The organism is Psychrobacter sp. 2Y5 (assembly GCF_051847375.1).
GTDB lineage: Bacteria > Pseudomonadota > Gammaproteobacteria > Pseudomonadales > Moraxellaceae > Psychrobacter.
In genome coordinates this window covers 1-115,343 of the sequence record NZ_JBPYDA010000001.1, presented here as the reverse complement: position 1 = coordinate 115,343, position 115,343 = coordinate 1, and the positions used below count along the sequence as shown (strand labels likewise).

Annotated in this window: 93 protein-coding genes, 1 tRNA gene and 1 other RNA gene; 64 read left to right on the top strand and 31 right to left on the bottom strand. The window is 44.3% G+C overall.

What is annotated here, in order from left to right:
• Positions 1 to 63 precede the first annotated feature (63 nt).
• Positions 64 to 1,320 carry a serine hydroxymethyltransferase gene (glyA, locus tag ACS8E3_RS00475; RefSeq protein ID WP_439240095.1) on the top strand — a complete coding sequence of 419 codons (1,257 nt, stop codon included), beginning with the start codon at positions 64 to 66 and terminating at the stop codon, positions 1,318 to 1,320.
• 274 nt (positions 1,321 to 1,594) lie between these two features.
• Here the strand turns inward: glyA and leuE are convergent, their stop codons facing one another.
• The 3 genes from leuE to ACS8E3_RS00460 all read right to left on the bottom strand — a co-directional run bounded on the left by leuE (position 1,595) and on the right by ACS8E3_RS00460 (position 5,240).
• Positions 1,595 to 2,251, bottom strand: a complete 657-nt coding sequence (leuE, locus tag ACS8E3_RS00470; protein WP_439240093.1) for a leucine efflux protein LeuE — start codon at positions 2,249 to 2,251, stop codon at positions 1,595 to 1,597.
• Positions 2,252 to 2,346: 95 nt separating this feature from the next.
• Positions 2,347 to 3,621: a sodium/glutamate symporter gene (gene gltS, locus ACS8E3_RS00465; protein ID WP_439240091.1), complete on the bottom strand. Its 1,275-nt coding sequence runs from the start codon at positions 3,619 to 3,621 to the stop codon at positions 2,347 to 2,349.
• A 317-nt stretch (positions 3,622 to 3,938) separates the two neighbouring features.
• Complete coding sequence (locus ACS8E3_RS00460) at positions 3,939 to 5,240, bottom strand: glutamate-5-semialdehyde dehydrogenase (protein ID WP_439240089.1); 1,302 nt, start codon at positions 5,238 to 5,240, stop codon at positions 3,939 to 3,941.
• Positions 5,241 to 5,674: 434 nt separating this feature from the next.
• On the opposite strand from ACS8E3_RS00460, the gene ACS8E3_RS00455 reads away from it, so the two are divergent.
• The 9 genes from ACS8E3_RS00455 to ACS8E3_RS00415 all read left to right on the top strand — a co-directional run bounded on the left by ACS8E3_RS00455 (position 5,675) and on the right by ACS8E3_RS00415 (position 14,556).
• Positions 5,675 to 5,998 carry a hypothetical protein gene (locus tag ACS8E3_RS00455; RefSeq protein WP_439240087.1) on the top strand — a complete coding sequence of 108 codons (324 nt, stop codon included), beginning with the start codon at positions 5,675 to 5,677 and terminating at the stop codon, positions 5,996 to 5,998.
• Between the two features lie 232 nt (positions 5,999 to 6,230).
• Positions 6,231 to 7,028 carry an ABC transporter ATP-binding protein gene (locus tag ACS8E3_RS00450; protein ID WP_439240085.1) on the top strand — a complete coding sequence of 266 codons (798 nt, stop codon included), beginning with the start codon at positions 6,231 to 6,233 and terminating at the stop codon, positions 7,026 to 7,028.
• A gap of 405 nt (positions 7,029 to 7,433) precedes the next feature.
• A complete protein-coding gene (locus tag ACS8E3_RS00445; RefSeq protein ID WP_439240083.1) occupies positions 7,434 to 8,231 on the top strand; it encodes a transporter substrate-binding domain-containing protein in 798 nt (265 codons plus the stop codon).
• Between the two features lie 29 nt (positions 8,232 to 8,260).
• A complete protein-coding gene (locus ACS8E3_RS00440) occupies positions 8,261 to 9,223 on the top strand; it encodes a transporter substrate-binding domain-containing protein (RefSeq protein ID WP_439240081.1) in 963 nt (320 codons plus the stop codon).
• Positions 9,224 to 9,360: 137 nt separating this feature from the next.
• A complete protein-coding gene (locus ACS8E3_RS00435; RefSeq protein ID WP_439240079.1) occupies positions 9,361 to 10,215 on the top strand; it encodes an ABC transporter substrate-binding protein in 855 nt (284 codons plus the stop codon).
• Between the two features lie 478 nt (positions 10,216 to 10,693).
• On the top strand, positions 10,694 to 11,428 hold the full coding sequence (locus ACS8E3_RS00430; protein WP_439240077.1) for an ABC transporter permease: 735 nt from the start codon (positions 10,694 to 10,696) through the stop codon (positions 11,426 to 11,428).
• Positions 11,429 to 11,440: 12 nt separating this feature from the next.
• Positions 11,441 to 12,166 carry an ABC transporter permease gene (locus tag ACS8E3_RS00425; protein ID WP_439240075.1) on the top strand — a complete coding sequence of 242 codons (726 nt, stop codon included), beginning with the start codon at positions 11,441 to 11,443 and terminating at the stop codon, positions 12,164 to 12,166.
• Between the two features lie 35 nt (positions 12,167 to 12,201).
• On the top strand, positions 12,202 to 12,858 hold the full coding sequence (locus tag ACS8E3_RS00420; protein WP_439240654.1) for a fumarylacetoacetate hydrolase family protein: 657 nt from the start codon (positions 12,202 to 12,204) through the stop codon (positions 12,856 to 12,858).
• Between the two features lie 192 nt (positions 12,859 to 13,050).
• Positions 13,051 to 14,556, top strand: coding sequence for an alpha/beta fold hydrolase (locus ACS8E3_RS00415; protein ID WP_439240072.1), 1,506 nt, complete (start codon positions 13,051 to 13,053; stop codon positions 14,554 to 14,556).
• 103 nt (positions 14,557 to 14,659) lie between these two features.
• Here the strand turns inward: ACS8E3_RS00415 and hslO are convergent, their stop codons facing one another.
• Entirely contained in the window at positions 14,660 to 15,643 is a 984-nt protein-coding gene (gene hslO / locus ACS8E3_RS00410) for an Hsp33 family molecular chaperone HslO (protein ID WP_439240070.1), read from the bottom strand.
• 287 nt (positions 15,644 to 15,930) lie between these two features.
• On the opposite strand from hslO, the gene ACS8E3_RS00405 reads away from it, so the two are divergent.
• From ACS8E3_RS00405 to ACS8E3_RS00355, 11 genes are all read left to right on the top strand, one after another.
• Positions 15,931 to 16,914 carry a glutamate/aspartate ABC transporter substrate-binding protein gene (locus ACS8E3_RS00405; RefSeq protein WP_439240068.1) on the top strand — a complete coding sequence of 328 codons (984 nt, stop codon included), beginning with the start codon at positions 15,931 to 15,933 and terminating at the stop codon, positions 16,912 to 16,914.
• 93 nt (positions 16,915 to 17,007) lie between these two features.
• Entirely contained in the window at positions 17,008 to 17,754 is a 747-nt protein-coding gene (locus ACS8E3_RS00400; protein WP_201559335.1) for an amino acid ABC transporter permease, read from the top strand.
• The gene (locus ACS8E3_RS00395; protein WP_439240065.1) at positions 17,751 to 18,422 is read left to right on the top strand and encodes an ABC transporter permease subunit; all 672 of its coding nucleotides are present in this window, start codon (positions 17,751 to 17,753) and stop codon (positions 18,420 to 18,422) included. The genes ACS8E3_RS00400 and ACS8E3_RS00395 overlap by 4 nt, the downstream gene beginning before the upstream one ends.
• A 209-nt stretch (positions 18,423 to 18,631) precedes the next feature.
• Positions 18,632 to 19,351, top strand: a complete 720-nt coding sequence (locus tag ACS8E3_RS00390; RefSeq protein ID WP_439240653.1) for an amino acid ABC transporter ATP-binding protein — start codon at positions 18,632 to 18,634, stop codon at positions 19,349 to 19,351.
• A gap of 196 nt (positions 19,352 to 19,547) precedes the next feature.
• Positions 19,548 to 20,765, top strand: a complete 1,218-nt coding sequence (locus tag ACS8E3_RS00385; protein ID WP_439240063.1) for an FAD-dependent oxidoreductase — start codon at positions 19,548 to 19,550, stop codon at positions 20,763 to 20,765.
• Positions 20,766 to 21,050: 285 nt separating this feature from the next.
• Positions 21,051 to 22,820: an AMP-binding protein gene (locus ACS8E3_RS00380; RefSeq protein WP_439240061.1), complete on the top strand. Its 1,770-nt coding sequence runs from the start codon at positions 21,051 to 21,053 to the stop codon at positions 22,818 to 22,820.
• A 72-nt stretch (positions 22,821 to 22,892) separates the two neighbouring features.
• The gene (locus ACS8E3_RS00375) at positions 22,893 to 24,503 is read left to right on the top strand and encodes a carboxyl transferase domain-containing protein (protein WP_439240059.1); all 1,611 of its coding nucleotides are present in this window, start codon (positions 22,893 to 22,895) and stop codon (positions 24,501 to 24,503) included.
• Positions 24,504 to 24,700: 197 nt separating this feature from the next.
• Positions 24,701 to 25,501 (top strand): enoyl-CoA hydratase/isomerase family protein, encoded by an 801-nt coding sequence (locus ACS8E3_RS00370; RefSeq protein ID WP_439240057.1) that lies wholly within the window; start codon positions 24,701 to 24,703, stop codon positions 25,499 to 25,501.
• A 48-nt stretch (positions 25,502 to 25,549) separates the two neighbouring features.
• Positions 25,550 to 27,655: an acetyl/propionyl/methylcrotonyl-CoA carboxylase subunit alpha gene (locus ACS8E3_RS00365; protein ID WP_439240055.1), complete on the top strand. Its 2,106-nt coding sequence runs from the start codon at positions 25,550 to 25,552 to the stop codon at positions 27,653 to 27,655.
• A 201-nt stretch (positions 27,656 to 27,856) separates the two neighbouring features.
• The gene (locus ACS8E3_RS00360) at positions 27,857 to 28,777 is read left to right on the top strand and encodes a hydroxymethylglutaryl-CoA lyase (RefSeq protein ID WP_439240053.1); all 921 of its coding nucleotides are present in this window, start codon (positions 27,857 to 27,859) and stop codon (positions 28,775 to 28,777) included.
• A 97-nt stretch (positions 28,778 to 28,874) separates the two neighbouring features.
• Complete coding sequence (locus ACS8E3_RS00355) at positions 28,875 to 30,062, top strand: isovaleryl-CoA dehydrogenase (protein ID WP_439240051.1); 1,188 nt, start codon at positions 28,875 to 28,877, stop codon at positions 30,060 to 30,062.
• Positions 30,063 to 30,148: 86 nt separating this feature from the next.
• Here the strand turns inward: ACS8E3_RS00355 and ACS8E3_RS00350 are convergent, their stop codons facing one another.
• Entirely contained in the window at positions 30,149 to 30,886 is a 738-nt protein-coding gene (locus tag ACS8E3_RS00350) for a pantothenate kinase (protein ID WP_439240049.1), read from the bottom strand.
• Positions 30,887 to 30,920: 34 nt separating this feature from the next.
• Positions 30,921 to 31,877, bottom strand: coding sequence for a biotin--[acetyl-CoA-carboxylase] ligase (locus tag ACS8E3_RS00345; RefSeq protein WP_439240047.1), 957 nt, complete (start codon positions 31,875 to 31,877; stop codon positions 30,921 to 30,923).
• A gap of 223 nt (positions 31,878 to 32,100) precedes the next feature.
• Between ACS8E3_RS00345 and ACS8E3_RS00340 the strand changes: the two genes are divergently transcribed.
• From ACS8E3_RS00340 to ACS8E3_RS00310, 7 genes are all read left to right on the top strand, one after another.
• Positions 32,101 to 32,904 (top strand): sulfite exporter TauE/SafE family protein, encoded by an 804-nt coding sequence (locus ACS8E3_RS00340; RefSeq protein ID WP_439240045.1) that lies wholly within the window; start codon positions 32,101 to 32,103, stop codon positions 32,902 to 32,904.
• Positions 32,905 to 33,092: 188 nt separating this feature from the next.
• Complete coding sequence (smc, locus tag ACS8E3_RS00335; RefSeq protein WP_439240043.1) at positions 33,093 to 36,992, top strand: chromosome segregation protein SMC; 3,900 nt, start codon at positions 33,093 to 33,095, stop codon at positions 36,990 to 36,992.
• A gap of 250 nt (positions 36,993 to 37,242) precedes the next feature.
• Positions 37,243 to 38,256 carry a cell division protein ZipA gene (locus ACS8E3_RS00330; RefSeq protein WP_439240041.1) on the top strand — a complete coding sequence of 338 codons (1,014 nt, stop codon included), beginning with the start codon at positions 37,243 to 37,245 and terminating at the stop codon, positions 38,254 to 38,256.
• Between the two features lie 279 nt (positions 38,257 to 38,535).
• Entirely contained in the window at positions 38,536 to 40,596 is a 2,061-nt protein-coding gene (ligA, locus tag ACS8E3_RS00325) for an NAD-dependent DNA ligase LigA (protein WP_439240039.1), read from the top strand.
• Positions 40,597 to 40,599: 3 nt separating this feature from the next.
• On the top strand, positions 40,600 to 42,075 hold the full coding sequence (locus tag ACS8E3_RS00320) for a hypothetical protein (RefSeq protein ID WP_439240037.1): 1,476 nt from the start codon (positions 40,600 to 40,602) through the stop codon (positions 42,073 to 42,075).
• 41 nt (positions 42,076 to 42,116) lie between these two features.
• Entirely contained in the window at positions 42,117 to 42,476 is a 360-nt protein-coding gene (locus ACS8E3_RS00315; RefSeq protein ID WP_439240035.1) for a VOC family protein, read from the top strand.
• A gap of 50 nt (positions 42,477 to 42,526) precedes the next feature.
• Positions 42,527 to 43,282, top strand: a complete 756-nt coding sequence (locus ACS8E3_RS00310; protein ID WP_439240033.1) for a hypothetical protein — start codon at positions 42,527 to 42,529, stop codon at positions 43,280 to 43,282.
• Between the two features lie 342 nt (positions 43,283 to 43,624).
• Here the strand turns inward: ACS8E3_RS00310 and ACS8E3_RS00305 are convergent, their stop codons facing one another.
• The 4 genes from ACS8E3_RS00305 to ACS8E3_RS00290 form a co-directional block, all read right to left on the bottom strand.
• Positions 43,625 to 44,188, bottom strand: a complete 564-nt coding sequence (locus tag ACS8E3_RS00305; protein ID WP_439240031.1) for a hypothetical protein — start codon at positions 44,186 to 44,188, stop codon at positions 43,625 to 43,627.
• Positions 44,189 to 44,357: 169 nt separating this feature from the next.
• Positions 44,358 to 44,774: a hypothetical protein gene (locus tag ACS8E3_RS00300; protein ID WP_439240029.1), complete on the bottom strand. Its 417-nt coding sequence runs from the start codon at positions 44,772 to 44,774 to the stop codon at positions 44,358 to 44,360.
• A gap of 234 nt (positions 44,775 to 45,008) precedes the next feature.
• The gene (locus tag ACS8E3_RS00295) at positions 45,009 to 47,468 is read right to left on the bottom strand and encodes a YgiQ family radical SAM protein (RefSeq protein ID WP_439240027.1); all 2,460 of its coding nucleotides are present in this window, start codon (positions 47,466 to 47,468) and stop codon (positions 45,009 to 45,011) included.
• Positions 47,469 to 47,572: 104 nt separating this feature from the next.
• Positions 47,573 to 48,040, bottom strand: a complete 468-nt coding sequence (locus tag ACS8E3_RS00290) for an Lrp/AsnC family transcriptional regulator (protein WP_439240025.1) — start codon at positions 48,038 to 48,040, stop codon at positions 47,573 to 47,575.
• A gap of 227 nt (positions 48,041 to 48,267) precedes the next feature.
• Here ACS8E3_RS00290 and rarD point away from each other — a divergent pair, with 227 nt between their 5' ends.
• Complete coding sequence (rarD, locus tag ACS8E3_RS00285; RefSeq protein ID WP_439240023.1) at positions 48,268 to 49,278, top strand: EamA family transporter RarD; 1,011 nt, start codon at positions 48,268 to 48,270, stop codon at positions 49,276 to 49,278.
• Between the two features lie 119 nt (positions 49,279 to 49,397).
• Here the strand turns inward: rarD and smpB are convergent, their stop codons facing one another.
• Entirely contained in the window at positions 49,398 to 49,874 is a 477-nt protein-coding gene (gene smpB, locus ACS8E3_RS00280; RefSeq protein WP_439240021.1) for an SsrA-binding protein SmpB, read from the bottom strand.
• A gap of 293 nt (positions 49,875 to 50,167) precedes the next feature.
• Here smpB and coaD point away from each other — a divergent pair, with 293 nt between their 5' ends.
• From coaD to recO, 16 genes are all read left to right on the top strand, one after another.
• Entirely contained in the window at positions 50,168 to 50,692 is a 525-nt protein-coding gene (gene coaD, locus ACS8E3_RS00275; protein WP_439240019.1) for a pantetheine-phosphate adenylyltransferase, read from the top strand.
• A 77-nt stretch (positions 50,693 to 50,769) separates the two neighbouring features.
• Positions 50,770 to 51,018 (top strand): YfhL family 4Fe-4S dicluster ferredoxin, encoded by a 249-nt coding sequence (locus ACS8E3_RS00270; RefSeq protein ID WP_439240017.1) that lies wholly within the window; start codon positions 50,770 to 50,772, stop codon positions 51,016 to 51,018.
• Positions 51,019 to 51,233: 215 nt separating this feature from the next.
• An RNA gene (rnpB, locus tag ACS8E3_RS00265) (RNase P RNA component class A) lies at positions 51,234 to 51,600 on the top strand.
• Between the two features lie 116 nt (positions 51,601 to 51,716).
• A tRNA-Met gene (locus ACS8E3_RS00260) sits at positions 51,717 to 51,793 on the top strand.
• 249 nt (positions 51,794 to 52,042) lie between these two features.
• Entirely contained in the window at positions 52,043 to 52,855 is an 813-nt protein-coding gene (locus tag ACS8E3_RS00255; RefSeq protein WP_439240015.1) for an ABC transporter permease, read from the top strand.
• Positions 52,856 to 52,895: 40 nt separating this feature from the next.
• Complete coding sequence (locus ACS8E3_RS00250) at positions 52,896 to 53,567, top strand: ABC transporter ATP-binding protein (protein WP_439240013.1); 672 nt, start codon at positions 52,896 to 52,898, stop codon at positions 53,565 to 53,567.
• On the top strand, positions 53,545 to 54,651 hold the full coding sequence (locus tag ACS8E3_RS00245) for a capsule biosynthesis protein (protein ID WP_439240011.1): 1,107 nt from the start codon (positions 53,545 to 53,547) through the stop codon (positions 54,649 to 54,651). The genes ACS8E3_RS00250 and ACS8E3_RS00245 overlap by 23 nt, the downstream gene beginning before the upstream one ends.
• Positions 54,652 to 54,773: 122 nt before the next feature.
• On the top strand, positions 54,774 to 56,555 hold the full coding sequence (locus ACS8E3_RS00240) for a polysaccharide biosynthesis/export family protein (protein WP_439240009.1): 1,782 nt from the start codon (positions 54,774 to 54,776) through the stop codon (positions 56,553 to 56,555).
• Positions 56,556 to 56,644: 89 nt separating this feature from the next.
• A complete protein-coding gene (locus ACS8E3_RS00235; RefSeq protein WP_439240007.1) occupies positions 56,645 to 59,281 on the top strand; it encodes a capsular polysaccharide biosynthesis protein in 2,637 nt (878 codons plus the stop codon).
• A gap of 220 nt (positions 59,282 to 59,501) precedes the next feature.
• Positions 59,502 to 60,731 (top strand): capsule biosynthesis protein, encoded by a 1,230-nt coding sequence (locus ACS8E3_RS00230; protein ID WP_439240005.1) that lies wholly within the window; start codon positions 59,502 to 59,504, stop codon positions 60,729 to 60,731.
• Between the two features lie 362 nt (positions 60,732 to 61,093).
• On the top strand, positions 61,094 to 62,893 hold the full coding sequence (gene lepA, locus ACS8E3_RS00225; protein ID WP_439240002.1) for a translation elongation factor 4: 1,800 nt from the start codon (positions 61,094 to 61,096) through the stop codon (positions 62,891 to 62,893).
• Between the two features lie 105 nt (positions 62,894 to 62,998).
• Positions 62,999 to 63,901 (top strand): signal peptidase I, encoded by a 903-nt coding sequence (gene lepB, locus ACS8E3_RS00220; RefSeq protein WP_439240000.1) that lies wholly within the window; start codon positions 62,999 to 63,001, stop codon positions 63,899 to 63,901.
• A 39-nt stretch (positions 63,902 to 63,940) separates the two neighbouring features.
• Positions 63,941 to 64,330 carry a DUF4845 domain-containing protein gene (locus tag ACS8E3_RS00215; protein WP_439239998.1) on the top strand — a complete coding sequence of 130 codons (390 nt, stop codon included), beginning with the start codon at positions 63,941 to 63,943 and terminating at the stop codon, positions 64,328 to 64,330.
• Positions 64,331 to 64,383: 53 nt separating this feature from the next.
• Positions 64,384 to 65,187 carry a ribonuclease III gene (rnc, locus tag ACS8E3_RS00210; RefSeq protein ID WP_439239996.1) on the top strand — a complete coding sequence of 268 codons (804 nt, stop codon included), beginning with the start codon at positions 64,384 to 64,386 and terminating at the stop codon, positions 65,185 to 65,187.
• 169 nt (positions 65,188 to 65,356) lie between these two features.
• Positions 65,357 to 66,397: a GTPase Era gene (gene era, locus ACS8E3_RS00205; RefSeq protein ID WP_439240651.1), complete on the top strand. Its 1,041-nt coding sequence runs from the start codon at positions 65,357 to 65,359 to the stop codon at positions 66,395 to 66,397.
• 50 nt (positions 66,398 to 66,447) lie between these two features.
• Entirely contained in the window at positions 66,448 to 67,221 is a 774-nt protein-coding gene (gene recO, locus ACS8E3_RS00200; protein ID WP_439239994.1) for a DNA repair protein RecO, read from the top strand.
• 30 nt (positions 67,222 to 67,251) lie between these two features.
• Here recO and ACS8E3_RS00195 read toward each other — a convergent pair whose 3' ends face one another.
• The gene (locus ACS8E3_RS00195) at positions 67,252 to 67,899 is read right to left on the bottom strand and encodes a pilus assembly FimT family protein (protein ID WP_439239992.1); all 648 of its coding nucleotides are present in this window, start codon (positions 67,897 to 67,899) and stop codon (positions 67,252 to 67,254) included.
• Between the two features lie 619 nt (positions 67,900 to 68,518).
• Here ACS8E3_RS00195 and ACS8E3_RS00190 point away from each other — a divergent pair.
• Complete coding sequence (locus ACS8E3_RS00190) at positions 68,519 to 69,835, top strand: OmpA family protein (RefSeq protein WP_439239990.1); 1,317 nt, start codon at positions 68,519 to 68,521, stop codon at positions 69,833 to 69,835.
• A gap of 433 nt (positions 69,836 to 70,268) precedes the next feature.
• The gene (gene typA / locus ACS8E3_RS00185; RefSeq protein ID WP_439239988.1) at positions 70,269 to 72,116 is read left to right on the top strand and encodes a translational GTPase TypA; all 1,848 of its coding nucleotides are present in this window, start codon (positions 70,269 to 70,271) and stop codon (positions 72,114 to 72,116) included.
• A 164-nt stretch (positions 72,117 to 72,280) separates the two neighbouring features.
• Here the strand turns inward: typA and ACS8E3_RS00180 are convergent, their stop codons facing one another.
• The 6 genes from ACS8E3_RS00180 to cysM form a co-directional block, all read right to left on the bottom strand.
• Entirely contained in the window at positions 72,281 to 72,724 is a 444-nt protein-coding gene (locus ACS8E3_RS00180; protein WP_439239986.1) for a hypothetical protein, read from the bottom strand.
• 150 nt (positions 72,725 to 72,874) lie between these two features.
• Entirely contained in the window at positions 72,875 to 73,852 is a 978-nt protein-coding gene (gene mutM / locus ACS8E3_RS00175) for a bifunctional DNA-formamidopyrimidine glycosylase/DNA-(apurinic or apyrimidinic site) lyase (protein ID WP_439239984.1), read from the bottom strand.
• A gap of 67 nt (positions 73,853 to 73,919) precedes the next feature.
• Positions 73,920 to 76,472 carry a RelA/SpoT family protein gene (locus tag ACS8E3_RS00170; protein ID WP_439239982.1) on the bottom strand — a complete coding sequence of 851 codons (2,553 nt, stop codon included), beginning with the start codon at positions 76,470 to 76,472 and terminating at the stop codon, positions 73,920 to 73,922.
• Between the two features lie 536 nt (positions 76,473 to 77,008).
• Entirely contained in the window at positions 77,009 to 78,586 is a 1,578-nt protein-coding gene (rlmD, locus tag ACS8E3_RS00165; RefSeq protein WP_439239980.1) for a 23S rRNA (uracil(1939)-C(5))-methyltransferase RlmD, read from the bottom strand.
• Positions 78,587 to 78,674: 88 nt separating this feature from the next.
• Positions 78,675 to 79,493 (bottom strand): 3'-5' exonuclease, encoded by an 819-nt coding sequence (locus ACS8E3_RS00160; protein ID WP_439239978.1) that lies wholly within the window; start codon positions 79,491 to 79,493, stop codon positions 78,675 to 78,677.
• Between the two features lie 77 nt (positions 79,494 to 79,570).
• The gene (cysM, locus tag ACS8E3_RS00155) at positions 79,571 to 80,524 is read right to left on the bottom strand and encodes a cysteine synthase CysM (RefSeq protein ID WP_439239976.1); all 954 of its coding nucleotides are present in this window, start codon (positions 80,522 to 80,524) and stop codon (positions 79,571 to 79,573) included.
• 460 nt (positions 80,525 to 80,984) lie between these two features.
• Here cysM and ACS8E3_RS00150 point away from each other — a divergent pair, with 460 nt between their 5' ends.
• The 10 genes from ACS8E3_RS00150 to tsf all read left to right on the top strand — a co-directional run bounded on the left by ACS8E3_RS00150 (position 80,985) and on the right by tsf (position 93,951).
• The gene (locus tag ACS8E3_RS00150; protein WP_439239974.1) at positions 80,985 to 84,404 is read left to right on the top strand and encodes an ATP-binding protein; all 3,420 of its coding nucleotides are present in this window, start codon (positions 80,985 to 80,987) and stop codon (positions 84,402 to 84,404) included.
• A gap of 102 nt (positions 84,405 to 84,506) precedes the next feature.
• Positions 84,507 to 85,319 carry a crotonase/enoyl-CoA hydratase family protein gene (locus tag ACS8E3_RS00145; RefSeq protein ID WP_439239972.1) on the top strand — a complete coding sequence of 271 codons (813 nt, stop codon included), beginning with the start codon at positions 84,507 to 84,509 and terminating at the stop codon, positions 85,317 to 85,319.
• 337 nt (positions 85,320 to 85,656) lie between these two features.
• Positions 85,657 to 86,832 (top strand): multidrug effflux MFS transporter, encoded by a 1,176-nt coding sequence (locus ACS8E3_RS00140; protein ID WP_439240649.1) that lies wholly within the window; start codon positions 85,657 to 85,659, stop codon positions 86,830 to 86,832.
• 322 nt (positions 86,833 to 87,154) lie between these two features.
• Complete coding sequence (locus tag ACS8E3_RS00135) at positions 87,155 to 88,024, top strand: transporter substrate-binding domain-containing protein (protein ID WP_439239969.1); 870 nt, start codon at positions 87,155 to 87,157, stop codon at positions 88,022 to 88,024.
• 12 nt (positions 88,025 to 88,036) lie between these two features.
• Positions 88,037 to 90,259 carry an ATP-binding protein gene (locus ACS8E3_RS00130; RefSeq protein ID WP_439239967.1) on the top strand — a complete coding sequence of 741 codons (2,223 nt, stop codon included), beginning with the start codon at positions 88,037 to 88,039 and terminating at the stop codon, positions 90,257 to 90,259.
• 26 nt (positions 90,260 to 90,285) lie between these two features.
• A complete protein-coding gene (locus tag ACS8E3_RS00125) occupies positions 90,286 to 90,648 on the top strand; it encodes a response regulator (RefSeq protein ID WP_439239965.1) in 363 nt (120 codons plus the stop codon).
• Between the two features lie 46 nt (positions 90,649 to 90,694).
• Positions 90,695 to 91,144 carry a chemotaxis protein CheX gene (locus ACS8E3_RS00120; protein WP_439239963.1) on the top strand — a complete coding sequence of 150 codons (450 nt, stop codon included), beginning with the start codon at positions 90,695 to 90,697 and terminating at the stop codon, positions 91,142 to 91,144.
• A 36-nt stretch (positions 91,145 to 91,180) separates the two neighbouring features.
• Positions 91,181 to 91,630, top strand: a complete 450-nt coding sequence (locus tag ACS8E3_RS00115) for a chemotaxis protein CheX (protein WP_439239961.1) — start codon at positions 91,181 to 91,183, stop codon at positions 91,628 to 91,630.
• A gap of 381 nt (positions 91,631 to 92,011) precedes the next feature.
• Entirely contained in the window at positions 92,012 to 92,851 is an 840-nt protein-coding gene (gene rpsB / locus ACS8E3_RS00110) for a 30S ribosomal protein S2 (protein WP_439239959.1), read from the top strand.
• Positions 92,852 to 93,069: 218 nt separating this feature from the next.
• Entirely contained in the window at positions 93,070 to 93,951 is an 882-nt protein-coding gene (gene tsf / locus ACS8E3_RS00105) for a translation elongation factor Ts (protein WP_439239957.1), read from the top strand.
• 98 nt (positions 93,952 to 94,049) lie between these two features.
• On the opposite strand, the gene ACS8E3_RS00100 is transcribed toward tsf, so the two are convergent.
• The 4 genes from ACS8E3_RS00100 to hflX all read right to left on the bottom strand — a co-directional run bounded on the left by ACS8E3_RS00100 (position 94,050) and on the right by hflX (position 98,091).
• Positions 94,050 to 94,856 carry a lytic transglycosylase domain-containing protein gene (locus ACS8E3_RS00100; protein WP_439239955.1) on the bottom strand — a complete coding sequence of 269 codons (807 nt, stop codon included), beginning with the start codon at positions 94,854 to 94,856 and terminating at the stop codon, positions 94,050 to 94,052.
• Between the two features lie 245 nt (positions 94,857 to 95,101).
• On the bottom strand, positions 95,102 to 95,770 hold the full coding sequence (locus ACS8E3_RS00095) for an LrgB family protein (protein ID WP_439239953.1): 669 nt from the start codon (positions 95,768 to 95,770) through the stop codon (positions 95,102 to 95,104).
• 42 nt (positions 95,771 to 95,812) lie between these two features.
• A complete protein-coding gene (locus ACS8E3_RS00090; RefSeq protein ID WP_439239951.1) occupies positions 95,813 to 96,259 on the bottom strand; it encodes a CidA/LrgA family protein in 447 nt (148 codons plus the stop codon).
• A gap of 365 nt (positions 96,260 to 96,624) precedes the next feature.
• Positions 96,625 to 98,091: a ribosome rescue GTPase HflX gene (hflX, locus tag ACS8E3_RS00085; protein WP_439239949.1), complete on the bottom strand. Its 1,467-nt coding sequence runs from the start codon at positions 98,089 to 98,091 to the stop codon at positions 96,625 to 96,627.
• Between the two features lie 270 nt (positions 98,092 to 98,361).
• Between hflX and ACS8E3_RS00080 the strand changes: the two genes are divergently transcribed.
• The gene (locus ACS8E3_RS00080) at positions 98,362 to 99,147 is read left to right on the top strand and encodes a lysophospholipid acyltransferase family protein (protein WP_439239947.1); all 786 of its coding nucleotides are present in this window, start codon (positions 98,362 to 98,364) and stop codon (positions 99,145 to 99,147) included.
• Positions 99,148 to 99,312: 165 nt separating this feature from the next.
• On the opposite strand, the gene ACS8E3_RS00075 is transcribed toward ACS8E3_RS00080, so the two are convergent.
• Entirely contained in the window at positions 99,313 to 100,353 is a 1,041-nt protein-coding gene (locus tag ACS8E3_RS00075) for an aldo/keto reductase (protein WP_439239945.1), read from the bottom strand.
• Between the two features lie 45 nt (positions 100,354 to 100,398).
• Positions 100,399 to 100,908 carry an FKBP-type peptidyl-prolyl cis-trans isomerase gene (locus ACS8E3_RS00070; RefSeq protein ID WP_439239943.1) on the bottom strand — a complete coding sequence of 170 codons (510 nt, stop codon included), beginning with the start codon at positions 100,906 to 100,908 and terminating at the stop codon, positions 100,399 to 100,401.
• Between the two features lie 194 nt (positions 100,909 to 101,102).
• On the opposite strand from ACS8E3_RS00070, the gene ACS8E3_RS00065 reads away from it, so the two are divergent.
• Entirely contained in the window at positions 101,103 to 101,762 is a 660-nt protein-coding gene (locus tag ACS8E3_RS00065) for a DUF1294 domain-containing protein (RefSeq protein WP_439239941.1), read from the top strand.
• A gap of 7 nt (positions 101,763 to 101,769) precedes the next feature.
• On the opposite strand, the gene ACS8E3_RS00060 is transcribed toward ACS8E3_RS00065, so the two are convergent.
• Entirely contained in the window at positions 101,770 to 102,378 is a 609-nt protein-coding gene (locus tag ACS8E3_RS00060) for an O-acetyl-ADP-ribose deacetylase (RefSeq protein WP_439239939.1), read from the bottom strand.
• 136 nt (positions 102,379 to 102,514) lie between these two features.
• Between ACS8E3_RS00060 and ACS8E3_RS00055 the strand changes: the two genes are divergently transcribed.
• Complete coding sequence (locus ACS8E3_RS00055) at positions 102,515 to 103,126, top strand: glutathione S-transferase family protein (protein WP_439239937.1); 612 nt, start codon at positions 102,515 to 102,517, stop codon at positions 103,124 to 103,126.
• A gap of 143 nt (positions 103,127 to 103,269) precedes the next feature.
• Here the strand turns inward: ACS8E3_RS00055 and lspA are convergent, their stop codons facing one another.
• The 3 genes from lspA to ACS8E3_RS00040 all read right to left on the bottom strand — a co-directional run bounded on the left by lspA (position 103,270) and on the right by ACS8E3_RS00040 (position 107,650).
• Positions 103,270 to 103,893: a signal peptidase II gene (lspA, locus tag ACS8E3_RS00050; RefSeq protein WP_439239935.1), complete on the bottom strand. Its 624-nt coding sequence runs from the start codon at positions 103,891 to 103,893 to the stop codon at positions 103,270 to 103,272.
• Positions 103,886 to 106,738: an isoleucine--tRNA ligase gene (gene ileS, locus ACS8E3_RS00045; protein WP_439239933.1), complete on the bottom strand. Its 2,853-nt coding sequence runs from the start codon at positions 106,736 to 106,738 to the stop codon at positions 103,886 to 103,888. The genes lspA and ileS overlap by 8 nt, the downstream gene beginning before the upstream one ends.
• A gap of 195 nt (positions 106,739 to 106,933) precedes the next feature.
• Positions 106,934 to 107,650, bottom strand: coding sequence for a GntR family transcriptional regulator (locus ACS8E3_RS00040; protein ID WP_439239931.1), 717 nt, complete (start codon positions 107,648 to 107,650; stop codon positions 106,934 to 106,936).
• Between the two features lie 152 nt (positions 107,651 to 107,802).
• On the opposite strand from ACS8E3_RS00040, the gene ACS8E3_RS00035 reads away from it, so the two are divergent.
• The 3 genes from ACS8E3_RS00035 (at position 107,803) to ald (ending at position 111,140) form a co-directional block, all read left to right on the top strand.
• The gene (locus ACS8E3_RS00035) at positions 107,803 to 108,501 is read left to right on the top strand and encodes an aspartate/glutamate racemase family protein (RefSeq protein ID WP_439239929.1); all 699 of its coding nucleotides are present in this window, start codon (positions 107,803 to 107,805) and stop codon (positions 108,499 to 108,501) included.
• Positions 108,502 to 108,576: 75 nt separating this feature from the next.
• Complete coding sequence (locus tag ACS8E3_RS00030; RefSeq protein ID WP_439239927.1) at positions 108,577 to 109,935, top strand: NCS1 family transporter; 1,359 nt, start codon at positions 108,577 to 108,579, stop codon at positions 109,933 to 109,935.
• 89 nt (positions 109,936 to 110,024) lie between these two features.
• Complete coding sequence (gene ald / locus ACS8E3_RS00025) at positions 110,025 to 111,140, top strand: alanine dehydrogenase (RefSeq protein WP_439239925.1); 1,116 nt, start codon at positions 110,025 to 110,027, stop codon at positions 111,138 to 111,140.
• 103 nt (positions 111,141 to 111,243) lie between these two features.
• On the opposite strand, the gene ACS8E3_RS00020 is transcribed toward ald, so the two are convergent.
• Together ACS8E3_RS00020 and ACS8E3_RS00015 are read right to left on the bottom strand one after the other, a co-directional pair.
• Positions 111,244 to 111,795, bottom strand: a complete 552-nt coding sequence (locus tag ACS8E3_RS00020) for a protein disulfide oxidoreductase (RefSeq protein ID WP_439239923.1) — start codon at positions 111,793 to 111,795, stop codon at positions 111,244 to 111,246.
• A 271-nt stretch (positions 111,796 to 112,066) separates the two neighbouring features.
• Complete coding sequence (locus tag ACS8E3_RS00015; protein ID WP_439239921.1) at positions 112,067 to 113,704, bottom strand: carbon-nitrogen hydrolase family protein; 1,638 nt, start codon at positions 113,702 to 113,704, stop codon at positions 112,067 to 112,069.
• Positions 113,705 to 114,174: 470 nt separating this feature from the next.
• On the opposite strand from ACS8E3_RS00015, the gene ACS8E3_RS00010 reads away from it, so the two are divergent.
• Positions 114,175 to 114,810, top strand: coding sequence for a BLUF domain-containing protein (locus ACS8E3_RS00010; protein WP_439239919.1), 636 nt, complete (start codon positions 114,175 to 114,177; stop codon positions 114,808 to 114,810).
• A gap of 197 nt (positions 114,811 to 115,007) precedes the next feature.
• On the opposite strand, the gene ACS8E3_RS00005 is transcribed toward ACS8E3_RS00010, so the two are convergent.
• A partial coding sequence (locus ACS8E3_RS00005) for an FAD-linked oxidase C-terminal domain-containing protein (RefSeq protein WP_439239917.1) occupies positions 115,008 to 115,343 on the bottom strand: 336 nt, incomplete at its 5' end.

The window sequence follows — 115,343 nt, the reverse complement described above, 5'->3', positions numbered from 1 at the left end:
TACCCTTCTATTTTTAAACCCTTTTTTATCACTCTTAATAAAAATATGCTATAGGACATAACTATGTTTAAAGATATCTCTATAAAAGAATTTGACCCAAAACTTGCTGAAGCCATGGAAGCTGAAAGCCAGCGTCAAGAAAGCCATATCGAGCTTATCGCCTCAGAGAACTATTGCTCGCAAGCGGTAATGGAAGCACAAGGCTCAGATCTAACTAATAAATATGCCGAAGGTTATCCGGGTAAGCGTTACTATGGTGGCTGTGAGCACGTCGATGTCGTTGAGCAATTAGCTATTGATCGCGCCAAAGAGCTATTTGGCGCAGAATACGTCAACGTCCAGCCGCATTCAGGTAGCCAAGCCAACTCTGCAGTATTCTTAGCGTTACTTGAAGCTAACGATACGGTGCTCGGCATGAGTCTTGATGCCGGTGGTCACTTGACCCATGGCGCGCATATCAACTTCTCAGGCATTAACTACAACGCCGTACAGTATGGCTTAGTTGAAGAGACGGGCCTGATTGATTATGATGAAGTCGATCGCTTAGCGCGCGAGCATAAGCCAAAGATGATCATCGCAGGTTTCTCTGCCTATTCGCAAGTGGTTGATTGGCAGCGCTTCCGTGATATCGCTGATGAAATCGGTGCCTATTTCTTGGTCGATATGGCGCACATTGCAGGCCTTGCTGCTACTGGCGCGTATCCAAATCCAGTACCATTCGCTGATGTGGTCACTAGTACTACCCATAAAACCTTACGTGGCCCGCGCTCAGGTATCATCATGTCGCGCGACGATAAGCTTGCCAAAAAGCTTAACTCTGCCGTATTCCCAGGCAACCAAGGTGGTCCATTGATGCACGCCATCGCGGGTAAAGCGGTCTGCTTTAAAGAAGCACTCGAAGATAATTTCAAAACTTATCAAGAGCAAGTGGTCAAAAACGCCAAAGCTATGGCAGCAGTAATCATCGATCGCGGCTATGAAATCATCTCTGGCGGTACTGAAAACCATTTAATGCTCATCAGCCTTGTGAAGCAAGAGATGACGGGTAAAGAAGCGGATAAGTGGCTTGGCGATGCTTTTATCACCGTTAATAAAAACGCCGTACCTAATGATCCAAAATCGCCATTTGTGACTTCTGGTATCCGTATCGGTACGCCAGCATTAACCACTCGCGGCTTCGATGAAGCAGATGTCAAAGAAGTGGCAAACTGGATCTGTGACGTGTTGGATAGCCGCGGTGATGAAAAAGTGATCAGTGACACGCGCGAAAAAGTAAAAGCTATCTGCGCCAAAAAGCCAGTTTATGAGAAAAACCAATAGGTCTTTTTAGACGCTGCTAGACGTTTCTAAATCTATAAAAATCAACAACCGCTTGGCTTTTGGCTTAGCGGTTTTTTTATTTGTATAAATAAGGTTTGGCAATTTGTTGTAGGAATGGTCACGCCTTTACCCTTGATGGTGATATGTTGGCTTAGGCGTATAAGTAATAAGCTTGTGCTTACTCATAATATTTTCTCATTATTATCATTTATACTACGAATAATATTGATGGTGCGCGTGGCGATATCCTACGACCTAGCTTATTTAACTCAACCTAGCTTAACTGCGCTAGCCACAAATTCATAGCAAATCCGACAAACAACAACCCAGTCAAACTCATGCTGACCATAATCAGTAACGGGGACTGACTAAACTTGCGTGATAACGTCTTACCCGAAAACACCATCACACTTAGATAGCTAAAACTAATGATTTGCAGAATGATGGCCAATATAAAAAAGGATACAAAAGGATGAGGGTAGGCGGGCTCAACGAACTGCACAAAGAAGGATAAGAAAAACAAAATAGCTTTTGGATTAGTCAGGCTCAGTAACAGCGCACGATTAAAGAAGTTTTGGTGAATGGGCGCGGCTACCAGTTTGGGCTTGGCGTCCATTAACAGCGCTCTATGACGAAAGGTTTGATAGGCTCCCATGAGCAGCTTTATGCCTAAGTAAAATAAATACAAGCCGCCTATGAGTTTAATCGTAGTGAATAAAATAGGATAGAGCTTGAGTAAGCTGCCGACTCCTAAAACGGTCACTAGCATCAAGATACTATCGCCTAAGAATATGCCAGCGACCGTATGATAACCCTTACGTACGCCATGTGCCGCCGATACGGACAGGCAATATAAACTGTTTGGGCCAGGCAGTAAGATAATGAGAATGGAGCCAATAATATAAGCGCTAAGATCAGTAATACCAAACATAAAGAAACCTTTGCCACACTTAAATAAAAGCCCCAATCATACAAATACAATCGGGGCTTATTCATATCTACTTATTTTAATTTTTACTTAAAAACCTACATAAAGGGGAGCTGAGTAAATATTTGCAGTACCGTAGCGTTAACGATATCGACAAAGAATGCACCGACCATAGGGACAATCAAAAAAGCCTTGGGCGAAGCTAAGTAGCGATCGGTTACCGCCTGCATATTGGCAATGGCCGTCGGGGTGGCGCCCATACCGAAACCACAATGACCCGCAGAGAGTACAGCGGCATCGTAGTCTTTGCCCATAATTCGGAAGGTCACAAGGTAGACATAGATCACCATAATAAGCGTTTGTACTAACAAAATAATCAGTACAGGCCCGGCCAAATCAGTTAACTGCCAAAGTTTCAGTGAAAGGAGCGCCATAGCTAAGAATAGACTCAAAGAGGCGTTACCGATGACATCAATCGCCCGATCAAACATATCGAAATTAAAGACAATAGTGAGTGAGTTACGAATGATTACCCCAGCGGCTAGCGCCCAAACGAAGGTAGGCAATTGGAACCAAGTATCTTCGGCCACTGTCGTCATAATATCGGCAAAAGCTAAAGCAGCAGCAAATAGCGCTAACGACTCAATAGTGGAAGAGGCGGTAATCAGACGGATATGATCAGGTTTTTCAAAGATTTCTTTGCTGCTAAGAATCTCATCCTCATCGTGCTTGGTACTATACAGCGACTGTGAACTGGCTACCTTTTCGATATCACTAGGGTTAGGATCATCTTGGGTAGGACGAATGCCTAGCTTGCGAATGAGCTTGCGTGCGACAGGTCCACCGATGAGGCCACCTGCGACTAAGCCATAAGTGGCAACCGCAATACCTAAAGTGGTGGCACCGACTACGCCATACTCTTCTTCTAATACTACGCCCCATGCGCCTGCAGTACCATGCCCACCGGTCAATGCGATAGAGCCTGTCACTAAGCCAAGTAGCGGATCGAGTCCTAGCGCACTGGCCATAGCGACGCCAACGATATCTTGCAAAATAATAAATACCGATACCACAACTGTAAAGATAAATAACGGCGAGCCGCCCGCTTTGAGTCTGCCAAAATCGGCACTAAGGCCAATAGAAGCAAAGAACATCAGCATCGTTGCAGTTTGTAACCCTTGATGGAAGTTGAAGCTATAGCCCCAAATCAGATTGAGCGCATAAACAATCATCGCGGCGACCAAGCCACCGACCACAGGTTCTGGGATATTAAAATCCTCTAACACTTTGATCTTTTTGATTAAAAAACGCCCAAGTAATAGCACTAATGTTGCCAATATCAAGGTGTAATAACCGTTTAATGTCATTTCCATAAATGAATCCTTCTCGTAAACTTCGGTTGTAAACTCGATAATAGGACTGATTGATAATGAAGCAACACCCTATTCTTCTGATGTATCTGTTACAGCCGTTATCAGTCTTTATGTAGCAGTATAATTCATAGCTGCGGCTTGCCATACTCTTTATAGGTATGTGCAATAATTTATTTAATCTAAAAAGCTATCAATTTAAATAATAAAAAACGCCAGCGATTAGGCTGACGTTGTTTTTGGATTATACTTTAAATTAAACGATAAGTAACTAGCTAAAAGCCAGTTGAGCACTGATAAAGTGCTTGCTTAAGCAGATGTTAAGCGCGGGTCTCCCCATGACCGTAGACGATCCATTTTTGTGAGGTTAGACCTTCTAATCCAACTGGGCCACGAGCGTGAATCTTATCGGTTGAGATACCAATCTCAGCGCCAAGACCATACTCAAAGCCGTCAGCAAAGCGGCTAGAGGCGTTAATCATCACACTAGCGGAGTCGACTTCGCGGATAAAGCGCTGCGACTTACTATAATTATCAGTGATAATGACGTCAGTATGATGGCTGCCGTGAGTATTGATATGCTCAATCGCCGCGTCAAGTCCATCGATGACTTTTACCGCTAAGATAGGCGCAAGGTATTCAGTATCCCAATCCTCTTCAGTAGCTGCTGAGAGATGACCGTCAAGCTTAGCATTGTCTTTTAATATACTTTGCGCTTGCTCATCGAGACGCAGCTGCATCGCTTCATCGGCTTTGACGATAGCTTCCGCAATTTGCGGTAGCATCCCATCGGCGACGGCCTTATCGACCAATAGCGTTTCCATAGTATTACAAGTGCCATAGCGATGTGTCTTGGCATTGACGCTGACCTCTATTGCTATATCCGCTTGGGCATCACTATCGATATAAGTATGACAGTTACCATCTAAATGCTTGATGACTGGTACTTTGGCGTCTTCACTAATACGAGAGATTAAGCCTTTGCCGCCGCGTGGGACAATGACATCGACGTAATCGGTCATTGTAATCAGCTCACCGACAGCCGCGCGGTCAGTGGTTTCTAGTACTTGCACGCTGTGCTCAGAGAGACCGGCTTCACTCAAGCCTTTATGGATACATTTAGCAATGGCTTGATTGGACTCAAAAGCTTCAGAACCACCGCGCAAGATAATAGCGTTGCCAGATTTAAGCGCTAAAGAAGCGGCTTCCAAAGTCACGTTAGGACGCGATTCGTAAATCATACCAACCACACCGAGCGGCACCCGCATTTTACCTAGATGGATGCCGGAGGGGCGAAACGTCATATCAGTGACTTCCCCGATTGGATCGGGTAGGGCGGCGACGTCTTTGAGACCTTGCAGCATGCCATCGAACCTAGCATCGTTTAGCTCTAAGCGATCGAGTAGGGCGGCCTCCAAGTCATTGCTATGACCTTTATCCATATCTATTTTGTTCGCTGCTAAAATATCGGCTTTCGCGTTGACTAACTCATCATGAATGCTCATAAGTGCTGAGTTTTTATCGCCAGTATTGGCAGCCGCGAGGGTACGAGAGGCGGCGCGTGCTTGCTTACCGACCGTTTGCATATAAGCTTTTATATCTGAGGTATTCGCTTGACTCATAAATTGTTTTCCTTTTGGTTACGGATGAATCGTTATTTAGAATAAATGTTTTAGACGAGCAAAAAGGCCTAAACAGGCAAAGTCCAACTAAAGGGCTGTAAAGAATATCGTTAATAAGGGCTAAATCCAGTGCTTTAACAAGTGTCTTAATTATTGTTCTCACTTAGGATAAAGCGTTATGCTATTTAACATAGAGCAGATTGTGGTTAGAGTAAAGTTGAATTTGTGAACAGCGCTCATTTGCAATTTCGATTTAAGCGTTTTTAACATCGATTATGGATCATTAAAGGCTTTGTCTTACGAGTCTCTAACACAACTGTGTTGCAACTACTAAGGTAGTCATTACTAGATCTGATTATACTGAGCGTTAAATATTAGATGTATTAACAGCTTGATATGAGTGACATCTTGTAAAACTAATTAGCGAGGGAAATATGAAAAAATCGACTTATAAACTAGGGTTATGCGCAGCGGCCGCTTTTACATTAACACTTAGCGCTTGCTCTGATAAAGGCGCGGCGACTACTGAGGAGGATCCAACGCTAGATCCGCAAACGCAAGTAGAGCAAGAAGCTACCGGCGTTGATGATGTTGCGCAAGTGACTGAAGGCGTCAATAGTGCAGATATCTCTGATGATCCCATGGTTAATGATGACGTTGCAGTAGCGAGCGCCGATGATGACATTGCTATAGCAACGGTAGACGATGCTGATGTCCTCGATGGTTCTGAGTCTGAGGAACACGTCTCGACTTATTAAGGGTTACGGATATCGCTGCGTCATTGGCGTTACAGATAATGGAGCGCTAGGTGGCTTAAAGTGTTAAAATAAAGCTCAAATTATGACAGTGATTTGGGCTTTATTTATGGAGTAATGGCCAATAATAGAGAGTATTTGCCTTTTTGCTGTATTATAAGCGACAATACGCTGCCTTTTACTTCAGTAAGCTGCTTGAAAGCCTTATTCATAACAATCGGAAACCTGTTTAACCATGCTTGATATTGCCAAAGACTCGACTCGCCCCATCGCTTTAGATATACAAGATCTGCATAAAAGCTACGGCTCTTTAGAGGTGCTAAAAGGGGTATCGCTCACCGCCTATGATGGCGACGTGATCTCGATTTTGGGGTCGTCGGGTTCCGGAAAGTCGACGTTATTACGTTGTATCAACTTGTTAGAAAAACCAACTAAAGGGCGTATCAGTATCGGTGAAGATGAGCTGATGCTAAAAGCCAATAAGTCAGGCGAGATGCAAGCGGCAGATCATAGACAGCTTGAGAATCTACGTGCGCGCGTTGGTTTTGTCTTTCAAAACTTCAATCTATGGCCGCATAAAACCATATTGCAAAATATCATCGAAGGTCCGACTCAGGTTCTAAAAATCAAAAAAGATCAAGCCATCAGTGAAGCCGAACAGCTTCTAAAAAAAGTAGGGCTGTCCGATAAAAAAGACGCTTATCCTGCCAATCTCTCTGGCGGTCAACGTCAGAGGGTTGCTATTGCCCGCGCTTTGGCTATGCAGCCAAGAGTGCTCTTATTCGATGAACCAACTTCCGCGCTTGATCCTGAGCTGGTCAACGAAGTACTCGCCGTCATGCAAGACTTAGCAGAAGAGGGCCGTACTATGCTGATCGTCACCCATGAGATGCGCTTCGCTCGAGATGTGTCAAGCCAAGTAGTGTTCTTGCATCAAGGCATCATCGAGGAGATGGGCACGCCTGAGCAAGTATTTGATAATCCAAACTCGCAGCGCGTCAGAGACTTTATGGCTTCCCATCGCCAGAACTAATCCTTATTTCAGACTTGTCAGCTGACGAATCGGCTAGATAAGTCTGCTTGCATCAGTTGAGCTATTTTCAAACCAGTACCAGGTTATTAACCTTCTTCCTTTTATAGCCTAGGTTACGCAGCTCTGTTTATAGCCTAGGTTACGCAGCTCTGTTTCGCTTGCGCGCGGCATGGATCCTACAAAGAGATCAACCTCATATGTTTTCATAGCGGAATCTTTTTACTTATAGCTGACAATAGCAAAGCCGTTTATTACCCAATAATAACAGTCAATACCTAAAACGTTTGTTTTTGATATTTTTGTCAGGTATTATCGATGGGTTTATAAGCTGCTAATATCTATCACTATTACGACTGTTTAGTCAGTGATTAGATAAGGATATTAAATTAAAATAAGGAATATATGATGTCGAATTCTCGTCTATTGTGGTCATCGATGACTATCACCGCAGCGCTAGCATTGAGCGCCTGTAGCCAGCCAAGCGACGATACGGTGGATGCAAATGCTGATGCACCTGCTGCCGATGTCGCGGGTAAAACCATTCGTATTGCTACCGAAGGGGCTTATCCTCCTTTTAACTATACCAATGCTGATGGCAGTATCGCCGGATATGATGTCGATGTTGCTAATGCTCTATGTGAGCAGATGCAAGCTAACTGTGAGATTGTCGCGCAAGACTGGGATGGAATTATTCCAGGTCTTTTGGCGCAAAAATATGACGCCGTTGTCGCTGGTATGTCTATCACTCCAGAGCGTCAAGAAAAGGTGGACTTCACTGAGCCGTACTTTGCTAATACTATGGTTTGGCTGACTGATGCAGATGGTGGTTTTGATCCTAATGCTATCAGTAACCTGAACTTAGGTGGTCAGCGCTCAACCACGCCTGGCGTCTATCTGCAAGATAATTATGAAGGTAAAGACGGCAATACTGTGCAGCTTTATGATAACTATGACAATGCTTATTTAGACCTAAAGTCTGGTCGTAGCGATGCAGTATTGGCTGAAAAAGTCTCAGCTAAAGCTTGGTTAAAAGACAATCCAGAAGGTTTTGGTATCGTGGGTGATGAGATTGATAACGATGACAACATCGCTATCGCTGTTCGTAAAGGTGATCCTTTAAGAGACGATTTTAATAAAGCTTTGAGCGAGATCCGTAGTAACGGTGAGTTGGCTCGTCTAGAACAAGCAAACTTCAACCAATAATCTACTGCCTGATAACTGAGGAAAACATAATGAGCTTATCTAAATATTCTCAAAACAAGTCAATCTTGCCCAACAAAGCACTCTGGTTAGCACCGCTTAGCGCTGCTATGCTGATGCTTGCCGCTTGTAGTAATAGCTCAGCGCCAGAGGAAAGCCAAGTTGCGGATGAAGGCGTAGCTACCGAGACGCCAATGAACATAAAAATCGCTACTGAATCGAGCTATAAACCCTTTAGTTACACCGATGCTGATGGCAAGCTGATCGGCTATGAAATCGAGCTGGTCGATGCTTTGTGCGCGCAGATGCAAGCAGAGTGTGAGCTGATCTCGCAGGACTGGGATGGTTTGATTCCTGGCTTAAATGCGCAAAAGTTCGATGCGATTATCGCAGGCATGTCGATTACCCCAGAGCGTAAAGAAGTCGTTGAGTTTACCGATCCTTACTTCCACACTGGTATCATTCTTATCGGTAAAAAAGGCGATGATATTACGGTTGCCGACTTAAATGGTCAGCCAATTGCTTCACAGCGCTCAACGGTAGCGGCGCAGTATTTGCAAGACGAGCATCCACAGTCTGATATCAAGCTTTATGATACGCAAGATAACGCTTATTTAGATCTGACCTCAGGTCGCGTACGCGCTATGATGTCTGACAAAGTCACGGGTATCGACTGGCTGAAAACCGAAGCCGGTAAAGACTACGAAGTCAAAGGCGAAGAGATTAGCACCGATGAAGACGCGATGGGTATTGCCTTTCGTAAAGGTGATCCTCTAGTTGGTAAATTCAACACAGCTTTGGCTGAGTTAAAGGCCAATGGCACTTACGATCAGATCACAGGAAGTTACTTCGGTACGAGCTCTACTGCGGCGGCGAATAAAGCGGCGGCAGCAGATAGTGTTAAAGAAGTCGTAGTCGTTGAAGGCGATAATGTCGATGTCGATGCAAATGCAACTATCGCAGCCGAAGAGCAGACAGAAACCACTAGTAATTAAAACTTAGACAGTGATATTTTATATCGCTATGGTCTTATGCTGAACCGGATATAGTGGCGCTTTATGCTTCTCATAGCATAGGGCGCCATTATTGTTTATAGTGCTTGTATCGACTTACTTATCAAAAGGAATCAAGGATGATGATAAATTACCCTAGTTTTTTTGGCTCAAGCCAGACGCTACACAAAACCTTTATTGCGGCAGTAGCCTTAGGGGTGCTAGCGGGCTGTAGTAATGGTCAAGAGACCAATACCGCTAATACAGAATCCACTGATACGGCTGCCACTGAAGCCACTGGCGAGGTTTTGCGTATCGGTACTGAAGGCGCCTATGCTCCTTTTAACTATACCAACGCTGATGGCTCGCTTGGCGGTTTTGATATCGAAATTGCCAATGCCTTGTGTGCTGATATGGGGGTCACCTGTGAGATTGTCGCGCAGGATTGGGATGGTATTATCCCCGGTCTTAAAGCGGGCAAATATGATGCTATTGTCGCCGCTATGTCGATTACGCCAGAGCGCGCCGAGCAAGTCAGCTTTACTGATCCATATTTTAGTAATACGTTAGTGTTTTTGGCAAAAGAGGGTAGCGGTTTTGACCCTAGTAATCCTGATGATATCAATTCAAAGAGCATCGCCGCTCAGCGCTCGACGATCTCGTCCCAGTGGCTAGAGCAGGCTTATCCAAAAGCGAATATGCAGCTGTATGATACTTTGAGTAACGCCTTTTTAGACTTAGGCTCGGGGCGAGTTGAGGCGATGATCTCTGATAAACTACCTGCTATCGAATGGCTCAGCTCCGCCTCGGGCAGCCAATATACGCTAAAAGGCGATGAGATCGATATTGATGATAATTTTGCTATTGCAGTACGTCCAGGTGACCCGCTGCAAGCGAAAATTAATGACTCATTGGCAGCTATAAAAGCAGATGGGACTTACGCGGCTATTAACGAAAAATACTTTTCAGTGCCCACGCCTAGCAAGACTAAATAATACGTTCAAGCTTTTACTGTGAGGGTGACGGCGCTACTGGAATGGTTTATAAGCTTGATAAGCTCTTAAAAGGATATCGCGGCTTCGTGGTATCCTTTTTTATGGAGATAGTTTTTATTAATAGTAGGGCGCTAGTCATAATTGCTCTTTACTCATGATGGATTTATAGCAAAAGACGCGGTTTTATAATGGCTAACTCTCTATTTTGACTGGGTATTTGCTATCAGCGTTAACATCGAGTGCCTCAGTTATGATAAAATCAGCGCTTATTTTTATCTGAATCATCAGTGAATGAATCTTTGGGTCAACTGATAGTCATTTATTATATATTCCAAAACCGCTTCTCGTTACTACAGACCATAAATAGTGCTTTATTTTAGCTAGCGTCAGGACAGTAAACTGGCATTTTGAGCGTTATTTGATGGCTTGGCAGAAACGCGAGTGACGCGACTAACATATAGAGACTGAGTGAATAACTGTGTTTGATTTACAAGGATTTGGTGCCCTGCTATTAAGCGGCGCGACCGTCACCATTAAGCTAGCCGTAACTAGCCTGATAATAGGAATGCTGTTAGGGCTCCTTGGGGCAACGGCTAAGCTCTCGAACGTCTGGCTACTGCGCAAGCTTGCCACTGTCTATACCGCAACGATGCGTGGTATTCCTGAGTTACTATTAGTGCTATTCATCTATTATGGGGGCTCTATTTTGCTGATGAGCATCCTCAAAAAGTTCGGCTATAATGAATATGTGGAGATCAGCGCTTTTTGGGGCGGGGTGATGGCCTTATCTATTGCCTTCGGTGCTTATGCCACTGAAATCTTTCGGATGTCCATTCAAGAAATTCCTGTCGGACAAAAAGAGGCCGCGCAAGCGATAGGGATGCGTCCTTTTCAGACTTTTTATCGGATTACTTTGCCGCAAGTTTGGCAGATTGCCTTGCCAGGCCTTGGTAATTTGTTCTTAGTCTTGCTCAAAGATACCGCTCTAGTATCGGTCGTTGGTCTCAAAGATATTATGTATCAATCCTCACGCGCGGCGCAATCCACTCAGCAACCTTTTACCTTTTATATGGCCGCCGCCATTATCTATTTAGGTCTCACTATGCTTATTACCGGCTTTATGATTTGGCTAGAATGGCGCGCTAATCCCGCGGCACGCTATGCCAAAAAAATCAGCCGTCAATCCACTCATCAGCCATCGACTTTAGGGTAGAGGAGAGATATTATGGATTGGAATTGGCAGGTTATTTTTGAGTACTTTCCGGATCTACTAGGCGGAGCGTTACTGACCGTACAGCTCGTCGTTATCTCAGGAATCATTGGGCTGTTTTTTGGTTTGATTTTGGCGTTACTGCGTCTGTCTAAAAGTTGGCTGGTACAGCTATTACCGTTTTTATATATTTTCTTTTTTCGCGGTACGCCGCTGCTAGTACAGATATTCTTGATCTACTATGGTTTGGGACAGTTCGAGGCGGTGCGCGAGTCATTCTTGTGGGAGCCGGTGCTGAGCCAGGCATACTGGTGTGCGATTATCGCTTTTACGCTCAATACCAGTGCTTATTTAGCAGAGATTATCCGCGGCGCGATTCAGGCCGTTCCTGTAGGTGAACTAGAGGCGGCAGACGCCGTTGGTATGTCACCGTGGCAAAAGCTCACTCGTATTACTTTGCCACGCGCTTTTGGTATTGTCATTCCTGCTTATAGTAATGAAGTTATCTTTATGCTCAAAGGCAGTGCGCTAGCCTCGACCATTGCGCTGATGGATATCACCGGCGTGGCTCGTACTATTAGTGCGCGGACTTATACCTTGATGGAGCTATTCTTTGCTGCTGGTATTGTCTATTTATTATTGTCATGGATCATATTATTTAGCTTTGGGCGTTTTGAGAAAAGAATGAACCGTCATGCCAGTTACGTGCCGCCCGATGTAATGACCAATACTATTCCATAATTGAGCCGAGGTGAGTTATGAGCCAATTGCTGAGAATGACTGATAATAATATCAATGGTGAGACGCGGGCTCATATCGGCAAAGTAGTTTGCGTCGGTCGTAACTACGCCGCTCACGCTCATGAGCTGGGTAATGCAGTCCCGTCTAAGCCGCTGCTTTTTATGAAGCCGGCTTCTTCTATCGTTTCCATACAGAATGATATTATTGTTCCAGATTCCAATGTTTATGGTGATACTCATTATGAAGCGGAGCTATGCATTCAGCTCGCGGCTGATTTATCCGATGCGACTACCGAGCAAGCACAGCAAGCCATAGGTGCTGTGACGTTAGGATTAGATTTAACCTTAAGAGAACTGCAAAGCCAGCTTAAAGCCAACGGCCATCCTTGGGAGCGCGCTAAATGCTTCGATGGCGCTTGCGTACTCGCTGACTGGCTTGATCCGCAAAGTTTCAACGACTTAATGCACATTCAGTATCAGCTCTATATCAACGGTGAGCTCAAGCAAGACGGTGATAGTGCCTTGATGCTATTTCCCATCTATGAACTGCTTGCCGAAATCAGCCACGCTTTTAGCTTGCAAGCAGGCGATGTCATTATGACGGGTACGCCAAGCGGGGTGGGCGTACTACAAGCAGGCGATCAGGTAAGATTGGTGCTAGGGGAGAAGCAGTGGCAGAGCCAAGTACGATAACCGCTTCGCTTTCATTATTATCCTCAGCTATGTCTAGCGACGAATACTATACTTCTTTATCATCTTGCTCTTCTGAGCACAAAATTTACTTATATATCAAATCATTCTCTTCTCTTTGTTGCATTTAACCGCTAGTATAGAAAGCTCTCTTTTGCAGAAATCACCTATTATATGAGTGCTACAAAGAACGCCATGACTACTAATATCTATTCTACAGACTTGCCTGATGCTACCCATGATAGCTACGGAAGTAATTTTAGTAATGAGGGTGTCATTCACTATCAGCCAGGAACTCATCCTGTAGAAAAGTCTAATATGCCAATTCATGGTGATTTGTATGAACACCTCTCGCAGCTCGATGCGCTTGATGTGGATGAATTGGTCAGGTTATTAGCAGATGGTGCTGATGAAACCGTCAAAAGCCAACCGCTCACTTTAGGGGATTTTTTTGAAGGGTTGGCGCAGCTTGCGACGATGGGCGTGGTCGAGGTGACGGATATTGTCGAGTCTATGCACCGCGAGATTATGCTGCGTCCGATAGGGCGCTTCAACGAAAACCATCTAAAAAACTGGCATGGCGGTGTCACCGGGCGCGTCTACGGACTCGTACGCCATGTGATGTTGCTAGTGGGTAATAATCTCTCCTCAGGACTGCGTCTGTATAAAAACGTGGCAACGCAAACTAGCTCCCAACCACTTCCTGTTAGTCTAAAAAAACTCGTCAATGTTTTTAACGGAGTAATGGGCGATCATTTAGTCAATAACAACAACTCGCTTGCGATCCCTATGGCACTATACGACAAAGAGGGTATCCCTCAACGCGAAGAGCTATCAGGGCGCATTATCATCTTATGTCATGGTCTATGCTTAAGTTACTTAAGTTGGCATCCACAACAGTACAATAGCTTAGGTCAGGCGATTAGTCGCAGTCAGCCTGAGGCGACGGTGCTTTATTTAGATTATAATACTGGCCGACGTATCTCTCGTAGTGGCCGCAAACTCTCTAAACTGTTGCAAGACTTAGTGGATAATAACCCAAATATCAGTCAAATCGATCTAGTAGGGCACAGTATGGGCGGTTTAGTGGCTCGTAGCGCACTATTTTATGCCAAACAAGATCGCCTAGATTGGATGAAGCGCGTGGGTAACTTGATTACTTTAGGCTCGCCGCATCACGGCGCTGTGCTTGAGCGTATTGGGTTTTTGGTTCAAGACATCATCTCCAAAGTCCCCTTCGCAAGCTCACTTGCGCATTTAGGTGATATGCGTAGCGCCGGTATTATTGATTTGCGTCACGGTAGTATTCGTGATGCCGATTGGCAATCTTTAGAGGGCCGAAATGTTGTGCCACAGGACTTCCGTCATCCTGCTCGTCTGCCGAGCGGTATTAAGACCTATTTTGTCGCTAGCGCCTTAATAGAGACCCATTATGACTCGAAAGTAACCAATCTGCTCGGGGATAGTCTAGTGTCAGTAGCTTCAGCTTTGGGCGAAGACGATGGCGAGCATAATCTATTTGTACCAGAGGGTCATAAAGCGATCTTTTATGGTGTTAATCATATGGGTCTAATCCATAGTAGACGAGTGCGCGAGCAAGTCGTGGCTTGGCTGCTTGATAATGGCAAAAGCGATTACGCCAGTCGCGACCGTATTCACTCTTATCCTTGCAGCTTAGGATTGGTCGCTGAAGAGTCTTAAACAAGAGGGATGTACCAATTTTAAGAGACTGAAATTTAAAAAAACAAAAACCCTCTAAACAAAAGTTTAAAGGGTTTTTGAGTTAGCATAATAAGACGTCAAACTAATCTGAAAAAATAGCCGTCACATCGTCTTTGTCAAATTTATAGACCTCACCGCAAAAGCCGCAATCCATCTCAAAAGTACCGTTTTGTTCTTCAATGATCTCTAATGCTTCGGTTTCACCGATTTGCGCAATAGCCGTCTCACACTTCTCACGCGAGCAAGTACAACCAAACTCTAAGCTGATAGGCTCAGGGGCAACGACGTTCTCTTCGTTATATAAGCGATAGATAATCTCATTGGCTGCAAGCGTGGTCAACTCCTCGCCTTTGACTGTGCTGGTCAGCATCGTCAAGCGCGTCCACAGGTCGTCATCGATACCGGCATCTTGATTGCGCTCCACTTCGATGTTCTCTGCAGCAGTACGCGGTAGCATCTGCACTAGTACGCCGCCGGCTTGTAAACCATCTGAAGCTAAATTAATTAAGGTCGGAATCTGAGCTGATTGCTTTTGATAATGGGCTAAGCAGTCAGCTAAATTATCATGACTACGCTCAACGATACCTTGATACGGCTCGCCATTATCGGGCTGAATATTAATAAATAATACCCCTTGGCCAGACGCGCCTAATTCAGCGAAAGCCTCGTCAGCACAAGTCTTGTCATTCCAAGCAGCCACTTGCTCATCGTTATCCGCTTTCCAGCTGGCAAGCGCCCGGATAATGCCGTTCTGATCGCACTCTGCCATCGCCCAGTTCAGTAAACTCTCACTATCTGAGGACTGCAATTGAATGGACAAACGACCTTCTATCTTGACTGTGCCTATCAGCAAACTTGCTGCCGTAAGCATCTCGCCTAGCAAGCGTTTGATGGCTTCAGGATAAGGTTTTTGGGCAATGGTAGAAGCGTAGCTACGCGACAGGCGTACCACATCACCGCGTACTGGCGAGTCTTCAATAAAGAAGCGCTGACGCACATCATTACTCTTTGTTGAATCTAAGGGCTGCAAGTGATCTGTCTGCATAGCTGAAGTATCTTGTGTCATATATTTTTATCTTATCGAGTTAAGAGAGTGCTAGCTTTATGGGGATTATTCAGAATTTATCAATCACAGGAAAGACGTTAGCGGCAAAAGCTCGTGCTTAACTGAGCATTTATTTATCGCAAAAGAGAGTGACAATAAGGCAAAAACTTGCACAATAATCATAAAAGTGTTGTACAGTAACATTAAGTTGCATTAAGATAACTAAAAGTAACTGCACGGATGCCTATTAGTAATAGCTAATCAAGCATTTTTTAAACTAATAATGATGTGATAAAAGGATGGATCTTATGGCTTACGCACTCACCAAACCTCTAACATTAGCAGCATTTATGGCACTAGGTTTAGCCGGCTGTAACAACAGCAGTCAAACAGCTACTGATGACGCTGTAACTGAGGATGCGGCAACTACTGAAACCTCTACAAATGCCAATGGCACCCTCCAAAAAATCAAAGACTCAGGTACTATCGTTGTCGGCTATCGTGACTCTTCTATTCCTTTTTCGTATATCGCTGACGATCCGAATCAGCCCATGGGCTATGCGCATGATCTTGAGATGAAAGTCGTGGAAGCGGTTAAGCAAGAGCTCAATATGCCGGACTTAAACGTTCGCTATAACTTAATTACCTCGCAAACGCGTATCCCGTTGGTACAAAACGGTACAGTCGACTTTGAATGTGGCTCAACGACCAATAACGAAGAGCGCCAAAAGCAAGTAGGTTTCTCAAATGGCTTCTTTGAAATCGGCACACGTTTATTGACCGCGACAGACTCAGGTATCAATGACTTTGCAGACTTAGACGGTGAGACGTTAGTCACCACCGCAGGTACCACTTCAGAGCGTTATATTCGTCAGTATATTGATGAGAATCAGATGGACACTAACGTCATTTCTGCCAAAGATCATGGCGAAGCCTTTTTGATGCTAGAAAACGGCCGTGCTGATGCCTTTATGATGGATGATGTACTATTAGCTGGTGAAAAAGCTAAAGCCAAAAACCCAGATGAGTGGGTCATTGTAGGCGAGCCGCAGTCTTTTGAGATTTATGGCTGTATGCTGCGTAAAGACGATTCTGAATTTAAAGCAGTGGTCGACAAAGCTTTGACTAATGTCTTTAGCTCAGGTGAGATCAATAGCATTTATGATAAGTGGTTCTTAAACCCTATCCCGCCAAAAAACGTCAACTTAAACTTTGAGATGTCAGACAACTTAAAAGCACTCATTGCCAATCCTCATGATAGTGCTCAGCCAAAAATGGCAATGGCACAGTGACCCTCACTCCTTAACTTAGCGAGTACTCCTAAAAGCTTCATTATTGAAGCTTTTAAGGGTTAGGCCTATCAACCACTGCTTGGAGAGACAAGCATGAATTATAGCTGGAACTGGGGTGTGCTCTTTGAGCAGACTGGTGTCGGTAGTGAGCTGTATATCCATTGGATGATTACTGGACTTGGCTGGTTGCTGTTGATCGGCAGTATTGCTTGGGCTATCGCGATGGTCGTTGGTACTATTTTCGGTATTATGCGTACCCTGCCAAGCAAACCGGCACGGGCTATCGGTACTGCTTATGTAACTTTCTTTCGTAATATTCCACTACTTGTGCAGCTATTCTTTTGGTTCTATATCGCCCCAGGATGGCTGACGCCTGCGCTTCAAGAATGGTGGTATAAGGAGCTGACACCCAATACTTCAGCTATGCTTTCAGCCAGTATTGGCCTTGGGTTATTTACCGCCGCGCGTATCGTTGAGCAAGTGCGCACGGGTATTGAATCGCTGCCGCAAGGTCAGATCAACGCCGCTTACGCGCTAGGCTTTACGATACCGCAGGCTTATAAGCAAGTGCTATTGCCGCAAGCCTTTCGTATTATCTTGCCACCCTTAAGCTCTGAGCTGACCAACTGCTTCAAAAACGCCTCTGTTGCTTCGCTCGTTGGGGTGATGGAGCTGATTAGTCAGACTAAGACCATTAGCGAATATACCCAAAATAGTCTTGAGATCTATACTTATGCGACGATTATCTATTTAGTGTTTAATCTATCGCTGATCGCCATTATGGGTTTGATTGAGCGAAAACTTCGCGTGCCAGGGCTTATTGCAGGGAGTCAGAAATGAATATGATGACCGAACTTGCGACCGCATATCCAGGCCTTATGGGCGGGATGATTACCACCTTAAAAGTACTATTTTTAGCCATCTTAGGCGGCATTACTCTAGGCACGATACTAGCCTTGATGCGCCTATCTGGCATTAAAGCCTTAGAGATACCCGCCAAGTTATACGTAAACTACTTTCGTTCAGTGCCGCTGCTATTGGTGCTGTTGTGGTTTTATTTCGCCGTACCGATGATTTATTTTTGGGTGGCGGGTAGATACCTGCAGTTAAACGCCGCCTTTGCCTCTTGTGTTGTGGCTTTTATGATGTTTGAGGCCGCCTATTTCTCAGAGGTAGTACGGGCAGGTATTCAATCTATTGGCAGTGGGCAGGTCAATGCGGCAAGAGCGCTTGGCATGACTTATGGGCAGACCATGCGCTTGGTTATTTTGCCACAAGCCTTTCGTAAAATGCTACCGCTGATCCTACAGCAGTGTATTATTCTCTTCCAAGATACCACTTTAGTCTTTGCGATTGGTTTGACCGATTTTTTCCGTGCCGCTTACGTGCGCGGAGAGCTGATGGGACTGCTGACACCTTACATACTAGGCGCAGGCGCAGTTTATTTTATTATCAGTTTGACCGCTTCTATTGGCGTGCAGCAAGTGCAAAAAAAGCTTAGGTTTTAGCGTTTAATTAAACAACTAAACAGCAAAGGTTTGCGAAATGAAATAGCCTAAACCTTACTGACATAGCACTATCACTCATTTTAAATACACTGCAAAAATATTAAGCATAAGGCTAGGAGCCAACGATGAATAAGGCTAATACATTTATAAATGACTTTGGCGGATTGGTTACAGATAACGGTCATGCTAGCAATGAGATAGTCATTGAAATGGATAGCGTCAGTAAGTGGTATGGCGACTTTCAAGTATTGACGGACTGTACCGCTCATGTCCATAAAGGCGATGTGGTGGTGGTTTGTGGCCCGTCCGGCAGCGGTAAGTCGACCCTAATCAAAACCGTCAACGGCCTTGAGCCCTTTCAAAAAGGGCAAATCATGGTTAATGGTATCTCAGTTGGCGACTCAAAAACGAACTTGCCTAAACTGCGTAGCCGCGTGGGCATGGTGTTTCAGCACTTTGAGCTGTTTCCGCATTTGACGATCATTGATAACTTAACTGTGGCACAAGTTAAGGTTTTGGGCCGTAAAGAGTCTGAAGCCAAACAAAAAGGCATGGCTTACTTGGACCGCGTGGGATTAAGCGCGCAAGCGCCAAAATATCCGGCTGAGCTGTCCGGTGGTCAGCAGCAGCGGGTAGCGATTGCGCGAGCGCTGGCGATGGATCCGGTGGCGATGCTGTTTGATGAGCCGACCTCCGCGCTCGACCCTGAGATGATTCAAGAGGTGCTCGATGTGATGGTAGAGCTGACCCGTGAGGGCATGACGATGATGTGCGTAACCCATGAGATGGGCTTTGCTAGCCAAGTGGCGAACCGCATTATCTTTATGGATGAAGGCTATATCGTTGAGAACTGCAGTAAAGAGGAGTTTTTTGAAGGCGCAAAAAGTGATCGCGCTCAGCAGTTTTTATCAAAGATTCTTAATCACTAACTCTCAAGTATTCAGCAAATATTAAGCAAAAGTCTTTACCGTTTAACTTTATGCGTCTTTTTATAAGGCGCTTTTTTATGCCAGTTGGGTTACTGTAAATTCTCAGTTTACAAGCGTTTCTTTTTTACTGCTACAATAGTGGCCATTATCTTAAACCCTATTCATATTCATTATAAAACACTATCTTGGAGACTTTATGAACGTAGAGCATTTGTCCGAAACATCAGGTATTGTCATCGTTGGCGCAGGCTTAGCAGGCTGGCACGTTATTGATGCCATTCGTAGTAAAGATAAAGAGATACCGATTACCTTAATCACGGCTGACAACGCTGATCGCTATCACAAGCCGATGCTGACGATGGCCATTAGCCAAGATAAGAAGCCGGCAGACTTAGTGCGAGCGACAGGGGAGGAGGCTGCAAAAGTAGCCAACGTCACTTTATTAGCCAACACGCAGGTCAGTGATATCAATGCAGCAAGCCAAAAACTGCAGCTTATCTCTGCGAACCGCTCAGATCCTGCCAACACCAATTACGCGGCCATCAGTTATGATAAGCTAGTCCTAGCGATGGGCGCGCATCCGATATTTCCTAAGAGCTTGCCGGAGAATTTAGTCTGGCACGTCAATCATATTGAGCGCTTTGGTCAGTTGCAAAAAAAGCTCTCGACTGGTAGCCAGCATGTAGCTATCGTCGGTGCGGGGATGGTCGGTACCGAGATCGCCGAAGACTTGCTTAAAGCGGGTCATAAAATCAGCCTAATTGATCTTAATGAGGCGCCGCTTGCGCAAATGCTACCGGCGAAAGCCACCGCGCGTATTAGGCAGGCTATAGAATCGCAAGGGATTGAGTTTTTGGGCGGATATCAGGTGACTAGTGTCGCCCGTAATGATGATAACAGACTGGAAGTCAGCTATGAGCCGTTAGAAAAGGCAAAAGGACAGTCTAATACTGTGATAGTCGATCATGTGATTGCCAGTACTGGCTTAGTCGTCGATGATACGCTACCCGCGGCGGCAGGCATTGAGTTCAATCCGCGCACCGGTATTGTTGTCGATGCACCAACTCTGCGCACCAACGCCAATAATGTCTATGCAATTGGCGATTGCATGTCTATCGATGGCGTGGCATGTCGTTATGTGGCCCCGCTACGCGCGCAAGCGGCGACTATCGCTGATGATATTTTGGGTCTCAAGCATGCTGGCTACGACCATAAACCGCCGATGATACGTTTGAAAAATAAAGCAATCGCGGTCACCGTCGTCGGCGTACCGCAAGCGATGGGCAATTGGCAAGTCAAAACCGAAACGACTGATGAGCTAGTGATGGAATTAATGGATGACTCTGCCGATGATAAAGCCATAAAAGCAACGGTATCGCTTAAAGTACCAGTAAAGCCTGCGGATAAGGCTTAATGAGTAGCGCTCTATTCTTACAGGTATGGCAGCTCATAGGTAGGGTAGTCTCAGAGGTAGGGTAGTTCAATCGCCAGTCTTTTATTTGAATAGGAGATTGGCTTTTTATAACTCGTTAGTTATTGCAACGCTATTAATTATTTAATGAGACATCTTGTATCAATATGATTGACAGGATTTCATTGCAGGCGTTATAGTGACTAGATATAAAGGAAAAACAAGGCATAATAGCTTTATTTATACGCTTAGCTAGCAAAACGGAAAAGTACAACGAAAGGACTCGTTATGATTCAATCCCCCTCATTCGGCACTGCCTCCAGCGATATTCTAAATAATATTCCAAAAATAAATATGGGCGCACGCTCTGCCAATGCTCCTCTCACCCAAAGTTATGACAAAGGTCCTGACGTACCACTCATAGAAGCCACTATCGGCGACTTTTTTGATGCTATCGTTGCCAAATACCCTGAGCGCGAAGCCCTAGTCGTACGTCATCAACATATCCGCTGGACTTATAAAGAACTACAACAACAAGTTAATAAGCTTGCTAGCGCTATTATCGAGATGGGGCTTGAGATTGGTGATCGTATCGGTATCTGGTCGCACAATAATAGCGAGTGGTTATTAATGCAGCTCGCTACGGCTAAAGTTGGCGTTATCTTAGTTAACATCAATCCTGCCTATCGTACCTTTGAGCTGCAATACGCCCTAAATAAATTAGGCTGCTCAGCTTTGGTGCTTATGCGTCACTTTAAGAGTAGTGATTATGCGCAGATGATTCGCGAGCTTTGCCCTGAGATTTATCATAAAACCTTTAATCAGCTCGATTTGGTTGAGATACCGACCGTTGAGCGCATTATTTGGATCGATAGTGCAGAGGATGCAGAGAACTTTAGCTATATGCAAAAGTTCTCAGATTGGATAGCAGAAGGTGATGCCAACGACCCTCGTATTGCTAAGCGCCAAGCTCAGCTAAAAAACACCGATGCTATCAATGTACAGTTTACTAGTGGCACCACAGGTACGCCAAAAGGCGCCACGCTAAGCCACCGTAATATACTAAATAATGGCTACTTTATCGGCGAGGCGATGAATCTCACCTTCGAGGATAGGCTATGTATTCCAGTACCGCTTTACCACTGTTTTGGTATGGTGCTAGGTAATTTAGCGATTTTGACCCACGGCGGTTGTATCGTTTATCCGAACGATGGTTTCGAACCTCTTAGTGTCTTACAAACCGTGCAAGAAGAGCGCTGTACCGCCCTGCATGGGGTGCCAACGATGTTTATCGCTGAGCTTGATCATCCTGATTTTGATAACTTTGACTTATCGAGCTTACGTACTGGCATTATGGCAGGCTCGAGCTGTCCGATTGAGGTCATGCGCCGGGTTATCGACAAGATGCACATGCAGGAAGTCACTATCGCTTATGGTATGACCGAAACCAGTCCTGTATCCTGTCAGACCAATGAGCATACCCCGCTTGAGAAGCAAGTCTCGACGGTAGGACTGGTACAACCGGCGCTTGAGGTCAAGGTCGTCGATACTGAAACTGGCGAGATTCTACCTATTGGCGAAACAGGCGAGCTACTGACAAAGGGCTATTCGGTGATGAAAGGTTATTGGGGCAGCCGCTTTAAAACCCGCGAGGCCATACAGGATGGCTGGATGCATACGGGCGATCTGGCTACGATGGATGAAGAAGGCTATGTTAAAGTCGTCGGGCGTAGTAAAGATATGGTGATACGTGGCGGCGAAAATATATATCCGGTAGAGATTGAAAACTATCTGTATCGTCATCCAAAAATACGCGACGTACAAATCGTTGGTATCCCTGATGAGCGCTACGGCGAAGTATTGGCCGCGTGGATTATCCCCAAAGAGCCAGACAGCTTAAGCGAAGAGGAGGTCGAACAGTTCTGCCGTGATAATATTGCCCATTATAAAATCCCAGCTTATTATCGTTTTGTCACTGAGTACCCAATGACCATTACCGGTAAAATTCAAAAGTACAAAATCATTGAGCAAATGAAAGAAGAGTTGGGCTTGGTATAACTTTGATTGAATGTGGTTAGAGTGTACTTTGAGATAAATTGCTAAGTGAAAAGATAAATAACAAGGAATACCATGAGCGCTATTATTACCAGTAAACTAAGCCCAAACTCCGTTGAGTTTCAGCAAAACAGTAGAGCCATGCAAGCAATCGTTGATGATTTATATCAGCATTTAAATAAGATTGCCCAAGGCGGATCAGAGCGCGCTCGTGCCAAGCATTTAGCGCGCGGTAAGCTGTTGCCACGTGAGCGCGTGGAGCGTCTGCTTGATGTTGGCACGCCTTTTTTAGAAGTCGCTCCAATGGCCGCGCATGATATGTATGGCGAAGATATTCCAGCGGCAGGAGTCATCGCCGGTATTGGCCGTGTTAATAATATTGAGTGCATGATCGTCTGTAATGACGCCACAGTAAAAGGTGGCACTTATTATCCGATGACGGTGAAGAAACATTTACGCGCGCAAGAAATCGCGCAGCAAAACCATCTACCGTGTGTCTATTTAGTGGATTCCGGCGGCGCAAATCTACCCAATCAAGATGAGGTATTCCCTGATAAAGATGACTTCGGGCGTATCTTTTTTAATCAAGCCAATCTCAGCGCAGCGGGTATTCCACAAATCGCGGTAGTAATGGGAAGCTGTACGGCAGGCGGTGCTTATGTACCTGCGATGAGCGATGAATCTATCATTGTCGAAGATCAAGGCACTATCTTTCTCGGTGGCCCGCCATTGGTGAAAGCAGCGACGGGTGAAGAGGTGAGCGCAGAAGATTTGGGCGGCGGTGATGTGCATACGCGGCTATCAGGGGTGGTCGATTATCTGGCGCAAAACGACACCCATGCGTTATCCATAGCGCGCGATATCGTCGGACACTTGAATCGCGATGCCAAAGTCATTCCCAATCAAATCACCCCGCGACCACCGCGCTTTGACGCCAAAGAATTATACGGCATTATCCCAACCGATAAGCGCAAGCCTTTTGATATCAAAGAGATTATCGCTCGTATCGTTGATGATAGCGCCTTTGATGAATTCAAAGCGCGCTTTGCTAATACCCTTATCTGCGGTTTTGCCCATATCGAAGGTATGCCAGTCGGTATTATTGCCAATAACGGTATCTTGTTTAGTGAATCTGCGCAAAAAGGCACCCACTTTATCGAGCTGTGCTGCAAACGCAAAATCCCTTTAGTGTTCTTGCAAAATATCACCGGCTTTATGGTTGGGCGTAAATATGAAAACGAAGGGATTGCCCGTCATGGCGCGAAGATGGTGATGGCCGTTGCTAATGCTAAAGTGCCTAAATTTACCGTTATCGTCGGCGGCTCTTTTGGCGCGGGTAACTATGGTATGTGCGGCCGTGCTTATGACCCGAGATTTTTATGGATGTGGCCAAACGCGCGTATCTCGGTGATGGGCGGCGAGCAAGCGGCATCGGTATTGGCGACAGTGAAGCGTGATAACTTCGAGCGTAAAGGCGAGTCGTGGAGCGAAGCGGACGAAGAAACGTTTAAAGCACCAATACGGGAGATGTACGAAGAGCAAGGTCATCCTTATTATGCCACCGCGCGTCTTTGGGACGATGGCGTCATCGATCCTGCGGATACGCGTCAGGTGTTAGCATTAGGATTGAGCGCTGCTCATAATGCGCCTATTGAAGAGACGACTTTTGGTATTTTTAGAATGTAATTATTATATATTGTGTGTGATATAAAAACGATTTAGCGAGACTGGTATTAATTTTTCGCAGCCTCTGTCAGCGTAGACACAGCACGCCAGAAAAATTCATATCAGTTTCGCGTTGCAATATAATGTATTTATTTTATTTGCTATCGACTATAAGAAACCAGTGCTAAGACCAAGGCTAAGAATAGGAACAAACATAAATGACCAACTATAAAAACCTATTATTAACCATAGAAAACTACGTCGCAACCGTGACCTTAAATCGTCCTGAAATACGTAATGCCTTTAATGATAAAACGATTAGCGAGCTAAATACAGTGTTCAGCGCTTTAGGCAAAGACGATGAGGTTCGCGTGATTGTTTTAGCAGCAGCGGGAAAAGCCTTTTGTGCCGGCGCTGATCTAAACTGGATGCGCGCTATGGCGGATTATGATTATCAGGAAAACCTAGCTGATGCTGATAAACTGGCGCAAATGCTCAAAACCATTTATGACTGTCCTAAGCCTACCATTGCTGCTATTCAAGGCGACGTTTATGCTGGCGGTATGGGACTCGTAGCAGTGTGTGATATTGCTATTGCCGTTAAAAATGCGAATTTTTGTCTTAGCGAAGTACGTCTAGGTCTAGCGCCGGCGACTATTAGCCCTTATGTTATTCAAGCTTTAGGCGTACGCGCATCGCAGCGTTATTTTTTAACGGCTGAAGTGTTCAATGCCAAAAAAGCACGGCAACTTGGCTTTATTCATGAGCGAGTTAACGAAGACGAGTTGCAAGATAGAGTAGCTGGGATATGCGCTAAAATTGTCAGTAATAGCCCTGACGCGGTTAGGACTTGCAAGCGCTTACTCCATAATATCGCAGGCGAAGCTATCACTGATGAGTTAATCGCTGATACGGTAAAAGAGATTGCCGATATTCGCGCGTCTAAGCAAGGCCGCGAGGGGGTACAAGCATTTTTGCAAAAGCGTAAGCCGGATTGGTTAGTTGATAAGCAAAAATAACCTATTCAAATGACGATAAAATATCAAATATAAAGCACAGGAATTGCTATGTTCTCCAAAATACTAATCGCCAACCGTGGTGAAATCGCTTGCCGAGTAGCGGCTACTGCCAAGCGTATGGGCGTACGTACGGTCGCGGTTTACTCAGATGCCGATCAATATGCTAAGCATGTGGCAGTTTGTGATGAAGCTGTCTATCTCGGAGGCTCTGCGCCAAAGGATAGCTACCTAAAAGGCGATGCTATCATTGCTATTGCCAAGGAGCGCGGCGCTGAGGCGATTCATCCTGGCTATGGGTTTTTGAGTGAGAACGCCGACTTTGCACAAGCTTGTCAAGATGCGGGCTTAGTGTTTATCGGCCCATCAGCCGATGCTATTCGAGCGATAGGCGGTAAGTCCGAATCCAAGCGTTTGATGGAAGCGGCAGATGTACCGCTCATTCCCGGTTATCATGGCGAGAAGCAAGACGCAGCATTCTTAAAAGATAAAGCCGATGCTATTGGCTATCCGGTGCTGATTAAAGCCAGTGCTGGCGGCGGCGGCAAAGGTATGCGCATCGTTGAGGATAGTAATAACTTTACCGATCTTTTAGAGTCCTGTCGCCGTGAAGCCATCACTAGCTTTGGTAATGACCAAGTCCTCATCGAAAAGTATGCCCTCAAACCGCGCCATATCGAGATTCAAGTATTCGGCGATAGTCACGGTAATTATGTGCATCTGTTCGAGCGCGACTGCTCCGTACAGCGCCGCCATCAAAAAGTGCTAGAAGAAGCGCCTGCGCCTGACGTTGATGAGTCCATGCGTGCTGCAATGGGTAAAGCGGCGATCGATGCCGCGCGCGCGGTCGATTATGTCGGTGCGGGTACGGTAGAGTTTATCGTTGAGCAGCGCGATGAGGGCATGAGTTTTTATTTCATGGAAATGAATACGCGTCTGCAAGTCGAGCATCCGGTGACTGAAGCGATCACGGGTGTCGATTTGGTTGAATGGCAATTACGCGTAGCTGCGGGTCAGAAATTACCGAAATCTCAAGAAGATCTGAAGATAAACGGTCATGCGATTGAGGCGCGTATCTGTGCGGAGAATCCAGATAATGACTTCTTGCCTGCGACTGGCACGCTGTTTAGGTATCAAAAGCCAGAGCACAGCACCTTTGTGGTTGATGATGTACGTATTGATGATGGCGTGCGCGAAGGCGATGTGATTAGCCCTTTTTATGACTCGATGATTGCCAAGCTTATCGTCCATGCCCCGACTCGCACGCAAGCTTTAGCTAAACTTGATCAGGCATTAGCGCTCACTCGTATTGTCGGATTGCCCAATAACGTAGCTTTTTTGCGCTATGTGATTAATACCGACTCCTTTAGTCAGGCGAATCTCGATACTGCTTTAATTGAGCGTGAAGCAGATGAACTATTCAATCAGCATCCGCTAGAATTATCGACATTAGTGACGACAGCTATCGTGCAGCAGCTGGCTAGTGAGAAAGACAGCATTAGTATGAATGCTAACGTTAACGACCCTTTTAGTCAGGCTTCTGCGTTCCGTGCTTATACCGATTATACGCGTACTTTTAACCTGACTTATAATGAGCAAAATTACCTTGCGCGCATTAGCGATTGGCATAATGCTAGTCATGCCACTAGTCAAAAAGACACAGATAATTCTAATCGCTTTTTACTTACTATTGAACATGATAATGACGCTGAAACTGCTTCTAAAACGTCCGGCGAGTCTTTATATAAAGCTCAGGTTAGCTACCATAGTGATGACGCTCATAATCATACTCTATGGCTTGATGATACGCGTATAAAGGCGCAAAGCTGGACACATAACGAGACGGTTTATGTATTTAACGACACGGGCCGCGATCAGATTAAGCTGATTGATTTAATGGATTACGCAGGCGAAGAGTCTGCCGCAGTCGGTAGCCTAAAGTCGCCTATGCCCGGACAAGTTATCGCCTTTAAAGTCGCGGTCGGCGATAGCGTCAAGCAAAGTGAGCCTTTAGCCGTGATTGAAGCGATGAAAATTGAGCATACCATTACCGCACCCACAGATGGTGTCGTTGCTGAATTGCTATTCGCTGCAGGCGACTTGGTCGCTGATGGTGATGAGCTGTTGCGTATTGATGCGGTAGCTAATAAAGTTTAATGCTCAAAAGAGTTTCGTATAAATTATCTTAACCTTAACTTACCATGAGCTATTATAGGCTGGGTTTTTAACCCAGCATTGTAATTTTGCAAAGTCTTGATGCTGGGTTAAAAACCCAGCCTACGCTAATAATCTTAGAGATTTAAGAACGAAGTGATAAATTATAAAAAAATGAATGGCAAAGTAAAAAGGATTATAAGAATGAATAACGCTTACCCAAATCATGTCACAATCGTCGATGTCAGTCCGCGTGATGGCTTGCAAAACGAGTCAAAGACGGTACCGACAGCGGTCAAGCAAGCGCTAATCGAAGATTTAATCGCAGCAGGGGTTAAGAAGATTGAGACCACTAGCTTCGTCTCCCCTAAATGGGTGCCACAGATGGGCGATAATAGCGATTTGATGACAGCGCTTGCCCCTAGTAGAGATAAGGACGTTATCTATTCAGTGCTCGTGCCCAATATGCGCGGCTTTGACAATGCCATCGCGCATCACCCTGATGAGGTCGTTATCTTCGCCTCAGCCAGCGAAACCTTTAGTCAAAAAAATATCAATTGTAGTATCGATGAGAGTATCGAGCGTTTTGCGCCAGTTGCCGCCGCGGCCAAGGAGAAAGGCATTAAAGTTCGCGGCGTCATCTCTTGCACGGTCGGCTGTCCTTATGAGGGCGAGATTGACCCTAGCCAAGTCGCTTATGTCACCAAACGCTTGGTTGAGATTGGCGCGGAGCAAATTGGCATCGCGGATACTATAGGAGTAGGCACGCCTATCAAGGTAAAAAAAGCGCTGCAAGCGACACTAGAGCACATCGATATTGCGCATGTCTCAGGGCACTTTCATGATACCTACGGGCAGGCGCTGAGCAATACTTTAGCAGCGCTTGAGATGGGCGTGAGCGAATTTGATACCTCAGTGGCAGGCCTTGGCGGTTGTCCTTATGCTAAAGGCGCTACCGGCAATGTCGCGACCGAAGATGTGGTCTATATGCTTCATGGCATGGGTATTAAGACTGGTATTGATTTAGATAAGCTAGTCGTCGCAGGTGAGCGCATTAGTGAATTTTTGGGACGTCGTAACGACTCTAATGTAGCGCGGGCTTTGATCAATAAGCGACATTCTTAAAGACAGTATTTTAAAACAAGGTTTTTAGACTAAGTACTAGGACTAGGTTTTCTAAAATTATCAAAATTTCAAAACTTTAAATGATTAAGGATAAATAATGAGTTTACCCGGTTTAGATTTTCAGCTTGGCGAAGATATCGATGCTTTGCGTGATGTGGTGGCACAGTTCGCTGCTAAAGAGATTATCCCTCGCGCTGGTGAGATCGATAGTAGTGATGAGTTCCCCATGGACCTGTGGCAAAAAATGGGTGATTTAGGTCTACATGGCATTACCGTACCTGAAGAATACGGCGGCGCTGATATGGGCTATGTCGCGCATATGGTGGCGATGGAAGAGATCAGCCGTGCGTCAGCTTCTATCGGTTTGAGCTACGGGGCGCACTCAAATCTCTGTGTCAATCAAATCAAACGCAACGGTAACGAGGCGCAAAAGCAGAAATTTTTACCCAAACTCATCACCGGTGAATTCATCGGTGCGTTAGCGATGAGTGAAACGGGTGCGGGTTCTGACGTCACTAGCATGAAGCTCAAAGCCGAGCAAAAAGGCGATGTCTTTGTGCTAAATGGTAGCAAAATGTGGATCACTAACGGGCCTGATGCGGACGTGATGGTGGTCTATGCCAAAACCAATCCAGAGCTTGGCGCGCAAGGCATTACCGCCTTTATCATCGAAAAAGGTATGGCAGGTTTCGGTACCGCGCAAAAGCTCGATAAACTCGGCATGCGTGGCAGTCATACCGGCGAGATGACTTTTAATAATGTTGAAGTACCCAAAGAAAACATCTTAGGAGGCCTAAATAATGGCGTAAAGGTGCTAATGAGCGGCCTTGACTATGAGCGCGCAGTATTAGCGGCTGGCCCTATCGGCATTATGCAAGCGGTGATGGATAATGTTGTGCCTTACATTCATGACCGTAAGCAGTTCGGTCAAGCGATCGGTGAATTTCAGCTTATCCAAGGTAAAGTCGCCGATATGTATACGATTTTGCAAGCCGGTCGTAGCTTTTTATATACCGTTGGCAAAAATCTCGATATGCTCGATGCACAAGGCGCTGGACATAGCCGGCAAGTCCGTAAAGACTGTGCTAGTGTGATTCTATGGTGTGCGGAAAAAGCGACACTTATGGCGGGCGATGGTATCCAAATCTTTGGCGGTAACGGTTATACCAATGAGTATCCGCTCGGTCGCTTGTGGCGCGATGCTAAGTTATACGAGATTGGCGCAGGGACTAGCGAGATTCGCCGTATGCTGATTGGCCGTGAGTTATTTAATGAGACCAAGTAGAAATAATTAATTTTTTAGCACAATAAAAAAGCAGTAAGTCTAAGACCTACTGCTTTTTTTACTTTCTACGACTATTTAACTGGCTTTTAAACCATCAACTGTTTTTTGCTATGATCGAAATATCTCGCCAAACCATTTAACAATAAGTCATCACGTAGTCTTACCGGACGATTGACGTGCTCGGCGATCATAGTCGCGTCACCGCCAGTCATTATTAGCTCAAAATTGGGATGCCGATGGGTAATCTCATTGATAGCGCCAACGATAGATAATAATATCCCGTGATGTACCGCATCCTGTGTGGTTATTCCTTGAGCGATGCTATCAAAAGCACCGCTTGAGATAGTAATCTGCTTAGTGCCTGAAAATAGCGATTCGCGCTGCAAATAGATGCTAGGGAAAATATAACCACCCAAATGCTCGGCATGATCGATCAAATCTATCGTGACCGCCGTACCGCAGCCCACTACACATTGGCGCTTCGTCTTATCCACTGCGCCTAGCATCTGTAACCAACGGTCACAGCCCAATTGCTTGGCATCATAACGGCTGCTCATGAGCGCATGAGAAGAGTCGACATTGACAAACTCAAAGGGAATATTCAGCCGACTCAACGTCTCTGCTACTCGGCTATTGAGCTCATCACCAAGCACCGATGAGATACCGATAAAATCAGGCGCATAGCGCTCAAATCTATCAGTCAGGCCCATGAGTAGCTCAGCAGGCGCTTGCAAATGCTGCCGTGCATTGTGCGAGACAATCTGTCCAATATCGTCAGTCAGCCAGTATTTCAGTCGGGTATTCCCCAGATCTAGCCAGAGCATAAACTTTCCTTATTGGCCCTTTATCTAGTGCTCATTAAGTCTCATTTATCACATCAATGCGACCGGTAAAAATTGCTGAAATATTACCGTTATCTTGCTGTAATTGCAAACAGCCGTTTGTATCGATGCCATAAGCCCGGCCTTCAAGAATGTGCTCCTTATTATTGAGATTTTGAGTAACTTTTATCCTCAAGCCTTTGAGTGCGTCTTGCTCTTTAAACTGCTGGTTAAATTGAGCCGTTACATACTGGGTAGAGCTAGGCTGTAAATTAGACTTTTCAGCCGCTATATTTTTAAAGCATTCGATAGCTTCTAGCAAAGCCTGACTGATTTGCTCATAAATAATAGCTAGGCTTGGTATAGTTTCTAGCGGATTATCTTTTTCATCTTTTTTTATCGACTCATGAATATCTTGTAAGCTAATAGCTTGATAACTCATGCCTTCTAGCGTTTGTTCCGTCAGCTTAGGAGCCGCCGCTACATTTAACCCCACGCCTATAACGATGCCTTTTAGCTTGCTTGCTATCCATACCGGCTCAATCAGTATTCCCGCTAATTTATTAAAAGCAATGACATTATTTATATTGAAGCCAAAGTTTAAATTTTGCTTTGCTAGCGGGTAAAAGCCCAAATCATTGGCCCATTTCACGCCAATAGGAATTTTTCCTTGCGCTTTCAATTGTAAGTTAAGGGCTTGAATCACAGGCATTTTTGCGAGTTTGACACCGATAATCAACGACAGCAGACCGCTGATAGGCACGTCAATCGGATGATAAAGGGAGAGATACACATTACCAGGTGGCGATTGCCAAGAGCGGGTATGTTGCCCACGGCCTGCGCTCTGGATCTCAGCAGTAAGTAACTGTTTTTTGTTAACATCAAGCTCACCTGCTTGCAGTGCTTCTATTAGTTCGCTATTGGTCGATACACTCGTCGTTACATGACGATGATTTAGTGCGGAGAGGCTAGAGTTTTGGGTAAATAAAGACATATCAGTAGTCGCTGTAATCAATGAGCTAATAGTGCTAGCGGTTGTACATCTAAGAGTTAAGTATAAAGCAAAGTCACAATAACAGATTTTGTTATACTAAGCGCCTGCAACTACTAGCTGAATGCTCAATTATGAGCTAAAAATATATCTTACTAAATAGCAGTATCATAAAAGCGCAATGAAACAACTGGATAGTAAGACCGTAAAATAAAGGATTTCGATAATGCTATATGTATGGTTTGTGATTGCCGGCGCCTTTGCCGGAGTCTGTGCCGGTTTATTCGGTATTGGCGGCGGCATGATAATCGTGCCTGCGCTAGTTTGGATTTTTACCGCGTATAATTTTTCCCCAGAAGTCGTGACTCACTTAGCGGTTGGTACTTCCTTAGCGACCATTATCATCACCTCTATTAGCTCTCTAACTGCCCATAATAAACGCGGCGGGGTGCGTTGGGAGATTTGGCGCGGTATGGCTATCGGCTTAGTGGTTGGTAGCGTGGTTGGTGCTGGCATCGCTGATATGATTGATGGTAGGGTTTTGCAAGCGATCATCGGTGTTGGCGCATTATTAGTCGCGCTAAAGATGCTGTTTTTCTCCAATAAAGAACAGTTAGGCAAACCGCTGCCTTCTAAAGGCATACAAGTCGGTGCGGGGACGGGCATCGGTATGGCGTCGTCTATCTTCGGTATTGGCGGCGGTAGTTTGACCGTGCCATTTCTTAATTGGGCAGGGCTACCGATGAAGCAAGCGGTCGGCACTTCCGCTGCTTGTGGTCTGCCGATTGCCGTGGCGGGGGCGCTCGGCTTTGCATGGTTTGGTCAAGATGTGGCTAATCTCCCCGCAGGTACGATAGGTTTTGTACATATCATCGGATTTTTATGCATATCGGTCGCCAGTTTTATCACCGCCAAAATTGGCGCAAAGCTGGCGCATCAATTACCGGCGCTGATGCTAAAACGGGCTTTTGGGGTGTTACTAATCTTTGCAGGCGGGCAGTTGTTTTTAAGCGGCATTGGGGTGTTGTGACTACCTCTTCTTTGAATATTCTTTGCGTAGTAAGGACATTTATATTCAGAAAACTCTACTGAGCAATCTCACGAAAAAGCTGATGTCATGCAAACATAAGCCCTTCACAAGCCCTTGAAAAACCCCAAAAACCCACCCCAATTTCAGGTAGAATAGCCGCCTGTTTTTAGCAAGTTTATCGATATCTCATGCGTCTAAAATCCCTTAAGCTGGCAGGCTTTAAATCTTTTGCCAATGTCACTACTTTTACCTTTCCCCGAGGCATCACTGCTATCGTCGGGCCTAATGGCTGTGGAAAATCGAATGTCATTGACGCGATCCGTTGGGTATTAGGTGAAACCTCTGCCAAGCAATTGCGCGGCGGGGCGATGAGTGATGTGATCTTTGCCGGTACGCAAGATAAATCCGCCAAAAGCGTCGCTAGTGTCGAGCTGACTTTTGAGCACACGCAAGATGAGCAAACCGGTATTCGCCATGAATTCAACCTCTATCATGAACTGTCAGTACGCCGGCAAGTCAATTTGGATGGGCGCTCTGATTATTTTATCAATGGGACACGGGCGCGTCGCCGTGATGTCGTCGATGTGTTCTTAGGTACGGGGCTTGGCGCGCGCAGTTATGCAGTGATTGAACAAGGTATGATTGGTCGTATTGTTGACTCAAGTCCCATGCAACTGCGTGAGTTCATTGAAGAAGCGGCAGGCGTATCGCGTTATCAAGCCCGCCGGATAGAGACGCAAAAGAAGCTTTCAAGGACAGAGGATAATCTAGCACGTCTGCACGATATGCAAAGCGAGCTGGTCCGTCAACAAAAAAGCTTAGCGCGTCAAGCGACTAGTGCTCAGCGCTATAATGAGCTTAATGAAACTTTAGCGGATACCAAGCAACAACTGGCGATTCAGCAGTTATATCAAGCCAAACAAGCCCAGCTGCAGCATAAGAGTGTTTATGAGCAGAGCGCTACTGAAGCGACAGAACTACAAACTCGCTATGAACAGCTAAAAAGTAAGCAAGATAAATTAAGTACGCAGATTAACCAAGAACAATGGCTCAAAGACGAGGCGCAAAGCGCGCATTATCAGCAGCAGCTTAGCTGTCAACAAACTGAGTATGAGCTTAATGATATCACTGCTAAAGTAACCGCCATTAAACAGCAGTTAGCTGATTTAGACCGGCAACGTCAGCAGTCGACTGACGGGCTGGATAGGCTAAAGACCGAGCAGGCTGAACAGCAGCTAGCGCTTGATTGTTTACAGCCAGAGCTTGCTGAGCTATCAAAAAAGCGCCAAACTTATCAAGCGGATGAGCAACTGCTACAACGTGCATGGTCTGAGTCACAAACGCAGTTAGCGCGTCTGCAAGATAATGCGCGCACCCTCGAGCAGCAACAAGCGATTAATAATCAAGCGCAAAAACGCCATCATCTGGGTCAAGATAAGCTCGCTAGTCGCCAGCAGAGTTGGCAAACGCTGTGGGATCAGTCGCAAACTCAAAGCCTCAATAATGATGGCTCTTTGAGCATAGATGCGCAAGCCAAAAGCGTCAGCAGCGTTATCGATGAGCTAGAAGCTCAGTTGCAGCAGCGCGTCCGTCAGCAAGATAGCGTCGCTGAAAGGCTAGCTGATTTGCAACCGCAAGCTCATACGCTGCAGCAGCGTTTGACCGAGCAGCTACGCCAGGTGACGGCAAAAGAAAAGAGCCACGCGCTATTGGCAGGGGAATACGATACGCTGCATAAAATAGTGCATGCCGAAGCTAACGAGAAGCCGACCGCGCCAACGGATAAGACGGATAAGGGTTTGGCAAATAACGTCGCTATTGAAAATGAGAGTCTGCTGTCGACTGCTACTTTGCGCGAGCAAATCGAGCTGAGTGAACTTGGTCAGCAGCACGCCCAAATTCTCGATAACGTATTAGCCTTATGGTTAGACAGTCAAGTCTTGGTGCAAAATCAAATTGGTTTAAATTCAGAGACAGCTCTTTATAAATATGTACCTAATTTGCTTAGTTTTCAGCATAATCAAATTAACCATTCTAAGCAAAATGAAGCGGCTACCAGTAGCCACAGTTTATGGTTGCCTGCTACAAAAAACGATAGTGCAAATAAAAGTTTTATCAGCGAGCTACCTGCTGATTTAGAAGGCAAAGTTTTACCTTTATCCTCATTGATTACTAAGCCAAATTTAGCGATATGGCAGCAGTGCTATTTATATATTGCAGATAATAAGACTAGTAGCGAAATTACTGCAGAATTGACCGAAATATTAAAAGTCTTACCACCATCGGCATGGGTGTTAACTGCAGAGGGTTGGTTAATCAGTGAAAAAGGCACGATCAATTTTAGTCAATTAACCAAGCAAAAAAACGCTACGCAGAATAGTCATTTTTTGACACAGCGCTTGCAGCAACAGCAGCGTTTGATGCAGTTGGAAGAGTTGCTTGATAAGAGCGATGAGCATGTTGATAGCTTGCATAAGCAGATGAAACGAAGCCAAAGTCAGTATGATACGCTAAAAATAAGCTTGGATGAGAGCCGCGCACAAAGCGAGCAGCTTACGCGCGCGGTTTATGACTATCAGCAGCAATTGGCGACTGAAAAAGCCGCCCTTAAACAAAAACAAGCTGACGCGCAGCGTTTGCAGAGTGAAAGATTGGCTTTGGAGAGTGAGCAACAAGAGCTAGTGGCAGAACAAAAAGGACTCGATGATGAGCGCGAGCAAATCGAAACAGACTTACAAATAGTCAGGCCCAAGATTCAAGCAGCACAGGACCGGCGTCAGCAGTTACAAGGGGAGCGTAACGAGCTGCAGCGCAATCGTCAAAATGTTGAATCCGCTTGGCAAACCTTACAATTACGCCAGCAAAAAGACGAGATGCGTCTTGAGCATAGTGTTAATAGTCTTGAGCGAGCGACTAAATTTCTTGATGAGTCTTGGCAAAACCGGCTGGCACTGATCGCCAGTCTTGATAGCCACCAACAACAACTGCTAACACTGCAGGCCACATTACAGGCTATAAAAGCCAAGCGCGATGATCAGCAAGATTTATTAGCAGCGCGTGAAGTCACGCTGACCGCACTCAAAGATGACTATAATGAGCAGCAATCTATTTTAGATACTCTGCAGACAAACTTGCAAGCTCAGCAAGATACCAATGCCAAGCAAGCGACAGAGCTGGCGCTTAGTGAGTCCAAACTTAACGATGCTAGTGAAAACGTACAACATGCGCTCGATCGTTATCAGCAAATTCTAGCTAACCGTAATGACAAAGACCCTAAAAGCTCTGAATCATTGTCGCCGATGATAAGCGTTTCAAACTTACTAACTGATTTTATTATTCATGAGCGCCGCGTCCGTCCCGAGAAAATAGCCGAGCTACAAGCTGAGCAAGCTGATCTTGAGCAAAAAATTAGTAAAATAGGCGCGGTCAATCTGGCGGCAGTCGCAGAACTGGCTGAAGTCAATGAACGCTTAGAGCCGCTAGCGCAGCAGACTGAGGATATCGCTGCTAGTATGCAGACTTTGACTGCGGCTATTGCTTCGATTGATGAGACGACTAAGGCGCTATTTATGCAAACCTTAGAGTCGGTCAACGTAGAGTTATCTAAATTATTCGCTAAAGTATTCGGCGGCGGGCAAGCCAGCCTAACGCTAGATTTGGAGGATATGGCTGCTGACACCAATTCTGCTACTAATGCTGATATCACCATGGATAAATCTGAGCATTGGCGCGCAGGGTTAACCTTAATGGCGCAACCAAAAGGCAAGCGTAATAGTCGTCTAGCCGTACTCTCTGGCGGCGAGAAAACTTTGACCGCGCTGAGTCTGATTTTTGCGATATTTAAGCAGCATCCGGCGCCGTTTTGTGTACTCGATGAAGTCGATGCGCCACTTGATGACGCTAATGTTGGTCGTTTTACTAGCCTCATTACGGAGCTAGCTGATGACTTGCAGTTTATCTTTATTAGCCACAATAAACTGTCGATGCAGATTGCCGATGAGCTTAAAGGTATTACCATGCCTAGCGCTGGCATCTCTACTTTAGTAAGCGTCTCGCTTGACGAAGCCGAAAAATATATCGAAAGTTAAATATATCAAGTTAAGTATTGATAAACAAAGTTTATAATTTAGGGTAAAATCAGGGCAGTTATATCTATGGCGCGTTTCTGCCAGTTGGTACCTAATCCACAGCTCGCTAAAACGATTATTAACAAGTGTCAAACCGTTACAATGTGATGACGCTTTTAGGTAGGCGTGCTAGACTGATAGCGTTTAAACTGCTGTATATTCTCTGATTACTTTCATTGTTACCTTTATTATTACTAGGATGTATTCTCTTATGACCGCTATCCAGTTTGTATTGATCGCCATTGCCGCTTTGATTGTGCTAGCAGGACTGTTTATGGTCATTCGTAGTTTGAAGCGCCGGCAAAATACCGATGCGGTAGCGGTGAATTATGACAAAAACGGTATTCCTATCATTCCGCGTCATGAGCGTAATGTCGTTGATGAGCCAGACTTTGATGATGCTATCGCCGGTGAGACGAGTATCGCCCCTGATAGAGACTATCTCAGTGCTGTGGTCGAAGAGGAGCCTTTGACCCAAAGCCATACTCAAGTCGATGCGCAGTTGACCCAAAATCGCGGTGATGCAGAAGTTAATCATGAAGCCAATCCAGAATATGCCCGCTGGCAAGCAGAACAGCAGCGCGCAGATAACGAAGAGTTTGCGCAGTTAGCACAAGAGAACTACTCCGACACTCAGAGCGAGCCGGATGCTTTTTCAAGCCTCATGTCAGCGACTGATAGCCTGATGCCAGTGATTGATACCGCTGAGGAGCCAAGCTTCACGGACAACAGCCCTGTACTCGACCAACATTTATTGACGCCCATTGATGAGGCGCAGAACGGGCCACTGATCAATGCCAAAGACAATATCAATATTACTATCTTGCCGCAGCAAAGCCGAGAGCGGCCGAATGCGATCATTCGCGGCGGTGACTTATTGACGTTAGTGGATAAGTACGGCTTGCGTTTTGGCGCGATGAATATGTTCCATCGTTATGAGCAAAAAGACGGCACCGGTATGCTTTGGTTCAGCATGATGGGTATCACCGATAATGGTATCGCGCCTTTTGACCCGCATAGCGTGGCGACCAATGTTTATAGCGGTGTGGTGCTGTTTTTATCGCTACCACATCCACAAGCGGTGCGTAGCTTTGATAGTATGATGAGTATTGCTTATATGATGGCAAGCGACCTCGATGCGATAATGCTAGACGAAAATAACGAACCGATTACGCCGGATTATAAGCAGCAGCTACGTAACCAAGTTCGTGATTATGAAGGCTAACGTAGCAAAATAATACCTTATTTAGCGCCATTTTTATCTAATAAAAGTGGCGTTTTTTTATGCCAGTCTCTACTGTAAAGCGCCCTCTAAATTGTTATCATAGTTGCTATTATCAATCGCTAAATAACCAACTATAAACAAAAATTTCTTATAAACTATATGCGCTACTGGTATAAATTTTTCTTGCGTGCTGTATTCACAGAGGCTGCGCAAAATTCATCCCAGTAGCGCCATAACATTTTTAAAGTGAATCGACTATAACCACAATAGATACCGACTATGACTGACTCTGGCAACACTAATAACCATAAAAATGATTCGACCGATGATAGCAATGTCATCACAAAAATGCGCAGCTTGATTGCAGCGCTAAAAACCCATAATAATGCCTATTATGTCCTTGATAATCCTATGATTGAGGATAGCGAGTACGATCAACTGCGCCTGTCACTACTCGAGTTAGAAGAAGCGTATCCGGACCTTATTCAGTCTGATAGCCCGATCAATCAAGTCGGTGATGTACCGCTGTCTGCCTTTACCCAAGTCACCCATGATATCCCTATGCTGTCACTTGGCAATATCTTTGATTACGATGATCTCAGCGACTTTATGCGCCGTGTCAATGATCGACTCAGCGTGGCACAGCAAAACCCTGAGTATGAAATGGAGATGAAGCTTGACGGCCTTGCAGTGTCGCTAAAATACGAGTATGGCCAGTATGTACAAGCGATCACGCGCGGCGATGGGCAAACGGGTGAAGACATTACTCAAAACGTAAAAACCATCCGTAATCTGCCATTGTGGCTTGCTGGTGCTGAAGATATCGGATTGCTAGAAGTACGCGGTGAAGTACTGATGCCCAAGGCAGGCTTTGAGCGCCTTAATCGTTTAGCCATTGAGCATGAAGAAAAAACCTTTGCTAATCCGCGTAATGCCGCTGCTGGGAGTTTGCGTCAGCTCGATCCTGCGGTAGCCGCCAGTCGTCCGTTAGCGTTCTATGGCTATTCGGTTAATCAAGGCTTGCCTGAGACTATAGGCACCCAATCGGATGCACTAGCTTGGCTTGGTGACATAGGCTTCACTGTTAGCGCGGTGCGAGTGGTTGCCAATCCACGCGAAGCACAAGAGTATTATGAGTCAGTCATTGAAAAACGTGAGAAACTGCCATTTGAGATTGACGGCATCGTGATTAAAGTCAACAGCTTAGCCTTGCAACAACAATTAGGCTTTTTATCAAGAGAACCGCGCTGGGCGACGGCTTATAAATTTCCCGCTGAAACCGTCATGACCCGTTTGCATACTATCGAATGGCAAGTTGGGCGTACCGGACAAATCACCCCTGTCGGCAAACTAGAGCCAGTCAAAGTTGGCGGCGTCACGGTTAGTAATGTCACCTTGCATAACTTTGGCGAGATTCAGCGCTTGGACGTTAGAGCAGGCGATATGGTCAGCGTGCACCGAGCAGGGGATGTGATCCCAAAAGTCACCCGCGTTTGGGAGGATCAGCGCCCAGAAGAGGCTAAGCCCGTCGAGCTACCCTCTACTTGTCCGGTTTGCAACTCCCCTGTGGTGCTACCAGAAGACGAAGCCTTAGCGCGCTGTACAGGCGGTCTCATTTGTCCGGCGCAGCAGACTGAGGCGCTCATTCATTTTGTCTCACGCCGCGCTATGGATATCGACGGTCTTGGCGAGCGCTGGCTCATTAGCTTCTTTGAGCAGGGTCTTATCAAAACCGTCGCCGATATTTATCAACTGCATAAGCATACGGATGAGATGATCACCTATGAGAAGCTGGGTGAAAAGTCAGTACAAAACATTATTGAAGCTATTGAGGTCAGTAAAAAAACGACCTTAGCGAGATTTATCTACGCGCTTGGTATTCGCGGGGTTGGTGAAGGCACCGCACAAAACTTCGCCCAGCAATTTGGTGATCTTGACAGTTTAATGAGCGCTGATATGGACGCGCTTATCGCCACCCCTGATGTTGGCACCATTACCGCTGAGCTAACCTACGAGTTCTTCCGCGCTGCGCACAATATCGAAGTCATCGACAAGCTCCGCGCGGCTGGCGTGCATTGGGATAACGTCGAGCAAGTTGCCTCTAGCGATTTGCCTCTCGATGGGCAAACCTGGGTCATTACTGGCGCGCTAGCCAGCATGGCACGCGACGAAGCCAAAGCAAAACTGCAAGCCTTAGGCGCTAAGGTCGTGGGTAGCGTCTCGGCTAAAACCACCGCGTTACTCGCAGGCGAAAAAGCAGGCTCAAAGCTGACCAAAGCAGAGAAATTGGGCGTGAAAGTTGTGGCTGAGGATGAGTTTTTGGGGTTGATTGGGGAGTAGATTATGACGAAAAAAAATAAATTAGATGTCAATCAACTAGACGAGTATACATATGCAAAAATTAAACCTTGGCAGCGTATCATAGATAATAAAAATGGAAATAAAATTTTTATTGCTAATGCAAAAGTTTGTATTGGTAATATTTTGGCAAGTAAGGGACACGAAGATCAAGCATTACAATCATGGCGTAGTGTTAGGAAAGAGGAAAACGAAAAAATCTATGAAATAGCACAGTTTTATATAGGTGAGCTTCTAATTAAAAGCGATGATATAAAAGACGTAGAAGAAGCTAGGAAGTGTCTATCTAATGTAAAAAATAAATTTTCTTATGAAGTAAGAAATAAGTTAGTTATATGTGATCTTTTACTTAATGAACATACTAAATGTATCAGCAAAAGATTTCTTAAAATATCTAAGAATATATCCGAGATCTTATCGTTACTAAAGATAAACATTAATAGTGTAGGTAAGAGTCAATTTTATGCAGAACGTAAACTTGCGCATTATACATCTACAGACGTAGGCAATTTTTTATTAATGAAGAGGAATACTAGCCTATTTAGATTGAATACAATTAACAATGTAAATGATCCTAGTGAAGGGCAATTATTAGAATGCTATTTAAATGATAGCAATAAAAAAACATTTGATCAATCAGAGTTTCATGAAAAGTATCAAGCATTTATTGGTTGCTTTACTTTCAATCATGATAGCTTGAATCAATTTAGACTTTATGGAAAAAAAGATAATAAAGAAGCATCGGGTATTAGTTTAGTATTTAATAAAGGATTTTTTAAAGAGAGCGACCATCCTGATGAGTTATCGTTTATTGCTCCCAAAAATGATTTAAAGCAATCTCAAGAAAATATTCGTTCTGAGGCTAAGATTGTAGATAACGAGCCTAGGACTATTCGCTCACAGCCAGTGATGCGTTGCGTCTACATAGACCCTGAGTCTGGGTTTTTATATTTAGCCCAACGTAATAAAATAACTTTCTATCGCGAATATGCAAATATTGCCCACAAAGAAGAATCTAAGACTAATATTGTAAGAGAATGGAAAAGCTATCAAAAGTATATTTCTAAGAAGACATCTGAGTTTGAAAGACTATTTGAAGGTTTAAAAAATAATTATCAAGAAGTTATAGCAGATATAAACCACTTGGATGGAAGTTACAGAAGTAAAGTAAATAATCTTTTAGATAGTATCTTATTGCCTCTAAAATATCTTATTAAGCATTCAGCGTTTCAAGAAGAGCAAGAATGCCGAATAATATATATTACAGCACTAGATAACCCTGAGGTTCAGATGGACTTCGGCAGTTTTTTATACGTAGATTATGAGCCAGTAGTAAAATTCAACTTAGACAAAATCTATATAGCTCCCGCTGCCAATCAATATCAGCCTTATTTAGCTAAATTACTCTGCGATACAGATGTTAAAATTGAGCTGTCGAACAATCCATATCGTCAGACTTAGTATTACTTCAAACAATCCTCTACAGATGACGAGAGCGTGAAATGAATCAACACGAAAAATTAAACTACGTAGAGTTCGCCGCTAAGGATTTATCAGCGACCAAAGCCTTTTTTAACACGGTATTTGATTGGACGTTTACCGACTATGGCGACGGCTATACCGCGTTTGATAATCAGGGATTGGAAGGCGGGTTTTACCAAGCGGACAAATCTAGCTTAGCTGAAAATGGCGGAGCGCTACTCATTTTTTATAGTAAGCATTTACCCGCAACTCGTAAAAAGATCGTAGATAACAACGGAGTGATTACCCAAGATATTTTTGAATTCCCCGGTGGCTTTCGCTTTCATTTTACCGAACCTAGCGGCAATGAGTTTGCGGTATGGTCAGAGAAAAATATATAAGCCAAAACAAGCTTACACTAGCAATTATATAATCAAAACTCAGGAATGCTATGACACATCGGACTAATACTCAAATAATGAGTCATGTATGCATCATCGCCTGTATAAGCGTGGGCGTCGAGTATTTAACAGATAGTGTGAGCTTATCCCTTTTAATACTCTTTATTGTCGTCATGAGCTACTTGAAGTGGCTAGGTGTATTTGAATCAGTCAATTCTCAAAAAATAGATATCAGTGCCAGTATACAACATTTAAAAAATGCTCATATTCAGGCTGGATCAAAATTACCAAGTTTCGAATTTAGAGCAAAAGAGTACAACGCTGGATTTTTTTTGACGATAGCTATTTTTGCACTAATGATATGGCTGAGCACTAAACTGATTATTGCATGGCTGATACCCTTGTTCATAAATCAACCATTTGATCCCTCTGATATCATTTGGGCAGTGATACCGATTGGTGCAGCGGTACTCTGTTATTTGGTAGCCAAGAATGAAGATAAAAATAAAATACCATTAGTATCGATATCTAGTCTTAAGTTATTACCAGAGAAACTACAAATTATCCAATTCAATCAAGCATTAGATATACCATGGCGATCGATTAAAGATATTCATGAAAAACGAACACGTTCACGTGCTTTACTAAAGATAGTAGTGAGCGAAGAGGGTAGTGACGTGAAGCCAAACTATGGCGAGTATTCATTTGATATATATCACGTACCTTATAAAGCAACAGATATTGAACAGCTTGCTATTGTTTACTGGGTAAAAGCAGAGGGTAAAGAGGTTAAAGATATACAATAGATGAGAGTTGACGTAAGGTGCGCCTCGCGCAACACTAACTCGCGCAACACTAAGAAACGGATTTTGAATTTATATGTGCTATTTGATGGTATCTACCATTCTCTTTCGCCGATAAGTATGAACGCGCGATTGAGAATAGAAATAGCAGAGTACTGTTCTGGCCGTCCGCAAGGCGAGAGCTGTGCTCTGCTCGCGCGAGGGACGAGCGCCGAATGTACCAGTAAAGAAAACCGCACTATGATAAGCATATTTGCCCCTCATGGAAGCAAGCGATGCTGAGGCTAAGCTTTTAGGGCTTATGTTCTGGATTTATCAGGCATATACAGAGACGCAGATAAGGTGCTACTCCTCAACTGCCAACCCTTGTATCTCACTATGCGGCTGTCTCTCACTTTTCTTACCATCAGGCTGAATAACGATAGGCAACACCAAACCCTTTGCAAAATCATCGCTAAATACATACTCATAATTGCTAGCCTGTACTTCAGGTGTAGTATGTACAATAAGCTCAACCGTTTTGCCATCGGTTAACTCATGCGAGGTATAGCTATTACTAAGTTGATCGAGCACTTTGGATAGTGCCTCATTACTCGCCATACCGACGGTGAGATTATGCTGTGCCGTCGCCTTATCCACTTTGAAATACTCCGCATAATCCTTTACGTTTTGACCATCGATTGCGAAGGGGTAATCGTAGTTGCTACGATCTGCGGCTGGCTCACCGCTAGCCACTTCTGACCAGTCAACATCGGTAACAATAGCTGAACCATCACTTATAGTAGTATCAGTTTCTGTCGAGGCAGTTTGCTCAGTATTAACAGTATTATTATCACAACTGGATAATCCAATAACACTAAGCGCGCTAAACACAGTAACTAGCGCGATAGCTGATAGACGAGTTTTCATCACTCTTCCCTTTTTCCGAACGGCTTGTTTAAGCACAGGTTATAGTCAATTATTATTGATATTATTTTGACAGTTTTTGCTAGTATTCACCACTGCATACGCCATAAAAAAACAGCCATCACATGATGACTGTTTATGTCTTTACTGATTATAATTTATAGGCTTAGTATTAACGACCTATCTTACAGTTGACTTGGTATTCTTTGCCGTTAGCCCATTTCATGGCTAGTACGCCTTCATCGCCTTTCATGTGCCAAGCGTAGATAACTTCTGGGTTGGAGTCGTTAATATAGCTTGCCGTGTCGCCATTGACGCCGCCGACCAAGATTACTTCTTGCTGTGTCCAGTTCAGTTTAGGGACAGTTGCGCTAATAGTCGCTTGCTTCTTGTTAATAGACTGCTTTGCCAAAATTTGGCTATCATCAGTACAAGTATAAGGAGCAGGCGCCATGCGATCGTAGGCCATATCACTCATTCCCTCTGAAGGGGTAGCTGGCGTGGTTGGTACCATAGGAGTAGTGGTAGAGCAGGCTGCCAGTAGAGCAACAGCAGGTAGGGTAGCGGTGAGTTTCATCATAGTATTCATAAGGTTCTCCAAAATATAATACTTTATTATTAAAGGTTATAGCACTCTCAGTGCATGGAGTTTATGGTAACGAAAGCGCCTGCTTTTGAATGTTAGAAATTGTTCACTACCTTATAACTTCATTGCTTAAATATTGACTAATGTAATTATGAATTTTAACTAAATAAAGCGGCTGCTGACTTAAGTCAACAACCGCTTTTTTAATCGAGCTTTGTATTGTTCACTAATCTTTGTTTAACTAGTCTTTCGTGGTGGCAAGCCGGTATGCTGTGTCTGAAAGTTGCCTTTACTGACTTTCTTTTTAGAGCGGTTATTGGTTTGAGCTTTACTAGCGCTATTGTTACTACTGTTTTGACGCTTAATCGAGTCATTGCCAACGCGGCTATTTTTCTTACGCGCTGATTGATAGCTGTCTTGATTGGCGTCACGGCCTTCTAAATGTGCGTTAAAAGGCGGTATGAGGCAGCCTCTGTTTTTACCGATTAGATCGCTACGTCCCATATCTTGCAGTGCTTTACGGAGTATCGCCCAGTTCTTAGGGTCATGGTAACGAAGAAACGCTTTGTGCAATTTACGCTGCTTGCCTGACTTGACGATATCCATATCACCACCTTCGCGGCTGACTTTGTGCAGCGGATCTTTATGGGTATGATACATCGTCGTCGCGGTCGCCATGGGGCTTGGGTAGAAGGCTTGCACTTGGTCGGCACGGTAGCCATAGCTTTTGAGCCACAGTGCAAGGTTCATCATGTCTTCGTCTTTAGTGCCGGGGTGCGCCGCGATAAAGTAAGGTATCAGATACTGTTCTTTACCGGCCTCTTGGCTGTACTGCTCAAACATTGCTTTGAACTTATCATAGCTGCCCATACCGGGTTTCATCATTTTTGCTAAGACGTTTTCTTCAGAGTGCTCTGGCGCGATTTTGAGATAACCACCGACATGATGGCTAACGAGCTCTTTGACGTATTCAGGATCTTTTACCGCTAGATCATAGCGAAGACCGGAGGCGATGAGGATCTTCTTCACGCCTTTGATATCACGCGCCTTACGATACAGCTGGGTCAAATTACTGTGATCAGTGAGTAAGTTCTCACAGACATCTGGGTAGACGCAAGAGGGCTTACGGCAGTGCTTTTCGATGGTTTCATCTTTACAGTTGAGACGATACATATTGGCCGTCGGGCCACCTAAGTCTGAGATAACGCCAGTAAAGTTCGGCGCGGTATCACGAATGGCTTCCACTTCGCGTAGGATGGAATCTTCCGAGCGGTTTTGAATAATACGACCTTCGTGCTCGGTAATCGAACAAAAAGTACAACCGCCAAAACAGCCACGCATAATATTGACTGAGAATTTAATCATGTCATAAGCAGGGATACGGGCGTCGCCATAGCTGGGATGCGGCAGGCGCGCATAAGGCAAATCAAAGACGTAATCCATCTCTTCGGTCGACAGTGGAATCGGCGGCGGATTAAGCCAAACATCGATAGAGGTAAAGGAGTTACCCGCGCCGCTACTATGACGCTGCACTAGCGCACGCGCATTACCCGGGTTAGTCTCAAGATGTAGAATTCGGCTAGCGTGCGCGTAGAGTACCGGATCGGACTTGACATGATCATAATCTGGCAGACGAATGACGGTTTGCTCACGTGGTGGCATCTTTAGCTTATGCTTAAGAGCAGTTTTGGGCTTATATTCTTTATTATCCTCAGCATCCATACCGCGCATTTGCACCACTTGCGTATCAGTATCGACTTGCTCGGCATTAAGGACTTTATTAGTGACAGGCTCTGCGACAAATCCCGCGTATTGAGCAGACATGCCAGTCATCGCTTGGCCAACGGGCGAATCGCTAGGTTTTTCTTGCTCAATCTTGCAGCTATCAACGTCTTCGGTCATCACGTAAGGGTTGATAATCGGATCGACACGGCCGACGGTATCGACATCGTTACTGGCGACCTCTGTCATATGTGCTTGCCAGTGGCGACGGCTTGGAGTCAACAGGTAAGCCGCTCCGCGCAAGCTGCTCATTTGCTCAAAAGTATAGCCTTTGGATAGACCATGCACCACGTCGACGATAGCGCGTTCAGCGTTACCGTAGAGTAAAACATCAGCGCGGCTATCGAGCAAAATACTACGGCGCACCTTGTCCGACCAATAATCATAATGGGCAATTCGGCGTAGGCTACCTTCGATACCGCCTAAGATAATGGGCACATCAGGATAAGCTTCGCGGCAGCGCTGGCTGTAGACAATCGCGGCGCGATCAGGGCGTTTATTCGCCACATTACCCGGTGAGTAGGCATCATCGCTACGTATCTTGCGATCAGCAGTATAGCGGTTGATCATACTATCCATGTTGCCCGCGGTGACGCCATAGGCATAAACGGGTTTGCCAAGCTCCATAAAGGCGTCTTTGCTCTTCCAATCAGGCTGCGCGATGATACCGACACGAAAACCTTGCGCTTCCAACAAACGACCAATGATCGCCATCCCAAAGCTTGGATGATCGACATACGCATCGCCGGAGATGATAATCACATCGCAAGCATCCCAACCTAGCGCGTCCATCTCCGCACGACTCATCGGCAAGTAAGGCGCAGGCTCGTAGCAGCTCGCCCAATGCTTATCGTAGTCGTATAGCGGCTTAGTGCCTTGTTTAAAAGCGGTATGAGCAATGGTATCGGCAGACATGGGCAGACCTGTATATTTGAGGCTAATTAAAAAGCGCTCATTTTAACATGAATTGCGTTCAGGATGTGATATTCAATTACCGATAAGTGATTGATAGTTTAAGATTAATCCAACAATATCTTCGTACCACTTTTAGTAAAGTTCATCACAAACTGACTACTAAAACTACGCACATTATTCTCGTGCGTCAGTAAGTCGCGGGTAAATTGATGGTAATCTTGCATATTTTTAGCATTGACCATTAGCATAAAATCTGCATCGCCTGACACTTCATAACAGCTCATCACCCGAGGCTGGCTGCTCATCAAGCGCTCAAATCGGTGTTGCATAGAATTATTCGAGCGTAGCATCTGGATCATCACTACTGCTGTCAGACCGTAGCCCACTTTGTTTGGATTGACGATAGCCACTTGTTTACTAATGACTTCATTATCTATTAGAGCTTGTACGCGCCGCTGGGCGGTAGCAATAGAAACGTTTACCTTTTGCGAAATTGTCTTCAGTGGCAAAGTCGCATCGTCTTGTAATAGGTTTAATATAGCTTTGTCCGTTTGGTCTAAAGTGTGTGTCATAACATTAGGCTTCTAAATTAGGTAGAATTTAACGGTCACTAAGCATAAATACTAACAAAAACTCAATAATGATAAACAATTAGTAATTTTGCCATAATACGATAAAAAAATTCATAAATAGTTAGATATAGAAATAATATATCAAAGCGCTCTAGTAAACTAGTTTCCATCAGCTTAATAACAACAAGATGCTGAATGATAGAACCTAATTCAATTTTGGAGCGTTTATGTCACCCTCAGTTTTATCCGCGGTATTTAATACTACGCTAGCGAGTACAGTCGCGCGTTTGCCGTTGCCAACGGTATGGACAGCGGGTAGCACTAAGCAGCGCACGCTTATAATGGGCGTGGCGTTAGCGATAGTATCGAATTTATTATTTGGCGTGCTTTATGCTTATAGTCACTTTTTAGCACCACTATCTGGTACGCAAGTTTTTATCTGGCGGATGCTAGCGATGTGGGTGGCACTAGTAGGCTATCTGGTGCTTAGTGGACGCTTAGGCTTGCATTTAGATAAATTAAAAAAGCTAGGTTCAATAAAACAGTGGGTATGGTTACTACTGCCAACACCAATATTTTTAAGCCAGTTTTGGCTGTTTATGTGGGCCCCAGTCAATGGTCAAGGTGTACAAACCGCGATGGGTTATTTTCTGTTTCCGCTAATGATGGTGGTATTTGGCTGTGTGCTATTCGGTGAAAAACTCAGCCGTTTGCAATGGTTAGCCGTGGGCTTTGCGGCATTGGGTGTCGCTAGTGAGATTGTGCGTACCCAAAGTGTCTCGTGGGCGACTTTATGGGTGTGCGGTACTTATCCGCTGTATTACATTATACGCCGTCTGCAAGGTATCGGCGCGATAACTGGCTTACTGGTTGATTTAACAATTTTTGCGCCTTTTGCCTTAGGGTATTTAGTCTTTATAGCGCCCAGTAGTTTGAGCTTAGTCGGCGGCTCCAGTTACTTTATTATGATGCTTATAGGACTTGGCATACTTAGCGTCCTTGCGATGAAAACTAACGTCGATGCCAGTCAAATGCTACCGGTCAACGTCTATGGCATGATGAGCTACCTAGAGCCAGCGTTATTATTTATTCTAGCGATTACTATACTGGGTAATCCGTTTGAATCGGCGATGCTTTATAGCTATGGTCTGATTTGGTTGGGAATTGCATTTTTGATTGCTCATGGCTTTCGTCAGTTGCGTCTGGTTAAACGTAATCAAGCACCCGCGTCAGCGTAGCTGGTTTAAATAGAACTAAGCTTATTAATGCAAAAACGGCTATCATGATGATGGCCGTTTTAATTAGATATTTTTGCCTAAAAATGCTGAGTTAAAGCGCCAATCTACGCTAAAAGCTATCAGCTTAAATGCTGTTTAAAGCCGCGCTGCTTATCGCGCTCCCAATCGCGGTCTTTGATGGTTTTGCGTTTATCATGCTGCTTTTTACCAACAGCAAGTCCAATTTGGCACTTCACCATTGAGCGCTTCCAGTAACAGGATAACGGCACGCAAGCATAGCCTTTTTGATTGACCGCGCCATAGAGTTTATCAATCTCGCGGCGATTGAGCAGTAGCTTACGGGTGCGCGTGGTATCAGGACTCACATGCGTTGAGCTAGAGATGAGCGGCTGAATATGCGCGCCAAATAAAAAAGCTTCATTATTGCGAAAGATAATATAAGCTTCGGTAATGGTCATTTTACCAGCGCGAATGGATTTGACTTCCCAACCTTGTAGTGACAATCCCGCCTCAAAAGTCTCTTCAATAAAATACTCGTGCCGCGCTTTTTTATTACTGGCAATTTGATTGTCCGGTTTTCTTGATTTTTTTGACATAATCTCTCCATCAGGACGATGAGTTAATAAGTCGCTGCCTTTAACTTCTGGTCCTAGTCTTACTATTCCTCATCCTAACCTACTAATTTCGCCATTAGCTTTGAGCCATAAAGATGAATGAGTCGAAGCGAGTATTGTAACAAATCGAAGGTTAAAAAGGGTAATAGCCCTTTAGGACAAATGTAGCCGTTACTATTTTAGCCCATGCTATCGAAAGCTAATAAACTAAGTATTCAATAGGCGCTAAATTTGCTAGGATACGCATTACCATCAATGACTATATTAGCCTTGCTATGACTCAAGCCTCTACTTCTAAAGCTTCTAAGCTACACACCAAAATTCTCTATCCTGGTACCTTTGATCCGATAACTACCGGCCATGTCGATTTAGTCAAACGTGCTACAAAATTATTCGATGAAGTGGTTATTGCCGTGGCGTCAGGTCATCATAAAAAGCCGCTATTTAGTTTTGAGGAGCGGGTGAGATTAGTCGAAACCGTGTTTGAGGATTTACCGCAAGTATCGGTCGTCGGTTTTGAAGGTTTGCTCGTTGACTTTATGCGCGAGAAGGGAGCGACTGCAGTACTACGCGGGCTGCGTGCGATGTCAGACTTTGAGTATGAGTTTCAACTGGCCAATATGAACCGCGAACTTGATGAAAACTTTGAAGCAGTATTTTTGACACCATCACAGAATTACTCTTTTATCTCTTCTACTATGATTCGCGAAATCGCTAAGCTTGGCGGCGATGTCAGAAAGTTTGTGCCAGAGTGCGTCTCGCAGGCCTTTATTGATAAGCTCGCCATTCAGACAAAATAAGCCAGCAAGTTTTGTTACTTATCGCAAGCAGAGCTAATTTTCATAATCATCATTTTATAACGACAAAGGGGTAGGTCATGGCATTATTAATCACTGATGAATGTATCAACTGTGATGTCTGCGAGCCTGCTTGTCCCAACGAGGCTATCTCTGAGGGCGAAGACATCTACGTCATCGATCCAGATTTATGCACCGAATGCGTCGGCCATTTCGATGAGCCGCAATGCGTGGTGATCTGCCCGGTAGATTGTATTCCCCATGATCCTAACCATGTTGAGACCCAGAGCGATTTATTAGCCAAATATAAGCGTATTACTGGTAAATAAAATCATTTGATAGTCAGTAGCTCTCAGAGTAAATATATAGATTAGTTTGAATTCGAAAAAGTTATTCCTTCAAATGTGGGCTGTTGTAGGCTGGTTCTTTAGCCTACGCCAATAATTCTTGTCAGTTGCAAGCAGGGTAGTACTACAAAATTTAGCTTTAAAATAATCCAAAAATACATAACCAAGCTAGTACAAGTTTTGTTATAATAGCGCGCTTGGTAGACTAGGCAATCGCCGCTGCATACTGTTTTACAGACTTGCAGGGGAGGAAAGTCCGGGCTACATAGGGCAGCGTGCCAGCTAACGGCTGGGCAGAGTAATCTGACGACCAGTGCAGCAGAGAGCAGACCGCCTTCGATATCTTAGATATTGTCGGTAAGGGTGAAAGGGTGCGGTAAGAGCGCACCGCGTGGATGGCAACATCTCACGGCAGGGTAAACTCCACGCGTAGCAAGACCAAATAGGCATCGATATGGCGCGGCCCGCGTTCGATGCGGGTAGGTTGCTTGAGCGTACGAGCGATTGTACGCCTAGAGGAATGATTGTCCACGACAGAACCCGGCTTATCGGTCTACCAAACCTTTTATGTGTCCTAGATTTACTATTATATTTTAGAAGTTAAAGCAGTTTTTTTGCAAAAAATGTCAGATTGGGGTTGACGCAAGTCAATGCTATCGGTATTATACCGAGCCTTAAATGGCGATGTAGCTCAGCTGGTTAGAGCGCACGACTCATAATCGTGAGGTCGAGAGTTCAAGTCTCTCCATCGCCACCATATTCAAAAAGCCAATCCTTAGCGATTGGTTTTTTTTTGCCTATAGGTTTTAATCTACAACTCTCTGCAACAGTGGCAGAACTCTCTTAATTATCTAAACAACTACCTAAACGGCGCACCGCATCGATTTAGTAGCGTTAATGAATGCTTAAAAATCAGCGACTTATCTACTCATTCACAGATTAATTGTTGTAACTTAAGCACCATTTACTTATCATGGGAGCTGTTTTAACAAGGTGTTGTAAATCCATGTCCGTACAGTTACCTCCTTATCGTCCTGTCAAACACCGTAGCGGCCTTAAAGTCATGGGCGCGGCTTTTCATGCTTTAATCATGCGTGAGCTACAGACTCGTTTCGGTGGCTATCGGTTAGGTTACTTATGGGCACCGCTAGAAGTTCTTTTCCAAGTACTAATATTTCTAGTTATTTTTGGCGCTATTCGTGAACGCTTAGTACCAGGAATGGATTTTTCCCTGTTTTTAGTGGCAGGAATGGTGCCCTTTCGCATGTTTCAAAAGATTGCAACTAGGGCGTTAGGTGCGGTTGAGGCTAATCAAGGGCTGTTGATGTATCGCTCGATAAGGCACATTGACGTCATTATTGCTCGCTCTTTTTTAGAGTTAATTATCTACTTTTTTACTTCTATACTATTATTGGTGGGTCTAGCTTTTTTTGATATTTATGCCAATTTAGAGAATTTACATATTGTGATTTTTTGCTGGATTACGTTATTTTTATTTAGCTTTGGCATTGCTTTGATTATGATGGTTGTGGGTTATTATGGCGGGGAAATCAGTAAAGTGGTGACGATATTTTTTACTATCCTTTACTTTACCTCTGGTATTATTTTCCCTATTCATATCGTTCCTGAGCCCTATTTTAGTTACTTATTATATAATCCTCTCATTCATAATATTGAGCTGATACGCCATGCTTTTGCGCCAAATTACCCCGCTTATCATATCGATATCACTTACTTTTTAAAGTGGATGATAGGGGTTAATTTTTTTGGTCTTTTACTTTATAAATTTACAGAAAGAGATATGTTACGTTCTCGTTAGGCAATTTTTTTTAAGGGTTATTTAAGATATAGGTAGATAAATGATCGAGATCAAAAATATATCCAAGTCATTTATGACCAAGCAAGGTCGGCATTATTTATTTAAAGACTTAAACCTGACCATAGGCGACAAGCAAAATGTAGGCTTGCTTGGTCGTAACGGTGCTGGTAAATCTACTTTACTGCGTATCATTTGTGGCCTTGATCAGCCGGATAGTGGCGAGATTATCACTGATTCTACGATTTCTTGGCCAGTTGGGGTGGCGGGTGGCTTCCAAGGCAGCTTAACAGGGCGGCAAAACGTTCGCTTTGTTTGTCGCTTGTATTCGAGCGGTGCTTTTATTGACGAAAAGATTCGCTTTGTCGAAGAGTTTGCCGATATTGGCAATTATTTTGATATGCCGGTAAAGAGCTACTCTTCAGGGATGAAAGCACGTCTGACTTTTGGCTTAAGTCTAGCCTTTGATTTTGATTATTACATGCTTGATGAAGCTGGCGCGGTAGGTGATGCCGCCTTTCGTAAGCGTAGTGAAGAGATTTTGGCAGCGCGCCGTGCACAGGCAGGGTTTTTGGTGGTGTCACATAATATTGGTGATATTAAGCGTAATTGCGATATTGGTATCGTGTTAATGAATCAAACGGCATTAGTGTTTGACAATACAGAAGAAGCGATTGAGGTATATGAAAAGCATGTCCACAAAGCGAAAAAATAAGATCATTGACTTCTCGCTGTTTATCGGCTTGGTCATCCTACCTTGGGTGCTAGTGATCTTTTATGTCATGACCTTAGCGCATCCCCGCTTTATCTCAACCTCCGATGTGGTGGTCAAACAGGTAAGCGATACTAATGTCCCCGCTGGCGGTGGTCTATCGGCTTTGTTGGGAGTCAATAGCACGAGTAAAGAAGATGCCACTTATCTGACTGAATATATCTTATCCAATGATATGGTGAAGCGCCTTGATAATACCTTCAAGTTTCGCGAAGCTTATCACGTGGATGGCTCAGATCCGCTCAACGAGATTGACCCGGATGCTACGCAAGAAGAGCTGCTGAAGTATTTTAAAAAGCGCGTGCATATTAATCTTGATGAGCAAAGCTATATTCTCTCCGTATCGACCGAAGCTTTTCAGTCAGATTATGCCTTTAAGTTGAATCAGGCGATTTTGGCCGAGTCTGAGCAGTTTGTGAACCGTATCTCGCAAGAAGTCGCTCGCGATCAATTGTCTTTTGCCGAAACCCAGCTCAGTGAATCAGAAGACCGCTTAAATGACGCCAAAGAGCAACTGCTGAACTATCAAAACACCAATGAAATCTTTGATCCGCAGGCCAACGCCCAGATCGTAAATCAGCTAATTGGTAGCTTGCAGGCCCAGCTAAGCTCTTTGCGTACCGAAGAGCGTCAATTACTCAGTTATCTTAATCCAGACGCCCCGCAAGTGGTGTCGTTGAGAAGTCAGATTAAAGCGGTTGAAGAACAAATCGCTCAAGAGCAAACGAAACTCACCTCACCCAACACCACTAAGTTAAACCGACAAGCGGTACAGTTTGAGACGATTAAGGCCGATGTGGATTTTGCCACTGAGCTTTATAAGCTATCATTATCATCGCTAGAAAAGGCGCGACTTGAAGCCTTCAAAAAGATGAAGAATCTGATTATTATCTCAACCCCTTATGAGGCAGAAGAGGCCACCTATCCGCGTCATCTTTATATCATTTGGACCTCATTGGCATTATTACTGATGTTCTATGGTTTTGTACGTTTAGTCATGGCTGTTGTGCGCGATCATCGCAGTTAGATATTGATAATTTTGCGCTCAGCTTTTAGCTACTATTTGATAGCAAGCTTGGCGCCCTTATGCGTTATAAATGAAACATTAGATACTGATATGATCGGCATATCGGCAAAGGAATACAGCTCATGAATACCAAACCACGTCTTATCGTTACCCTGATTAAGATCATCAGCTTAACCATGGCGGCGACGAGCATTCCAGCGCTCGCTGCGACCAGCTACGCCGATCAAGTAGCAGGGGGGAGCTTTGGGACTTCTGCCAATAATAGCAGTCAAAACCAAAACCGTAACAATATTAATGTGGCCACTCAAGCCTTTGCAGGCGGAGTGCCGGGTCAAGGCACCGCGCAAGAAGCGGTTGAGGCCTCAAGCTTACCTAGCCAGTCGGTTATCAATACCACTCGCCCTTATCAAGAGATCAATACGCAAGATCAGATGTTTGGTGAGCAGTTATTCCGCGGCGCTTTTTCGACCACTTCTGGTTCGACCTTTAACGACAGCTACGTCATCAACCCCGGCGATAATGTACAGGTGCGGATGTGGGGCGCTTATCAGTTTGCCTCCACCATGACGGTTGACCCGCAAGGAAATATATTTTTGCCAAACGTTGGGCCTGTGCGCATCTCAGGCGTCCAAAATGGCAATCTACAAAACGTGGTCAAAAGCGCAGTCAGCCGCATTTATCGCTCTAATGTCGGCGTTTATGCTTCCTTAGAACAAGCGCAACCAGTCAAGGTTTTTGTGACCGGTTTTGTCAAGCAACCAGGCTACTATGGCGGGCTGGCGGCTGATTCGGTATTGTCTTATCTCGACCGTGCAGGCGGGGTTGATCCTACCCGTGGGAGCTACATCGATATTCAGATCAAACGTGATGGCCAGCTACTGCAACAAGTCAATCTTTATGACTTTTTGTTAGCGGGTAAATTGCAGCCTTTTGCCTTTCGTGATGGTGATGTGATTACGGTGGCGCCGCAGAAAAAAACTTTTGAAGTTGGCGGCCAAGTCCAGAACGAATATACCTTTGAGTTTGATGTCAATAACTTAACGATTGGTGATGTACTGCAGGTGGCTAATCCAGCAGCCAATGCCACTAACGTTAGTATCACCCGTAGCGCCGGGCGGGCGCAGACGGCGGAGTACTATAGTCTTGCTGAGGCGCAAAACGTGCCAGTCTACAATGGCGATCAAATGGTTGTGACCTCAGATCGCTACGCCGGCACTATTGCGGTACAGATTCAAGGCGCGCATACCGGTAATGGCGCGATGGTTGTGCCTTATGGCGCGCGGCTAAAAGATATTCTGCCGCAAATACAGCCCAGTCCTTTGGCGCAGCTGACTGATTTGACCATCTATCGCCAGTCGGTGGTTGAGCAGCAAAAGCGCATGATCAATGAGTCTCTTGATCGGCTAGAGCAGTTGACTTTAGCGACTCAGTCCACCACTCGTGAAGAGGCGGCGCTGCGCCAAGATGATGCTACGTTAGTAAAAGAGTTTGTGGCTAAAGCGCGTCAAGTACAGCCAACGGGTCAGATCGTCGTCGTACCCAACTCTTGGCAGGATATTATCTTGCAACAAGGCGATATCATCGAGATACCTGCACAAACCTCTGTCATCACCGTCAATGGCCAGGTAAGAGCGCAAGGGGCATTGACTTTCAATCCTGACTATACGGTAGGTGACTATATCGCTAACTCAGGCGGCTTTGATGACAATGCGGATACCAAAGAGATCTTAGTCATCCATCAAAATGGCGCTAATGAGGTGGTCAATACGGCTTATCGTATCCAGCAGGGCGATGAGATTATGGTACTACCTAAAGTGAAAACCAAACGGGTAGAGATTACGCGCGGTTTATCGCAAATCGTCTATCAGTTAGCAATCGCTGCCAAGGTAGTCTTAGATTTATAACAGCGGCTTAATAAGGGCTTAGGATTTGGCAGCTATGTGAGCTTTAGACAGTAGGGTATAAGACGTTATAACAGAATAGGTAGGATAAAATGGCGAAAAAGATAGCGAATAATAAGCAAGTACAAGCTGAAATGACTGAGCTTACCTCGCTATCTGATGATGTTTTGCAGCCATTCAATAACTCTACTGTTACGCCAAGATTTGCGGTGATAGGTAAAGGCATTAAGCGTAATAACCTGCTATTACCGCATATCCTGCAAGCTGACATTCAGCGCTGGTATCCTTGGTCGCGCATAGGATCAAAGATTCAGAAAGCTCTAAAATTAGGCACTACGCATCCTGATAAGCCCGACGTTTTTATCGGTTGGGGCCATAAAAAAAGCTACCAACGTGCCAATAAGGAGGCCAAGCGTCAGCAGCTCACGACCTTGAGTGTCGAAGATGGGTTTTTGCGCTCTCTACAATCTGGTATTGATAGTCGTCAGGCATTGAGCGTGGTAGTCGATGATTTGGGGATATATTTTGACTTAAACCATCAGTCACGCCTTGAGCAGCTCATCTTGCAACGCACGCACATACCAGCAAGCTTGGCGCAAGCTGCAGCCGAGAACTTACGCGCTGAGCGGTTAATGGCGCGTATCATTGATGAGCAGTTAAGTAAGTACAACGCGGTGATAGCGTGTCCCTCACTAGATAAAATCATTGCCGAAGACAATAGTTATAACAGCAGCGTACTAACCTCACATGTGTTATTAATCGATCAAGTGCAGGGCGATGCTTCTATCAAAGGCTCGGGGGCAGATAAAAAGCAATTCAAACGTATGCTAAAAGCGGCCTACCGCAACCACTCCAACGCTCATATTTGGATAAAAGCCCATCCTGCGAGCAGTAAAGGTTATCTAACTTCCTTAAATCTACCCAAGAATGTCCGAGTACTTAAGCAAGCGCTCAATCCTATAGCGTTATTAGCGCAAGTCGATCACGTCTATACGGTCAGCTCACATATGGGCTTTGAAGCATTAATGCTAGGTAAGACGGTGCATTGTTTTGGTGTCAGCTGGTACAGTGGTTGGGGCTTAACTGAGGATACGGGCGCGCCTCAGCCGCTATTAAATAAGGCGATTTTGCGACGACAACAGGGATCTGAGAGTTTCAGACCGGCGCCAGAGAGTAAAAACCTAACGAAGCCCTCCTTTTATCAGCGCGGCAAAAATAGACTGTCGCTAATGAAGAAAAAGCCAACAGCGGTTATCGAGTCAAGTTTAGCCACTTTATTTTATAGCGCTTATATCGACTACAGCTATTATGCCGATCCGGTGACCAAACAAGCTTGCGATATTGATAACGCGATCGATTGGCTAGTGACTAATCGGTATTGGTCATTGCGCCTTGAGGGCAATCTGACGGTTTATGAGTTTAGCCGCTGGAAACTACCTTTTGTTAGAGCTTTTATTGATTTGCCGCGCACCTCGTTGTTTGTTAAGCCTAAGCCTAGATTAAAAAATTTGCTGCATCCCGACCATTTTCGTGCAGACTACCGACAACCTTTGCTGGTTTGGGGCTTAGCTAAGCGTCAGCAGCTAGAGAGCAAGCTAAAAAACAGCAAGCTAAAAAGAGGCCAGTCTAAAAGTCACTCCCGCAACTCCGATTCAGATAAGCTTGATTTATCTACCGCTACGCCGCCTATTTATACCATGGAAGACGGCTTTATCCGCTCTAATGGCTTAGGAGCGACTTTATTAGCACCTTTATCAGTAGTGGTAGATAAACGTGGTATCTATTACGATGCTACCCAGCCGTCTGATTTAGAAATATTACTACGCGATTGTCAGCCTTTAAGCGATAAACAGTTACAAAGAATCGAGCAGCTTCGCGACAAGCTATTGACTCAGCGCGTCAGTAAATACAATGTCGGCACGCGTGCTACTGATAATCAAAATAATAACACCCTTGCTAAAAGCAATAATGAAATCAGCGGCAATTCAAAAATATCATGGCTGAGCGCGGCGCAAGCAACCAATAAGACTCGCCTTTTAATCGTCGGTCAAGTCGAAGACGATCTGTCAGTACAGTATTGCGGCTCAGCAATCAAAACCAATAGCGATTTGATCGAACGCGTCCGCCAAGATCATCCTGATGCTTATCTGATTTATAAGCCGCACCCTGATGTCGAAGTTGGCCTACGCAGCGGTCAAGTAGCAGCTAAGATATTGCAGCAAGTAGACGCTGTTGCACATGATACCGCGATGCCTGACTGCTTAGCACAGGTAGATGAGGTGCATACTATTAGCTCTTTAACTGGGTTTGAGGCGCTATTACGTGATTTGACCGTCATTTGTTATGGTCTGCCTTTTTACGCCGGCTGGGGACTCACTGTCGATGTCGATGCAGATCTGCCCCCAAAAGCGCTGTATATGCAGCGCCGTCAACGCAGCACGCCCTTGACGCTTGAGCAACTAATACAGTGCACCTTGATAGCGTACCCTTTATACCGCTTACCAGAGGGGTATGGCTTAGCTCAGGTAGAGCAAGTGATTGATTATTTGTATCCTTCAAGCGCTTCTGATAGTGCTACTTCCTCAGAGAGCGGTGCGGCTCAGCCTTCGTTATCTATCGCTAAATCTAAGCTGGCTCAGAAGATACAGTCAGTAAAACGGCAAGCGGCTACTCGCTTTATGCAGGAGCGCCATCAGCTAAAACAGCTTTTACAAAAGCCAAATAAATAAAGAGTAGCATGTTTTTCAGCTCGTTTTAGTTTGCTTTTAAACAATATCTAATCAATCAGTTGAGCCACTATTTGTAAATCCATTATAACAAGCAGGGGTTTTTTAGGTATAATTCGACTGTAGATTGAACTTTTCTACACTTTTTAAATTGACAATTTTAAGCTGATTTTACAACTTCTGTTATCTTTACTTAACCTCTTTTACTAACGGTAATAAAATTATGGCAGCATCGATGCATCACCTGCTCACCCATCGACACGTCTTATTATTACAAGGAAAGATGGGCGGGTTTTTCAATCGCTTTGCTACCTTTTTAAAGAGCCAAGGTATTGCCGTCAGTAAGATAAATTTTAATGCAGGTGATGCTTTTTTTTATCGACAAGATCAGGCTTATGATTATACTGGCACCTTGGCGCAGTTCTCCTCTTGGCTACAGTCCTTTATTGCCGAGCATTCGATTGATGCTATTGTTTGTTTTGGAGATTGCCGTCCACATCATACGCAAGCGGCGTGCTTGGGCGAGCAGTTGGGTATATCCTTTTTCGTTTTTGAAGAAGGCTATTTGCGCCCTGATTATATTACTTTACAAGAGCATGGCATCAATGGCTATTCGCGTCTCAATATTGCCGATATCAAAGCCCTGAAAAAAGCCAACGATCATCCTTTATATACCCATAATCGCTTTTATCGGTTGAGTATTGCCGCTATCGTTTATTATGTTGTGACACGACTATATAAGTCACGCTATCCACATTATTCTCATTATCGTGGCATGACCGCTTGGCAAGAAGCTATCGCTTGGCTAAAAGCGCCATGGCGTAAATTTCGAGACTATTTGCCAGATAAGCGTCTGCAGCAGCAGCTAGTGACCCAAGCGGATAAAAACTTTTTTTTAGTCAGCTTACAAGTCCACAATGATTCACAAATCACCCATCATAGTAGCTATCGCGATGTCGTGCAGTTTATTGAAAGTACTCTAGCAAGCTTTGCCGCTTATGCCGATAAGTCTCAGTGGCTAGTGTTCAAACATCATCCATTAGACCGTGGTCATCGTGATTATCGCGAGCTCGTCCAAAAATTAGCTGCACGGTATCAGCTTGAATCGCGAGTGTTTTACGGCTGTGATATGCATTTGCCTACGCTGATGAAGCATAGCATCGGTATGGTCACTATCAATAGCACCACAGGCTTACAATCGGTTTATCATAAAAAACCAACCAAAGTGATGGGACGCGCTATTTATGACACTCCGAAGCTTACGGATGCAAAACCGCTTGATGCTTTTTGGCAACAACCTAAGGCGCCAGATAATGAGTTTTATCTGCGCTTTCGCGAGTATTTAATTGAGCAGACCCAGCTAAATGGCTCGTTCTATGGTAAATCGCCTTGGATGTATAAGTTTTTGCAGCATCCAGAACATAGCGACGTTGAGATTGAAGCTAGCAAATAATGTGACTAGCCAAGATTAAAAGTGTCAGTTAGTACGCTTACCGCTTTAAAGTACTGAAGTTTTACATCGTCATGATAAATGTCTCAGCCATCAAAGCAGCGCTCAAAAAACTAGCCCTGCGTTTGTCTTGTTTATCCTCGCCTTTATCTTGAGTTATAAATCAATTGCTTGCCAACGAAATCGCCTTACTTTATAGCCAAAAACTGCTAGAATACGCACACAAGCTTCTCTTTAGTTCTCAGTAAATATATTAATGCAATTTAGAATAAACACTTAGAGTAAACATAGTGTTACTGGGATGACCACTAGCAAGACAAGTTTTAATCAATATACTCTATCACCTCTTATTTAGTAGGCGCTTTGTGACTGCATTAGCCAATATTCGTAATTTTTCTATCATTGCCCACATTGATCATGGCAAGTCGACTCTTGCTGATCGTTTTATCCAGATGTGCGGTGCGCTGCAAGATCGTGAGATGCAGGCGCAAGTGCTTGACTCTATGGACATCGAGCGTGAGCGCGGTATCACGATTAAAGCGCAGTCGGTAACGCTATATTATGACCATCCTAATGGTGAGCGTTATCAGCTGAACTTTATCGATACGCCAGGTCACGTCGATTTTTCTTATGAAGTATCACGCTCATTAGCGGCTTGTGAAGGCGCACTGTTAGTCGTTGACGCGGCTCAAGGTGTTGAGGCGCAGTCGGTTGCTAATTGTTATACCGCAGTCGATCAGGGCCTAGAGGTAATGGCGGTGCTCAATAAGATTGATCTGCCACAAGTAGAGCCTGAGCGCGTCATCCAAGAGATTGAAGATATTATCGGTATCGATGCCGTTGATGCGCCGCGCGTCTCAGCAAAATCCGGCCTTGGAGTCGATAATCTACTCGAGGCGTTAGTAGAGTTTATACCGCCGCCGACAGGCGATCGTGAAGCGCCGTTACAGGCGCTAATTATTGACTCTTGGTTTGATAGTTATTTGGGCGTGGTGTCATTAGTCAGAGTCCGTGAAGGCACAGTGCGTAAGGGGGATAAGATTTATATTAAATCGACTCAAGAGGCACATCCGGTCAGCTCAATTGGTGTGTTTACACCTAAGCCTTTAGATACCGGTATTTTAGAAGCGGGTGAAGTAGGCTTTATCATAGCTGGTATTAAAGATATTGCCGGCGCGCCAGTAGGGGATACTATTACTCATGCAAAAACGCCTGATGTCGACCGTATTCCTGGATTTAAGCAAATTACCCCGCAGGTCTATTCTGGGATGTTTCCAGTAGATTCTAATGATTTTGAAAAATTCCGTGAAGCATTGCAAAAGCTGCAAATTAATGACGCTTCATTGTTTTTTGAGCCGGATACTTCTGATGCGTTAGGTTTTGGTTTTCGCTGTGGCTTTTTAGGTATGCTGCACATGGAGATCATCCAAGAGCGCCTTGAGCGCGAATATGACTTGGATCTGATTACCACCGCGCCTTCTGTTATCTATGAGATAGAAAAGAAAGATGGCGAGGTTATCTATGTTGATAACCCTTCAAAACTTCCTGAACCCAATAATATCGAAGAGTTCCGTGAGCCGATAGCGCGCTGTCAGATCTTAGTACCGCAAGACTACTTAGGTAATGTTATGACGCTGTGTATTGAGCGCCGAGGCGTGCAGGTCGATATGCGCTTTATGGGTAAGCAAGTCCAGCTGATATTTGATATTCCAATGGCCGAGGTGGTCATGGATTTCTTTGATCGTCTCAAGTCAGTATCGCGCGGCTTTGCTTCACTAGATTATAACTTTGAGCGTTATCAAGTCGATAAGTTAGTCAAAGTTGATGTGCTCATTAACGGCGATAAAGTCGATGCGCTAGCGATGATTGTTCATCAGGATCAAGCGCGTTTCCGTGGTAATCAGCTAGTGACTAAGATGAAAGAGCTGATCCCGCGGCAGATGTTCGATGTCGCTATTCAAGCCGCGATTGGCAGTCAGATTATCGGCCGTAGTACGGTCAAAGCTATGCGTAAAGATGTCTTGGCTAAGTGTTACGGCGGGGACGTATCGCGTAAGAAAAAGCTATTATCTAAGCAAAAAGCGGGTAAAAAGCGTATGAAGCAAGTAGGTAACGTGGAGATTCCACAAGAAGCCTTCTTAGCGGTATTACAGGTCGATAGTTAATAGTCGATAAATCGTAAACGATACCGATAGTTTTATATTAGGATAATTACGGTCTTAGACCGATTTTAAGCATGAGTCACTTTTTGATAGCTCAAGGGCACTTTGATGGATTTTGATTTTAACTTAATTTTAGTGCCACTAACTCTAGGTTTAGGGCTGATTTGGCTATTAGATAAACTGGCTTTGAAGCAGCGAAAAACGCGTGGCCCCGGCCAAGAAAATCTACTAGTGCGCTGGGCCTATGATTTTTTTCCAGTATTGGCAGTAGTATTGATCGTGCGCTCGTTTTTGATTGAGCCTTTTAATATTCCATCCTCTTCTATGGTGCCGACGCTATATACCGGTGACTTTATCGCGGTAAATAAGTTCGCTTATGGCGTGCGCTTGCCATTAACTTATAGTAAAGTCATTGATACAGGTGATCCTGAACATGGCGATGTCGCTGTGTTTCGTTATCCTGAAAATCCAAGTGTACATTATATCAAGCGCGTTATTGGCCTGCCAGGTGATAAGGTCAGTTATGATAATGGTACCCTTGCCATCAATGGCACAGATGTAAAGACTGAGTCTGTTGACTATGCTGCCAATCCTGAATTGACCTCACAGCTGTATTCAGCGGGCCAGATTGCTCCAGGTCAAGCGCTGTCTGACGCTGAAGCCATGAGAATGGGACAGTTAGAAGAAGAGCAAGCGGAGTATTTCAAAGAAACTCAAGGTGAGCATGAACACATGGTTCGCTACTTAAAAGGCATGAATAGCTCACAATATGCGCCTTTTTTACAGCAGCAAGCGTCAGAGGTGGTGAGCTCAGCTGGCACTCAGTGGAGCATCACGGTTCCTGAAAATGAGTATTTTGTTATGGGCGATAATCGTGACCGTAGCTTAGATGGCCGTTTTTGGGGGTTTGTTCCCGACGAGAACTTAGCCGGTAAAGCCGTCTATATTTGGATGCATAAAGCGCCCGGCCTAAGTATGCCAACTTTTGATCGCAATGGTTCGATCGACTAATGATACCAGCTTACCCATCTTACTATAGGAAGCGTAAGGATGAAGCAAAACAGTTTATCTGCACAGCGCGGCGCTAGTGTGACTAGTATTATTTTATTATTAATCGTTATTGTTATTGCAGGTAAGCTGACGATAGCTATCGTGCCGGCACAAGTGGGCGATTATCAATTGACAGAGCTATTAGCGACTCAGTTGAAAGAGGCCAATGCTAATAACGAGACGTCTAGCCAATATATTGAACGAGTTAACAGACAACTCAATATCAACGCTTACTACGACACTGCGGCCCAAGATATCTTTACGTTTACTAATAAAAAAACAGGACAATTGGCGATTTATAAAAATTACCAAGAGACCAATAACTTTTTTGCGAACGTCGATATCGTCAATCGCTTTGAAGGTGATATCGATGCGACGTCAGCAGAATAAACAATGACTAAGCTGCTATATTAATACGATAAAAGGATAGCCAAAAGCCACGCATGAAATCAAATCCACCGCAGCATAAAGCAAAGCCCGTGCCTGTTAGTCACAAAAAAAGCACTGCTACTGACGCGCTAATATTAACCCCGAGTTTTATTCAGGGCTTAGAGGTGCTGACTCGCAAGCTGGGGTATGTTTTTAAGGATCTAAGCTTACCCAAGCTGGCTTTGACCCATCGCTCTTTTGATAGTAAAACAAACTATGAACGCTTAGAGTTCTTAGGGGATGCGCTGCTCGGGATGATCGTTGGCGAAGCTTTATATCATCGTTACCCTACGCAAAATGAAGGGCGCTTGACGCGTATGCGCGCGACTTTGGTCCGCCAAGAATCGCTAGTCATCATAGCGCAAAATCTCGAGCTGTCGAACCATCTCATATTAGGTGTGGGCGAGCGCAAGGGTGGCGGTCGTAACCGTGCTTCTATTTTAGCCGACGCGGTAGAGTCGTTGATTGGCGCGATATATCTCGATAGTCAAGATATCAACATTACCCGTAATTGCGTGTTGGCTTGGTATGGTGAGCTGATAGAAAACGTCAATGAGCAAAAAGTGCTAAAAGACGCCAAAAGCCGCCTACAAGAATGGCTGCAATCTAAGCAGTTTGAGCTTCCGGTTTATGAATTAATAGAAACTCGCGGTAATGCCCCGCATCAGATTTTTGTCGTTCGCTGCCAGGTGAATATCAGTCAATGTCCTGATGTGACTGAGTCTGGCGAGAGTCGCCGTATCGCGGAACAAAAAGCGGCTGAGCTGATGATTAATCAGTTGCACAAACTCCCTAATGCCATAAAAAAACGCCCTTAAGATTAGCCTCATCCTTTTATAACTATCATTAAAATATCAATACTTTTACTATAAAAGCCATTACTTTAACCTTAAAGATAAAGCCAATAATATGAGCCAAAACAACGAAACTGAGCCAAATATCGAAACCAACTCACCTAAAGGTAGTAGAAGAATAGGTGAGTCCTTAGTGGCTGTGCAACCAGAAACGGCTAATGATGCGCCTGACAACAGTGCCCAGACACTAAGTACTACTGATAATGACGACGCAATCGATAGCTTTTTTTCAGCAGATAGTAATCATGACGTCGCAGAGAATTTTAAAGCTGGTTATGTAGCTATTGTTGGACGTCCAAACGTAGGCAAGTCGACGCTGATGAACCATCTTTTGGGTCAAAAGCTCTCTATTACGTCACGCAAACCGCAAACGACTCGCCACCGTATTCATGGTATTTTGAGCACCAATGAGATGCAGGCGGTGTTCGTGGACACACCCGGTATTCATCATAATGAAGTGCGCGCGATCAATGAGCGCATGAATAAAGCGGCATTATCAGCACTAGTCGATGTGGATTTAGTGCTGTTTGTCGTCGATTCAGACCAGTGGCGTGAAGATGATTTATTGACCTTACAAAAATTAGGTGAAACCGACCTAACCGTTGTGCTTATTATTAATAAAGCTGACACTCTAAAAGATAAGGGTGTGATGTTGCCATTGATCGAAACGTTCAATGAAAGCTTCGATTTTGCTGATATCGTGCCGGTTTCTGCTTTAAAGAGTCAAAATCTCGACCGCTTGCAAGAAGTTATCGCCTCACATTTACCCGTTGCAGATCCTATTTATGACCTTGAACAAATCACCGATCGCTCAGAGCGCTTCTTAGCCAGTGAAATCATCCGTGAAAAAATAATGCGTAGTGCCGGTGACGAAGTGCCTTATGATCTGACGGTACAAATTGACGGCTTTAAAGACGAAGCGGCGCATAAAGATCCTAAAACCGGGCGTCCACGCAAGGCTATGACCTTTATCGATGCGACCATCTTTGTGGAGCGCAGTGGTCAAAAAGCCATCGTCATCGGCGAAAAAGGTCAGCGAATTAAACAAGTCGGTATAGATGCTCGTAAAGATATGGAGCTGCTGTTTGGCAAAAAAGTCATGCTAACACTATGGGTCAAAGTTAAACGCGGTTGGTCTGATGATGAGCGTGCTCTGAATAGCCTAGGGTACTAATAAAAGCTGCCACTCAAGCAACACTCTAATTGACGCTGAGGTAATAATAAATGCGCAATGAAGCATTAGTTGGTTATTTATTACATCAGCGCTCTTACCAAGAAAAACGCGCGATCTACTATCTCTTTTCTCAGCAGCATGGAGTGGTGCATGGTATTGGTAAAAAGGGCGCGCCGCTATTTGAGCCACTACAACTGTTTGCCACCGGCAAGCGCGATCTAAAAACCTTTACCCAAATCACTATCAGCCAGTTCGATAGCCCGCAAAAGAATGAGCAACACGCTATTCAAACAGACCGCTCATCAGCCGCAAGTCATAACCAACGTTATGGTCAAATCCGTGGCCAACAGCAATACGCGGCTTTATATCTCAACGAGATATTATGGAAGCTACTTCCTAGTGAAGATCCTATGCCAGTGCTATGGCAGCACTATCAAGATAGCTTAAATTTGCTCAAACAGCCATTAACAGCTGATGAGCTACGCCTATGCCTACGCCAATTTGAGCAGCACTTATTTAAAGAGTTAGGCTTTGCGCTAAGCTTAACTGAGGATAGTAGCTTAGAGGCTATCGATTCAGATATGACTTACCGGTTTTTAGCCGATACCGGCTTTATGCCAGTGATAGCAGAAGCATCAGCAGACCTTTCTTCAGCAGCAGCTTTATTCAGTGGCCAAGAGATACTGTCAATGACTCAGCTTGGTATCGTAAGCGCGACTCTGAACTCATGGTCGCGCCTACATCGTCAGCTTATCGATCAGCTGCTTGACTACCAGTCGCTACAAAGCCGTCTGCTTTGGCAGCAGCAACAGCGTTATCAATAGCGATTCTTGAATCACTCAAACGATAAAGGACTAACAGCCAGTCGGATGAGCGGCATCGGGTTTGTATTTAACGATACCGCCTTGATTAAAAGATATTTGATACTTGCTTTGGTTGTAGCTAGAGGTAGGACAGTATTTGATATGACCAAAAAATCCACGAGGTTTACCGCTATCTCCCCAAAACTTAATGTAATGCCGATTACCTGCTCGCAGTTGTAGCCGTGCATATCTAGGAGACAATCGCTGTTGCTCTAATAGCTCATCAGTAGAAACGTCGAAGTGCTGATTATCATTGTGATCAAAGAACAGCAGTATCGCCTTATTGCTATTTTTATGACAACGACCCGCTGAATCTGATAAACAAATAATTAAATTTTGCCGTCTCAGATAGCTCTCCGCTTTTGCAGTAGCCAACATAGAGCTTATGCCATATCTGATTCGCTTAGATTCCATGCTAGCTAATTGGCTTAATATAGACGGTGCGGCAATGATGGCTATTATCGCTAAAATACAAACCGTCACGACAAGCTCTACTAATGTAAAACCCTCGTTACGTCTAAACCGGGCTGGATGTTGATGTTGATGAATAGTGCAATTAAGAGTAAACGCGATAAACAATATATAAATAAATATTGTTACAAGCGAATATATAAACAGCGGATAATTTAAAGATAGCATGATTTTTACCGCCCTAGGCTAATCGATAATGGAATGCGGTCTACAGAAGATCCTAAATAATCAAGTACAACCTAAAGCACTTTACTGGTATAAATTTTCTTTGCGTGCTGTGTCTCTAATAGCTGCACAAAATTTATTACTGAATAAATAAATTTTATTTTGGCAAAAATATCAATACCAACAAGTGAAATAATGTTCATAGTTATATATAAGCAGAATATAGCCCAACTGTCAAAAAATGTTTCAATTAGTGAATCGAGGGTTTTATGGATAGAGAAAAGCATAAGGATGTACTAGAATGCTTAGATACAACAAACAAAGAAGTTGATATTCTTTAGGTAGGTTTAGTAACCATAAGTCTAAAGTCAAAAACAAAAAGACTTGGGTTAGGTTAGTTAGTATCAGGAATGTATCTAGAATTTGTTCTAATTACCCTATTATCATGTAATAATGTGTAGCTGCCTGATAAAAAAAGTTGTAAACTGAATTAATAATCGCTAAGCTACTTCCTAATTACTTTTGTTGTATAATGACACATTCGTGATAGGTGTGTATTTAACATATCTTAGGAAGTGGTATTACTTGATTTATCACTTAAATTATCCTTTGGAGGAAGCCCATGAAATTGAATAAAATCGCTCTGGCTCTTGTTGCTGTAGCAGCTACGCCACTAGTAGCTAACGCTGGCGTTACTATCAGCCCACTATTACTAGGTTATCATTTCACTGAAGATTTCAGTGATACTGCTGATAAACAACGTGAAATTTTACGTACTGGTAAAAACTTATACCAAGACGCTAATGGTAATGACTTTGGTGGTGACAACCGTGGTAACAACAACGGCGGCGTTGCTAAAGAAAGCGGCCTATATACTGGTGCAGCTTTAGGTATCGAGCTGACTCCTTCTACTCAGTTCCAAGTAGAGTACGGTGTTTCTAACACTAACGGCGAAGCTTCTGAAAGATCAGCTGATGCTGGTGTTAACCGCTTTGACGTTGAGCAAGAAATGATCTCTGGTAACTTCCTAGTTGGTCTAGAAGAGTTCACTGGTTACACTGAAAACGCATTCAAGCCATATATGTTAATCGGTGCTGGTCAATCTAAGATCGAAGTAGAAAACCAAGAGGCTTACGTTGCAACAGGTGATGCTCAAGGTACAACAACTGGTCAACGAGTTGATGCTGGTACTGAAGTCGCTAGCTCTAAAGATACTATCGGTAACTTAGGTCTAGGTGCTATGTACCGCATCAATGACGCTATCAGCTTACGTGGTGAAGCTCGTGCTATCCATAACTTCGATAACAACTGGTGGGAAGGCATGGCCTTAGCTGGTTTAGAAGTTGTACTAGGTGGTCACTTGAAGCCTACCGTAGCAGTACCACCAGTAGTAGAGCCTGACGTTTATGTACCACCAGTAGTCGTTGTAGAAGAAGACGTAGACTCTGATGGTGATGGCGTTGTTGACTCACTAGACGCTTGCCCAGGTACACCAATGAACGTCGTCGTTGACGAACGTGGTTGCCCAATCCCAGTAGACATTACTGACGAATTGAAAATGGAGCTACGCGTATTCTTTGATAACGATAAGTCTACTATCAAATCACAATATCAGCCTGAAATCGCTAAAGTAGCTGAGAAGATGCGCGAGTATCCTAACTCTACTGCCCGTGTTGAAGGTCATGCTTCAAAAACTGGTCCATCAGCACGTTACAACCAACGTCTGTCTGAAGCCCGTGCTGTAGCAGTTAAGTCTATGTTGACTAACGAGTTCGGTATCGCGCCAAACCGTCTATCAACTGTAGGTTATGGTTATGACCAGCCTATCGCTGATAACGATACTGAAGAAGGCCGCGCTATGAACCGTCGTGTTTATGCCATCATCACTGGTGACAAAACAATGACTGTAGAACAAACTAAAGACATGGTTGTTCAGTAAGCACTAGCTTAGTAAGCCTTAAATTGATACTTTAATTTTTACACAAAAAAGCCACCTTTAAGGTGGCTTTTTTTGTTCCATAAAAAGTAATGATATAAATAACTTATTGCAAAAAAGTGTTTGCATTAATGTTATACTAGCCGCCCAAACATTTTGCAAATGGACAAATCATCTATCATTACTGATATTTAGTAATAGATTTGTCACTATCAGCACTTTACGCGGTAAGCCTTACGCCAAAAAGATCTTTATGATTCTGAATGTATTATTCAGTGCTCTAAATTGAAAATTATGGCGTCTATGCCTCTAATTAATCGTATGCAAATGACGATTGACTACTATCTTCGTAAAGCTTTTGCTAAATTGGTAAATAAAATTTATCCAGTAGTAGATACTGCTACTGCATTTTCTTAAGACAAAACGAGCATTCTATATGGCGAACGATATTAAACACTTGCGTAATATTGCAATCATTGCCCACGTTGACCACGGTAAAACCACTTTGGTTGATAAATTATTACATCAATCAGGTACTTTTGGCGATCGTGCTAACATTGCCGAACGCGCGATGGACTCTGGTGATATCGAGCAAGAGCGTGGCATCACCATTTTAGCTAAAAATACAGCGATTAGATGGACAGATAGCTCTGATGATACTGAATATCGTATTAACATTGTCGACACCCCAGGTCACGCCGATTTTGGCGGTGAAGTCGAACGCGTCATGTCGATGGTTGATTGTGTACTGTTAGTCGTAGATGCCGTTGACGGTCCTATGCCGCAAACTCGCTTTGTCACGCAAAAGGCGTTTGAACAAGGCCTAAAACCTATTGTCGTTATCAATAAGATTGACCGTCCAGGCGCGCGTCCTGATTGGGTTATGGATCAGATTTTTGATCTTTTTGATAATCTTGGTGCGACCGATGAGCAGTTGGACTTTCCGGTTGTGTATGCTTCAGCGTTAAACGGTATTGCTGGTCTTGATGCCGATAATTTAGCGGAAGATATGACGCCTTTATTTAAAACTATCGTTGATGTGGTACAGCCGCCACAAGTGGATGCCGATGCCCCATTTCGTATGCAAATATCTAGCCTCGATTATAATAGCTTCGTAGGCGTCATCGGTATTGGACGTATTCAACGTGGTAAAGTGACTACCAATACCCAAGTTACGGTTATCGATAAAAACGGTAACAAGCGTAATGGTCGTATCCTCAAGATCATGGGCTATCATGGCCTCGATCGTATTGAAGTAGAGAGTGCTCAAGCTGGTGATATTATTTGTATTACCGGTATCGATGCGCTAAATATCTCTGATACTATCTGTGATCCGAATCATGTTGAAGCGCTACCGGCATTGACCGTAGATGAGCCAACCGTTTCGATGAACTTCCAAGTTAATAACTCACCGTTCGCAGGTCGCGAAGGTAAGTTTGTGACTTCACGTAATATTCGTGAGCGTCTAGAGCGTGAACTGATTCATAATGTTGCTCTGCGTGTAGAAGATACCGAATCTCCTGATAAGTTTAAAGTGTCAGGCCGTGGTGAGCTACATTTGTCAGTATTGATCGAAAACATGCGCCGTGAAGGGTTTGAAATGGGCGTATCAGGTCCAGAGGTTATCGTCAAAGAAGTCGATGGTAAGCTACAAGAGCCTTATGAAAACGTTGTTTTCGATATCGAGGAAGAGCATCAAGGCGCTATCATGGAGCAGGTTGGCTTACGTAAAGGTGAGATGACGAACATGGAGCTAGATGGTAAAGGTCGTATGCGTATCGAAGCGACAGTACCCGCTCGTGGTTTGATTGGTTTCCGTTCTGAATTTTTAACCCTGACCTCAGGAACGGGTATCATGACTTCAAGCTTCTCACATTATGGTCCACAAAAGATCGGTGATGTCGGCGGTCGTACTAACGGCGTGTTAGTTTCAATGGCTAACGGTACTTGTTTAGGCTTCGCTCTCTTTAATTTACAAAAGCGTGGTAAGTTATTTGCAGAGCCTCAGCTTGAAGTTTATGAAGGTATGATCGTAGGTCTAAACTCGCGTAACGATGACATGGCGGTGAATCCTACGACGGCTAAGCAGCTGACCAACGTACGTGCTAGTGGTACCGATGAGGCCTTGACCTTGACGCCAGCGATCAAGTTTACGCTTGAGCAAGCACTTGAGTTTATTCAAGATGACGAATTAGTTGAAGTCACGCCAAAAGCGATTCGCCTACGTAAGCGTTATTTGACTGAAAATGAGCGTAAGCGTCACGGTCGTAAGAAAAATGCTTAACTCTTGATTTGACTTCGTTTCAGAATGAGAAAAGGCTAACCTGAGGTTAGCCTTTTTTTGTGCTAAAAATTTGTAATAGATAAAAGTAGTCAGTCAATAACGGCTAACTGTACTTTGAGCTTACGGCGTTGCTATTACTAATATTACTAAGGTTATTACTGCTATTAAGGAGTTACGACGACATAATCATTAGTATTAATCAAGATCTCTGAGGGCTGATCGACTACAATGCGCACCGTATTATCGTTAACTGCTGCTTGTGACTTATAATAATTATCTTCGGCAACCGTACAGCCCAAACAGCGACTCATCGCCTCCCATGGCTCTACAAAGAGTTTTTGTTGCGACTGATCAGCATTACCGCCAATAACAGCAAAAGGTAGGCTCACTAAATAGGCGGCAGTACCTGTAACGGCTGCTACTAATTGTAAAGGCTTACCCACTACCGTATCGACTACCATAGTGTCATAAGAAGGACCAAAATCTGTCTCGTCAATCTCGATCGCCGCTGAAGCTGGGCTCATAGTGATAACCACAAGGCTGATACTAGTAAGAGCGGTTAAAAGCTTGGATTTCACAGCGCGTTGGAAGCGGGTTTTGACAGTCATGATGTCATCCTAAAATAGGGGTGGAAGATAAAGACTAGAGCTACTATTAAACCAAGATGTCGGGCGATAAGCAATACAATTCCATACGCCATATCTTCAGCTTTATCATTAGCCTGTAAAAACAGTAGCTTTCTGTTTCAATCATATTCACTAAAGCTTTGGCAGTGGTTGACACTCAGGGCAGAAGACACTCGCGCGCCCATTTAATTTGATGTTATCGAGAGTAGCGGCGCAGTGCGGACAATCTTCGCCTTGTCGGCCGTAAACGTTTAAGGTTTGTTGAAAGTATCCCGTTTGGCCACTAGCTACAGTGAAATCGCGCAGGGTAGAGCCGCCAAGCGTAATGGCTTTATCTAAAATCGTTTTAATGTGCTCGACCAGTAGCGCTATTTGCTCGTAAGATAAGCTATTAGCAGGGGTGGCGGGATGAATCGCTGATAAAAAAAGGCTTTCGGCGGCATAAATATTACCTACACCTACCACCACTTGCTGCTCCATAATGACTGATTTAATCGGTCGCGTGATGGGTTTTTTCTTAGTGGTTTTCTTTTTACCGATATCATCATTATCAGCACTGTCATTGTCGCTACTATTATTATCACTGCTACGCTGAATGAAATGGTATAAATAGTCGGCATTAAAAGCTGCAGATAGCGGCTCAAGTCCTAGATGGTCAAGGAGTTTGGTTTTATAATCGATATACCAAAGTACAGCGCCAAAACGTCTGGGGTCGTGATAATGTAATTGAGTAGTAGAACTGTCTTCACTGATAAATGTCAGTATCAAATGGTCATGCTTGCGTTTTTCTGTACCATAAGGATGCTGCTGCAAGCTACCTGACATGCCTAAATGAATAATTAGCTGACGCAAAGGTGTGATACTAGTAAGATTACTGTTTCCGCTATTTGACTCAGTACTTTGTAATAGCTCTGCAGATGGGGCGAAGCTTAAAATCAAGTATTTAGCACGGCGCTCAGCTCCTTGTAAGCGGTAGCCGACCAATGACTGTAAATCATCAGGCATTTGCCAACGCAGTTTAGGCTGGAATACTTGTACCGATTCTACAGTTTTATTAAGCAAAGGCGCAAGACTGGTTTTTGTGGTTTCGACTTCGGGTAATTCGGGCATAAGCGTTTATATGGTGACCTTTAAAGGGTTGGTTTTGAGTGATAATCAGTGCTAAAGCAACGCTCTACTAGGGCGCAACCGCTCGGCGTGCATGCAGTATGCCAGGCTGTTGCTCAAGCTTGGCTAAGAGTTTGGATAAATGCGCTAACCCTGCTACCTCAACATGAAATTTCAAAAAGGCGATATTATCATCGTTACTCATAGTGTCTACTTGACGGATATTGACGCTTTCATTATCGATGACTTGAGTTAAATCGCGTAGTAAGCCGCGGCGATCATACGCTTCGATATGAATATCTACAGGCTGATAACGCCCGGATTTTGTTCTCCAAGCCGCACTAACAGCGCGCTCAGGATCACGCTCTATCAGACGTTCATATTCAGGGCAACCGCGATTATGAATGCTGACGCCGCGTGACAAGGTAATATACCCTGAGATAGGCTCACCTTGTATCGGGTGACAGCAGCCGGCCAAACTGATCTCGATATTATCTAAGCCGTCGATATAGATCTTGTAGGCGTCAACTTTGCCAGTGGTTTTTGGATCGATACTAGGAGTAAATTCGGCTTTTTGTTTTTCAGGCTCTAAATGCAGCTGCCTAGAGATATGTCCTGTCAACTGATTCAGGCCAATCTCACCGGTGACTAAACCGACAATAATATCGTCAGGAGTATTAACATGAAAAAACTGAGTGTAGTCATTAAGATCTATACTGTTCGGATGGACCGATAAACGCTCAAGCTCACGACTGAGCATATGGCGTCCGATCTCAAGGTTTTTATCGCGATCTTGCTTATTGAACCATTGACGCAGCTTGGAGCGTGCGCGGCTAGTATGGATATAACCCAATGAAGCAACTAGCCAATCTCGGTTAGGCTCCCGAGAAGCTTTGGTGATAATCTCCACTTGCTCGCCGGTTTTGAGCTGATAGGTGAGGGGCACATAACGCTGATTGACCCGAGCGGCCTGCGCGCGATTGCCGACTTGGGTGTGTACGTAATAAGCAAAATCAAGCACCGTTGCATTTTTGGGCAGCTCTATAATGTCGCCATCACGGCTGAAGATGTAGATACGTTCAAGCTCATCAAAATCAATAGCTTGCTCATCTTCATCAAAGTCAGTCATATCATTGATGTCATACTCTGCGTCGCCTTCATTATCGCTGGTATCGCGGCTACGCGCCTCGTTATTGATAGATAATAAATGACGCAGTGAGCTGATTTTTTGGTTGAGATAGTTGTCCTTTCTATTCTTGAGCCCTTCTTTGTAGTTAACGTGCGCGCACATGCCAAGCTCAGCTTCGAAATGCATCTCATTGGTCCGAATTTGTACCTCAAGCGATTTGTTTTCAGCGATGACAGCGGTATGTAGGGAGCGATAACCATTGGGCTTTGGGTTGGTGATATAGTCATCAAATTGCTCGGGGATATAACGCCACAAGCCATGTACTAAGCCTAAGACATGGTAGCAATCAGCGGGATCTTGTACTAATACACGTAGCGCACGAATATCATAAAGCTGATCAAAAGATAAGCTTTTGAGCTTCATTTTGCGATAAATAGAATAGATATGTTTGACCCGGCCTGAGACCTCGCCTACGATATCAGCATCGATTAGGGCTTGATTGAGCTTGTTTTCTACCCGCTGAATATAAGCCTCGCGTTCGCTACGTTTCTCAGATAGCAGCTTAGCAATCTCTTTATAGCGATCGGGGGCAAGGTAACGAAACGCTAAGTCTTCAAGCTCCCACTTGAGCTGAGCAATTCCTAATCGATGCGAGAGCGGCGCATAAATGGTCATGACTTCACGAGCCACGCGCTGTTGGCGCTCAGCGCTAGAGAAGGATAGCTCACGCATCGCAAAAGTACGCTCAGCAAGCTTAATCAGCACCACTCGCACATCGTTGGTGACCGAGATGAGCATGCTATAAATGTTAGAGAGCTGATCGCGTTGCTTGTTGATAAAGTGGTCTTCTAGGCGTTTATTATTTTCAATAATAGCCGACAGCTTACCCATCGCTAAAGTATCTTTGACTAAAGTGCGAATCTCAGCGCCAAAGTTTTGCTCAATCTCAGCCATCGAAATCAGAGATTTACGCGCACTACGATAAAGCATCGCAGCGACTAAAGCGTCTTCGTCTTGGTAGAGGTAAGTGAGAATATCGCTCATGCCGATGCCAGTGACGTAAGCCCCTGAGCGCTCAGACTCGCTAGTATTCATACGACTGCGGATAAACTCACAGGCCGCGGTTAGGTTAGGAACGGAGTCTTGGCCGATACGTTCGGCGACATTATTGAGCCAAGCCGGTACATCAATATTGGCTTGATCTAAATCGGGAGAATCCATTAATGTATAGGAGTCTGCAGATAAAGCGTTATCTGCAGCGTAATTAACTAGCTTTGGATCATGATTATGATAAGCAAGCGCTGCTGAACGATCAAAAGTGGTATGCAGCTTATGAGTGGCCAGTTGCTGCTTAATATCGAAAGGAATCTGAGCATAGCTATTAGCAGACTGGTGAGAGCGTTGATTGGCAACTAATTGCGCCGCCAAACTCGCGCTATCTTCTTCAGTGGTTTGACCATCTACTAACGGCAATCCTTCTCGAATCTTGACCATAGCTGGCTCCTTTTAGCTATTATAGAGTATTGACAGCGACATCGACAATTCATCATGATAAGGATGATTACCAATAAGTATAAAACTTAAGCCAAGACAGCCGCTAATCAAAATAGCAGCTGTCTTAATGCAGTAAGTAATCCCGGTTTGTACTATCAAGCTTTAGTCATAAGTTTAAGTGATAAGTTTCGCATAACAACTATTTGTAAAATAGTTGTTATGAAGTAACCTCTGTAAAACTACTAAGGACTAAGGCTAAAATGCTCAGAGTTGCCAGAGACTATAATTCAAATCACTAGCATTTAGTTGGATTACTATTAGGATCAATCATCAGAGAATATTTTAATATAAACTAAACTATAGTCCAATAAGTCACTCTTGCAATAACTTAGCGATTTTATGACAGCTGTCATGACTATTATCTCAGTTTGCCGCTACAACTCAAGTTGAGCTCTGTAATATTACTACTCGTAAGCTTAATATCTAAGCGATAGAATGTAGCCCGAACCCTTTAAGGTGCTTAGCAAGATAAACCATTAAGCAGGTATTTTCTCAAATCTAGCAATCGACTCCACATGGCCTGTGTGGCAAAACATATCCATCACCCCCGCATGAGTCAGTCGATACCCGTGTTCAAGTAGCGCCTTAGTATCACGAGCAAGCGTTGCCGGATTGCAGGAGACGTAGACAATGCGCTGGGCATTGAACTTAGGTAGATACTGCATAATCTCCCAAGCGCCTGAACGCGGCGGATCAATAAGTAGCGCATCAAAGCCTTGATTGGCCCATGGCTCAGCAGTGCAATCTTGAGTCAAGTCTTGGCTATAGAATTCGGTATTATTAAGGCCATTACGCTGGGCATTGGCACTGGCGCGCAAAGTCATCTCCTCGCTGCCTTCAACGCCGATAACTTTACCTGACTCGCCGACCAAACGCGCTAATGGTAAGCTGAAATTACCTAAACCACTAAACAGGTCTAATACGCGCTCGCCAGCTTTTAGCTCTAATAAATCACAAGCCAGCTTCGTCATTTTTCTATTGACTGACAGATTGACCTGAGTAAAATCAGTCGGAATAAACTCAAAGGTTAAGTCATATTCAGGCAGTTGGTAATATAAGCGGCCAAATTGCTCACTCATATCATCATCACTAGTTAAGGCTATACGCTGAATGCTATCGACGCCTTTGGATTGTAGATACAGCTGCCAATTTCGCGCCGCAAAAAAGGCTTTTAGCTTATCGATATCGCCATCTGATAAAGGTGCTAGGTTACGTACAATAAGCGCTACCGGCTGAGTACCATCTGGCAGCTCAGGGATAAATTCACCCATAGCCAGCTCAAGCTGAGCAATTTTATCTCGGGCATCTAACGTACTGACTAGCGCTTTTAAGTTTTCAATCTCAAAGCCGATACGTGGATCTAAAATATGACATTCATTAAGCTCAGCCAAAAAGTTACTTGAGCGCTCACGAAAGCCGACTAGCGCGGTTTCTTTTTTGGCGACATAGCGCACGCCAAGACGAGCCTTCGTACGATATCCTAATCTATCGCCAACCACCGGCTCTAACCACTGCTCCGGCTGCACATCAGCTTGATGCTGGAGCATCTCAGCCAGCACTGACTGTTTAAAGCTGATCTGACTATCTGGTTGCCAATGCTGCAAGTTACAGCCGCCGCAGACGCCAAAGTGCGGGCACGGTGGCACTGCGCGCTCTGGATTGGGGTTGGCAGTAACCTCTATAGCATCGCCTTCCTCAAAGCTGGCTCGGCTATTGGTCAGCTTGACCTCAACGCTCTCTCCTGGCAAGGCAAAGCTGACAAAGACTTTTTTGCCATGCTTATCAGTGCTATGGCCTTGCGCTTCATCAAAGCCATTACCATAGATGGCTACACCGCGACCATCATGAGAAAGACCGTCGATAGTAAAAGGTACTGGCGGTGCATCTTTTAAGCGGCGACGGGTCTTTGAGGACGGTTTTGATTTTTTCTTATTAGGCGGGGTGATAATCGTCTTGCTGTCTTCTTGATTAGAGTGAGTCTGAGCGGTAGCGTCACTGCTCTTAAGGTTGTGTTTAACATTGTTCTTAGTGTTTTGATCGTCGGTGGGCTGCATAAACCTGCCTTAGCAATAAATGATAAAAATAAGTAAAAGTTGAAACTGGCGTGCTATGTTAATAAATGCGGTCGATATATTAACTTTATTAAGAGGGCGATAGCCAATCATCAAGAAAACTCTGATGGCGTACGCGACCATCGGCTTGCGTAAAGCCGGTCAGATAATCGCGGCTTTGCTGTTGCCACTCTATAAACCCTGTGGAGGAGAGCTGCCCGGTCAAGCGCAGCCAGCGCAAATATATCAGCCAAGTATTCATCACATCGGACTCGCAATATATCGATAGCGTCTGCCACTCATTATTACTGACCAGATCTCCAACCATACTGCCATCGACATCCGTCTTACCGGGTAGACCGTAGAGACTAGCGACCACATCCATCGCTTCACGTCGAGAGGCGCCATACTGACTGAACCTATCCATCAGATCCAAATGCCGAGTTTGGAAGCGATTGACATAATTGTTGAAGCGCATATTTTTGATACGCTCGCCCTCTTCAAATAACCAGGGCGCTGAGAGGTCATATTGCATAGCCCGATAAATAAGCACAGGAATATCAAAACCTGAGCCATTCCAGCTAATCAACTGTGGTAGCTTCTCTAAATCGCTAAAGGCGCGGAAAAACTTCGCTAGTATCTGTTGTTCACTGAAATTATCAGCGGTTAAGGAAAATAAAGAGAATTGACCGTCTTTGATATATAAAGCGGAAATACACACAATACGCTGCAGTGGCAGGCGCATAAAGTTATGGCCTGCCTCTTGGGTGCGAATAGCGGTCAGCGCGCTCAAAGTATCAGCATCATTAAGAGTCGCTAATTGTGGATAGATACGACGGGCCGCCTCAGCATCAGCGATGGTTTCGATATCGAATACCAAGACGGGATTAGCGGGTAGGGCTTGGCTCATAAATAGTCCTGATGGCACTTATAATTGCGCTTAGCGCTATATTCGATAGGCTATAAAAGGTTATGCTATAAAAAGTCTTAAGCTGAAGCACTATCATCAGCATCATTAACGTTATATAACCCAGTTGATAAATACCGATCGCCGCGGTCGCAAACGATAAAGGCTATCACCGCATCCGGATTGGTTTTGGCAACTTGCACAGCGGCCCAAGCTGCGGCTCCTGAGGACACGCCAGCAAAGATGCCCTCGAGCTTGGCAAGCTTACGCATATAGACTTCAGCGATTTTTTGATCGACGTCCATAACCTCATCGACCATGTCTGCATTATAGATACCTGGCATGTAAGCAGCAGGCCAACGACGAATACCAGCGATAGATGCTTCTTCATCTGGTTGCAAACCAATAATTTGGATATCAGGATTTTGCTCTTTTAGATATTGACTGACACCAGTGATAGTGCCGGTAGTACCCATAGAGCTGATAAAATGGGTGATTTTACCGCCCGTTTGTTGCCATAACTCAGGACCAGTAGTGAGATAATGCGCTTGGCTGTTATCGGGGTTATTGAATTGATCTAGCACTATGCCTTTGCCATCGGCTTGCATCTGCAAGGCCATATCGCGCGCCGCTTCCATGCCTTCATCGACTTCAATCAACACAGCGCCGTAAGCTGCCATCGCATCTTTACGCTCTTGGGTTGAGTTAGTCGGCATCAAGAGGGTAATCGGATAGCCGCGCATGGCCGCAACCATAGCCAAGGCAATGCCAGTATTGCCGCTAGTGGCTTCGATGAGCATATCACCAGGCTTTATGTCGCCGCGCTGTTCTGCTTGGTAGATCATATTAAAGGCGGGGCGATCTTTTACCGAACCTGCTGGGTTATTGCCTTCAAGCTTGGCCAACAATTGGGTAGTATTAGTGATCTCTTCTTGCTCAGGTAAACGCTGTAATCTCACCAGCGGTGTCTGACCCACGCAATCGGCAAGCTGTGTGACTTGAGTGATAAAGTTAGCGTTGGCGGTAGACGACATGGGACATCCTATTATAATTAAAGTTAATATTGATATTAGCGCTATTTTTGAGGTATGTTTTTTAGTTGATGCTATTGGCTAGTTTTAAAGCAAAAGTATCGCGAATAGTGAGCTTGCTACCGCCTGTTGCCTATAGCTTAAATGGTATAGTAAAGCTGACAAAACGCAGCGTGAATAAAAACTGGCCTTATTATATCATTTTGTTTTTGGCTACGCTTAGCGCATCATTAATTACTTGTGACAGTCGTTTCTAACGGTTGTGGTTTTAAATGACTTTTGCTGTTAATGACTGTGATTTTTAGCGGCTAGATTACTGGTGCTTAAATCAGAATTGAGTGACATTAGGATTGATTCACAGAGACACTAAGAATACTGGTAAAATAACTCTCAAAACCACCGCAGCAAAATCTAATCCATTACTTTTAAGTGACCTATAGAGTCGTTGGAGCTTATCTTTAGCATGGCATACAAAAAACGCTTTGATACGAGTAGCGCTTACGGTCAATTGATCCTATTGGTGTTTTTACCGATCTGTATCCTAGCCGCAGTCGGTGGCCTTTTGGTGTTTTATGAGACCATGCGTGCCTCTAACTCTGAGCAACAGGCATTGGCTGAGGCAGTGTTAATCCGCTATAAGCCGACTATCGCTGAGATTGTGCCAAAGTTACTAGAACAGCCTCAGGACCTAGAAGTTACAGGAACCTCGTCGCAAACGACGCTCGCTACCTTACAAGACAAACTGAACACTATACAGTCAGAGCAACACGTACAGCGCATTGCTATTATCGATGATAGTAATCAGGTTTTGGCGAGTGTCGGTTACGGCGTAGAGGAGCAGTGGCCGCAGATTATTCCTGATCAGAGCGCTATGATGCAGCAACCTACTCCCATAGGTACCGCTTATGGATTGCCTTTAGGGGATTTTGCTGATCAACAGCTATGGCTGCTTATCGATATGGATAATGAACCGCTATATTTAGCGCGTTACCGTATCGCTATGGCCTTAGCGATTACCGGTCTACTCACTATTTTGATATTACTACTCAGCCTAAATATCTATGCTAAGCGCTGGATCGCCCCTATTTATGAGCTGCGATTACAGCTGCAACGCACGACTGTTGATAATTTATATAAGCCTATCTTGACCGAGTCTAACGGCGAGCTGAATCTGCTACAACAAGATTTGGTCAGAACCTTACGTCGCTTACACAGCAGCTTTCAGGAGTTAAGAAACCACGCCGAACAGACCGAGGATGATTTGCGTTTAGCCTTCGATGAGATGGAGATGCAAAATATCTCGATTCGTAATGCTAGAGATGCCGCAATCTCCACTAGTCAGGCCAAATCTGCATTTTTGGCGAATATCAGCCATGAGCTAAGGACGCCGCTGAACAGTATCGACGGCTTTATTAATCTGCTTGCTCGTCATGGTGAGCTAAATTCTGAGCAAGACCTGTACGTGCAGACCATTCGTAAGTCATCAGCGCATCTATTGGCACTGGTCAACGATGTGCTTGATTTCTCCAAAATAGAAGCAGGTAAGCTGGTGCTTGATCGTCACGAGTTTGATCTCTACAACACTATTTATGATGTGGTCGATATGTTGTCTCCTGTCGCTGCTGAAAAAGGCTTACGGATGGCGGTATTGTTCTATAATGATGTGCCTATGCAGATCGTAGGGGACGCTTTAAGACTCAAGCAAGTACTGACTAATATAGTAGGTAATGCCATCAAGTTTACCGATAATGGCGATGTGGTCGTGCGCGTCAGCTTGGACGACTATCAAGATAATTATCTAATGATCAGTGTGCAAGATAGTGGTAAAGGTATCTCAGAGGCTGATCAAAAGATGCTGTTCCAAAGCTTTAGCCAAGGTGATCCTTCCATCACTCGTCAATATGGCGGTACTGGACTTGGACTTGTCATCTCAAAACAGCTGACTCGGCTGATGGGCGGTGATATTGGGTTTTATGATAATGCCCAAGAGAATATCGCTAATAAAGGCGCGACTTTTTGGTTTAGGATGCCAACCCACGTCGATGTGCTAGAAGCGGCCAGCGGAAATACCATTGCGCTACCAGTGCTTGCGCCGCTAGCAGGAGCGGGCGATGAGTTTCATATGCTTGTGTGGATCAATCATACTGCCTCCTTACAAGTGCTCAAAGCCAGCTTGCAAAACCTTCCTATTAAGTTGACTCAAGCCAACTCCTTGCCAGGAGTGCTTGAATCGCTCAAAGAGCAAGACAATCATTGGGACTGGGTCATTGTTGATAACGATAATCAAGACGATATGATGGCGCTACTCAAGCAAATCAGGCTGCACTATCAAGGCAAGCTGGCAGTATTTGGCTACCAAGTGGCGGCTGATCAAGCCTTACTCAATCGCTATCATGCCAATATCTTGTATGAGCCACTCGACAAGCGCCAGCTCTACGCTATTTTAGATACCCAAAATAAAAAAGCACTTGTACAAGTGCAAGAACCGCGTTGGCAAGGAATCACTGTACTCGCTGTCGATGATCATCTGCCCAATCTTTTGGTATTGGATGCGCTTTTGAGCGAGCTTGGTATTCATGTCATTACTGCCAATAGTGGCTTTGAGGCTATAGAGCTGATAAGTAAGCAGCAGGCTAGGCAAGCTAAAACCAATAACAAGACCGTCACTCAAAGCTTATCGAGTAAAACTCAGCGCTCAAAAGCAGAAGCACGCGCGCAACTCAGTAATACGCCCTCCCCATTAAAGCTAAGCACCGAGAATAACGCGACAGATAAGATAACGGCTACTCCTCATGATATCGATCTGATATTCATGGACATTCAAATGCCTCGAATGTCAGGAAGAGAAGCTACCGAACAGATCCGAAAAATAGAAGCAGCAGACAGTCATATTCCTATTATCGCGCTGACGGCTCACGGCCTATCTGATGAGCGCGATCGCCTTATAGCTAGCGGTATAGACGACTATGTTGGTAAGCCTATTAGCCAACCACAGTTACTGCAAGTGCTACAAAAATGGCTAGGACGCGCCACAGCCGCGCACCATATGGCGGCGAGTACTCAGCTGGCGCACACTAATCTAGCTGATTCGAGTTTGACCGATTTGAGTGCCAATAATCCCAATGACACTCAGTTAAAGGCGAACGATCAAGATAATAAGCAGCCTGAAAAAACCCAACTAAATCCCCAGAAAAAAAATAAAAAAATGTTGCGACCGCTGTCGTTAAAGAAAATTCGCGATAATTATCTGCGTGATAATTTACACGATACTCTACGTGATAACCTAACGGATACTCAGTCGGCACAAAGCCATGGGCGTAATGGCACTCAAGCTCGTTATAGTTATCTAGACCAAAGAAACTTATCGCAAAGTCCGGTAGAGCCTAATACGCATCTGCAACAAAATCAAAGCCTTGCAACAGGTCGACAGCTATTAAATCTAGAGCAGCACTCTGCTGCAAACGCTACTGAGAGATCAGAGATTTTAGACTGGCAAGATGCGTTGACTCGTTCAGCGAATAAGCCAGATCTGGCAGCAAAACTCATTATTATGATGCTCGACACCATCGCCGATGAGAAAGAGTCACTCGCTCAAGCTTGGCAGGCAAAAGATCGTCATATGCTTGCGCAGATTGCTCACCGTATTTTGGGAGCGAGTCGCTATACCGGTGTCCCGCAGCTACGTCTTGCCAGTCAAAATTTAGAGGATAAATGCTTATTAAATGTACAGCATACGACGCCTGCACAATTTGCCATGCTACAGCCTTATTATAAAGACTTAATGACAGCGCTAAATAATCTGCAAAACCTAGACTTATCGCCTTACTCTGAGCTTAATTACCACCGTCTAAGCGAAAACGATATGAACTGGAAAATGATTTGAATGGATAGTCAGTTATTGCTAGGGTAGCTTTGAGATAACACTGCTATGATTAAAAATATTACTATTGTTTATTTTTATCGATTATTATATTAAGGGACTACTATGCACGCCATCGCCGCTTATGAATACCAAACGCTACAAGTCAGTGTTAGTGAAAATATAGCCACTGTCACTTTGAATCGCCCACAGAAAAAAAATGCCTTGAGCTTTCAGATGGTGGATGATCTCATTCGTGTTGCCGGCCACATTACCAAAGACAAAAGCTTACGAGCCGTAATTTTAAATGGCGCGGAAGGTACTTTTTGTGCCGGTATTGATCTAGGTGATTTGAATAACCCCAAAAATCAGCTGTATGCGATGTGGGAACTTATTAAGCCGAAACAAAGCCTATTTCAGCGCGTCTGCTTGGTATGGCGTGATCTGCCTATTCCGGTGATTGCAGTACTAGAAGGTCATTGTATTGGCGCTGGCATGCAGCTGGCGCTAGCGTGCGATGTACGCATCAGCCATCCTGACTGTAAGCTATCGATTATGGAGGCGAAGTGGGGCTTAGTGCCAGATATGGGCTTGACTCAGTCCGCGCTTGGTGTCGTGCGCGAAGACGTACTCAAAGAGATGGCGATGACTGCGCGTATCGTTGAGGCCGCTGAAGGTAAAGAGCTAGGTCTCGTCAGTCATTGTGATGAGGTGCCTCTTGAGCACGCGCAGAAGCTAGCAGAAGAGCTCGTACAGCGCTCACCTGATGCGGTGCTTGCAAGTAAACGCGTCATTAACGCTATGCATCATCAGTCTGCATTAACACTTTATCAAGAAAAAATGTGGCAAATGAAGCTAATGCTCGGCCGTAATCGTAAGCTTGCGCTCAGAAAGGCAAAGCAGGCGAGCACCGTATTCACTAAACGTCAATTTCGCTAATCGCTCAGACGCGTATTCGAGTAGACGGCTTTCAAGTAAGGCTGGCGTTACGGTAGTTATTATGTGAGCGGTATATTTTAAGCGTTACTTATCCATTGAAAAAGCAGCAGACAGTCCGATATAGACTTGTCTGCTGCTTTGTTCGCGCAGTAGTGTTTATTGCTAAATACTATTTTAAAGCTTAACTAGCTTTAATCTCACAAACCTATCTTAAACTTCATAAACGGTACGTACTATGTCTGCTCGCAAGTCTAATGGCACTGATCTCACTAAAGCTGCTCCTCAAAGAGCCGCTGCTACCAGAGTACGCTCATCAGAGCTACCGGTAGCTTGGATTATGATGCTAGGACTTATCGTAGCGATAGGGCCATTATCTATTGATATGTATTTGCCCGCATTGCCTTCTATGGCCGATGAGTTTGGCGTATCGACCGCTTTTATGGCCAATTCCGTACCGGCTTATTTTGTGGGTTTAGTTTTTGGTCAGCTGATTTATGGGCCTTTGAGTGATCGTGTCGGCCGCGTCAAACCACTCTATTTTGGTATGACCTTGTATGTGATCGCCTCTATAGTCTGTGCCACAACGAGTAATGAATACGTATTGTTTGCAGGCCGTACTGTGCAAGCACTTGGCGCTTGTGTTGGCGCTGTGGTGACGCGTGCAGCGATTCGTGATAGGCTGACGGCGAAGCAAACGGCAAAGGCGTTTTCTATCATGATATTGGTGATGGGCCTTGCGCCAATTTTAGCGCCTTCTCTTGGGGCTTTATTCCTACAGTTTTTTAATTGGCATTCTATCTTTTGGTTTTTGGCCGCCTTTGGCATGCTTAATTTATTATTAACCAAGTTTTTCTTTTTTGAAACCCTTAGCGAAGAAAATCGCAATGCTCGCCCTGCTAAAGAAGTGCTCAGCCAGTATTGGGATTTGCTAAAAGACCCCAGCTTTAATTATCCGGCTATAGGCGGTGGCTTACTGATGGGCGCAATGTTTGTCTACATTAGCTCAGCTTCTGAGCTAATTATGGATACTTATGGGATTTCAGCTACTCATTTTGGTTGGTTATTTGGTATGAATGCGGCAGGTTTTGTGGCTTTAACTCAGCTGAACCAGTGGCTAACCAATCGATTTCGTATTCTGAGTATTCTGCGTTTTGGCGCGATGATGCAGGTCATCTCTGCTGCTATGCTATTTGTGATTGGGCTGATTTTCGGTACCGACGCTTGGCTGCCGTTAGTATTAGGGTGCATCTTTTTCTGTATTGCAGGATTGGGGCTGACACAGCCGAACGCTTCTGCTATTGCTTTAGCATTTCAAAAAAGCCGCGCCGGTATGGCTAGTGCCATGCAAGGCTCACTGATGTTTTCAGTAGGTATCTTCGGCGGATTGTTATTAAACTTATTCCCAGTTAACCCAGTATTAAAGATAGGTATCGCAATGTTTGCGCTCATGAGCCTTGGTAGCTACTTAATTTGGCAAATTGATCGTAATCTAAATCTCGATGATGCGGAGTAGTTTTGGTTAATGTTTTGCTGATTTAAAGTCCAAAAGAGCAGACTACATAAAAACATCTATAGGTTGATACTTATAGATGTTTTTTTTGGCGATAAAAAACATTAAGCTTTTGTCTCGTTAAGATAAATAAGTTAGGTCTTATATTTATATAAACGAATTAATAAAAAATATTTATACTCAAAGAAACTTATTTATTGTAATTATAAAGTTACTTGAGTATTATCAAGTGTAATTAAATGTATCAAAAGAATAGAGATTTGATGCTCTGTATTTTGATTATCATTTTATAATTTCTAAATATATTGAGTTTTAAGGACAGACCATGAGATCTTTGTATCAGATACTTCCCATAGTCATAAGTATAGGGCTTCTTGGCTGTAATAACTCTGCTAACCAAGAGAGTAGAGCAGCGCTTGATAACACTCAAAAAGGTGACGGCTTTGTCAGTAAATTACCTGACTCAGCTCCTACTATAAAAGTAGTTATGACTGGCGATTTGCCGCCTTTCTCGTTTAAAGATGATTATGGCAACTTGCAAGGTATTGATGTGGATGCTATCAGAGCTATCGGTGAAGAGCAGGGCTTTAAGTCTGAGTTCTACACCGAAACTTGGCAAGATATGTTCGATAGTGTGGAGTCTGGAGAGCGCGATTTAGCGATATCTGGTATCTCCTATAAAGATGATAGAAATGTTAGATATGGCCTGTCTACTCCATATTTCTTTAATCCAGCGACTATTATATATCTAGAAGGTAAACACGATGTAAAAGGTCTAGAGGATATAAAAGGTCTAAAAACTGGCACTTTAGAAGGTTCTAAAGAAGAGGATACCCTAAAAGAGATGGGCGACTCAGTCGAACTGGTTTCAAGACCTACTATGTTTTTGGCCTATCAAGATTTGGTCCAAGGCGAGACTGATGTACTTCTATATGACTTGCCAGTTATACAGTACGTTGTAAAAGGTTATCCGGATTATAAAGTAACGATGGTTCCTTACGAAGCTGACGATGCACCATCAGCTCAGCAAGTAGTGCTAATGGCAAAAGAAAATACCCAATTGATCGATAGCGTCAATGAGGGTATTACTAAGCTCAAAGCAAAAGGGGTTTTTAAAGAGATTGAGGCCCGTTGGTTAGGGTCGTCAGAACCTACCGCGGAAAATAGCTCTACTTCCACTCAGCTAGCGAATTAAGGATTTTTAGAGATGGCAACTATAAATAATGTCGATAATAAGCGCTATCAAAGTTTAATTATATCCATTGCACTTTTTTTAACGCTGATCGGGGCTTTGCTAGCCTTTACTTTTTATACCTCAAGCCTACTGGAAAGAAATACCGTTTTGATTGCACAAACCAACCAAGTGGCTAATCGTGCTCAGGCGGTCATCAAAGATCTATTTGATTTAGATAATAGTTATGGTGAGGACACTAACTCTCCACATATTCAGCGAGTATTAGAACGTCTAACCCGAAATACTGAGCAGATTACTAGCTCTATCACTGCCCTTGAGCAAGGTGATACGATCGTTGATGAAAATGGCAAAAGTCATAATTTGCCCAACATCGATAGTAACGCCAAAGCGGATATCGATGCCGCCAACGAGCAGTGGCAATTATTAGAACCAAAGATTCAGACCTACCTAAAAGATGCTGATAACATCATGGTAGACTCTGAGGATGGATTAGCTCAGGCGGTAGATCAAGCCAAAACCTCAAGTCTATTTATTAACGAGTCGCTAGATCAGTTAACCGAAGATGTCTTTAATAGTGCTGAGCGTCAAGCCAATACCATTCGCCTTATTCAGATACTAGGGGTAGCCGCTATCTTGGCGTACTTCCTAATTTTTGTCTTCTTCTTTGTCCGTCGTCTGCGTGATACTGACGCTGAAGCGCTCGCCGCTCGCCGTGAAACGCAAGAAATTATGGAAACGGTCAATACCGGTCTGTTCTTGTTAGACAAAGACTTAAATATTGGTCAGCAGCATTCTCGCGCACTGACGACTATTGTCGGTAGCGATAATCTAGCGGGGCAGAACTTTACCGACGTTTTGCGTGGTCGTATCTCTGACAAAGATCTAAATACTACGCAAAAGTTCATTGAGCAATTATATAATCCACGCGTTAAAGAAAAGCTCGTTGATTCGTTAAATCCGTTGCACAAAGTGATGCTACATAATAAGGCTACGAGCCAAACCAGCGAAAATCGTTATTTAGATTTTAAGTTCTCGCGCGTATATGAAGGTAAAAACATTGTTCATATCTTGGTCAACGTCAATGACGTTTCTGATGCCGTTTATTTAGAGCAGCGTTTAGAAAAAGAGCGCTCACAAAACGATATGCAAATTGAGATGTTAACGACTATCTTGAATGTGAAGCCTAAAGTAATCAATGAGTTCATTATTAACACTAAGCAGCATATTGAGAAGATTAATAATATCTTAAAGAATCCTGGCAGCTCGCAGTATGAGCTTGAAGGTAAGCTAAATGCTATTTACCGCGATATGCATAGTCTAAAAGGCGAAGCTTCTGCACTAAAATTACATAGCTTCACGAAGATTGCTTCAGATGCTGAAGACAAGCTCCAAGCGCTACAAAACCAAGGTAAACTAGTCGGTAATGATTTCTTGCCTTTGGCTGTACATTTAGATGATTTATTAAGTCTATCCAATACTATCGAGTCTTTAGGAGAGCGAATTAATCTCTCTGTTCCCACTCACAAGCAGTCGACAAGTCCAGCTACTGCTGATATTGATACTTTAGCTACGCCTAAGGTAGTAGAGCAAAACAATCAAATAAATAATGAGGTATTTGATACTGACAAAGCTATCATTAGTGATGATGAAGGTGAAGATGTCGATTTAAGCGATGAGGCTGAGGATGATTATCTGACTTATTATAGAGCGTTTGCGCAAGACATTGCGAATAGGCAAGCCAAACAAGTTCAACTGAATAGCCAGACACTGAGTCAAGTGCAGATACCAGAGCGTTTGAAAAAACCGGTGAAAACGATCACCATTCAACTGCTACGCAATGCTATGGTGCATGGCATAGAGACGCCAGCAGCCCGAGCGCGCGCTGGTAAATCTGCTATTGGCAACATCACGCTTGAGATGCAAAATAGCGCTCAAAATTTAGTGATCACTTTAGAAGATGATGGCCGAGGTATCGATTATGAGGGTATCTGTGATCAGCTTGTCAAAGAGGGGCGCTTTAGTAGCGAGGAGGCGATGCAGCTTGGTCGCGCTGATTTGCTGAAGCAACTGTTCTCTTCAGGTTTCTCCACTAAAGAGCAGGCTGATGAAGATGGGGGCCGCGGTGTTGGTCTCGATATTATTAAAGCGCAAGTCAAAGAATGCGGTGGCAACCTCAATGTAAATAGCACCTTTGGTAAGAAGACACGCTTTACCATTACCTTGCCAAAAGCTTAGTTTTAGTTAAGGACAACAGAGACGTTATGCATAAACTAATGATTGTCGATGATTCCAATATCATTCGAAACAGAATTCAGCGAGCATATGACTCAGGAAATTTTACCTTAGTAGCGACCGCCACCAGTGGCGTGCAAGCGCTTGAGAAATTTAAAATACATCGTCCTCATGTGGTGACTATGGATCTAACGATGCCACAGATGGATGGTCTTGAATGTATCGAAAAGATTATCGCCCTTGACCCAGAAGTTCGTATTTTAGTGGTCTCGGCATTATCCGATAAGTCTACAGGCATAGAAGCTTTGTCGTTAGGGGCGAGTGGGTTTTTGTGTAAGCCTTTCTCAGAAGAGGAGCTGGTAGAGTCTTTGTATGAGCTTGTACAAGATTAATTAGGTCTAAAGACTAAAACAGAGCCACAAGCAAAGATTGAAAAATATGAAAGAACACGGTCTACAGGTTTTTCTGAATATCATTAGCAATTATTTCAATCAGTTTGGTAAAGAGCAAGTCGTAGTCGATACTCCTTACTTACTAGAAAAAAATCAGCCTAGAGGTTTTGATTATACTAGTATGATCACTATCTCGGGCGCTCAAACAGGTGTGGTACATTTTTCAGCAACCCGCGAATTATTATATTCTATACTGACGAGCATGGGCGAGACTGACAATAGTGAAGCGATTTACTTAGATCTCACCGGCGAGGTGGCAAACACCATTGCTGGAAATGCTCGTCTTGAGTTTGGTGCAGAATTTGATATATCAGTACCATCGGTATCAAAAACCTCATCTAGTAATAGCTCGCTGCTTGATGATGAGCGCTCTTTTATAATTCCCATAACTTGGTTATCGCAAGATGGTGAAATATTAGTCTGTTTGCAAGAGTGATGATCTTGTTGACCTGCGATAAATAGGGATAAAACTATGGTTAAAGTTGAAAAGTTGGGTGTGTTTTTGAGCTCAATTAATGCGTTTTTTGCACAAATTGATGAGGCGGCTGTCGCTGTTGATACGCCTTATCTGAATAATAATAGAACGACTATTGGTTATGATTACAGTGGCATTATCAAAATATCTGGTCCTTTGGTAGGCTATGTCTACGTCAGCGCTCCAAGTAATATGCTAAGAGAAATTATCAATATCATGGGCGAGCCTGATAACTCATTGACAATGATGAAAGACTTGTTAGGGGAGATGGCCAATACCATATCTGGTAATGCTCGCACTGAGTTTGGGGCAGATTTTATTATCTCTCCACCTGAGATTATTGAAGGTGCTCCTAGTCTCTCTTATCTACCTAAAGAGCGTCATAGCTATATTACCCCGTTTACTTGGCGTGGTTATCAGGCGGTAATAGGAATCTGTATTGCTTGATATTAAGACTTACAATATGAAACACAGTCGAGAGACAGCTTTAATAGGCTGTCTTTTTTTTATCGCTATTTGCTTACTAATAAACTATCAACGACTTTGCATTATGAACAAAGTACTAGAGCTTTGCAGGGCTTTTATGGTAAAATACAGCGCAGCTATTTATTGCAAGACAGTTTTGATGTTTTATTCTAACTCTCCTTCGTAAGTAGCGCATTCTTTAAACCAACCAATGACACACATCTTACGATAAAAGATGACTGGGTGTCTGGCGATTTGATTAATTTGTTTAACGCTTCTGCATATTTGAAGCTTTAGCAAATGCGTGTCGCTAGATAGGCCATCTTTGTAAGATGGAGGCATAACCCAACCAAGGATAATATCATGGCTATAGACAACCCAACTCAAGTATCAATGCGCGACCTTTTACAAGCAGGCGCTCACTTTGGTCACCAAACCCGCTTTTGGAACCCAAAAATGGGTCCTTATATTTTTGGTGCCCGCAACAAGATTCACATCATCAACTTAGAGCACACCGTTAAATCATTTAACGAAGCGCTAAACTACGTCAACAACCTAGCTGCTAAGAAAAACAAAGTCCTATTCGTAGGTACTAAGCGCGCGGCAAGCGGTGTTATCCGTGAGCAAGCACAGCGTGCTGGCATGCCTTACGTTGATCATCGCTGGTTAGGCGGCATGTTGACTAACTGGAAAACACTACGCCAGTCAATCAACCGTCTAAAAGAGCTTGAGAAGCAAGCGGAAGACGGTACTTTTGCTAAACTAACCAAGCGTGAAGCGCTAGAACGTACTCGCGATATGGAAAAGCTAGAGCGCTCTTTAGGCGGCATCAAAGACATGGGCGGCTTGCCTGATGCAATCTTCGTCGTCGACGTCGATCATGAAGCGATCGCGATCAAAGAAGCCAAAAATCTAGGTATCCCAGTTATCGGTATCGTTGATACTAACTCAAACCCTGATAACGTTGATTACATCATCCCTGCTAATGATGATGCTATCCGCGCCGTGACTCTATACGTAACGGCTGTCGCTGATGCGGTTATCGCCGGTAAAGAGTATGCCCAGACTCAAGCAGGCGGCAAAGCGGATCAGCAAGCTCCTGCTGAGCAAGAAGCGCCAGCTGAAGCCAATGCTGATGCTATCGAGCAGCCAGCAGAAGCGCCTGCTACTAAGAACCCAGCTGAAGCACAAGCGGATCTATAATTAGACTTAACGTATGGTAAGCCTTGATATATAGCGCTTAACACCCATATAAAGTAACTAATAGCGTATAAGTTTATAATAGGCATGATGTAGTTTTACTCGTCATGCCTTATTATTGAGCGGCTAAACACAATGCAAGCGCGTCTAAGTGCATCTAAATAACTAACGCGTCCTCTTATAAATATCAATATTCACCCACATAATAAAAGGTAACTCTTATGTCAGAAGTAAAAGTATCTGCCAAAATGGTAAAAGAATTGCGTGACCGTACTGGTCTTGGCATGATGGAATGTAAAAAAGCCCTGCAAGAAGCAAATGGTGATGTCGAAGTTGCTATTGACAATCTGCGTAAGTCAGGTCAAGCAAAAGCGGCTAAGAAAGCCGGTAACATTGCTGCTGATGGCGCTATTATCATCGCGCAAAACGATAAGCAAGCTTTCTTGTTAGAAGTTAACTGTCAGACTGACTTTGTTGCAAAAGATGATAGCTTCACTGCTTTTGCAGAAAAGGTCGCTAATCTTGCGCTAGAAAACAATGTCACTGATGTAGCTGCTATTTCTGAATTACCTTATGGTGATGGTCAAACTGTCGAAGAAGCTCGTGTTTCTTTAGTACAAAAAATCGGTGAGAACATTCAAATTCGCCGCGTTGAGACACTAGAAGGCAATAATATCGCCTCATATCGTCATGGCCTACGTATCGGTGTTGTCGTCTCATATGAGGGCGGTAATGAAGAAACGGGCAAAAACCTAGCAATGCATATCGCAGCATTCAACCCAGTAGCGGTTAATGATGAAGACGTGTCTGCTGATGTATTAGCGCGTGAAAAAGATATCATCGAAGCCAAAGCAAAAGAATCTGGCAAGCCTGACAATATCGTTGAAAAAATGATCGAAGGTGGCCTACGTAAGTATCTAGACGAAGTGACTTTACTACGTCAACCATACGTCATGGACAATGACAAAAAAGTCGGTGATGTGCTAAAAGCTGATGGCGTAACAGTACTAGGTTTCAAACGTCTAGAAGTTGGCGAAGGCATTGAGAAGAAGCAAGAAGATTTCGCAGCTGAAGTTGCAGCTACGCAAGCGGCGAACAAATAAGTTATCGCTAAACCTAAAGTAACTGTCTCGTCCTAAAATAGAAAAGCCCGTTATTGATATAACGGGCTTTTTGCATTTATACAGCTTAACTCATACGATTATCGTAATGCATCAAAAGCAGAATTAGCGTAGCTGGCGCTATTGGCATTACTACTAGTGCCATAGCTGACTTTTTGCATACCGCTACTAATGCCAGTGTTATTGGCCGCCATAGTGCTACCGACAATGCCTGCATCGTTCTTATACAAGCTATGATAGCGACTCATGACGCGCTGCACGTAATTACGGGTTTCTTTGAAAGGAGGAATGCCTTTGTACTTATCGACATTCCCTTCGCCAGCATTATAGCCTGCTACTGCAAACTCAACATTGTTATTAAAGCGCTTCATCAGCCAAGCTATATATTTCGCTGACCCTTCAATGTTTTCTGAAGGATTCCAAGCGTTGCTGACATTGAAGCGGCGAGCGGTCGCTGGCATGAGTTGCATGAGACCTTGCGCTCCTACTGGCGAGCGAGCATTGGGATTGAAAGCGGACTCGGTATGCATCATCGCTTTCATTAGGGCAGGATCGACGCCATGACGCGCGGCAGACGCGCGAATGTAGCTGTCATAAGCATTACGGCTACTGCTGTTGCTAGCGGTACTACTGCCATAATTATTATAGTTATTGTCGCTACTACCGTCATACATCTTGGCGTCTTTATAATAAGTGACTTTGACTTTTTTGGTGAATTTATCAAAATTACCGCTTGGACTGACATTGGTTAGCAGTACCTGGCCGGCTTGGTCTTTATAGATGTACATATTGCCAGCGTGTGCTGTCATGGTAAAAGCGGATAGGGCGATAGAGGTCAATAACAAAGATGACCAACAACGGCTTAATAAAGGGGCAGTATTCATCATAGAGAGATCACTCTTTATCGGTTAATAGCAGATCGATATTATCAATAGCTAGTTTGTTAGCCTGACAAAATATCTGCCATAATTAGCATTATCAGCAGATTTTGTAAGGTTACGATAGTAACAAAACCACTAGTAATAAATACAAAATATAATAGTTACTTACTATAACACAAAATATTGGCTAGCCCCATTGTATTGATAGCTATAGGTTTTATAGTCAAATACTCATTTATTCAGCAAAAAATTTAGATATTAAAGGCACTAATAAATATAGGTACCCAAACGGCAGTCAGTAAGCCATTCACCGCAAGGCCAAATGCGGCATAGCGCCCAGCTGTAGGACTAATTTGCCAAGCTTCTACCGTTCCGAACGCGTGAGCGGCCAGTCCTAATGCTAAACCTTTGGCTCGATCGTCATTCACTTTTCTAAATAAAAACCTAGCGACTGTACCGCCCATCAGTCCAGAGACAATAATAATCAAGTTGGCCATAGCAAGCGGTGCACTGATTAAGTCCGCCACACTCAGGCCAATAGGGGTGGTGACAGAACGCGTAGCGAAAGACAGCAAGGTATCGTGACTGAGTGAAAACAGATAAGCTAACGACATCGGTAATAGCGCGCCGATCACACTTGCGATGAGCACGATAATAGATAAGCGCTTGACTGGTAAGCCTTTAAAATTCATTGCGGCTAAAGGGATAGCCAACAGCACAGTGACATAACCAAGCAAGCGATCAAACACTGGTTTGGCGACGCTATAATAATGATCGTAATCCCACTGCGTAATAAATAAAAATAGCAATACCAATACTAAAGCAGTAATGACCATAGGTAACCAAGAGATTTTCTTGGCTAATATACGAGCGATGACATGCGCGACTAAAGTCAGTAAAATAGCTGCTAGAGTTGCCATAAATACACTGCTAAACATTATCTTAATCCTCCGCGGCTCAGGCTACTCAGGCTTATCACTAATTTTGTGTGTAGTTATGCCTGCGTTGTCTTTATTATCAGCGCTAGAGCTTAACCAATGATTGGCTAAAATCGCTAGACCCCAAAGCGGTATCAAAGTACTAATAGCCATCGTCAGCATTACGCCCCAAAATTCATCACCTAACTCAAACAATAAAATACCAGCGCCTGCTGATACCGGCAAAAAAGCAAAACCGCTATCGACTAATAACAGATTACTGGCTCTGGTGATCCAGTTAGGTAAGCCTTTGAGCAAACGCCAAACGACTAAAATTACAAACATTGCTACGAGGCCTACGATGTTGGCAGCTTTTTCGATACCTGCCCACTGACACAGGAGTAGCGCTGATTCACGCACTATCACGACCATCGCCAGCGTCAAAAGTAAGGCTAGCCATAAAGGCAGTTTGGTTTGAGTAAGGGCTTTCATAAATCATCCTAGCCGCAATGACCGTTAGAGAGTCTTGATAAAGTAAAGCGTTATGCTATCGATAAAGAGCTATGGCTTGTCTTTTAGAGATTACCTAAATTACTAAAGTAAACTGAGACAAAATAAAAACTTTAGTTGAGTGACAACTAATGCGCTCGATTATATAGAGAAGTGAGCCACTAATAAACCTTAAGAGCCTGTGAATTTGCAACAAGGGTTCATGCGCGGTAATAACGGCAAAAGAAAAAGGATAGAAAGACAATAAAAATGAGCACATCAGCCTAAAAACGGCCAATATACTCAGTATTTATTTAGAACAACTTAAGGTACTTATCCTGCTGAGCTTAGAATCTTAATTCAAACACTTAAGCTTGCGGACTTGAGTCATTATTTACAGTGGCAGTATTGCTAGCCTCAGTATCTGTCTCAAAGATCTGCTCGTAGGTTAAGTCTTCTACTAGCAGTGACTCGTCCTCAGACGGCGACATCTCATCTTCATCGTCTTGTTCAAAAGGCTCAAGAATAGGCATCAACAAAGTCGCTTGCGCTAACGGTAGCACATCCATAGGTTGCAGGTCCGCTTGACCTAATAGTTGCTTGAGACGCTCGCTTGGCAAGCGAATGATCAAGCACTCGTGACCGCTATCATCATAGCTTTCCTCCAAAATAACCCCAAGCTCGTACAAGGTGTTTTTGAAGTGCCCAGCATGGTAGGGCAAAGTCAGATCAAAGGTGGTCAAAGTGCCAGTCATCAGCTGTTGTACCGCAAGTGTTAGCTCTTCGATGCCTAAGTTGTTTTTTGAGGAGACATAAACGCGATTTGGCTCACCTTCGTTTGCATAGCCTATGCGTGCCGGCTCACCGGTTAGGTCGATCTTATTGTAGACGTTGAGTACTGGCACTTCATTATCGATCTCTGCTAGCACCTCTTTGACCGCTGCAATTTGCTCATGCATATCCTCACTAGAAGAATCAATCACGTGTAATAACAGATCCGCCTCTAAAGTCTCTTCTAAAGTAGCGTGAAAAGACTCAACCAGCTCATGCGGCAGGTGACGCACAAAGCCTACCGTATCGACTAACACCACCCGGCCAACGCCTTGCCAATCTAAGCGGCGCAAAGTCGGGTCTAGGGTCGCAAATAGCTTATCTGCGGCATAGATGTTTTCATCGACTAAGCGGTTAAATAGGGTAGATTTACCTGCGTTAGTGTAGCCAACTAATGATATTGTCGGGACGTCTGATTTTTGTCGGCGAGCACGGCCTTGCGCGCGAGTTTGACGCACTTTTTCAAGCTTAGATTTTAGCTGATTAACCCGCGTTTGTAGTAAACGACGATCCGTCTCAAGCTGGGTTTCACCCGGCCCACGTAGTCCGATACCGCCTTTTTGACGTTCCAAATGCGTCCAACCACGTACCAATCTAGTCGACAAGTGATTCAATTGTGCCAGCTCCACTTGCAGCTTACCTTCGTAAGTGCGCGCGCGCTGTGCAAAAATATCTAAAATCAAACCAGTGCGATCGAGTACACGGCATTTCGCTAAAGCTTCTAAGTTACGCTCTTGCGAGGGCGAGAGGCTATGATTAAAAATTACGATATCGGCATCATTGGCACTGACCAAATCAGCGATTTCTTGTGCTTTACCAGAGCCAACGAAGTACTTAGCATCAGGCTTTAAGCGTGAGCCTGTCACAAGCTCCACGCGCTGAGCGCCAGCAGAGTCAACAAGCAGTTCAAACTCACTTAAGTCATCAGGATCTTGGATTTGACGAATGTCTAAATGAACTAAAATGGCACGCTCGCCACCTTCATATCTTTCAAAGTATTCCAAAAATTTTCACCTATAAATGGGGGAAACAAATCGCTATTATCGGCTATAATTGCCTAAAAAATAGCGTGTAGATAATAGTCTATATGCGGTCTTTTAGCTGGTTATTAAAGCGTAATCGCTAGATTAGCGCTAGTTTTATGTTACAGCATTTGTAGCAGATCATTAATAGCAAAAACCATCCTCTAATCTCAGTGAACAAATCGTCACTGACTACGAGAATTTTGCTATACTTATGGCGTTTTTACTGACATTCAATCATGAGGAATACAGATGAGCCATTCTAAGTCAGGCTTTTCAATAAAAAAACAACTCAGCCGTAGTAAACAAATCGCAGGTATGACCACCACTATGGCAGGGGGGCTACGAGCCGCACAGCGTATTGGTGCCTTCAAAAATCCGCCGCGCGAAAAACTACCGCGCTATATTCAAGCGTTTTGTCGCAAAATGGCAGGCTCCTTTGGTATAAAAGTGGTCGAAGTTGAACCAGTACAGCAGCACCATGGACTTTGGGTCTCAAACCATGTGTCATGGATGGATATTCCAGTAGTAGGTACAGTCAGTCCAGCTTTCTTTTTGTCTAAGGCTGAGATAGGAGAATGGCCGGTATTCGGCAAACTTGCTTATGCTGCTGGTACCGTATTCATTCAACGCGGGTCAGGCGATGCCGGCTCAGTAGCGACACAAATCGCTGACTTTTTGCGACAAGGTTTTTCAGTGGTTTTCTTTCCAGAAGCCACCACCACTGATGGCACTAAGATTAAGCGCATTCATGGCAAGCTGCTACAAGCGGCTATAGACGCTGATGTGCCCGTACAGGCGATGGTCATCGCTTATGTCAATAAAGACGGTAGCTTAAGTAAAGACTTGCCTTATTATGGCAAGCTGACAATGAAGCAGAGTCTGAAAAAAGTGCTCGATACTAAGAATGTCACCGCTTATGTTTTGCCGCTTAAAGCTATCGATCCAGAAGGCCTTAGTAAAAGTGAGCTGACGGATTTGTTGCAAAAGCACATGCAAGAAGGACTAGCAGAACTACATACGCGAGTATTAAACTAATCGCTTACAGTGATTAATACTGTATTTTCGCCCGATGTAATGTAGAGCTTATAGTTGGAGCGAGATTAGGTAGATTGAAAACGGCAAAGGCGTTAATCATGTTGATTAGCGCCTTTTTATATGAGTTTGCAATTTCAGATTAAAACACATTTTCAATCTAAAAAGTTAGGGCGAAGGGTTAGGCTGCTGCGTATGCACCGCTTCGATGGCGGCTAATACGTCATCGCTTAAGGTTAAATTAACGCTATCGATGTTTGATTTGAGCTGCTCAATGCTCGTTGCGCCAATGATATTACTAGTGAGAAAGGGTCGCGAATTGACAAAAGCGAGCGCCATCTGCGCCATATCTAATCCCGCGTCGCTTGCAATCTTAGCATACTGCTCAGTGGCCGCTAGCGCCTGCTCATTAGTATATCTTTGGAACCTGTCATACATAGTGAGCCGTGCGCCAGCTGGCTTTTTGCCGCCCAGATATTTACCAGAGAGTACCCCAAAAGCTAGGGGTGAATAGGCGAGCAAGCCGACATTCTCGCGATGGGCAATTTCAGCCATGCCCACTTCATAGAGCCGATTGAGTAGGCTATAAGGATTCTGCACGGTAATAGGCGCGATTAAGCCGTTTTTGTCCGCTTCCCACAAGTAGCGCATCAATCCCCATGCGGTATCGTTTGAGAGTCCATAAGCACGAATACGTCCTTTTTTGATCTCGTCATTGAGCGCTTGAATGGTCTCTAAAAACGGCGTTAAGTCATCAAGTGATTGCGCTGACATCTCGCTGTCATAACCGCGTTGACCAAAGAAGTTCGACTGACGTTCTGGCCAATGCAGCTGATAGACATCAATATAGTCCGTTTGCAGACGCTTAAGATTACCATCAATGGCTTCACTAATTTGCTTGGCATTATAGCGGCTATTACCGTCTCGCAAAAAGCTCATCGGCGACATTTTACTAGCCAAAATGACTTTATCGCGCTGCTTAGTCTTAGCAAACCAAGTGCCGATAATACGCTCAGTCTCACCTTGCTTATCTTTATCAGGCGGCGAGGGATACATCTCCGCACAGTCCCAAAAGTTTACCCCTTCGGCAAGTGCTAAGTCCATTTGCGCATGGCCTTCACTTTCGTCGTTTTGCTGACCCCAAGTCATCGTTCCTAGACAAATTCTCGAGACCTTCTCATCTATTTGCGGCAGTATGTTGTATTGCATGTGCGCATCCTTATTAGTGCTTATTATTTCAAGTTGCTTGTGTAATTAGCTCAGTTGAATGCCGGTCACACCCGGCGGCGTCACTTTAAAGATTTTGACTTTAAATAGCACGTCTTGCCCGGCCAGGGGATGATTAAAATCGACCTCGATGTCATCGTCATTAATCGCACTAATAGTACCGGGCAAGGTGTTTTTACCTTTATCCTCAAACTCAACCATCATACCGACTTCAGGATTGTCAGCGACTAAGGAAAACTGCGGATGGCTAAATCGCTGAATATTATCCGGATTCCAGTCGCCAAAAGCTTGCTCAGGCTCTAGATGCGCGGTACGGGTGTCGCCCGCACGCAGGTTCATGAGTACTTGCTCAAAGCCAGGCAGCAAACTTTCATCGCCAACAGTCAGACTGACCGGTTGATCACGGTTAAAGGTGGAGTCAATCACCGTACCATTGTCTAATGACACCTCAAAATGTAGCTTGACTAAGCTGCCATGAGTGATACGAGTATCTTCATTGGGGTTAATAAATTGCGGTGAATTTTGAGAATCAGTCATAATTAAAAGCCAGTTTTAGTTAAAATATGGAATGCTGTGATCAGTTAATAAACTATAAAATGATAAGCGAAATAGTACCCCATGTAAGCGTAAATAGTGTAACGTAAAGGCGCTAAAGCAGTTATTAGATCTAGAGAGTTATGAGTCATAGAAAGTTAGTAATCATAGCCAGATAATAGAGAGTATCGTTAGCAATGGCAAATAGACAACAAGGTCGAATTACAAAGTGGCAAGATGACAAAGGCTTTGGTTTTATCGAAACCGAAGTTGGTGAGTCGCTGTTTTTTCATGTTAGTGAGTTTAAAGCGCCGCGTCGACCTGTCATCGATGAGCAAGTAGTCTTCAGTGTTGGACAAGATAAACAAGGACGCTTGCAAGCTCGTCAAGTACAAGAGCTAAGTTTTGTGCAGCAGCAAATGAGCGATAAAAACAGTCAAATCCGCAGGCGTAACTCAAAAAGAAAACAGCAAGCAGACTTTGAGGCCGGACAAACCAAACGCTTATTTTTGGGTGTTGGCTTTTATGCGGTGCTGATATTACTCGCGGTCATGGGCGATCTGAGCTGGCTCATCATGGCTTGGTATGTGGTATTAGGAATACTGACTTATATCACTTACGCCAGGGACAAAGCAGCAGCGCAAAATAACGAATGGCGTACGCCTGAATCTACTTTGCATCTATTAAGCATCCTCGGCGGCTGGGTTGGCGCTATGGTCGCCCAAACTTACTTGCGTCATAAATCGCAAAAGCCTGACTTTCGCCTCGCATATTATCTGACGGTAGTTATTAATTTAGCAGGTTTGCTATTTATTATGGCAGGCGGCGGTTTAGAAACTATTGGAAAATGGTTATAACCTTGATTCAAAGCGCTTCCAAAACTCGCTGATAAACTGCAGCATCTTCATTTGAGAAGCAGCAAAAAACGACCTCTCTAATTGGAAAGTTAGCTGAATTTGCTAGCTTGTCTTGTATATAATCTTTCACTGTATTTACCGCGACTGCGGTTGCCTTGTCGATTGGATAACCATAAACGCCCGTACTGATAGACGGAAAAGCAAGGCTAACAACCTTGTTTTCAACTGCTAACTCTAAAGAGTTTTGATAGCAGCTAGTGAGTAGTGCTTCTTCATTCTTATTGCCACCGTGCCATACTGGCCCTACGGTATGAATCACATAATCACAAGGTAACTCAAAGGCAGGGCTTATCTTCGCCTCGCCAGTGGCGCAGCCGTTTAAAGTGCGGCAATAAGCTAGCAGTTCAGGTCCAGCGGCTCGATGTATCGCGCCATCAACGCCGCCACCACCAAGCAAGCTCGAGTTGGCAGCATTGACAATAGCATCGACTGCTAGCGTAGTAATATCCGCTTGTAATATGGATAAGGTAACCGTGCGAGTAGAAGTATCAGCACTAAAACTATCAGAAACAGATACTTGCTTTTGTAGAATAGGCTTATTTTGACGCTGTGACATATCATATCCTTTTGACTATTCGGTACTGAGTTTTTATTCAATGTAAATGTTTTACTATCGTTTACTAGTATAGGGTATGGGTATAATACATTGCTACTTAACAAAATTCGCATAAACGATAAAAGGGAATTTTTTAATGATTACACTCTATAAATACACTCATCCTAGCCGCGCAGAAACGGTGGTTTGGGCATTGCAAGAGCTTGGCTTGGAATACGAGACTAAGGAGCTTGATGGTCATAAGTTCGAGCAGCGACATCCAGATTTCCTCGCGATTAACCCTTTTGGCAAGATTCCTGCGATTACTCATAAAGGTAAAAACTTCACCGAATCCTTAGCAATTATCGAATATCTAAATGATCTACATCCTGATAGACCTTTAACGCCTAGCCATGATGACGATAATTATGCTGAGAAGAACTATAAACTGCGTCAAGTTATCTCGTTTGGCATGATAGAGATTGAGAGCTATGTGTGGATCTTAACTAAGATTAAGGTGCTAGAGAATTACGAGAATTGGCCTGAGGGCACCGCTGAGAATTGTATAACCAACATTCAAAAAGCGTTGCCGATTGCTAACGACTGGTTGACTGACCAAGACTACATAGCAGGTGATAGCTTTACGCTGGCTGATATTTATTATCATCATTTATTTAATTGGTTAAAGATGTTAGGTGTTGCTTTACCTGAGTCTGCTAAGGCTTATGTAAAAAGATTGTCGGCGCGAGAGAATTTTCCTAGAAAGTAGGGGAGTAGGATTAGTTTTGGGCTAGGGTGCACTCCGCGCATCATCAAGGTTAATCTCACGACAACAAATCCCAAGCAAAAAAAAGGGCTAACATTCATTATTGTAAGCCCTTTTCTGATTATACAAAACCAAAATATTAACAATTAGACCTTAGGTTTACCTTCGCGCTTACCTTCCAAAAACAGCATATCAATAACGATGATAGCCACGCCGATACAGATCGCGATATCGGCAATATTAAAGATAGGGTAGTGCCAAACATCAGCATAGTGCACATGGATAAAATCGACCACTTTACCAAGTCTGACGCGGTCAATTAGATTGCCAATAGCGCCGCCGAGTACCATGGCGAGTCCTAACGATAACAGCTTGGCATTGCGCGGTGCTCTGATCAAATACACCAGCAAGAACAGCGCAATCACTAGCGCCAGACCCGAAAAAAACCACTTTTGCCAGCCGCCAGCATCGGCTAAAAAACTAAATGCTGCGCCATAGTTATAGGCCAATGTCCAATTCAAGAATGGCTTAATAACGGGAATCGGCTCCAAAAAATTAAGGGTAGTTTCCGCCAGCCATTTGGTCCATTGATCAATGATAATGATCGCTATCGACAGTAAATACCAAATAAAAGCACGACTGCCATTTGCCACCACTTTTGGGGTTTTGATCAACCGACTTCTAGGCGTTACTGAGTTACCTGTAGTGACGTGAGCAGGTCTCGGCGAATCATCGACTTCGTTAGTAGGACGCTCAGGCTTATCAAGCATAGTGACGCACCTCACCCGAACCTGCGACGTTAGTCACGCAGCGCGCGCACAGCTCTGGATGCTCGCTGTCAGTACCGACATCGCTACGGATGTGCCAACAGCGCACGCATTTAGTACCGTCAGCGACGTCGATAGTGACTTTTAGATCTGCTGCTGCAGCGCTTTCTTCGCTGTTACTATCACTAGCTACAGTTTGCTCAACCGTAGGTGCTTCGCTGATAGGCTTTAAGGTGGCGCTACTGGTAATCAGCACAAAACGTAGCTCATCCTTTAATTTGGTTAAGCTATCATGCATAGCGCCATCAGCATACAACGTTGCATCAGCGGCTAGATTGGCGTTCAGTAGCTTGTTGCCGCGCGCAATTTCGATGTTCTTATTGACCATGTCTTTGGCGCGCATGATATGGTGCCAATCTTCACTACTGATAGTGCTAAGCTCAAGCGCTGGGAATTCGTACCATTCTTGAGTAAAGACATAGCTGTCAGTCTCTCCACTAGCATTGCCATCCTTATTCAGCACTTCCCACGCTTCTTGCGCGGTAAAGGATAAGATAGGGGTAATCCAGCGAATCAGTGCATGAGCGATATGGTAGATCGCTGTCTGTGCTGAGCGGCGCGGTTGACCGTCCTTTTGGGTGGTGTATTGGCGATCTTTGATGATATCCAGATAAAAGCTGCCCAAGTCTTGCGAACAAAAAGCAGTGATATGCTGGGTGACTTGGTGGAAGTCCATCGCATCATAGGCACTAACAATTTGGGTTTGCACGGTTTGCGCGCGCTCGATGATGAATTTATCAATGCTGACCAGCTCATTGATATCAATGCTGTCAGTAGCTGGATTAAAGTCATCGGTATTAGCCAGCAAAAAGCGCAAGGTGTTACGAATGCGGCGGTACATGTCGATCGCGCCTTTAAATACTGTTTTGCCCGCGCTCATCTCATAGCGATAGTCGCTAGAGGCAATCCATAGGCGTAGCATATCCGCGCCGGTCTTATTGATCTCTTCTTGCGGGGTGATGATATTGCCTAATGACTTACTCATCTTGCGGCCGTTTTCGTCAACCACGAAGCCGTGTGTCAACACTTGCTTAAATGGCGGGCGCTGATACATAGCTTCTGATGTTAACAAGGAAGTCTGGAACCAACCGCGATGCTGATCGGAGCCTTCTAAATACATATCGGCAGGGTTAGTCAGCTCATCACGATGTTCAAGTACCGCAAAATGGGTGGTCCCTGAGTCAAACCAGACATCTAAAGTATCAGTAGACTTATCATAATCTACCGCCTCATCGCCTAAATAGTCCTCGGTGCTGGCGTCAAACCAAGCTTCCACGCCGCCCTCGCTGATATTTTGTGCCGCAGCTTCCATCAGCTCAAGGGTATTCGGATGTAGCTCCCCGGTCTGTTTATGCATAAAGAAGGTGATTGGCACGCCCCAAGTACGCTGACGCGAGATGCACCAGTCAGGACGTCCGGTCATCATCGACTCAATACGGTTTTGGCCCCAAGCAGGCGTCCACTGCACCTCTGGAATATCTTTTAGCGCTCGCTCGCGTAAGCCTTCCTTTTCCATGTTGATAAACCACTGCGGCGTGGCACGGAAGATAATCGGCGACTTATGACGCCAGCAGTGCGGATAGCTGTGTTCAATCTTGGTATGGCTCACCAAATGATCATTATCATGCAAAGCGGCAATAATTTTTGGATTGGCTTTGTAGATATGCTCGCCGGCAAATACTGCCGCGCTCTCTAGATAAACGCCATTACCGCCGACTGGGTTTTCGACCGGCAAGTTATATTTTAGACCGACATTATAATCGTCAAGACCATGACCCGGTGCGGTGTGTACCAGACCAGTACCACTATCAGTAGTCACATGATCACCTAAGATGATAGGCACTTGACGATCACTAATAAGCGGATGCTGAGCACGTAGACCTTCAAGCTCCTTACCTGAAACCGTAGCTAAGATACCTTGACTATCTAACTTAAGCTCAGCTAGCGCGGTTTCGACTAAGTCATGAGCTAATAGGAAATTGCCCTTTGATGTGGCTACAACCGAATAGTCATGCTCAGGATGCACTGAGATAGCTTGGTTGGCGGGCAAGGTCCAAGGCGTTGTCGTCCAGATAACCGCTGCGATAGTATCGTCTATTTTGGCTAAAGCAGGTACTTTTTCAGTATCAAGCACATCAAAGCTGACATAGATAGCGTCAGAGACCTTATCTTGATATTCCACTTCCGCTTCTGCCAGTGCCGAAGTACAGTCCAAGCACCAATTGACTGGCTTCATACCGCGAGTAACATGACCGTTTTCATAAATTTTACTTAGCGCACGGACGATATTGGCTTCCTGCGCAAAATTCATGGTCAGATAAGGGTTGTCCCAATCGCCAAAGATACCTAAACGTTTGAAATCAACTTTTTGTAGTTCGATTTGGGTGGCAGCATACTCACGGCAGAGACCACGAAACTCAGTTGCCGAGACTTTTTGGCCGACTTTTCCGACCTTTGCCTCAACTTTTTGCTCGATTGGCAAACCATGACAGTCCCAACCCGGTACGTAAGGTGCATCAAATCCTGAAAGCGTCTTCGACTTAACAATCATATCCTTGATGACTTTATTGACCGCGTGACCTAAGTGGATCTGACCGTTAGCGTAAGGAGGGCCGTCGTGCAGAATGTACTTAGTCGCCCCAGTACGTGCCTGACGAATCTTGCCGTAGACGTCGTCAGCTTCCCAAGCGGCTAACCAATCGGGCTCACGTTTGGCCAAATTGGCACGCATTGCAAAAGGGGTATCTGCTAGATTAAGGGTGTCTTTATAGTCGATAGATTCGGTCATAGTGGTTGTCTTTGTCTGGATTATATGGTGAATAAGAGGTAACCGTTAGCTAAACAGTAGCTAGAGTCTAATATGTCTAGTGGATATGCGGGTATGATTAGTAAAATCAAAGCTACCTATTATAAGATAAATAATTTACTAAAAATAGGGGAGGCAACTGTTCGGTTTAGACAGTTTTGATCGTCCTTAAAAACCCTAGTCCGCTGATATAATCAGCTGCTCTGCTAACGTCGAAAAAGGCTTGATAGAGCGCTGAAAATCTAGTCCGGCTTCTAAGTGATTTAAATGTTGATCAATTAATAAGATCAGGCGTTTTTCATCCTTGTCTGCAAGTGCTTGCACAATACCTGAATGCTCATCTTCTGCGCAATTTGAAGAACCCGCTTTGTTATACAGGCCAATAATTAACGTCGTACGCAGTGTCAGCTCATTCAAAAACTGCTCCAAAACTTTATTGCCCGCTATGATTGCTAAATGCATATGAAAAGCGCGCGACAAGCGCAGCTCTGCTGGTTTATCAGCGCGCGCATGAGCCTCGGCTTCAGCGCTTATCAAATCACGCATATCGAGAATGTCTTGTGATTGAACGTTTTTGACAGCGCTACGTGCTAGGGTGCGCTCAATAGTACGGCGAGCCTCAAACACATCACCAGCTTCTTTTGGGGTAGGGGTTGACACAAAAGCGCCACGATTCGGCTGCAACTGCACAACATGCATGGTAGCAAGGGTGGATAGAGCGCGTCTTACGTTGGCTCGATTGCAATCAAATAGATCACTAAGCATCTGCTCGCCAAGCTTAGTTCCAGCTGACAAACGCTGTTCTGATACGGCCGTAGTAATAGCGTTAATAATAATATGCTCAGGCGTATTATCAGATTCCAAGATCTTTTCTTTTGAGGTTTTTTTATTCATAGCCGCGATTATAGTGCGCCATTCGCGCCTCTACAACAAATATTATTTTATCAGTTGAATTGTTAACAATAATAGTTAACAATATTTATCAGTGTCATTATTTATTTTTGGCAACATTTTAGTTAGTCAAATGCAGACAATTGAGAGCCTTTATGAAAATTTTAGTAATGAATCCAAACTCAACCACTTCTATGACCGATAAAATCGTCGAAAGCGCTTGTCAAAAAGCCAGTGCTGGGACGACTATTATTGGTGCTTCTGGCACAGATGCGCCAGCCTCTATCCAAGGTCATCATGATGAAGCCATGTCAGTACCAGGGTTATTGGCTCGTCTCAAGCAAGCTGAAGCAGAAGGGGTCGATGGCGTTGTGGTCGCTTGTTTTGATGATCCGGGTATTGGGGCTTGCCGCGAAGTGTTTTCAGGGCCGGTTCTTGGGATTTGTGAAGCGGCGGTTAAAGCGGCAAGTATGATCTCAACTTCATTTAGCGTCGTCACTACCTTACCGCGCTCTGTGCCTGTCATTGAGGACTTAATCCATGGTTATGGTCTGTCGCATCGTTGTAGACGGGTACGCTCTGCTGAAATACCAGTGTTGGCACTTGAGGAGCCAGGTTCTGGTGCGCGTGAAAAAGTCCGCGATGAGATTTTGCGCGCGGTAACTGAGGACAACTGCGAAGCTGTGGTTCTAGGCTGTGCTGGCATGGCGGATTTGACAGAATGGTTAACCGAAGAGACGGGCGTTCCTGTCATTGATGGCGTCACTGTCGCCACTCGTATGGTTGAAGCTTTGGTCGGCTGCGGACTCAAAACCAGTAAGATCGGCGCTTATGCCAAGCCGATTCAAAGCTAAACTATGCACCATTAACGATAACCTATGCACTACTCACGATAGATAGTAATTCATTTCTCAAGGAAGGAGAACGCAATGGAAAGTATAAAAACGGCCGCTGCGACAGCAGGAATAGATACGCTGGATCATAAGGCAATTGGAGAGGAGAGCCTTGCACCGCAAACGACGCGGATTATGGGTTCATGGTCTTATTTATTTGCATGGCTTGGCGGCTGTGTCTCTATCGGTACGTTTACAGTTGGCTCAGGACTGGTCGGCACTTTAAACTTACTACAAGTAGTGCTGGCGATCACCATTGGGTGTACGGTCATTGGTGCCGCACTGATGATCAATGGTAAAGCCGGTCACAAATACGGCATACCGTTCATGGTGCAAACGCGCTCTGCGTTTGGTTTCTCAGGTAGCCGAATACCCGCTCTTGTGCGCTCAGTACCAGCGGTAGTTTGGTTCGGCTTTCAAAGCTGGATTGGCGCAGGAGCACTAAATTTAGTATCGGATACCTTGTTTGGCTATAGCAATATTGTCGTTTTCTTCTTAGGTTTTCAGTTCTTACAAATTGGTCTATCGGTTCTTGGGTTTCATGGCATCAAATGGCTTGAAAATATCGGCTCGGTGTTTATTATCTGTTCACTAGCTTATATGTTCTTTAGTGTCATTGACAAATATGGTACGACGATCTCAACCAATCTTGTCAACGTCGAGGGCAGTTGGGGTACTCCGTTTTGGGGCGCAACAATGCTGTTCTTAGGTGTTTATAGCACCATGATGCTCAACGTGTCAGACTACTCGCGTGAACTACGTAAAAACGTAGGACTATTTCGTCAAGTGGTTATCTACGCCAACTCAATTTTGCCTGCCACCTTGTTCATGGGTTTGATTGGGGTCATGGTCACTAGTGCTACAGGCGAGGTTGATCCTATTCAAGTTTTCTCAAGTGCCGTTGATAACAAGCCTTTACTAGTTATTACTATGCTATTTATCGCTTTTGCTCAAGTCACCACTAATATTCTAAACAACGTTATTCCTCCAGCTTATGCGCTGATGGATATATTTAATCTCAAATATAAAACTGCCGCTGTTATTGTCGGTCTGCTTGCTTTTTGCACTTTTCCTTGGGAGCTGGTAAAAGATGAGTCTGCCGCTGGATTAAATCTATTTATTCAAACCTATTCAGCCTTTTTGGGGCCACTATTTGCTATTTTAGTCGTTGATTATTATTTCCTTCGTAAGCAAAAGCTTGATCTAGATAAACTTTACGACAAAAATGGGCCTTATAAAGGTACCAATATGGCGGCAGTCATTGCTATGATAGTAGGTATCGTAGTTGCGCTATTGTTTTCAAGCGTCTCTTGGTACGCCAGTCTTATTCCAGCTGGGGCTGTCTACTGGATATTGATGCTAAAAATGCCAGCGGCCCAGCGTTTTATGTCGTAAACGCTTGGTAAGCTTACTTTAAAATATGTCCTAAAATATCCATGCTTATCATAACCACCACTCTTAAAAACTTTGAGCAAGGAAGAATTATGAAAATAGGTATCCCAAAAGAGATTAAAAATAACGAAAACCGTGTCGGCTTGCCTCCAAGCGCCGTTACTGTGTTGGTCAGCGACGGTCATAAGGTCTTTGTCGAATGTGACGCGGGCATGGGCTCGCACTTCACTGATGAGGATTATGAGGAAGCAGGCGCGACCATCGTCAATAGTGCTAATAAAGCTTGGGACGCCGAGCTGATCATCAAGGTCAAAGAGCCCCAGCAAGAAGAATTTAAATATCTAAACAAAGATCTGATACTGTTTACTTACTTACATCTGGCTAATGAGCCTGAGTTGGCCCAAGCGCTAGTCGATAACAAAGTCACGGCAATAGCCTATGAAACCGTACAACTGGCTGATAACTCTTTACCACTACTTACCCCTATGAGCGAGATTGCTGGACGCATGAGTACCCAAATCGGCGCGCAGTTCTTGCAGAAGTTTTATGGCGGTAAAGGGATCTTACTCGGCGGGGTGCCAGGGGTACAAAAAGGCCGCGTGACTATCATTGGCGGCGGCGTATCAGGCACGGAAGCGGCCAAAATCGCCATTGGCCTGCGAGCCGATGTGACTATCTTAGACTTAGATCCCAAGCGACTCAAAGAGCTATCCGAGATGTTCGGTAATAACGTACAGACTTTAATCTCTAATAAAGTCAACATCGCCGACAGCGTCGAAGTCAGTGATTTGGTTATTGGCGCGGTACTGATTCCAGGCGCGGCCACTCCTAAACTAGTCACAGAAGAGATGATAGAATCGATGGATGATGGCGGAGTCATTATCGATATCGCTATTGATCAGGGCGGCGTCTTTGAGACCACTGATCGCATCACTACTCATGACGATCCGACTTATATCAAGCACGGCATCGTCCATTACGCGGTAGCTAATATTCCAGGAGCGGTGCCACGTACGGCTACGATGGCTCTATCGAATGTTACCTTACCTTATATCCAAAAACTGGCCAAAAAAGGAGTTAAGCAAGCTTGTGATGAAGATGCTGCCTTTGCAAAAGGGGTGAATGCGGCGCAAGGCTATATCACTTATAAAGCGGTTGCGGAGGCGCTGGATTATGAGTATAAAGGATTAGATGAGCTGCTTAGTTAGCACTCATTATGCTACTTGTAAAGTCATAGTTTTTTGGCTTAAGCTGGGTTTTTAACCCAGCTTTTAAATTTAGCTAAGTAATTTGAATCCTTTGATGTTTAAACTAAAACACCGACGATAACCATAATCTTAACTTAAGCGACCATAGCGGCTGAATACCCGTTAACCCTTGCGTCATCTCACCGTCTTTTAAGATCACATAAGAAGGCGTGACTTGTCCTTGCCAATCTGCGAAGATCGCACCGTCTTTGTCGTTGACAGTAGTAAAATCAAAATTTTCTTGCTGCATATAATTTTGCAACTCTTGATCGGAGCCTGACTTGATAGCAATAGTTACCACCGGATAGCTATTGCTAGCGGCTAACTTATCAATAGTGGGTGAGGTAAAGCTGCACACTGGACACCAAGTACCCCAAAAATACACTAGCGTTGGCTCCTCATGACTCATCGCTGCTAAGTCTAAGGTCTGCCCTTGATAGTCCGTCAGTTGCAATTGCGGATTGGCGGGCATGACCGGTTGTCGCCAACAGTTAATGACGGTATAAATAACAATAAAAACGAGACCATAGAGTAGGGCAGTCTTTAGCACTGACCAAAGCTTTTGCTTTGGCGTTTTTTTTACTTTTAACTCGGTTTTTTTGATATCAGTCGTCATATTGCTTTCTCTGAGCCTAAAATTTAAATCACTTGCTTTTTATAGATAAAAATAAACGGCTGAAAGGTCAGCCGTTTATACAAAGTTAAGTGTTTAATTGAGCGTTTAAGATTTGAGTATAGTCAATCCCCCATAAAATAAATACAGTGCTACTGGGATGCTTTCTTTAAATGTAAGTTACGCAGCATCGAAGGAACGCAGCACGCTAGAAAAATTTATACCAGTAGCACGCTGTAATGGATATACTCCTTTTATTTAGGACTAACTTTATTTAAGACTTTTGCGCGCGATTTTGTAACGGATCGCCTAATAGTACGCTGCCTGAGTTTTCGCGGCGCTCTTCATCGCTGAGCTTGCTCGCTGAAATCTTTGACTTACGCTTCCACTTTAGGCTAAATAAGTCATCACGGCGATCGAGCAAATTATGTACGGAGCCTTCATTACGCACATGAATGAGCTTGTCTAAGTTCAAGTCTGAGAAGAACACCATTTCTGTATTAGCGGTCGTTTCGGCCATGATAGCGTCGTGCGGGAAGGCAAAGTCAGAAGGCGAAAAGATGGAGGACTGCGCATACTGAATATCTAAGCTCTCAACTTGTGGCAGGTTACCGACTGAACCGCAAATCATCACATAACACTCATTTTCAATCGCGCGGGCTTGTGCGCAATGACGGACGCGTAAATAGCCATTTTGAGTGTCAGTCCAAAAAGGCACAAACAAGATATCCATGTCATCTAGTGCCATGAGACGCGCCAGCTCTGGGAACTCAACGTCGTAACAAACCAAAATGCCAACGCGGCCTGCGTCGGTATCGAACACTTTGACCTCATCGCCGCCCTCAATAACCCAAGCGCTACGCTCATGCGGGGTGATATGAATCTTGCGTTGCTCCTCGACCGTTCCATCGCGGCGGCACAAGTAGCTGACGTTGTAGAGTGTATCGTTTTCATCGAGTAGCGGCATAGAGCCACTAATGACATTGACATTATACGTCACTGCTAAATGAGAGATTTCATTCTTAAACCATTCGGTATAATCTGCCAAAAAGCGAATCGCAACGTTTTGGTCGGTCGACTCGCACAGCCCCATCAACGGTGCGTTAAAGAACTCAGGCAGACAGGCAAAGTCAGAGTTATAATCCGCCATGATATCGACGAAGAACTCGACTTGTTGTAGTAGCTCTTCAGGCGACTCGACCTCACGCATCTGCCATTGAATACCGCCAATACGCACCTCAGACTTACGGGTGTTCGGCTTGTACTCTTTGGGCTCGTAGTAGATATTGGCCCACTCAAGTAGCGTTGCAAAGCCTTTGGACTGCTTATCGTCAGGTAGATAGCCGGTCAAAATACGCTTGACAATAAAGCCGTTAGACAGCTGAAAAGAGAGCGCAGGATCATGAATCTCGCGCGACTCAACGGCGTCAATATACTCGCCTGGCGTCAAGTCCTGATGGTCATAGTATTTGGGAATACGGCCACCGGCTAAGATAGAGCGAAAGTTCATCTGCCGGCATAGCTCTTTACGCGCATCATAGAGACGTCGGCCCAAACGATAGCCGCGGTATTCAGGATCGATAAGCGCGTCCAAACCGTATACAGCATCGCCTTCAGGATCGTCTTTTATGATCTCTCTATGACCGATTAGATCATCATAAGTATGCGGGTTCGAAAACTTGGCATAATCAACGCGCATCGATAGCACCATGCCGATCAGCTGATCATGGTCAAATAAAGCAATTTGGCCTTCAGGAAAAGCATCGATCAAAGTATGGATCGTGGTCTTTGACCAAGCGCCGCCTAAGTTGATGTAGACACGATCCATAAGCTCTTTGACTTGTGGATAGTCTTTTTTCTTAATCTCAGCAATCGTTAGGTGAAAGTCGTCTAGTTTTTCTATCTTACTCATGAGTATCCTGTATTGGCGATTAGCCATAATAGTTAGAAAGTCGTTATGTTTCGCGCAGATTCTTATGCTGTGGCATAACAAAATCTGGTTTAAGGATTATGCTATAGAGAATTAAATGACGATAAAAGATAATATTCAGTGCGTAACACTTATGTTACAATAGCTAACAATAACAATTACTTGTAATATAGGTTTTGGCTTTTATCATCGTTATATCTGCTGCAAATTTTGCTTGTCATCATACCATTTCAGCGAAGCTTTGTTAGTGACTACGAGTAATCGCCATGGTCATTGCTGGTTTTGACTAAAACTCTAAAAAATAAAACTTAGTCGCTCAGTATATGCAGTAGCTTTTATGGTTCGCTATTATTGGTTTTATCAGAGCATGTCGATGACTAAAGCGTGTTGATGATTGTTCATTTCACTACGTCGTTTGCTAATACCATAAACGATCTTTAGGATTATTATGTATGACTTTGCCCTCAAACAATGCTGATATGGTGCAAGCCTTAGACAAAATCGCAGAGACGACCCTGATACGGCTAGTATATGTGAGTAGTCTGACGTTTAGCTCACGGTTGAAGGCCTCGATATTTGATGAAGTAGAAGCTCATGCGCGCAATTATAATAAACAACAAAGCATCACTGGTATCTTATGTTATGGCAATGCTCACTTTTTACAATGCATAGAGGGTGAAAAGGCAAAGGTCTTAGCCTTACAGCAGCGTATCTTTACGGATAAGCGTCATAAAAACGTCAAGATACTGATGCTAGAAACGATCGATCAGCGTCTGTTTATCGATTGGCGCATGCGCTTACTATTTTTGGAGCGTTGGCTGTGGTCACCGGCGACGAAACAGCAGGCGATGAAACTATCTCCTTTTTTGCCTTTTGCACCTCAGGGTTGGAGTGTTGAACGTACTGAGCATTTTTTACAAGTGATTAAGAACTTTGAGACTCCGCCGCATATCAAAGTCGCTGGGATTACTTATAACGCTTTGGGTAATATGATCAAATACATTGCCGCACCGCATCAGGCTTTCTTAGTCGTGCAAGGGTTTTTGGCAATGTTGCTTTTGATAGCACTATATTTATTGAGTCTTTAAGTTAGTTCTGGTGGCTCAAAACTTTAGCCCAGCATCTTCTGTAAATGAATAGCTAAGTTAAAAACAGTACCTTATAGTCTTTATGGTATAGAAGCTTAAATCACTCATATAGCATATAAACTATGATGCATAAAAAAGACGCTAGACTAAAAGTTTAGCGTCTTTTTTTACTAGAGTTTTAGAATGAATAAAGCCTACTACATATCGAAAATCTTACCACGATTCATAATATTATTAGGATCAAAGACCTTTTTGACCTCGCGCAAATAGTCAATCTCAAGGGCGCTACGGCTATATTCTAGATAAGGCTTCTTAGTCATCCCTACACCATGCTCAGCCGATACCGAGCCACCGTATTTTTGTACCGTCTCGAACACATATTTATTAACGATTTGACACTCGCGAAAGAAGTCATCTTTGCTCATGTTCTCAGGCTTTAAGATATTAAGATGTAAATTCCCATCGCCGATATGCCCAAACCAACACACTTCAAAATCAGGATAGTTGCTACTGACAATCGCATCAATCTCTTC

Excerpts from the sequence above, each read along its gene's own strand:
- ACS8E3_RS00460 (WP_439240089.1), bottom strand. The coding sequence starts at position 5,240 with ATGAGTCAAGCGAATACCTCAGATATAAAAGCTTATATGCAAACGGTC.
- ACS8E3_RS00310 (WP_439240033.1), top strand. The coding sequence starts at position 42,527 with ATGACACATCGGACTAATACTCAAATAATGAGTCATGTATGCATCATC.
- ACS8E3_RS00145 (WP_439239972.1), top strand. The coding sequence starts at position 84,507 with ATGCACGCCATCGCCGCTTATGAATACCAAACGCTACAAGTCAGTGTT.
- ACS8E3_RS00150 (WP_439239974.1), top strand. The coding sequence starts at position 80,985 with ATGGCATACAAAAAACGCTTTGATACGAGTAGCGCTTACGGTCAATTG.
- ACS8E3_RS00445 (WP_439240083.1), top strand. The coding sequence starts at position 7,434 with ATGTCGAATTCTCGTCTATTGTGGTCATCGATGACTATCACCGCAGCG.
- ACS8E3_RS00090 (WP_439239951.1), bottom strand. The coding sequence starts at position 96,259 with ATGAAAGCCCTTACTCAAACCAAACTGCCTTTATGGCTAGCCTTACTT.
- ACS8E3_RS00125 (WP_439239965.1), top strand. The coding sequence starts at position 90,286 with ATGCATAAACTAATGATTGTCGATGATTCCAATATCATTCGAAACAGA.
- rnc (WP_439239996.1), top strand. The coding sequence starts at position 64,384 with ATGAAATCAAATCCACCGCAGCATAAAGCAAAGCCCGTGCCTGTTAGT.
- ACS8E3_RS00250 (WP_439240013.1), top strand. The coding sequence starts at position 52,896 with ATGATCGAGATCAAAAATATATCCAAGTCATTTATGACCAAGCAAGGT.
- ACS8E3_RS00370 (WP_439240057.1), top strand. The coding sequence starts at position 24,701 with ATGACCAACTATAAAAACCTATTATTAACCATAGAAAACTACGTCGCA.
- ACS8E3_RS00215 (WP_439239998.1), top strand. The coding sequence starts at position 63,941 with ATGAAGCAAAACAGTTTATCTGCACAGCGCGGCGCTAGTGTGACTAGT.
- ACS8E3_RS00385 (WP_439240063.1), top strand. The coding sequence starts at position 19,548 with ATGAACGTAGAGCATTTGTCCGAAACATCAGGTATTGTCATCGTTGGC.
- ACS8E3_RS00020 (WP_439239923.1), bottom strand. The coding sequence starts at position 111,795 with ATGACGACTGATATCAAAAAAACCGAGTTAAAAGTAAAAAAAACGCCA.
- ligA (WP_439240039.1), top strand. The coding sequence starts at position 38,536 with ATGACTGACTCTGGCAACACTAATAACCATAAAAATGATTCGACCGAT.
- rlmD (WP_439239980.1), bottom strand. The coding sequence starts at position 78,586 with ATGCAGCCCACCGACGATCAAAACACTAAGAACAATGTTAAACACAAC.
- ACS8E3_RS00345 (WP_439240047.1), bottom strand. The coding sequence starts at position 31,877 with ATGTCTTTATTTACCCAAAACTCTAGCCTCTCCGCACTAAATCATCGT.
- ACS8E3_RS00315 (WP_439240035.1), top strand. The coding sequence starts at position 42,117 with ATGAATCAACACGAAAAATTAAACTACGTAGAGTTCGCCGCTAAGGAT.
- ACS8E3_RS00245 (WP_439240011.1), top strand. The coding sequence starts at position 53,545 with ATGTCCACAAAGCGAAAAAATAAGATCATTGACTTCTCGCTGTTTATC.
- ACS8E3_RS00235 (WP_439240007.1), top strand. The coding sequence starts at position 56,645 with ATGGCGAAAAAGATAGCGAATAATAAGCAAGTACAAGCTGAAATGACT.
- ACS8E3_RS00400 (WP_201559335.1), top strand. The coding sequence starts at position 17,008 with ATGAATTATAGCTGGAACTGGGGTGTGCTCTTTGAGCAGACTGGTGTC.
- ACS8E3_RS00360 (WP_439240053.1), top strand. The coding sequence starts at position 27,857 with ATGAATAACGCTTACCCAAATCATGTCACAATCGTCGATGTCAGTCCG.
- rpsB (WP_439239959.1), top strand. The coding sequence starts at position 92,012 with ATGGCTATAGACAACCCAACTCAAGTATCAATGCGCGACCTTTTACAA.
- ACS8E3_RS00115 (WP_439239961.1), top strand. The coding sequence starts at position 91,181 with ATGGTTAAAGTTGAAAAGTTGGGTGTGTTTTTGAGCTCAATTAATGCG.
- typA (WP_439239988.1), top strand. The coding sequence starts at position 70,269 with ATGGCGAACGATATTAAACACTTGCGTAATATTGCAATCATTGCCCAC.
- ACS8E3_RS00135 (WP_439239969.1), top strand. The coding sequence starts at position 87,155 with ATGAGATCTTTGTATCAGATACTTCCCATAGTCATAAGTATAGGGCTT.
- ACS8E3_RS00300 (WP_439240029.1), bottom strand. The coding sequence starts at position 44,774 with ATGAATACTATGATGAAACTCACCGCTACCCTACCTGCTGTTGCTCTA.
- ACS8E3_RS00075 (WP_439239945.1), bottom strand. The coding sequence starts at position 100,353 with ATGCAATACAACATACTGCCGCAAATAGATGAGAAGGTCTCGAGAATT.
- ACS8E3_RS00230 (WP_439240005.1), top strand. The coding sequence starts at position 59,502 with ATGGCAGCATCGATGCATCACCTGCTCACCCATCGACACGTCTTATTA.
- ACS8E3_RS00030 (WP_439239927.1), top strand. The coding sequence starts at position 108,577 with ATGGAAAGTATAAAAACGGCCGCTGCGACAGCAGGAATAGATACGCTG.
- ACS8E3_RS00390 (WP_439240653.1), top strand. The coding sequence starts at position 18,632 with ATGGATAGCGTCAGTAAGTGGTATGGCGACTTTCAAGTATTGACGGAC.
- glyA (WP_439240095.1), top strand. The coding sequence starts at position 64 with ATGTTTAAAGATATCTCTATAAAAGAATTTGACCCAAAACTTGCTGAA.
- ald (WP_439239925.1), top strand. The coding sequence starts at position 110,025 with ATGAAAATAGGTATCCCAAAAGAGATTAAAAATAACGAAAACCGTGTC.
- ACS8E3_RS00440 (WP_439240081.1), top strand. The coding sequence starts at position 8,261 with ATGAGCTTATCTAAATATTCTCAAAACAAGTCAATCTTGCCCAACAAA.
- ACS8E3_RS00455 (WP_439240087.1), top strand. The coding sequence starts at position 5,675 with ATGAAAAAATCGACTTATAAACTAGGGTTATGCGCAGCGGCCGCTTTT.
- ACS8E3_RS00065 (WP_439239941.1), top strand. The coding sequence starts at position 101,103 with ATGGCAAATAGACAACAAGGTCGAATTACAAAGTGGCAAGATGACAAA.
- ACS8E3_RS00415 (WP_439240072.1), top strand. The coding sequence starts at position 13,051 with ATGACTACTAATATCTATTCTACAGACTTGCCTGATGCTACCCATGAT.
- lspA (WP_439239935.1), bottom strand. The coding sequence starts at position 103,893 with ATGCTTGATAAGCCTGAGCGTCCTACTAACGAAGTCGATGATTCGCCG.
- hslO (WP_439240070.1), bottom strand. The coding sequence starts at position 15,643 with ATGACACAAGATACTTCAGCTATGCAGACAGATCACTTGCAGCCCTTA.
- ACS8E3_RS00010 (WP_439239919.1), top strand. The coding sequence starts at position 114,175 with ATGACTTTGCCCTCAAACAATGCTGATATGGTGCAAGCCTTAGACAAA.
- ACS8E3_RS00290 (WP_439240025.1), bottom strand. The coding sequence starts at position 48,040 with ATGACACACACTTTAGACCAAACGGACAAAGCTATATTAAACCTATTA.
- ACS8E3_RS00060 (WP_439239939.1), bottom strand. The coding sequence starts at position 102,378 with ATGTCACAGCGTCAAAATAAGCCTATTCTACAAAAGCAAGTATCTGTT.
- rarD (WP_439240023.1), top strand. The coding sequence starts at position 48,268 with ATGTCACCCTCAGTTTTATCCGCGGTATTTAATACTACGCTAGCGAGT.
- ACS8E3_RS00450 (WP_439240085.1), top strand. The coding sequence starts at position 6,231 with ATGCTTGATATTGCCAAAGACTCGACTCGCCCCATCGCTTTAGATATA.
- ACS8E3_RS00305 (WP_439240031.1), bottom strand. The coding sequence starts at position 44,188 with ATGAAAACTCGTCTATCAGCTATCGCGCTAGTTACTGTGTTTAGCGCG.
- ACS8E3_RS00100 (WP_439239955.1), bottom strand. The coding sequence starts at position 94,856 with ATGATGAATACTGCCCCTTTATTAAGCCGTTGTTGGTCATCTTTGTTA.
- tsf (WP_439239957.1), top strand. The coding sequence starts at position 93,070 with ATGTCAGAAGTAAAAGTATCTGCCAAAATGGTAAAAGAATTGCGTGAC.
- ACS8E3_RS00055 (WP_439239937.1), top strand. The coding sequence starts at position 102,515 with ATGATTACACTCTATAAATACACTCATCCTAGCCGCGCAGAAACGGTG.
- ACS8E3_RS00435 (WP_439240079.1), top strand. The coding sequence starts at position 9,361 with ATGATGATAAATTACCCTAGTTTTTTTGGCTCAAGCCAGACGCTACAC.
- ACS8E3_RS00380 (WP_439240061.1), top strand. The coding sequence starts at position 21,051 with ATGATTCAATCCCCCTCATTCGGCACTGCCTCCAGCGATATTCTAAAT.
- ACS8E3_RS00330 (WP_439240041.1), top strand. The coding sequence starts at position 37,243 with ATGACCGCTATCCAGTTTGTATTGATCGCCATTGCCGCTTTGATTGTG.
- ACS8E3_RS00295 (WP_439240027.1), bottom strand. The coding sequence starts at position 47,468 with ATGTCTGCCGATACCATTGCTCATACCGCTTTTAAACAAGGCACTAAG.
- ACS8E3_RS00190 (WP_439239990.1), top strand. The coding sequence starts at position 68,519 with ATGAAATTGAATAAAATCGCTCTGGCTCTTGTTGCTGTAGCAGCTACG.
- ACS8E3_RS00195 (WP_439239992.1), bottom strand. The coding sequence starts at position 67,899 with ATGCTATCTTTAAATTATCCGCTGTTTATATATTCGCTTGTAACAATA.
- recO (WP_439239994.1), top strand. The coding sequence starts at position 66,448 with ATGCGCAATGAAGCATTAGTTGGTTATTTATTACATCAGCGCTCTTAC.
- smc (WP_439240043.1), top strand. The coding sequence starts at position 33,093 with ATGCGTCTAAAATCCCTTAAGCTGGCAGGCTTTAAATCTTTTGCCAAT.
- ACS8E3_RS00355 (WP_439240051.1), top strand. The coding sequence starts at position 28,875 with ATGAGTTTACCCGGTTTAGATTTTCAGCTTGGCGAAGATATCGATGCT.
- ACS8E3_RS00320 (WP_439240037.1), top strand. The coding sequence starts at position 40,600 with ATGACGAAAAAAAATAAATTAGATGTCAATCAACTAGACGAGTATACA.
- ACS8E3_RS00180 (WP_439239986.1), bottom strand. The coding sequence starts at position 72,724 with ATGACTGTCAAAACCCGCTTCCAACGCGCTGTGAAATCCAAGCTTTTA.
- lepB (WP_439240000.1), top strand. The coding sequence starts at position 62,999 with ATGGATTTTGATTTTAACTTAATTTTAGTGCCACTAACTCTAGGTTTA.
- ACS8E3_RS00040 (WP_439239931.1), bottom strand. The coding sequence starts at position 107,650 with ATGAATAAAAAAACCTCAAAAGAAAAGATCTTGGAATCTGATAATACG.
- ACS8E3_RS00270 (WP_439240017.1), top strand. The coding sequence starts at position 50,770 with ATGGCATTATTAATCACTGATGAATGTATCAACTGTGATGTCTGCGAG.
- ACS8E3_RS00160 (WP_439239978.1), bottom strand. The coding sequence starts at position 79,493 with ATGAGCCAAGCCCTACCCGCTAATCCCGTCTTGGTATTCGATATCGAA.
- ACS8E3_RS00340 (WP_439240045.1), top strand. The coding sequence starts at position 32,101 with ATGCTATATGTATGGTTTGTGATTGCCGGCGCCTTTGCCGGAGTCTGT.
- ACS8E3_RS00255 (WP_439240015.1), top strand. The coding sequence starts at position 52,043 with ATGTCCGTACAGTTACCTCCTTATCGTCCTGTCAAACACCGTAGCGGC.
- ACS8E3_RS00140 (WP_439240649.1), top strand. The coding sequence starts at position 85,657 with ATGATGCTAGGACTTATCGTAGCGATAGGGCCATTATCTATTGATATG.
- ACS8E3_RS00120 (WP_439239963.1), top strand. The coding sequence starts at position 90,695 with ATGAAAGAACACGGTCTACAGGTTTTTCTGAATATCATTAGCAATTAT.
- cysM (WP_439239976.1), bottom strand. The coding sequence starts at position 80,524 with ATGTCGTCTACCGCCAACGCTAACTTTATCACTCAAGTCACACAGCTT.
- ACS8E3_RS00420 (WP_439240654.1), top strand. The coding sequence starts at position 12,202 with ATGACTGATAATAATATCAATGGTGAGACGCGGGCTCATATCGGCAAA.
- ACS8E3_RS00375 (WP_439240059.1), top strand. The coding sequence starts at position 22,893 with ATGAGCGCTATTATTACCAGTAAACTAAGCCCAAACTCCGTTGAGTTT.
- ACS8E3_RS00350 (WP_439240049.1), bottom strand. The coding sequence starts at position 30,886 with ATGCTCTGGCTAGATCTGGGGAATACCCGACTGAAATACTGGCTGACT.
- ACS8E3_RS00070 (WP_439239943.1), bottom strand. The coding sequence starts at position 100,908 with ATGACTGATTCTCAAAATTCACCGCAATTTATTAACCCCAATGAAGAT.
- ACS8E3_RS00240 (WP_439240009.1), top strand. The coding sequence starts at position 54,774 with ATGAATACCAAACCACGTCTTATCGTTACCCTGATTAAGATCATCAGC.
- ACS8E3_RS00095 (WP_439239953.1), bottom strand. The coding sequence starts at position 95,770 with ATGGCAACTCTAGCAGCTATTTTACTGACTTTAGTCGCGCATGTCATC.
- ACS8E3_RS00425 (WP_439240075.1), top strand. The coding sequence starts at position 11,441 with ATGGATTGGAATTGGCAGGTTATTTTTGAGTACTTTCCGGATCTACTA.
- mutM (WP_439239984.1), bottom strand. The coding sequence starts at position 73,852 with ATGCCCGAATTACCCGAAGTCGAAACCACAAAAACCAGTCTTGCGCCT.
- ACS8E3_RS00405 (WP_439240068.1), top strand. The coding sequence starts at position 15,931 with ATGGCTTACGCACTCACCAAACCTCTAACATTAGCAGCATTTATGGCA.
- gltS (WP_439240091.1), bottom strand. The coding sequence starts at position 3,621 with ATGGAAATGACATTAAACGGTTATTACACCTTGATATTGGCAACATTA.
- coaD (WP_439240019.1), top strand. The coding sequence starts at position 50,168 with ATGACTCAAGCCTCTACTTCTAAAGCTTCTAAGCTACACACCAAAATT.
- ACS8E3_RS00080 (WP_439239947.1), top strand. The coding sequence starts at position 98,362 with ATGAGCCATTCTAAGTCAGGCTTTTCAATAAAAAAACAACTCAGCCGT.
- ACS8E3_RS00015 (WP_439239921.1), bottom strand. The coding sequence starts at position 113,704 with ATGAGTAAGATAGAAAAACTAGACGACTTTCACCTAACGATTGCTGAG.
- ileS (WP_439239933.1), bottom strand. The coding sequence starts at position 106,738 with ATGACCGAATCTATCGACTATAAAGACACCCTTAATCTAGCAGATACC.
- smpB (WP_439240021.1), bottom strand. The coding sequence starts at position 49,874 with ATGTCAAAAAAATCAAGAAAACCGGACAATCAAATTGCCAGTAATAAA.
- leuE (WP_439240093.1), bottom strand. The coding sequence starts at position 2,251 with ATGTTTGGTATTACTGATCTTAGCGCTTATATTATTGGCTCCATTCTC.
- ACS8E3_RS00365 (WP_439240055.1), top strand. The coding sequence starts at position 25,550 with ATGTTCTCCAAAATACTAATCGCCAACCGTGGTGAAATCGCTTGCCGA.
- ACS8E3_RS00395 (WP_439240065.1), top strand. The coding sequence starts at position 17,751 with ATGAATATGATGACCGAACTTGCGACCGCATATCCAGGCCTTATGGGC.
- ACS8E3_RS00035 (WP_439239929.1), top strand. The coding sequence starts at position 107,803 with ATGAAAATTTTAGTAATGAATCCAAACTCAACCACTTCTATGACCGAT.
- ACS8E3_RS00130 (WP_439239967.1), top strand. The coding sequence starts at position 88,037 with ATGGCAACTATAAATAATGTCGATAATAAGCGCTATCAAAGTTTAATT.
- ACS8E3_RS00170 (WP_439239982.1), bottom strand. The coding sequence starts at position 76,472 with ATGGTCAAGATTCGAGAAGGATTGCCGTTAGTAGATGGTCAAACCACT.